At 45.9% G+C, this 115,343-nt stretch carries 91 protein-coding genes and 1 pseudogene (1 of these 92 running past the window's edge); 70 read left to right on the top strand and 22 right to left on the bottom strand.

Annotated features, from left to right (window positions below; all coding sequences use genetic code 11):
* From fliG to AB6E78_RS04415, 35 genes are all read left to right on the top strand, one after another.
* Positions 1-792, top strand: partial view of a flagellar motor switch protein FliG gene (gene fliG / locus AB6E78_RS04585; RefSeq protein ID WP_017060682.1) — the 3' portion only. It extends 270 nt beyond the left edge of the window; the window shows 792 of its 1,062 coding nt (coding positions 271-1,062); its start codon lies off the left edge, out of view; its stop codon occupies positions 790-792.
* A gap of 124 nt (positions 793-916) precedes the next feature.
* Entirely contained in the window at positions 917-1,717 is an 801-nt protein-coding gene (gene fliH / locus AB6E78_RS04580; RefSeq protein ID WP_017060681.1) for a flagellar assembly protein FliH, read from the top strand.
* Positions 1,717-3,036 (top strand): flagellar protein export ATPase FliI, encoded by a 1,320-nt coding sequence (gene fliI, locus AB6E78_RS04575; RefSeq protein ID WP_017060680.1) that lies wholly within the window; start codon positions 1,717-1,719, stop codon positions 3,034-3,036. Before fliH ends, fliI begins: the two co-directional genes overlap by 1 nt.
* A 19-nt stretch (positions 3,037-3,055) precedes the next feature.
* Positions 3,056-3,493: a flagellar export protein FliJ gene (fliJ, locus tag AB6E78_RS04570; RefSeq protein WP_017060679.1), complete on the top strand. Its 438-nt coding sequence runs from the start codon at positions 3,056-3,058 to the stop codon at positions 3,491-3,493.
* Positions 3,494-3,675: 182 nt separating this feature from the next.
* The gene (locus tag AB6E78_RS04565; protein ID WP_372110031.1) at positions 3,676-5,796 is read left to right on the top strand and encodes a flagellar hook-length control protein FliK; all 2,121 of its coding nucleotides are present in this window, start codon (positions 3,676-3,678) and stop codon (positions 5,794-5,796) included.
* 90 nt (positions 5,797-5,886) lie between these two features.
* Positions 5,887-6,375 carry a flagellar basal body-associated protein FliL gene (fliL, locus tag AB6E78_RS04560; RefSeq protein WP_017060677.1) on the top strand — a complete coding sequence of 163 codons (489 nt, stop codon included), beginning with the start codon at positions 5,887-5,889 and terminating at the stop codon, positions 6,373-6,375.
* Positions 6,376-6,382: 7 nt separating this feature from the next.
* On the top strand, positions 6,383-7,426 hold the full coding sequence (gene fliM / locus AB6E78_RS04555) for a flagellar motor switch protein FliM (protein WP_017066374.1): 1,044 nt from the start codon (positions 6,383-6,385) through the stop codon (positions 7,424-7,426).
* Between the two features lie 29 nt (positions 7,427-7,455).
* The gene (fliN, locus tag AB6E78_RS04550) at positions 7,456-7,866 is read left to right on the top strand and encodes a flagellar motor switch protein FliN (protein WP_004736208.1); all 411 of its coding nucleotides are present in this window, start codon (positions 7,456-7,458) and stop codon (positions 7,864-7,866) included.
* On the top strand, positions 7,866-8,306 hold the full coding sequence (gene fliO / locus AB6E78_RS04545; RefSeq protein ID WP_017060675.1) for a flagellar biosynthetic protein FliO: 441 nt from the start codon (positions 7,866-7,868) through the stop codon (positions 8,304-8,306). The genes fliN and fliO overlap by 1 nt, the downstream gene beginning before the upstream one ends.
* Positions 8,293-9,222 (top strand): flagellar type III secretion system pore protein FliP, encoded by a 930-nt coding sequence (gene fliP, locus AB6E78_RS04540; protein ID WP_017064117.1) that lies wholly within the window; start codon positions 8,293-8,295, stop codon positions 9,220-9,222. Before fliO ends, fliP begins: the two co-directional genes overlap by 14 nt.
* Positions 9,223-9,233: 11 nt before the next feature.
* Positions 9,234-9,503, top strand: a complete 270-nt coding sequence (gene fliQ / locus AB6E78_RS04535) for a flagellar biosynthesis protein FliQ (RefSeq protein ID WP_029235191.1) — start codon at positions 9,234-9,236, stop codon at positions 9,501-9,503.
* Positions 9,504-9,509: 6 nt separating this feature from the next.
* The gene (gene fliR, locus AB6E78_RS04530; RefSeq protein WP_017060672.1) at positions 9,510-10,292 is read left to right on the top strand and encodes a flagellar biosynthetic protein FliR; all 783 of its coding nucleotides are present in this window, start codon (positions 9,510-9,512) and stop codon (positions 10,290-10,292) included.
* A 9-nt stretch (positions 10,293-10,301) separates the two neighbouring features.
* The gene (gene flhB / locus AB6E78_RS04525; RefSeq protein ID WP_017060671.1) at positions 10,302-11,432 is read left to right on the top strand and encodes a flagellar biosynthesis protein FlhB; all 1,131 of its coding nucleotides are present in this window, start codon (positions 10,302-10,304) and stop codon (positions 11,430-11,432) included.
* A 211-nt stretch (positions 11,433-11,643) separates the two neighbouring features.
* On the top strand, positions 11,644-13,743 hold the full coding sequence (gene flhA / locus AB6E78_RS04520; protein WP_017064115.1) for a flagellar biosynthesis protein FlhA: 2,100 nt from the start codon (positions 11,644-11,646) through the stop codon (positions 13,741-13,743).
* Between the two features lie 27 nt (positions 13,744-13,770).
* Positions 13,771-15,333: a flagellar biosynthesis protein FlhF gene (flhF, locus tag AB6E78_RS04515; RefSeq protein ID WP_029235190.1), complete on the top strand. Its 1,563-nt coding sequence runs from the start codon at positions 13,771-13,773 to the stop codon at positions 15,331-15,333.
* Between the two features lie 13 nt (positions 15,334-15,346).
* Positions 15,347-16,234 (top strand): MinD/ParA family protein, encoded by an 888-nt coding sequence (locus AB6E78_RS04510; RefSeq protein ID WP_017060668.1) that lies wholly within the window; start codon positions 15,347-15,349, stop codon positions 16,232-16,234.
* Positions 16,227-16,961 (top strand): RNA polymerase sigma factor FliA, encoded by a 735-nt coding sequence (locus AB6E78_RS04505; RefSeq protein WP_017060667.1) that lies wholly within the window; start codon positions 16,227-16,229, stop codon positions 16,959-16,961. Before AB6E78_RS04510 ends, AB6E78_RS04505 begins: the two co-directional genes overlap by 8 nt.
* Positions 16,962-17,003: 42 nt before the next feature.
* Positions 17,004-17,372, top strand: a complete 369-nt coding sequence (gene cheY / locus AB6E78_RS04500) for a chemotaxis response regulator CheY (protein ID WP_016767062.1) — start codon at positions 17,004-17,006, stop codon at positions 17,370-17,372.
* Positions 17,373-17,477: 105 nt separating this feature from the next.
* Complete coding sequence (locus tag AB6E78_RS04495; RefSeq protein WP_017064113.1) at positions 17,478-18,209, top strand: protein phosphatase CheZ; 732 nt, start codon at positions 17,478-17,480, stop codon at positions 18,207-18,209.
* 9 nt (positions 18,210-18,218) lie between these two features.
* Positions 18,219-20,411, top strand: a complete 2,193-nt coding sequence (locus AB6E78_RS04490) for a chemotaxis protein CheA (RefSeq protein WP_372134027.1) — start codon at positions 18,219-18,221, stop codon at positions 20,409-20,411.
* A gap of 13 nt (positions 20,412-20,424) precedes the next feature.
* Positions 20,425-21,549, top strand: coding sequence for a chemotaxis response regulator protein-glutamate methylesterase (locus AB6E78_RS04485; RefSeq protein WP_372134026.1), 1,125 nt, complete (start codon positions 20,425-20,427; stop codon positions 21,547-21,549).
* A 10-nt stretch (positions 21,550-21,559) separates the two neighbouring features.
* A complete protein-coding gene (locus AB6E78_RS04480; protein WP_017064111.1) occupies positions 21,560-22,342 on the top strand; it encodes a ParA family protein in 783 nt (260 codons plus the stop codon).
* Positions 22,329-23,441: a chemotaxis protein CheW gene (locus tag AB6E78_RS04475; RefSeq protein ID WP_372153737.1), complete on the top strand. Its 1,113-nt coding sequence runs from the start codon at positions 22,329-22,331 to the stop codon at positions 23,439-23,441. Before AB6E78_RS04480 ends, AB6E78_RS04475 begins: the two co-directional genes overlap by 14 nt.
* A 72-nt stretch (positions 23,442-23,513) precedes the next feature.
* On the top strand, positions 23,514-24,008 hold the full coding sequence (locus tag AB6E78_RS04470; protein ID WP_017064109.1) for a chemotaxis protein CheW: 495 nt from the start codon (positions 23,514-23,516) through the stop codon (positions 24,006-24,008).
* A complete protein-coding gene (locus tag AB6E78_RS04465; protein WP_017066369.1) occupies positions 24,008-24,520 on the top strand; it encodes a DUF2802 domain-containing protein in 513 nt (170 codons plus the stop codon). Before AB6E78_RS04470 ends, AB6E78_RS04465 begins: the two co-directional genes overlap by 1 nt.
* Before the next feature lie 278 nt (positions 24,521-24,798).
* Positions 24,799-25,416: a cytochrome c biogenesis heme-transporting ATPase CcmA gene (gene ccmA / locus AB6E78_RS04460; RefSeq protein ID WP_017060659.1), complete on the top strand. Its 618-nt coding sequence runs from the start codon at positions 24,799-24,801 to the stop codon at positions 25,414-25,416.
* A 1-nt stretch (position 25,417) separates the two neighbouring features.
* Positions 25,418-26,086 carry a heme exporter protein CcmB gene (ccmB, locus tag AB6E78_RS04455; RefSeq protein WP_017060658.1) on the top strand — a complete coding sequence of 223 codons (669 nt, stop codon included), beginning with the start codon at positions 25,418-25,420 and terminating at the stop codon, positions 26,084-26,086.
* Positions 26,087-26,234: 148 nt separating this feature from the next.
* Positions 26,235-26,975 (top strand): heme ABC transporter permease, encoded by a 741-nt coding sequence (locus AB6E78_RS04450; protein WP_102332830.1) that lies wholly within the window; start codon positions 26,235-26,237, stop codon positions 26,973-26,975.
* A gap of 14 nt (positions 26,976-26,989) precedes the next feature.
* Positions 26,990-27,196: a heme exporter protein CcmD gene (ccmD, locus tag AB6E78_RS04445; protein WP_009848525.1), complete on the top strand. Its 207-nt coding sequence runs from the start codon at positions 26,990-26,992 to the stop codon at positions 27,194-27,196.
* Positions 27,193-27,675 (top strand): cytochrome c maturation protein CcmE, encoded by a 483-nt coding sequence (ccmE, locus tag AB6E78_RS04440; protein WP_017064106.1) that lies wholly within the window; start codon positions 27,193-27,195, stop codon positions 27,673-27,675. The genes ccmD and ccmE overlap by 4 nt, the downstream gene beginning before the upstream one ends.
* Complete coding sequence (locus AB6E78_RS04435; protein ID WP_372132834.1) at positions 27,672-29,642, top strand: heme lyase CcmF/NrfE family subunit; 1,971 nt, start codon at positions 27,672-27,674, stop codon at positions 29,640-29,642. The genes ccmE and AB6E78_RS04435 overlap by 4 nt, the downstream gene beginning before the upstream one ends.
* Positions 29,643-29,647: 5 nt before the next feature.
* Positions 29,648-30,199, top strand: a complete 552-nt coding sequence (locus tag AB6E78_RS04430; protein ID WP_017060653.1) for a DsbE family thiol:disulfide interchange protein — start codon at positions 29,648-29,650, stop codon at positions 30,197-30,199.
* The gene (locus AB6E78_RS04425; protein WP_065583667.1) at positions 30,196-30,687 is read left to right on the top strand and encodes a cytochrome c-type biogenesis protein; all 492 of its coding nucleotides are present in this window, start codon (positions 30,196-30,198) and stop codon (positions 30,685-30,687) included. The genes AB6E78_RS04430 and AB6E78_RS04425 overlap by 4 nt, the downstream gene beginning before the upstream one ends.
* Positions 30,687-31,907: a c-type cytochrome biogenesis protein CcmI gene (gene ccmI, locus AB6E78_RS04420; RefSeq protein ID WP_050621064.1), complete on the top strand. Its 1,221-nt coding sequence runs from the start codon at positions 30,687-30,689 to the stop codon at positions 31,905-31,907. The genes AB6E78_RS04425 and ccmI overlap by 1 nt, the downstream gene beginning before the upstream one ends.
* A 124-nt stretch (positions 31,908-32,031) precedes the next feature.
* Positions 32,032-32,817, top strand: coding sequence for a VacJ family lipoprotein (locus tag AB6E78_RS04415; protein ID WP_372051039.1), 786 nt, complete (start codon positions 32,032-32,034; stop codon positions 32,815-32,817).
* A 96-nt stretch (positions 32,818-32,913) separates the two neighbouring features.
* Here AB6E78_RS04415 and AB6E78_RS04410 read toward each other — a convergent pair whose 3' ends face one another.
* The 4 genes from AB6E78_RS04410 to AB6E78_RS04395 all read right to left on the bottom strand — a co-directional run bounded on the left by AB6E78_RS04410 (position 32,914) and on the right by AB6E78_RS04395 (position 37,378).
* Positions 32,914-34,218 (bottom strand): outer membrane protein transport protein, encoded by a 1,305-nt coding sequence (locus tag AB6E78_RS04410; protein ID WP_372132838.1) that lies wholly within the window; start codon positions 34,216-34,218, stop codon positions 32,914-32,916.
* A gap of 297 nt (positions 34,219-34,515) precedes the next feature.
* On the bottom strand, positions 34,516-35,784 hold the full coding sequence (locus AB6E78_RS04405; RefSeq protein ID WP_069597167.1) for an outer membrane protein transport protein: 1,269 nt from the start codon (positions 35,782-35,784) through the stop codon (positions 34,516-34,518).
* A gap of 297 nt (positions 35,785-36,081) precedes the next feature.
* Positions 36,082-36,810 (bottom strand): DUF3379 domain-containing protein, encoded by a 729-nt coding sequence (locus AB6E78_RS04400; protein ID WP_372129886.1) that lies wholly within the window; start codon positions 36,808-36,810, stop codon positions 36,082-36,084.
* Entirely contained in the window at positions 36,803-37,378 is a 576-nt protein-coding gene (locus AB6E78_RS04395; RefSeq protein WP_372129885.1) for a sigma-70 family RNA polymerase sigma factor, read from the bottom strand. Before AB6E78_RS04395 ends, AB6E78_RS04400 begins: the two co-directional genes overlap by 8 nt.
* A 526-nt stretch (positions 37,379-37,904) precedes the next feature.
* Between AB6E78_RS04395 and fadI the strand changes: the two genes are divergently transcribed.
* Both fadI and fadJ read left to right on the top strand, forming a co-directional pair.
* Positions 37,905-39,212, top strand: coding sequence for an acetyl-CoA C-acyltransferase FadI (gene fadI, locus AB6E78_RS04390; RefSeq protein ID WP_048607862.1), 1,308 nt, complete (start codon positions 37,905-37,907; stop codon positions 39,210-39,212).
* The gene (fadJ, locus tag AB6E78_RS04385; protein WP_372132842.1) at positions 39,212-41,425 is read left to right on the top strand and encodes a fatty acid oxidation complex subunit alpha FadJ; all 2,214 of its coding nucleotides are present in this window, start codon (positions 39,212-39,214) and stop codon (positions 41,423-41,425) included. The genes fadI and fadJ overlap by 1 nt, the downstream gene beginning before the upstream one ends.
* A 303-nt stretch (positions 41,426-41,728) precedes the next feature.
* On the opposite strand, the gene AB6E78_RS04380 is transcribed toward fadJ, so the two are convergent.
* Positions 41,729-44,506: an insulinase family protein gene (locus AB6E78_RS04380; protein WP_372132844.1), complete on the bottom strand. Its 2,778-nt coding sequence runs from the start codon at positions 44,504-44,506 to the stop codon at positions 41,729-41,731.
* A 305-nt stretch (positions 44,507-44,811) separates the two neighbouring features.
* On the opposite strand from AB6E78_RS04380, the gene sixA reads away from it, so the two are divergent.
* The gene (gene sixA / locus AB6E78_RS04375; RefSeq protein ID WP_017064097.1) at positions 44,812-45,276 is read left to right on the top strand and encodes a phosphohistidine phosphatase SixA; all 465 of its coding nucleotides are present in this window, start codon (positions 44,812-44,814) and stop codon (positions 45,274-45,276) included.
* A gap of 111 nt (positions 45,277-45,387) precedes the next feature.
* On the opposite strand, the gene smrB is transcribed toward sixA, so the two are convergent.
* Positions 45,388-45,918: an endonuclease SmrB gene (gene smrB / locus AB6E78_RS04370; RefSeq protein WP_017064096.1), complete on the bottom strand. Its 531-nt coding sequence runs from the start codon at positions 45,916-45,918 to the stop codon at positions 45,388-45,390.
* A 62-nt stretch (positions 45,919-45,980) separates the two neighbouring features.
* On the opposite strand from smrB, the gene prmB reads away from it, so the two are divergent.
* From prmB to hflX, 10 genes are all read left to right on the top strand, one after another.
* Positions 45,981-46,913 carry a 50S ribosomal protein L3 N(5)-glutamine methyltransferase gene (prmB, locus tag AB6E78_RS04365; RefSeq protein WP_017060640.1) on the top strand — a complete coding sequence of 311 codons (933 nt, stop codon included), beginning with the start codon at positions 45,981-45,983 and terminating at the stop codon, positions 46,911-46,913.
* 253 nt (positions 46,914-47,166) lie between these two features.
* Positions 47,167-47,808 carry a LysE family translocator gene (locus tag AB6E78_RS04360; RefSeq protein ID WP_017060639.1) on the top strand — a complete coding sequence of 214 codons (642 nt, stop codon included), beginning with the start codon at positions 47,167-47,169 and terminating at the stop codon, positions 47,806-47,808.
* 535 nt (positions 47,809-48,343) lie between these two features.
* Positions 48,344-49,801 (top strand): protein adenylyltransferase SelO, encoded by a 1,458-nt coding sequence (locus tag AB6E78_RS04355; protein WP_065583674.1) that lies wholly within the window; start codon positions 48,344-48,346, stop codon positions 49,799-49,801.
* Between the two features lie 159 nt (positions 49,802-49,960).
* Positions 49,961-50,689 (top strand): response regulator, encoded by a 729-nt coding sequence (locus AB6E78_RS04350; protein WP_372132847.1) that lies wholly within the window; start codon positions 49,961-49,963, stop codon positions 50,687-50,689.
* Positions 50,690-50,734: 45 nt separating this feature from the next.
* Positions 50,735-52,180 (top strand): ATP-binding protein, encoded by a 1,446-nt coding sequence (locus tag AB6E78_RS04345; protein ID WP_372132849.1) that lies wholly within the window; start codon positions 50,735-50,737, stop codon positions 52,178-52,180.
* 111 nt (positions 52,181-52,291) lie between these two features.
* Positions 52,292-53,539: an ABC transporter substrate-binding protein gene (locus tag AB6E78_RS04340; RefSeq protein WP_372132852.1), complete on the top strand. Its 1,248-nt coding sequence runs from the start codon at positions 52,292-52,294 to the stop codon at positions 53,537-53,539.
* A 181-nt stretch (positions 53,540-53,720) separates the two neighbouring features.
* Positions 53,721-54,659: a carbohydrate ABC transporter permease gene (locus AB6E78_RS04335; RefSeq protein ID WP_017060634.1), complete on the top strand. Its 939-nt coding sequence runs from the start codon at positions 53,721-53,723 to the stop codon at positions 54,657-54,659.
* Positions 54,656-55,513 (top strand): carbohydrate ABC transporter permease, encoded by an 858-nt coding sequence (locus tag AB6E78_RS04330; RefSeq protein ID WP_009848502.1) that lies wholly within the window; start codon positions 54,656-54,658, stop codon positions 55,511-55,513. Before AB6E78_RS04335 ends, AB6E78_RS04330 begins: the two co-directional genes overlap by 4 nt.
* A gap of 6 nt (positions 55,514-55,519) precedes the next feature.
* Positions 55,520-56,632, top strand: a complete 1,113-nt coding sequence (locus tag AB6E78_RS04325; protein WP_017068959.1) for an ABC transporter ATP-binding protein — start codon at positions 55,520-55,522, stop codon at positions 56,630-56,632.
* 270 nt (positions 56,633-56,902) lie between these two features.
* Entirely contained in the window at positions 56,903-58,270 is a 1,368-nt protein-coding gene (gene hflX, locus AB6E78_RS04320) for a GTPase HflX (protein ID WP_136974229.1), read from the top strand.
* 113 nt (positions 58,271-58,383) lie between these two features.
* Here the strand turns inward: hflX and pfaD are convergent, their stop codons facing one another.
* From pfaD to AB6E78_RS04300, 4 genes are read right to left on the bottom strand one after another with little or no spacing between them, the layout of a single operon-like run.
* On the bottom strand, positions 58,384-60,021 hold the full coding sequence (pfaD, locus tag AB6E78_RS04315) for an eicosapentaenoate synthase subunit PfaD (protein WP_372132855.1): 1,638 nt from the start codon (positions 60,019-60,021) through the stop codon (positions 58,384-58,386).
* 30 nt (positions 60,022-60,051) lie between these two features.
* Complete coding sequence (locus tag AB6E78_RS04310; protein WP_372132858.1) at positions 60,052-66,018, bottom strand: beta-ketoacyl synthase N-terminal-like domain-containing protein; 5,967 nt, start codon at positions 66,016-66,018, stop codon at positions 60,052-60,054.
* The gene (locus AB6E78_RS04305; protein WP_372132862.1) at positions 66,015-68,048 is read right to left on the bottom strand and encodes a PfaB family protein; all 2,034 of its coding nucleotides are present in this window, start codon (positions 68,046-68,048) and stop codon (positions 66,015-66,017) included. The genes AB6E78_RS04310 and AB6E78_RS04305 overlap by 4 nt, the downstream gene beginning before the upstream one ends.
* Positions 68,048-75,886: a phosphopantetheine-binding protein gene (locus tag AB6E78_RS04300; protein WP_372132865.1), complete on the bottom strand. Its 7,839-nt coding sequence runs from the start codon at positions 75,884-75,886 to the stop codon at positions 68,048-68,050. Before AB6E78_RS04300 ends, AB6E78_RS04305 begins: the two co-directional genes overlap by 1 nt.
* 721 nt (positions 75,887-76,607) lie before the next feature.
* On the opposite strand from AB6E78_RS04300, the gene AB6E78_RS04295 reads away from it, so the two are divergent.
* Positions 76,608-77,420: a 4'-phosphopantetheinyl transferase superfamily protein gene (locus tag AB6E78_RS04295; protein WP_017060627.1), complete on the top strand. Its 813-nt coding sequence runs from the start codon at positions 76,608-76,610 to the stop codon at positions 77,418-77,420.
* Positions 77,421-77,495: 75 nt separating this feature from the next.
* Here AB6E78_RS04295 and AB6E78_RS04290 read toward each other — a convergent pair whose 3' ends face one another.
* Positions 77,496-77,903 carry a thioesterase family protein gene (locus AB6E78_RS04290; protein WP_004736070.1) on the bottom strand — a complete coding sequence of 136 codons (408 nt, stop codon included), beginning with the start codon at positions 77,901-77,903 and terminating at the stop codon, positions 77,496-77,498.
* Positions 77,904-78,249: 346 nt separating this feature from the next.
* Here AB6E78_RS04290 and AB6E78_RS04285 point away from each other — a divergent pair, with 346 nt between their 5' ends.
* The 3 genes from AB6E78_RS04285 (at position 78,250) to AB6E78_RS04275 (ending at position 81,429) form a co-directional block, all read left to right on the top strand.
* Positions 78,250-79,245: a TRAP transporter substrate-binding protein gene (locus tag AB6E78_RS04285; RefSeq protein ID WP_372132869.1), complete on the top strand. Its 996-nt coding sequence runs from the start codon at positions 78,250-78,252 to the stop codon at positions 79,243-79,245.
* A gap of 64 nt (positions 79,246-79,309) precedes the next feature.
* A complete protein-coding gene (locus AB6E78_RS04280; protein ID WP_048661478.1) occupies positions 79,310-80,065 on the top strand; it encodes a TRAP transporter small permease in 756 nt (251 codons plus the stop codon).
* 2 nt (positions 80,066-80,067) lie between these two features.
* Positions 80,068-81,429: a TRAP transporter large permease gene (locus tag AB6E78_RS04275; RefSeq protein ID WP_017060625.1), complete on the top strand. Its 1,362-nt coding sequence runs from the start codon at positions 80,068-80,070 to the stop codon at positions 81,427-81,429.
* Positions 81,430-81,483: 54 nt separating this feature from the next.
* On the opposite strand, the gene AB6E78_RS04270 is transcribed toward AB6E78_RS04275, so the two are convergent.
* The 3 genes from AB6E78_RS04270 to AB6E78_RS04260 form a co-directional block, all read right to left on the bottom strand.
* Positions 81,484-81,657: a hypothetical protein gene (locus AB6E78_RS04270; protein ID WP_017060624.1), complete on the bottom strand. Its 174-nt coding sequence runs from the start codon at positions 81,655-81,657 to the stop codon at positions 81,484-81,486.
* Positions 81,658-81,735: 78 nt separating this feature from the next.
* Positions 81,736-83,085: a sigma-54 dependent transcriptional regulator gene (locus AB6E78_RS04265; RefSeq protein WP_102393527.1), complete on the bottom strand. Its 1,350-nt coding sequence runs from the start codon at positions 83,083-83,085 to the stop codon at positions 81,736-81,738.
* 29 nt (positions 83,086-83,114) lie between these two features.
* Positions 83,115-84,935 carry an ATP-binding protein gene (locus AB6E78_RS04260; protein WP_017060622.1) on the bottom strand — a complete coding sequence of 607 codons (1,821 nt, stop codon included), beginning with the start codon at positions 84,933-84,935 and terminating at the stop codon, positions 83,115-83,117.
* A gap of 163 nt (positions 84,936-85,098) precedes the next feature.
* Here AB6E78_RS04260 and AB6E78_RS04255 point away from each other — a divergent pair.
* The 8 genes and pseudogenes from AB6E78_RS04255 to AB6E78_RS04220 all read left to right on the top strand — a co-directional run.
* A pseudogene (locus AB6E78_RS04255) lies at positions 85,099-85,281 on the top strand (hypothetical protein); the annotation flags it as partial.
* A 294-nt stretch (positions 85,282-85,575) separates the two neighbouring features.
* Positions 85,576-86,874 carry a trigger factor gene (gene tig, locus AB6E78_RS04250; protein ID WP_017631415.1) on the top strand — a complete coding sequence of 433 codons (1,299 nt, stop codon included), beginning with the start codon at positions 85,576-85,578 and terminating at the stop codon, positions 86,872-86,874.
* 105 nt (positions 86,875-86,979) lie between these two features.
* Positions 86,980-87,606 carry an ATP-dependent Clp endopeptidase proteolytic subunit ClpP gene (gene clpP, locus AB6E78_RS04245; protein WP_004736080.1) on the top strand — a complete coding sequence of 209 codons (627 nt, stop codon included), beginning with the start codon at positions 86,980-86,982 and terminating at the stop codon, positions 87,604-87,606.
* Between the two features lie 81 nt (positions 87,607-87,687).
* Positions 87,688-88,968 carry an ATP-dependent protease ATP-binding subunit ClpX gene (gene clpX, locus AB6E78_RS04240; RefSeq protein WP_009847283.1) on the top strand — a complete coding sequence of 427 codons (1,281 nt, stop codon included), beginning with the start codon at positions 87,688-87,690 and terminating at the stop codon, positions 88,966-88,968.
* Between the two features lie 132 nt (positions 88,969-89,100).
* Positions 89,101-91,452 carry an endopeptidase La gene (gene lon / locus AB6E78_RS04235; protein WP_017060619.1) on the top strand — a complete coding sequence of 784 codons (2,352 nt, stop codon included), beginning with the start codon at positions 89,101-89,103 and terminating at the stop codon, positions 91,450-91,452.
* Positions 91,453-91,620: 168 nt separating this feature from the next.
* A complete protein-coding gene (locus AB6E78_RS04230) occupies positions 91,621-91,914 on the top strand; it encodes an HU family DNA-binding protein (RefSeq protein ID WP_012604504.1) in 294 nt (97 codons plus the stop codon).
* 218 nt (positions 91,915-92,132) lie between these two features.
* Complete coding sequence (gene ppiD, locus AB6E78_RS04225) at positions 92,133-93,998, top strand: peptidylprolyl isomerase (RefSeq protein ID WP_017060618.1); 1,866 nt, start codon at positions 92,133-92,135, stop codon at positions 93,996-93,998.
* 224 nt (positions 93,999-94,222) lie between these two features.
* Complete coding sequence (locus tag AB6E78_RS04220; RefSeq protein WP_017060617.1) at positions 94,223-94,522, top strand: helix-hairpin-helix domain-containing protein; 300 nt, start codon at positions 94,223-94,225, stop codon at positions 94,520-94,522.
* Here AB6E78_RS04220 and rrtA read toward each other — a convergent pair.
* Positions 94,513-95,061 carry a rhombosortase gene (rrtA, locus tag AB6E78_RS04215; protein ID WP_017060616.1) on the bottom strand — a complete coding sequence of 183 codons (549 nt, stop codon included), beginning with the start codon at positions 95,059-95,061 and terminating at the stop codon, positions 94,513-94,515. The two genes, AB6E78_RS04220 and rrtA, sit on opposite strands and share 10 nt — an antisense overlap.
* 9 nt (positions 95,062-95,070) lie before the next feature.
* On the opposite strand from rrtA, the gene AB6E78_RS04210 reads away from it, so the two are divergent.
* Complete coding sequence (locus tag AB6E78_RS04210; RefSeq protein WP_017060615.1) at positions 95,071-95,670, top strand: tRNA-uridine aminocarboxypropyltransferase; 600 nt, start codon at positions 95,071-95,073, stop codon at positions 95,668-95,670.
* A gap of 26 nt (positions 95,671-95,696) precedes the next feature.
* Here AB6E78_RS04210 and AB6E78_RS04205 read toward each other — a convergent pair whose 3' ends face one another.
* From AB6E78_RS04205 to AB6E78_RS04195, 3 genes are all read right to left on the bottom strand, one after another.
* A complete protein-coding gene (locus AB6E78_RS04205) occupies positions 95,697-97,040 on the bottom strand; it encodes an anti-phage deoxyguanosine triphosphatase (RefSeq protein ID WP_017060614.1) in 1,344 nt (447 codons plus the stop codon).
* Between the two features lie 55 nt (positions 97,041-97,095).
* The gene (gene yfbR, locus AB6E78_RS04200; RefSeq protein ID WP_372132873.1) at positions 97,096-97,680 is read right to left on the bottom strand and encodes a 5'-deoxynucleotidase; all 585 of its coding nucleotides are present in this window, start codon (positions 97,678-97,680) and stop codon (positions 97,096-97,098) included.
* A 344-nt stretch (positions 97,681-98,024) separates the two neighbouring features.
* Positions 98,025-99,257 carry a pyridoxal phosphate-dependent aminotransferase gene (locus tag AB6E78_RS04195; protein WP_017060166.1) on the bottom strand — a complete coding sequence of 411 codons (1,233 nt, stop codon included), beginning with the start codon at positions 99,255-99,257 and terminating at the stop codon, positions 98,025-98,027.
* Between the two features lie 296 nt (positions 99,258-99,553).
* Between AB6E78_RS04195 and AB6E78_RS04190 the strand changes: the two genes are divergently transcribed.
* The 6 genes from AB6E78_RS04190 (at position 99,554) to menE (ending at position 106,945) form a co-directional block, all read left to right on the top strand.
* Positions 99,554-100,861: an isochorismate synthase MenF gene (locus tag AB6E78_RS04190; protein WP_017060167.1), complete on the top strand. Its 1,308-nt coding sequence runs from the start codon at positions 99,554-99,556 to the stop codon at positions 100,859-100,861.
* Positions 100,858-102,582 carry a 2-succinyl-5-enolpyruvyl-6-hydroxy-3-cyclohexene-1-carboxylic-acid synthase gene (gene menD, locus AB6E78_RS04185; RefSeq protein ID WP_017065884.1) on the top strand — a complete coding sequence of 575 codons (1,725 nt, stop codon included), beginning with the start codon at positions 100,858-100,860 and terminating at the stop codon, positions 102,580-102,582. Before AB6E78_RS04190 ends, menD begins: the two co-directional genes overlap by 4 nt.
* Positions 102,583-102,591: 9 nt before the next feature.
* Complete coding sequence (gene menH, locus AB6E78_RS04180; RefSeq protein ID WP_029235188.1) at positions 102,592-103,389, top strand: 2-succinyl-6-hydroxy-2,4-cyclohexadiene-1-carboxylate synthase; 798 nt, start codon at positions 102,592-102,594, stop codon at positions 103,387-103,389.
* A 105-nt stretch (positions 103,390-103,494) separates the two neighbouring features.
* A complete protein-coding gene (gene menB, locus AB6E78_RS04175; RefSeq protein WP_017064079.1) occupies positions 103,495-104,361 on the top strand; it encodes a 1,4-dihydroxy-2-naphthoyl-CoA synthase in 867 nt (288 codons plus the stop codon).
* Positions 104,362-104,436: 75 nt separating this feature from the next.
* On the top strand, positions 104,437-105,444 hold the full coding sequence (menC, locus tag AB6E78_RS04170) for an o-succinylbenzoate synthase (protein ID WP_017060171.1): 1,008 nt from the start codon (positions 104,437-104,439) through the stop codon (positions 105,442-105,444).
* A 64-nt stretch (positions 105,445-105,508) separates the two neighbouring features.
* Positions 105,509-106,945 carry an o-succinylbenzoate--CoA ligase gene (gene menE / locus AB6E78_RS04165; protein WP_017060172.1) on the top strand — a complete coding sequence of 479 codons (1,437 nt, stop codon included), beginning with the start codon at positions 105,509-105,511 and terminating at the stop codon, positions 106,943-106,945.
* 124 nt (positions 106,946-107,069) lie between these two features.
* Here the strand turns inward: menE and nagE are convergent, their stop codons facing one another.
* A complete protein-coding gene (gene nagE, locus AB6E78_RS04160) occupies positions 107,070-108,515 on the bottom strand; it encodes an N-acetylglucosamine-specific PTS transporter subunit IIBC (protein WP_017064077.1) in 1,446 nt (481 codons plus the stop codon).
* 193 nt (positions 108,516-108,708) lie between these two features.
* Here nagE and AB6E78_RS04155 point away from each other — a divergent pair, with 193 nt between their 5' ends.
* A complete protein-coding gene (locus AB6E78_RS04155) occupies positions 108,709-109,587 on the top strand; it encodes a LysR substrate-binding domain-containing protein (RefSeq protein ID WP_017064076.1) in 879 nt (292 codons plus the stop codon).
* A gap of 106 nt (positions 109,588-109,693) precedes the next feature.
* Entirely contained in the window at positions 109,694-109,861 is a 168-nt protein-coding gene (locus AB6E78_RS04150; RefSeq protein ID WP_017060175.1) for a hypothetical protein, read from the top strand.
* Between the two features lie 133 nt (positions 109,862-109,994).
* Here the strand turns inward: AB6E78_RS04150 and AB6E78_RS04145 are convergent, their stop codons facing one another.
* The 3 genes from AB6E78_RS04145 to AB6E78_RS04135 all read right to left on the bottom strand — a co-directional run bounded on the left by AB6E78_RS04145 (position 109,995) and on the right by AB6E78_RS04135 (position 113,544).
* Complete coding sequence (locus AB6E78_RS04145) at positions 109,995-110,915, bottom strand: YeiH family protein (RefSeq protein WP_017060176.1); 921 nt, start codon at positions 110,913-110,915, stop codon at positions 109,995-109,997.
* Between the two features lie 146 nt (positions 110,916-111,061).
* A complete protein-coding gene (locus AB6E78_RS04140; RefSeq protein ID WP_372111860.1) occupies positions 111,062-112,936 on the bottom strand; it encodes an MFS transporter in 1,875 nt (624 codons plus the stop codon).
* 17 nt (positions 112,937-112,953) lie between these two features.
* The gene (locus tag AB6E78_RS04135) at positions 112,954-113,544 is read right to left on the bottom strand and encodes a TetR/AcrR family transcriptional regulator (RefSeq protein WP_004736110.1); all 591 of its coding nucleotides are present in this window, start codon (positions 113,542-113,544) and stop codon (positions 112,954-112,956) included.
* Between the two features lie 196 nt (positions 113,545-113,740).
* On the opposite strand from AB6E78_RS04135, the gene AB6E78_RS04130 reads away from it, so the two are divergent.
* Positions 113,741-114,649 carry a Tim44 domain-containing protein gene (locus tag AB6E78_RS04130; protein WP_017076759.1) on the top strand — a complete coding sequence of 303 codons (909 nt, stop codon included), beginning with the start codon at positions 113,741-113,743 and terminating at the stop codon, positions 114,647-114,649.
* Positions 114,650-115,343 lie beyond the last annotated feature (694 nt).

Raw genomic sequence — 115,343 nt, 5'->3', positions numbered from 1 at the left:
ATTGGTATGGGCAGCGAAGACTTCATGCGTAATGCGTTAGTTGCTGCTCTGGGTGAAGACAAGGCGAATAACCTTGTTGACCAAATCCTTCTCGGCACAGGTTCGAAAGGTTTGGATTCGCTTAAGTGGATGGATCCTCGTCAGGTGGCGAGCATTATCATCAACGAGCACCCTCAAATTCAAACTATTGTGTTGTCGTACCTCGATGCCGATCAATCGGCTGAGATCCTGTCTCAGTTCCCAGAGCGAGTTCGTCTGGATCTGATGATGCGTATTGCCAACCTTGAAGAAGTTCAACCTTCGGCGCTTGCTGAACTGAATGAAATCATGGAGAAACAGTTCGCGGGTCAAGCGGGTGCTCAAGCTGCCAAAATTGGTGGCCTGAAAGCCGCGGCTGAGATCATGAACTACATGGATAACAACGTGGAAGGCGTCTTGATGGATCAAATCCGTGACCAAGACGAAGACATGGCAACACAGATTCAAGATCTGATGTTTGTTTTTGAAAACCTTATTGAAGTTGATGACCAAGGTGTTCAACGACTACTACGTGATGTTCCACAAGATATTCTACAGAAAGCACTTAAAGGTGCAGATGAAGGTCTACGTGAGAAGATCTTCAAGAACATGTCTAAACGTGCTGCCGATATGATGAGAGACGATATTGAGGCGATGCCGCCAGTCAAAGTCTCTGATGTTGAAGCGGCTCAGAAAGAGATTTTGGGTATCGCGAGGAAGATGGCAGACAGTGGCGAAATTATGCTGTCTGGTGGCGCCGACGAGTTCCTTTAATACAGAAATCTCAAAAGCCCCACACTGTTGGGGCTTTTCTTTATCCAATCTCGAACCACAGATTAACTCAGTTTAACTGCTTGAATTCACAATACAGTTAAGCCACTCATAGATAGGTACTGATATGTCAGGTGATAGAAAACGCGGCTTCCTTCGCCCTGAAGAAGATAATACGGTTGCCCAACCTCAGAAATGGGGGCTGCCTGACTACACCTCTGACGTGAGCAAACAAGCCAAAGAAACCGCTTTTAACTACGACCCTAGTTGGATGCCAACGGTTGAAGAAGCCATTGAAGATGAAGAGCTGGTTCTGACTGAAGAGCAAATCGAGCTGATTAAACAAGGCGCTTATCAGGAAGGGCTGCATCAAGGCCAAGAGGCGGGCTTTAAGCAAGGCTATGAAAAAGGCAAAGAAGAAGGTTTTGCTGCCGGTCACGAAGAAGGCAACGAAGCCGGCAAGCTTGAAGGCGTAACCGCGGGTCAAGAGTACATTCAACAGCAGGTGGCCGTCTTCATGGGGCTGGCAAACCAGTTCGCTCAACCATTAGAGTTGATGAACGCTCAGGTGGAGAAGCAATTGGTCGACATGGTGCTTACCATGGTCAAAGAAGTGGTTCATGTTGAAGTGCAAACCAATCCACAAATCATATTAGATACCGTTAAAGAGTCGGTAGAGTCGTTGCCGATCTCTGGTCATGCCATCACATTGAAGCTTAACCCAGAAGATGTCGCGATCATTCGCTCTGCGTATGGCGAAACTGAATTGGACTGTCGTAATTGGACACTGGTAGCAGAGCCAGCACTCAACCGTGGTGACGTGCAAATCGAAGCTGGTGAGTCGAGCGTTAACTACCGTATGGAAGATCGCGTAAAGAACGTCATTCAAAACTTCTGCGGCGCAAACCGTCACCAGGGTCATGAGTAATGCTTGAGTTAGCGAACCGTCTCAGTCAGTACAAAGTCGAAGGGTTAAAATCACGACCGATTGCCTCAGGTAAGTTAGTACGCGTTGTTGGCTTAACGCTTGAAGCGACCGGCTGTAAAGCGCCAATCGGAAGTTTGTGTTTAGTCGAAACTATGTCTGGTCAGATGGAAGCCGAAGTCGTCGGTTTCTCTGGCGATAACCTCTTTTTGATGCCGAGTGAGCAAATCACCGGGATCTTACCTGGCGCTCGCGTCACGCCAATGACTACCGAAAGTGGTATCCCTGTTGGAATGGAACTGCTCGGTCGAGTGATCGACGGCGTAGGTAATCCACTCGACGGTTTAGGTCCAATCTATACAGAGCAACGCGCTTCATTTAATGCGGAGCCAATCAACCCGTTAGCTCGTAAACCGATTTCTGAACCACTCGATGTCGGCTTGAAAGCCATTAATGGTTTGCTAACCGTGGGTAAAGGGCAACGTATCGGTCTGTTTGCTGGCTCTGGTGTAGGTAAATCCGTAACTCTGGGCATGATGACTCGAGGCACAACTGCGCAAGTAGTGGTCGTAGGCCTAATCGGTGAGCGTGGACGAGAAGTTAAAGAATTTATTGAAGAGATTCTTGGTGAAGATGGCCGTAAGCGTTCGGTTGTTGTTGCCGCTCCTGCCGACTCATCACCATTGATGCGCTTAAAAGGCTGTCAAACCGCGTTGGCTGTCGCCGAGTACTTCCGCGACCAAGGCTTAGATGTTCTGCTACTCATGGATTCATTGACCCGTTTTGCTCAAGCTCAGCGTGAAATTGCTCTGTCTGTGGGTGAGCCGCCAGCAACCAAGGGCTATCCGCCATCAGTCTTCGCTAAGCTTCCTGCGCTGGTGGAACGAGCAGGTAACGGCAATGATGAACAAGGTTCTATCACGGCTTTCTTTACCGTGTTAACCGAAGGCGATGACTTACAAGATCCGATTGCGGATGCGTCGCGAGCAATTCTCGATGGTCACGTTGTGTTATCTCGTGAGATGGCCGATGCCGGTCACTACCCAGCGATTGACGTTGAGAAATCCGTCAGTCGTGTTATGCCGCAAATCACCACTGAAGAACATGTCTTGATGTCGAAAGCGGTAAGGCAAGTGCTGTCTATCTGCCGTAAAAACCAAGATTTGGTGTCGATTGGTGCTTACAAGCCAGGAACGGATCCAGCAATCGATAGTGCCTTCACGTTGAAACCAAAACTGGATGAGTACTTGCAGCAGAAGATGAAAGAGACCGTCCCATACGACATGTGCGTCAACATGTTGAAACATGTATTGGGTGGCTAACGGGTGAATAAGGTTAGTCATGGATAACGCATTAGAATTTTTGCTCGATCAAGCCAAAGATCAAGAGAACCAAGCGGTACTTGCGCTCAACAAAGCGAACTCTGAGCTGCAAGGCTACTATGAGCAGGTTGCGCAGATTGAAAAGTATCGACTGGATTACTGTCAGCAGCTCGTTGACCGCGGCAAGGCAGGCTTAACGGCGAGCCAATATGGTCACTTGAACCGCTTCTTAACTCAGTTGGATGAAACATTATCCAAACAGAGAGAAGCCGAGCACCACTTTAAAAATCAAGTCGACAACTGCCAAAGCTACTGGATGGAGTTACGCAAAAAACGTAAATCCTACGAGTGGTTGATGGAGAAAAAGCAGAAAGAGAAAGCAAAGCTGCAAGATCGAAGAGAACAAAAGCAAATGGATGAATTTTCGACTCTGTTATACAGCCGAAAGAAGATGTGATCCTAAGCCACGAATGACGTCAGTGCTGTTCTCTATATTGTGAAAACCGAACTTATAGGCATGTTTCTTGCTCCGTTTTATATAAAATTGCGCGTTATGCCCACCAAAGGCATGAAAAGCATCCGACTTTCTTTTTGTTGCCTGATTCATGGCAGCAAAGCTAGTAGATAGAGCTTGTATATATGAATGTTAGTCTTTCCTCAAATTCAGCGACCAACAAAATGTCATCGTTGTTGGACACCGGTTCTGCCTCTTCCAAGGTAGAAGAAACCGGCGACTCTAAAGGTTTCTTTGAGTCCTTTAAAGAAGCGCTCGGCTTTGAAGAAAGTGACAGTAAAGTCGCAGCAAAAGACACAGAAAGCACTGCGAAACCTGATACTAAACAGACATCTACCGAAGGTGAAGCGTCAGCCGAAGCGAACAAAGGTGATTCCGCTGAATCAAAGGCTACTGACGAAGTGAGCGAAGCGCAAAGCAAGCAAGCAGCTTCAGAAGTAGAAGGCGAGAAAGCTGCTGATAAAACATCAGCAGAGGCTGCGTCTGGATCTGAGGCTCAGCTCAAAGCCAATTCGGGCACTGATAGCACTGTCGCTGATAAGACTGTTGCAGATGGTAAAGATGCGCAGGATACGACTAACGAATCTAAAGAACATATTGCTCAATCCCAAACTCAGGGTCCATCAGCGGTAGATGGTGCTACGCAGGCATCGCAAGCCAATGCAGCGATGAGCGAAGGCAATAAATTGCTTGGTCAATTGGATGAGGCAAACAAAACCCTAAATCAAGCGCCAAACGGCAAAGGCTTGCCTCAGCAAGGTCAGGTAGAACAAGCCCAAGGTAATATCACCGGTGCTTCTGTTGCAGGAGTTTCCGTTACGGATAAGGCGACACAACAAGCTAAGGCTGCAAATCAGGAGAAGAGCCTTGAAGTCGATTCTGAAATCGCTGTACTTACCGGAGGTAAGGGTGTTTCTCAGCTAACTGATACTGAAATTCGACAGTTGATGGATAAAGGCGTCACTCCAGAACAAATTGAAGCCAGTATGAGCCGAGAGCTGAGCCAAAAGAATGCAGCTAGTGCGGTTGCTGCCGAGCAGAGCCAAGCATTGTCAGCCGTGGATATTGAACTGGCAAAGCAAGTAGATGCCCATACCAAAGCGCTAAACCAATTGAATGGACAAATCGAATCAGAGCAGTCTGTTGTCGATAGCTTGCTTGATAAGCAACAAAGTGGCGCTAAGTTGACGGTTGATGAGCAAGCCGCTTTGGCTAAAGCGACCTCTAACCTAGACCTGTTGAATCAACAGCTCGCTAACGTTCAACAACAAGTAACAGCTTTGCTAAGTCAAGCTCCGGCTGCGAACAGTGCGTCTGGTGAACCCACTGCTATCGATTGGGATAATACGGATTCAAGCGAAACTAAAGCCTTAGCTGCGGCAGCATCAACAGCAGCTGTAGCGACGGCTACACAACAAGTGTCAGCGCAGGCCGCTTCTCAATCAGCAAACAATGCTCTTACGGACAAGGCGGCAATGCTGCACGCCAATAATGCACATGCAGCCCAACAGGCCGCAGCTCAACAAGCTAATGTGGCTTCACCTCAGCAGCAAGCAACGTTGGATCCAGCTTTAACCGCGCAAGGAATGGCGATGAATGCAACGCCAGCTGCCACAAAAGCAGGCTCGACTGATACGCTTCTTAAAGCGGGCGCCGGTGCAGCAGCACTGTCTGGTTTGGGTAAAGCGGGTGCTAAAGAAGATTCTAAAGATTCGACCTTTGCTCAGCAGATCGCTTCTGCGGCTGGTGCACAAGGTACGGCAACGGTGGGTTCAGCACCTACGCGAGCTGAAATTCAAGCTGCTCAACAAGCGCCCTTACAGCTCACCAAAGAGCTAGCCAATGAGCAAGTGGCTGAAAAAGTACAAATGATGATGTCTAAGAACCTTAAGAACTTGGACATTCGTCTCGACCCACCAGAATTGGGCCAAATGAAAATCCGCATGACCATGAATAATGACGTGGCAAACGTGCACTTTACGGTGAGTAATCAGCAAGCGAGAGATGTGATTGAACAAACCTTACCTCGCTTGAGAGAGATGCTTGCTCAGCAAGGTCTGCAGCTTGCCGATTCGTCTGTTCAACAACAGAACTCCGGTCAGGGACAAGATAGATACAACAATGGTGAGCAACAATCCGGCGCTAACCGCACAAATGATACGCAAGGTGATGAAAACCTTGATAGTGGCAGCAATCTTGAATTGAATGTCGCATCAAAGCGTGATGGAATTAGTTATTATGCCTAATATCAGGCTAAGAACGCTTGGTTAATAGAAAAAACCAGTTAATAAAAAGAACCATCAGTTAATCGCAAGAACAGGAAGTTAGAGTAAGATATGGCCGAAGAACAAGATGCACCTAAAGGGAAGAGCAAGCTCCTTATAATTATTATTGCCGTAGTTGTGTTACTGCTTGGTATAGGTGGTGCGCTGTACTTTTTCTTAGGTTCTGACGATAGCGCCTCTGAATCTCAGTCTCAGCCAGCAACGGCTGTGGTCGCTGCAGAGCCGGTTATGTATGTTAATATTCCTCAGCCCTTCTTGTTTAATGTGACAGGTGACAAAAAAGATCGCCTAGTTCAGATAAAAGCACAGCTCATGGTACGTGGCAGTAAGAATGAAGACCTGGCTCGTTACCACTCTCCACTTGTAGAAAGTACGCTACTGGCCACGTTCGCTTCGGCAACGGTTGATCAATTGCGCTCACCAACAGGCCGCGTGGAACTGCGTAATAAGGCAACAGAAGATATTAAAGCAAGCCTGGCTCAAGCTGTTGGCCAGCCTGTGATTGAAAAAGTGTTATTCACTGACTTCGTAATTCAATAGGTAATTTGTGACCGATTTATTAAGCCAAGACGAAATTGATGCGCTGTTACATGGCGTTGATGATGTTGAAGAAGTTGAAGATGTCTTAGAAACCGAAAATGACAATGCGGTCAATTTCGACTTCTCATCTCAAGATCGAATCGTCCGTGGTCGAATGCCGACCCTTGAACTTATTAACGAGCGCTTCGCACGTCATATGCGTATCAGCTTGTTTAATATGTTACGTAAAACGGCTGAAGTGTCGATCAACGGCGTACAGATGATGAAGTTTGGTGAGTACCAAAACACATTGTATGTACCCACCAGTTTAAACATGGTTCGTTTCCGTCCATTGAAAGGTACGGCACTCATCACCATGGAAGCTCGTCTGGTTTTCATTCTCGTAGAGAACTTTTTTGGCGGTGATGGTCGTTTCCACGCCAAGATTGAAGGTCGTGAATTCACGCCTACTGAAAGACGAATCATTCAGTTACTGCTGAAAATTGTTTTTGAAGATTACAAAGAAGCTTGGTCGCCAGTGATGGGGGTTGAGTTTGAATACTTGGATTCCGAAGTGAACCCAAGTATGGCGAACATTGTGAGCCCAACCGAAGTGATTGTTGTGAGTTCGTTCCACATTGAAGTGGATGGCGGTGGTGGTGACTTCCACGTTGTCATGCCTTACTCCATGGTTGAGCCGATCCGTGAACTGCTTGATGCGGGTGTTCAATCAGACAAGATGGAAACCGATGTTCGTTGGAGTACCGCACTGCGTGATGAGATCATGGATGTGCCCGTCAATTTCCGCGTGAATTTGCTAGAGCAAGATATTTCCCTTCGTGATCTGATGGAGCTGCGCCCTGGTGATGTTATCCCAATGAACATGCCTGAGCACGCAACCATGTTTGTCGAAGAACTGCCGACTTATCGTGTGAAAATGGGCCGTTCTGGTGAGAAGCTTGCAGTACAGATTTCGGAAAAAATTCAAAGACCACATGTGGTTAAAACTGATCTCGCTTTTCTAGGTAAAGACTTATTGTCTGAGCTCGAAAACAGTGATGATGACGAATAGTAAAATAGATAAAAGTATAGGAATTGGTAATGGAACCTAGTGAAGATCAAAAGCTAGCAGACGAATGGGCTGCAGCACTTGGTGAAGATCCTTTAGCGCCGTCAATTGATGTTGATGATGTGCTTGCGGCACCACTTGATGAGCTAACCGATTCATCATCTCCGATTTCTGAAGATGAGCGTCGTAAGCTGGATACCATTATGGATATTCCAGTGACTATTTCGATGGAAGTTGGTCGCTCTCAGATCAGTATCCGTAATTTACTTCAGTTGAACCAAGGTTCGGTTGTTGAGCTAGATAGAATTGCTGGTGAGTCACTGGATGTGATGGTAAACGGTACCTTGATTGCTCACGGTGAAGTGGTTGTAGTAAACGACAAGTTTGGTATTCGCTTGACTGACGTTATTAGCCAGACAGAACGAATTAAGAAGCTGCGTTAATGAGCTTTTTGTCTCAAAGACTTGCGGGCTCTTTTCTCGGAATGACAGGTTTGTTACGAGGAATCTTGGGAGTAGGGCTATTAACGGCTCCTTCCATTGCCTTTGCAGCAACACCGCCTTCTCTCGATTTAGCGACCACCTTTGGGTCGCTAATTTTCGTTATAGCCTTCATTTTATTTATTGCTTGGCTACTCAAGCGAATGCAAGTACCTGCGATGTCGAATCAACAAGGTTTGGCGATTGTTAGGCAAATCCCTGTTGGTACTAAAGAGCGTATCGCTATTGTGCAAGCGGGTGATGAACAGTTCTTGGTAGGGATTACCACACAATCGATTCAGCTGATCTCTAAGCTCGATAAACCTCTTACTCAGGAGATGCTGGAAAAAAGTACATTTTCAAGTCAGCTTTCCCAGCTAATAAAAAAAGATGCAAACAAGTAACGGACTTTTGAACTCCTCTTACTTTCACCAAGCCGGAGCTTTCCGAGCGGTGAAAGTGTGGTTGGTTCAGCTTATTCTCCTATGCTCAATCGTATTCAGTGTGTCGGTATTTGCACAAGCTGAAGACGGCACCGTCATTCCTGCGAATACCGCTGGCTCGGAATCGGTCACTATCAGCACGATGGAACAAGACCAAGCCAAATCGACAACCATGACCACGGGCAGCTTGACTGGCAATGGTGGCGGCATACCTGCCTTTACCATGACAACCAATGCCAATGGCGGTGAAGACTACTCGATTAACCTGCAAATTCTCGCGTTAATGACCATGCTTGGCTTCTTGCCGGCGATGGTGATTTTGATGACATCGTTCACTCGTATTGTGGTTGTGATGTCTATCTTGCGTCAGGCGATGGGTCTACAACAAACACCGTCTAACCAAGTCATTATTGGTATCGCGATATTCTTGACCTTCTTCATCATGTCGCCAGTGATTAATCAAGTTAACGAACAAGCAGTTCAGCCTTATCTTAATGAACAGATATCGGCACGACAGGCATTTGATGTTGCCCAAAAACCGATTAAATCCTTCATGCTCAAGCAGACTCGAATCAAAGATCTTGAAACCTTTGTTGAGATTTCTGGCGCGGAAGTGACTAACCCTGAAGATGTTTCGATGGCGGTTCTGATTCCAGCATTTATCACATCGGAATTAAAAACGGCTTTCCAAATCGGATTTATGCTGTTCTTGCCTTTCCTAATCATCGACTTGGTGGTGGCATCGGTATTGATGGCTATGGGTATGATGATGTTGTCACCGATGATTGTATCGCTGCCGTTTAAGTTGATGCTGTTTGTTCTTGTTGATGGCTGGAACTTGATACTCTCCACACTCGCCGGCAGTTTTGCCTTGTAGCTGGGGGAATAATGAATCCTGAAATATTCGTAGAGTTGTTCCGAGATGCCCTTTGGATGGTATTAATCATGGTTTGCGCCATCATTATTCCTAGCCTGCTGATCGGTTTGGTTGTGGCTGTTTTCCAAGCTGCGACCTCAATCAACGAACAAACCCTGAGTTTCCTGCCGCGTTTGATCGTAACTTTGTTGGCGCTGATGCTATTCGCACACTGGATGACCCAGATGATGATGGAGTTCTTTTTTGAGCTCATCGAACGCTTGCCGCAAGTTCTGTATTAAACCGATATGGAATACCCAACGAGCCTTGTACTAGAGTGGTTAGCCAATTATTTTTGGCCATACACTCGCATCTCAGCGATGCTGATGGTGATGACGGTAACAGGGGCACGCTTCGTGTCGCCGCGTATTCGTCTGTATTTAGGCTTGGCGATCACTTTTGCGGTGATGCCTGCGATTCCGGCCGTTCCCAAAGAGATTGAACTTCTGTCCTTTCAAGGCTTCCTGACTGTCTTCGAGCAAATTGTGATTGGCGTGGCCATGGGTTTTGTTACCCAGTTCATGATTCAAACCTTTGTTATGCTGGGTCAGATCCTCGGTATGCAATCGAGCTTGGGTTTTGCATCAATGGTCGACCCGGCTAACGGGCAAAATACGCCGGTACTTGGTCAGCTGTTCATGCTGCTAGCGACCATGTTTTTTTTGGCGACCGATGGTCACTTGAAAATGCTGCAGCTGGTGGTGTTTAGTTTTAAGACCTTGCCGATTGGCAGTGGCTCTCTAACCTCTGTGGATTTTCGAGAGCTCGCGTTGTGGCTCGGCATCATGTTCAAAACGGCATTAGCGATGTCATTGTCGGGGATTATTGCGCTGCTAACGATTAACCTTTCTTTTGGTGTAATGACGCGTGCGGCACCTCAATTAAACATCTTTTCTTTGGGTTTTGCATTTGCGCTACTCGTGGGTCTGTTACTTTGTTGGTACATCCTTGGCGGCTTGTATAGTCACTATGAGCTATTCTGGATGCAGGGCGAACAACAGATATGTCGTCTAATCCGGTTAGATTGCTAGGAGACTGAAATGGCAGAGTCAGACGGTCAAGAACGCACAGAAGACGCCACGCCCAAACGCTTGCAACAGGCCAAAGAGAAAGGGCAGGTTGCAAGGTCAAAAGAGCTAGCGTCAGCATCGGTATTAATTGTCGGTGCGATTGCTTTAATGTGGTTTGGCGAATCGATGGCGAAGGCTTTGTTCGAGGCGATGCAACGCCTGTTCTCTTTGAGTCGCGACGAGATCTTTGACACTAACAAACTCCTAGAAATCGCTGGTGGTGCACTGGTGAACCTGCTGTTCCCGCTGTTTTTGATACTGATAACTTTGTTTGTTGCTGCCGTCATCGGCGCTGCGGGTGTCGGTGGGATTAACTTCTCAATGCAAGCGGCGATGCCAAAGGCGTCTAAGCTCAACCCACTCAGTGGTATCAAGCGTATGTTTGGCCTGCAAAGTTGGGTTGAACTGCTCAAGTCTATTCTTAAAGTAGCGCTCGTATCGGGGATGGCGATTTATCTGATTCAAGCCTCTCAGCATGATTTAATGCAGCTGAGCATGGACGTCTATCCACAAAACATCTTCCATGCCTTGGATATCTTGCTCAACTTTATTCTGTTGATCAGTTGTTCTTTGTTGATTGTTGTGGCGATTGATATCCCATTCCAGATTTGGCAACACGCTGATCAGCTGAAGATGACTAAGCAAGAGGTGAAAGACGAATTCAAAGACACCGAGGGTAAGCCTGAGGTGAAAGGTCGAATTCGCATGTTGCAAAGGGAGGCGGCTCAGCGTCGTATGATGGCCGATGTGCCGCAAGCGGACGTGATAGTCACCAACCCAGAGCACTTCTCAGTGGCGCTGCGCTACAAGCAGAATCAAGACAAAGCACCAATTGTGGTTGCTAAAGGTGTCGACCACATGGCGATGAAGATCCGAGAGATTGCGCGTGCAAACGACATCTATATAGTTCCAGCGCCGCCATTGGCGAGGGCGCTTTATCACACCACTGAGCTAGAACAACAAATTCCTGACGGTCTGTTTACGGCAGTTGCGCAAGTGCTTGCATATGTTTTCCAGCTTAAACAGTACCGAAAACGAGGTGGTGAGCGACCAAAACTGCAAGATTCTAATATGCCGATCCCACCTGATTTACGTCATTAGATCAATTGCTTGAGCTCTGCGTGATGAACCCTGATAATAGTGAGCTAGCTAATCTTCCTTTTATAGAGGTGATGGCGATAATTTGACGTGAGATGTTGGTACAGTGTTTGCTGTAGTAGCCTGAACATTATAAGCCCATAGCAAAACAGCCCTGACTAAGATCTAATCCACTTGTTCAGAGAGCTACAACATAGCGAAACTGTCTAGATTTATGAAATTCTCCCTGCCTTTTGTGGACAAGCTACCTAAAATCCCTAACCGTGCCATGCCTGCGATTGGTGCACCTGTTATGGTACTTGCAACGCTTGCTATGGTGGTGTTGCCCATTCCAGCTTTCTTGTTGGATATGTTCTTCACCTTCAATATTGCACTGTCTATGGTTGTGCTATTGGTATCGGTTTATACCCGCAGGCCTTTAGATTTCGCTGCATTCCCGACCGTCCTGCTGATTGCGACTCTACTTCGATTGGCCTTGAACGTTGCTTCGACACGTGTGGTATTGCTCCATGGTCACGAAGGTGGCGACGCGGCAGGTAACGTGATTGAAGCCTTCGGTAACGTGGTTATCGGTGGTAACTACGCGGTTGGTTTAGTGGTGTTCTTGATTCTTATGATCATCAACTTCATGGTTGTAACCAAAGGTGCGGGTCGTATCTCGGAAGTAAGCGCGCGTTTCACGTTAGACGCCTTACCGGGTAAACAGATGGCAATCGATGCCGACTTGAACGCAGGTTTGATCGACCAAGACCAAGCGCGTCTGAGACGTTTTGAAGTCACCAAAGAAGCTGACTTCTACGGTTCGATGGACGGTGCTTCTAAGTTTGTTAAAGGCGATGCGATCGCTGGTATCTTAATCTTATTCATCAACATCATTGGTGGCTTGAGCATTGGTATGGCTCAGTTTGATCTTGGTTTTGGTGAAGCAATCGAAATCTACACGCTACTGACTATCGGTGATGGTCTGGTTGCACAAATTCCATCTCTATTACTGTCTATTGCAGCTGCGATGATGGTAACGCGCCAAAATACTGATGAAGATATGGGTGAGCAACTTGTCTTCCAGATGTTCGACAATCCAAAAGCCTTGATGATCACCGCCGCCATCCTTGGCATCATGGGTATTGTTCCGGGTATGCCACATTTCTCGTTCTTGAGCCTTGCCATCGTTGCAGGCGCGGGGGCGTATTACATCGATAAAAAGAACAAGAAGAAGGCGGAAGAGCCTAACCTTCCGGCGACAGTTGAAGCGAATGGAGAAGTAGGCTCTCAGAAGGAGCTCTCTTGGGATGATGTTCAACCTGTCGATATTATTGGTTTAGAAGTGGGTTACCGTTTAATTCCTTTGGTTGATAGAGACCAAGGTGGTGAATTGCTTGAACGCGTTAAAGGTGTGCGTAAAAAGCTGTCTCAAGACTTTGGTTTCTTGATCCCAGCGGTACACATTCGCGATAACCTAGAACTGACACCAAACAGCTACCGTATTACCCTGATGGGTGTTGCTGTGGGTGAAGCTGAGATTAAGCCAGACATGGAGCTCGCGATTAACCCGGGCCAAGTCTATGGCATGATCGATGGCGAGCCGACGATTGACCCTGCCTTTGGCCTTGAAGCGGTTTGGATTCGTGAAGAGCAGCGTGAACACGCACAAGCTCTAGGTTATACCGTTGTAGATTCTTCTACAGTACTGGCGACACACCTTAGCCAGCTGCTAACCAACAACGCATCGCAGCTCATTGGCCACGAAGAAGTTCAGAACTTACTTGAGATGCTCAGCCGCTCAACACCTAAGCTGGTGGAAGGTTTTGTACCGGATCAATTGCAGTTGGGTGTGGTTGTGAAAGTGCTACAGAACCTGCTGAATGAAGCGATTCCAATTCGTGACATTCGAACCATAGTCCAAACTTTGTCGGAGTATTCAGGTAAGAGTCAAGAACCTGACATACTTACTGCGGCGGTTCGCATCTCATTGAAACGATTAATTGTTCAGGAAATCAATGGTATAGAGCCCGAGTTACCAGTGATAACCTTGATTCCTGAGCTGGAACAAATCTTGCATCAAACCATGCAGGCATCCGGCGGAGAATCTGCTGGTATTGAACCTGGTTTAGCCGAACGTTTACAGACCTCTCTCAGCCACGCTACACAAGAGCAAGAGCTGAAAGGTGAGCCCGCGGTACTATTGACCTCTGGCGTGTTGCGTTCGACTCTGGCTAAGTTCGTGAAGAACACGATCCCAAGCTTGCGAGTCTTGTCTTACCAAGAAATACCGGACGAAAAGCAGATACGTATAGTACAAGCTGTTGGTAATTAAGCCGCCTAATTAGAACGGACAATCGAATTGAAAATTAAACGATTTTTTGCAAAAGATATGCGAACGGCTCTGCTCCAAGTTAAAGAAGAACTTGGTTCAGAAGCGGTGATCATGTCTAACAAAAAGGTCGCAGGTGGCGTGGAAATTGTTGCCGCTATTGATGGCGAATCCAGCCCGTCGACAGCGAGCCAGAGATTAAATAAACCTCAGCAGCCTGCACAAAGCCAATATACGCAAATGGCCGCGCCCGCAGCTCCTGCTGGGCGACGTCAACTAGACGATGACAAGGTTAGCCTACAGTCGAATGTTGAAGGTGGACGCTCAATGACTAAGCGCTTTGCGAATATGCTTAAGCAATACAGTCATGGCGCCGATGATGAGCCACAGCATCGTGCAGAAAATGAAGATTCATTGTCAGCATTGCTCAATCGCCAATCAAGCACGGGCCATAAGCCTCATAGTCATCAGACTCAAAGCAATTTGCAGTCTCATGGCCATCAGCAATCTCACGGTAACCAACAGTCTCACGGAAATCTTGATTCTGCATTTGCTCGTGAAACGGGTTTGTCTAAGTTGATTGCTGAAGACCGCAGAGTAGAGCGCCCGACACCTCGCTTGGATCCTACCCGTTATGATCGTGGTCGAGAGAACACTCAGTCCAAAGGTTCTGATACTGAAATGGAAACGATGCGCGAAGAGATGACCTCAATTCGTCGTCTGTTAGAGCATCAAGTTTCTGGGTTGATGTGGCAAGAAGTTGAGCGCCGTGAACCACTGAGAGCCATGCTTATTAAGCGCCTTGAACGTATGGGTGTATCTGCAGAGCTTGCCGATCAAATGGCTTGCTACATTCCTGAAGATACTAAACCTGCACGTGCATGGAAGGCTCTGTTAGCTCTGGTTGCTGACCAAATCTCCGTTACACAAAAAGATATTTTAAAACGCGGCGGTATTGTGGCTCTACTTGGCCCAACCGGCGTGGGTAAAACAACGACTGTTGCAAAGCTAGCTGCACGTGCTGCCATGGAATATGGCGCTGATAACGTCGCACTAGTGACAACTGACACATATCGTATAGGTGCACATGAGCAGTTATCGATCTACGGCCGAATTATGGGTTGTCCTGTAAGAGTTGCTAAAGATTCTAGCGAACTGGCCGATGTAATATATCAGTTACGTAATCGTCGCCTGATTCTGGTCGATACTGCAGGCATGGGACAACGAGATGTTCGCCTATCTGAGCAGTTAGACACATTGATGCAAGAGAGTGGTTCCGTTATCAATAGCTACCTTGTGTTGCCTGCAACCGCGCAACGCAAAGTGCTGCAAGAAACAATTGAACACTTTAGAAGAATCCCGTTGTCGGGATGCATCATGACTAAGCTGGATGAATCCCTAAGTCTAGGTGAATTCATCAGTGTCGTAATACAAAATGCATTACCAGTTGCTTACATAGCAAATGGTCAACGAGTTCCTGAAGATATCGTTATAGCTCAGCCAAAGTACATGATTGCTAAGGCTAATGAGCTATTAGAAAAATCTACAGAGAATGAACCTCATTACTGGAATAGCGATTCTGAAGGGCTCTAGGCGGCGGATAAATATGAATGAAAATATGATACATGACCAAGCTAGCGGCCTCCGTCGCTTAACCAAGCCTTCACTCACAAAAGTTATCGCTGTAACCGGTGGTAAGGGAGGCGTTGGTAAATCTAATGTGACGTTAGGTATGGCTATTTGCATGGCGCGCCAAGGCAAAAAAGTCATGGTGCTAGATGCCGATTTAGGACTAGCGAACGTCGATATCATGCTAGGTATTCGTTCTAAACGAAACCTTGGGCATGTGTTGGCTGGCGAATGTGAACTTAAGGATGCGATTGTCGAAGGGCCGCACGGAATTAAAATTATTCCAGCGACATCGGGCACTCAAAGCATGACTGAACTTTCACACGCACAGCATGCTGGTTTGATTCGCGCATTCGGTTCGCTTGAAGACGAGATGGATATCTTGTTGGTTGATACCGCAGCCGGTATTTCGGACATGGTGATCAGCTTCTCAAGAGCGGCGCAAGACGTGGTTGTCGTGGTATGTGATGAACCTACCTCGATCACGGATGCATATGCTTTGATTAAGCTTTTAAGCAGAGAACACCAAGTTCAGCGATTCAAAGTTGTTGCAAATATGGTCAGAAGCTACCGCGAAGGCCGAGAATTATTTGCAAAGTTGACTTTGGTCACAGAGCGCTTCTTGAATGTGAGCCTCGAACTCGTAGCATGTATTCCTTTAGATGATAAAGTACGTCAATCAGTCAAGAGACAGAAAATCGTAGTCGATGCGTTTCCTCGCTCTCCAGCTGCATTGGCAATCAGCTCTTTGGCTAACAAAGCCTTGACCTGGCCAATACCAAAAACACCGAGCGGACACTTGGAGTTCTTTGTTGAAAGGCTGCTGAATCGTACTGAATTTATAGAGGAACCATTTGGTGAATAAAGCGCTTACTTACGACCAACACGCTAATCACAATAGCCAACAGGCTTTTTTTGAGAAGTACTCTGTGTTGGTTAAACGTATCGCTCATCACTTGTTGGGGCGATTACCGCCTAATGTATTGGTTGATGACTTAATTCAAGCTGGCATGATCGGCTTGATTGAAGCGCAACAAAACTATGATGGTACCAAAGGCGCAAGCTTTGAGACGTATGCTGGTATTCGGATTCGCGGGGCAATGTTGGATGACATTCGCCGTGGGGACTGGGTGCCGAGATCGGTTCATAAGAACAATCGAGAAATCAGCAGTGCAATTGCGGAATTAGAGGGTATCCTCAACCGCGACCCGAGTGATGCCGAAGTGGCAAAACACATGGGGCTCAGTTTAGAGCAGTATCACAGTGCTTTAACTGACATTAATTGCTCAAGACTGGTTGGAATTGAAGATTTAGGCGTCTCAGATGATGTAATATCTCCGAATGAAGACTCTCAAGATAATACGCCTTTTCAAGGGGTTGCTGATGAGTCATTCCGCCAAGCTTTGATCGATTCGATAAAACAACTTCCGGAAAGGGAAGGCCTCGTGCTTTCGCTTTATTACGACGAAGAACTCAATTTAAAAGAGATTGGGGAAGTGTTAGGTGTCAGCGAATCTCGTGTCAGCCAAATACTGAGCCAATCTATGCAGCGTTTACGCACTAAGTTAAGTGCTTGGACACAGAACGACTAACAACACTGATCCTATTCAGTGGAGGCTAATTTGAACAAAAACATGAAAATTCTCATTGTTGATGATTTTTCAACGATGCGCCGAATTGTTAAAAACCTACTTCGCGATTTAGGTTTCAACAACACTCAAGAAGCAGATGATGGCTTGACCGCGTTACCTATGCTGAAAAAAGGCGAATTTGATTTCGTGGTAACTGACTGGAACATGCCAGGCATGCAAGGGATTGACCTGCTTAAACACATTCGCGCAGACGCAGAACTTAAGCACCTTCCAGTGCTTATGATCACAGCTGAAGCGAAGCGTGAGCAGATCATCGAAGCTGCGCAAGCGGGTGTTAATGGTTACATTGTGAAGCCTTTCACTGCTGCAACGCTGAAAGAGAAACTTGATAAGATTTTTGATCGCTTATAAGCATCAATAAATTTAGGCACTTCTAGGTAAACACTGACTGATAAGTTATCTGTTTATCTCGATAGCCTAAGCGCACAAAGTATGCGGAGTAAGGCCGAATTCAGGATGATTTCATTAGAACAAGCAAAAAAATTAGTAGAGCTGCTTGAGAACGATGAGCAGCAAAATGCTGATTCTCTTGTGAGAAGCATTTATGAAGATAACTTTAGTCTTCAAGACAATCCAATGCTTCAAGAAATAGGAAGTCTGACACGCGACCTCCACGACTCTTTGACTCAATTCAATTTCGATGAACGCATCAGCGTTATCGCAAATGACGAAATCCCTGATGCAAGGGATCGCCTTCAGTATGTCATTGATAAAACGGAAGTTGCGGCAAATAAGACGATGGACGCTGTCGATCGCTGTATGCCAATCGCAGACAACCTACACGAGTGTTTACTTCAAGTAAGGCCTCAATGGAATGAACTGATGCATGGCCGCATTGAGCTGGCACAATTTAAAGCTTTATGTCACCGCATTGATGGATTGCTTGTCCAAGTAGAAGGCGACAGTACTGAACTACGCGGACAATTGACTGAAATCTTGATGGCTCAGGATTTCCAAGATTTAACTGGGCAGATAATCAGCAAAGTTATTACCTTGGTGAATGAGGTGGAAGGACGTTTGGTCGAGATTCTCACGGTATTCGGTGCGAATCAAAAAGAGCCAACTCCAGAGTCAGAGAAGAAAGCATCGATTGCGCCTGAAGGTCCAATTATGAACCCAGAAGAGCGCGAAGACGCTGTCGCATCTCAAGATGAAGTCGACGATTTGTTATCCAGTCTTGGATTTTAAAGGTAACGTATGAGCTACGATTTAGACGAAGATATTCTTCAGGACTTTTTAGTTGAAGCAGGAGAGATCCTTGAACTCCTATCAGAACAACTGGTAGAGCTTGAGAATAACCCTGACGACAAAGACCTATTAAATGCTATTTTCCGTGGTTTCCATACAGTAAAAGGTGGTGCTGGTTTCCTAGCATTAACTGAGCTGGTGGATACTTGTCATGGTGCTGAGAATGTGTTCGACATTCTGCGAAACGGCCAACGCAGCGTAACATCAGGTTTGATGGATACCATGCTGCAGGCGCTAGATACAGTCAATGTACAGTTTCGCGCCGTGCAAGATCAGGAACCTTTAGTGCCAGCCGACCAATCTTTATTGGATGAACTTCACCGTCTCTGTAAACCAGAGTCTGCGGATGAAGTGGCACCAGTAGAAGCGCCTGCACCTATTATCCCTGAACCTGTTGTTGCAGCGCCTGAGCCTGTTATTGCTCCGGAACCTACTGCTGAAAGCTCAAACATCAATGCATCTTCAGTCGATGATATCTCTGAAGATGAGTTTGAACGCTTGCTTGATGAGCTTCACGGTAAAGGTGGTTCACCAACAGCGCCTTCTGCACCAACACCGCCGCCAGCACCCGCTGCACCTCAGTTTGTTGCTGACAGTGGTGATATTACTGATGACGAATTTGAAAAGTTATTAGATGAATTGCACGGTGCGGGTAAGAGCCCGACAGCGGCAAGTTCAACGCCTCCTCCACCGCCAACGCCGCCAGCAGCACCTGTTTCGGCGATGTCTGAAGGCGATGATCTGATGACTGACGAAGAGTTCGAGAAGTTACTTGACCAACTACATGGCTCAGGTAATGGACCTTCGATTGAAGAATTGGATGCCGCGACTAAGCCAGCAGAAGTTAAGGCAGTAGCACCTCAAGCTGCGCCTAAACCTGCTGCGCCAGTTGCCGTTAAAGCTGAGCCAAAACCGAGCGCTCCAGCAAAAGCTGAAGTTAAAGTGCCGGCTAAGAAGCAACAAGCTGAAGCGACAGTTCGTGTTGATACATCAACACTGGACACCATCATGAACATGGTGGGTGAACTGGTCTTGGTGCGTAACCGACTAGTCAGCCTAGGCCTCAACAGCAACGACGAAGAAATGTCGAAAGCTGTCTCTAACTTAGATGTTGTTACTGCAGACCTTCAAGGTGCGGTAATGAAGACTCGTATGCAGCCGATCAAGAAAGTATTTGGTCGCTTCCCACGAGTTGTCCGTGACCTTGCTCGTAGCTTGAAGAAAGACATCGTTCTTGAAATGCGTGGCGAAGAAACGGACCTTGATAAAAACTTAGTAGAAGCACTTGCTGATCCCCTGATTCACTTGGTGAGAAACTCTGTCGATCATGGTATTGAAATGCCAAACGACCGTGTTGCTGCGGGTAAATCACAAACGGGTAAAGTGATTCTGTCTGCCTCTCAAGAAGGTGACCACATTGAACTGGCTATCGTTGATGACGGTGGCGGTATGGACCCTGATAAGCTTCGTGCTATCGCGGTTAAACGTGGCCTGATGGATGAAGATGCAGCGTCTCGCTTATCAAATAAAGAGTGTTTCAACCTGATTTTTGCTCCTGGCTTCTCAAGCAAAGAGCAGATCTCGGATATCTCTGGTCGTGGTGTGGGCATGGACGTTGTGAAAACAGCGATCAACACACTGAACGGCTCTATTGATATTGATTCAGAAATGGGACAGGGCACCAAGATCACCATCAAGGTTCCACTAACCCTAGCGATTCTACCAACCTTGATGGTCGGTGTTGCCGGTCATCCATTTGCATTGCCATTGGCTTCTGTAAACGAGATCTTCCACCTAGATTTAAGCCGCACAAACGTGGTTGATGGCCAGCTGACGATTATCGTTCGCGATAAGTCTATTCCGTTGTTCTACTTGCAAAACTGGCTTGCTCCTAAAGCGGGTATTGTTGAGCTGCGTAAAGGGCACGGCCATGTTGTTATCGTGCAACTTGGTAGCCAACGTGTTGGTTTTGTTGTCGATACGCTGATCGGTCAAGAAGAAGTAGTCATCAAGCCGCTTGATAAGCTTCTGCAAGGCACGCCAGGAATGGCAGGCGCGACAATTACAAGTGACGGACACATTGCATTGATTCTAGATGTGCCGGACTTGTTGAAGCAGTACGCAGCAGCGTCAAGAATTTAATTTAAGGATAAATATGGCGATTAAAGTATTAGTCGTTGATGATTCGAGTTTTTTTCGTCGTCGCGTTAGCGAGATCATCAACTCAGAGGCTCGCCTAGAAGTCATTGATGTTGCAGTAAACGGTAAAGAAGCCGTTGAGAAAGCGAAACAGCTAAGACCTGACGTAATCACTATGGACATTGAAATGCCTGTCATGGACGGTATCACTGCCGTTCGTGAGATCATGGCCGCGTCTCCAACGCCTATTTTGATGTTTTCATCGTTAACGCATGATGGAGCGAGAGCAACGTTAGATGCGTTAGATGCAGGTGCTCTCGACTTCTTACCTAAGAAGTTTGAAGACATCGCACGTAACCGCGACGATGCAGTTGCATTGCTTCAACAGCGAGTGATTCAGATTGCTGCAAAGCGTGCATTTATGCGTCGTGCTCCTATTGTGCCGAGAGCGACAGCAACGACTTCAACATCTACGCCATTACGCCAACCAATTTCAACAACAGCTGCGACTTCCACAGCGAAGCCTGCGGTTGCATCAACGGCGAAATTCAGAGCGTCAGGTAAGAAGTATCAATTAACAGCAATTGGTACGTCGACTGGCGGCCCTGTTGCTCTACAGAAGATTTTGACTCGCATCCCTGCCAACTATCCACATCCCATTGTGTTAGTTCAGCATATGCCTGCAACATTCACCGCTGCTTTTGCAAGTCGATTGAACACCTTGTGTAAGATTGAAGTTCGTGAAGCGCAAGACGGTGATGTGCTAAAGCCTGGCGTGGCGTATCTTGCTCCGGGTGGTAAACAGATGATGGTGGATGGCCGCGCAGGGTCTGCACGTCTAAGAATTATCGATGGCGGCGACCGCATGAACTACAAGCCTTGTGTGGATGTCACATTCGGCTCTGCAGCGAAGATCTACGGCGACAAAGTCTTGTCTATGATACTGACCGGTATGGGAGCAGATGGCCGAGAAGGTTCGCGTATGTTGAAAACTGCGGGCTCGACGATTTGGGCACAAGACGAAGATAGTTGTGTTGTATATGGTATGCCTCAAGCTGTAGCAAAAGCTGGCATTTCTACTGAAGACCTACCTCTAGACCGCATTGCGGAAAGGATCTTGGTTGAAGTTGGGTTAGCTTAGGTAAATCGAAATGATTGTTTGGAGTGTTGCAAACCAAAAAGGTGGTGTTGGTAAAACGACCACGACCGTGACTCTAGCAGGTTTACTTGCGTTGAAGGGGCACCGTGTTCTGTTGGTTGATACTGACCCACATGCATCACTGACCACCTATCTGGGTTACGATTCAGATACGGTGGAATCGAGCCTGTTTGATCTGTTCCAGCTGCGTGAATTTAACGCGCAGACGGTAAGACCTTTGCTTTTACAAACGGAAGTCGAAGGTATCGATATTATCCCTGCGCATATGTCTTTGGCGACATTAGACCGTGTAATGGGAAATCGAAGCGGCATGGGGTTGATCTTGAAGCGTGCTTTGGCCGCTTTAAAAGATGACTACGACTATGTGTTGATCGATTGCCCGCCAATTCTTGGTGTGATGATGGTCAATGCATTGGCTGCAAGCGATCGTATATTGATTCCGGTACAGACGGAATTTTTGGCGATGAAGGGCTTAGAGCGCATGATTCGCACTTTGACCATTATGCAGAAGTCGCGCAAAACACCGTTTAAGGTGACGATTGTCCCGACGATGTACGACAAGCGAACCAAAGCCTCACTGCAAACATTAACGCAGCTCAAAGATGATTACCCAAACCAAGTTTGGACGTCTGCTGTGCCGATTGATACCAAGTTTCGAGACGCGAGCCTAAAACGCTTGCCAGCCTCTCATTTTGCATCGGGTAGCCGTGGTGTATTTGCTTATAAACAGTTGCTTATTTATCTCGAAAGGTTGGCGATAAATGAGCGCGAATAAAGAATCAACAATGGCGCAGCCAAGTCTCTCTAGTGAACAAGCACTGGATGATTACTTTACTGCGTTATTAGGCGATGAAAGCTTTGAATCTGACGATTTTTTTGTTGACGAGTCGAGCGACGAATCACAATCTGAAGAGCCAGAGCCAGAGCCAGAGCCAGAGCCAGAGCCAGAGCCAGAGCCAGAGCCAGAGCGCCAATTTTCGAGTCACCACTCTAGCTACGCAGAAATACGCGCGGCTGAGTTTGAGGTTCCTAACCTTGAAGATGTTCAGAAACTACTGAGTCGTTTAGAGGCGACCAATGTTGTTGATGAACTGAACCTTGATGAGTTGATGGATCAGAACACCCAGAAAATCGCCCAGCAAGCAGACATGCAAATGTTTGATGCCGCGGTTGAGTCTGTTCAAGTGTTCGAAGAGCCAGAGATTCAGGATTGGAATCTTCCAGAACCCGATTTATCAATTGTTGTAGAGCCACCTGTTGAATCGCAGCAAATTGAAGAGTTACAAGCTGAATCGTTGGAGACGGAACAAGTAGAAGTTAAGGCTGTTGAGCCTGAACTTGACGTTCCTGATCCCGAGACAGTTATTGAACCCGAAACTCAAGCAGGAGGTGCTGACCAGTTTACCTCTTGGGAAAGTACGGTTCGCAAAGAAGACTTTCAAGTCTTGTATTTTGATGTAAACGGCGTGACCTTTGCGGTGCCACTTGATGAGCTTGGCGGCATCCATCGCCTTGAAGAGTTAAGTCATATCATTGGTAAGCCAGCTTGGTATTTGGGTTTACAAACCAACCGTGATAGTCAGCTAGATGTGGTCGACACCGCAAAATGGGTGATGTCTGAGAAACTATCAGGTGACGAATACAAAGAAAACTATCAATATATAGTGATGCTTGGAGAGAGCTTGTGGGGCCTGGCGGGCACAGAGCTCAAAGGCACCGAGCTACTTAATACAGACAAAGTACGTTGGCGAGAAATGGCAGGGAAACGCCCATGGCTCGCTGGTATGGTAAAAGAAAAAATGTGTGCTTTGATTCATGTTGAAGCATTAATCGCCATGCTAAACGCAGGGCTAGATGTAAAAGCATTAAGCTAGTAATAAGCATTGGGCTAACAATAAGCATCAAGTTAATAATAGTGGTCGGTAACGACGGCAAGAGGATTATCTATGTCTCATATGAGTGAAGTTGAAGTAAGAAAAGAGCAAACGAATGATGAAGTACTTCAATGGGTGACTTTCCAGCTAGAAGAAGAAACTTACGGCATCAACGTAATGCAAGTACGTGAAGTACTACGTTACAGCGAAATTGCTCCAGTACCGGGTGCTCCAGATTACGTTCTAGGTATTATTAACCTACGTGGTAACGTTGTTACTGTTATCGACACTCGTTCTCGCTTTGGTTTGATGCAAGGTGAAATCACAGACAACACTCGTATCATCGTTATTGAATCTGAGCGTCAAGTAATTGGCATTCTAGTAGATAGCGTTGCTGAAGTGGTTTACCTGCGTTCTTCTGAAATCGACACAACGCCAAGTGTTGGTACTGATGAAAGTGCTAAGTTCATCCAAGGTGTAAGTAACCGAGATGGCAAGCTACTTATCTTAGTAGATCTAAACAAACTACTAAGCGAAGACGAATGGGATGAGATGGCTCACCTGTAATGTTTGAAGCGCTTCCTTTAAGCCCTGTCGCTCTGATATCAGGCGTTGGGGTTTTTACGTTATTTATCCTGATTTTGATTAGCAAAGTAAAACGTGCGATTCAAAAGCAGCTCGATCAGTCACGCCTGCAAGTTCGTAACTTGGACAAAGAGCTTCAAAAATCGAGTAAGCAATTACTTGAGGTTCGCTCTGTTGTGGTTGGCCTTGGCCAGAAAGTGACTGAACAACAAGATCTTATCAAACATTTGAATGAACGTATTGTTGAGCTGGAACATGCGGATACCGATGGACGTTTGTACACACGTGCAACGAAAATGGTTCAGCTTGGCGCTGGGATTAACGAGTTAATTGAAGAATGTGAATTACCCAAAGCAGAAGCTGAGCTGATGATGTCTCTGCAGAACAAGCTTGCTGGTAAAGAGAAAATCCCTTCGTTGAGAAGTAACCCTTCATCGTACGATGATCAACCCGATGCCTCTCGCGATCGCAGAGACCCGCCTCGACGTCGTTAAATTGAGCGCTTAATTCGTATTGAGCAATTGATGTTTATTACGTATTCCTCTTAAAAGAAGCTTCGGCTTCTTTTTTTATGCCTGTCCGATCTATATAGAACGATGTTTATAAGTGCTTGTATCTACGACAATATCTTGTTTGTTGATGAAAATGTGTAAATTGTGATGAGGTGGTAACAGTTTCTTACCGACTTTGTTCTATCGAAAACGCCTAGTCCTGTTTTGTCACCATGTTGGTGTGCTACTATAGCGCTCTCATTACTCGACTAAATTTACCTATGCTAGAAGTCTCAAATTTAACTGCTATTCGTGACGACAGGATTCTGTTTGAATCGTTGTCTTTTCAATTGAAACCAGGTGAGCTGGTTCAAGTTGAAGGTCGTAACGGTACCGGGAAAACGACACTCCTTAGGATTATTACTGGCTTAGGCGATCGCGATGACGGCACTATCTCTTGGGACGGTGAGTCTATTGAATCGAGTCGAGATGTTTATCATCAAAATTTACTTTTTCTTGGTCACCAAACAGGCGTAAAGCGCGAGCTTAGTGCTTATGAGAATCTGAGCTTTTATCAGTCGATTCACAGTGGCGGTACCAGCAAAGAAGAGCTTTATCACGCGCTGGCTCAAGTCGGGCTTGCGGGCAGAGAAGACGTACCTGCGGGGCAACTTTCAGCAGGCCAACAACGCCGAGTTGCGTTGGCTCGCCTTTGGTTGAGCAAGCAAATGTTGTGGATTCTTGATGAGCCGCTGACTGCCATTGATAAGCAGGGCGTGAAAGTTCTCGAATCTCTTTTTTCTCAGCATGCAGACAACGGTGGCATTGTGTTGTTAACCACACACCAAGATATGTTTGCTGATAGCCCGAAACTAAGAAAAATAAAGTTGGGTGAGTAATATGATCTCTTCAATGACCACGATTATCCGACGCGAACTGCTTATCGCGTTTCGACGTCAAGCGGATATCTTTAACCCTTTGTGGTTCTTCATCATTGTTATCACGCTTTTCCCTTTGAGTATTGGCCCAGAGCCAAACCTACTTGCGCGTATTGCTGCGGGTATTGTTTGGGTGGCCGCTTTGCTCTCTGCATTGCTCTCTTTAGAGCGTCTTTTCCGTGATGATTTTCAAGATGGCGCCCTTGAACAGATGATGCTGATGCCAATCCCGTTGCAGTTGGTAGTATTGTCCAAAGTCATAGCACACTGGTTGTTGACCGGGTTACCATTGATTTTAATCAGCCCATTATTGGCTGTTTTGTTGTCTTTAGATTTTGATACATGGCTCTCAGTTGTGTTGACCTTGCTGGTAGGAACACCCGCATTGAGTTTTATTGGTGCGATTGGTGTTGCGTTAACCGTTGGGTTACAGAAGGGCGGAGTCCTGTTAAGCCTGTTAATCTTGCCGCTTTACATCCCCATTTTAATCTTCGCGACGTCAGCAATTGACGCTGCGGCTTTGGGCGTTGCATACAACGGTCAATTGGCGGTGCTTGGGGCAATGTTAATGGGTGCGATGACTATGACGCCTTTTGCGATCAGTGCCGCACTTAGAGTAAGTGTGAACTGATTGGGGTTCCGTTATCGTATAGCCAATGTGAACCAAATGTGTCGATTGGACTCATAGAGTCAATAAAACTGAAAGCAAGACAAATAAAATTATTATAATTATAGCTTTAATAGCTGTAAGCAATATGAAGTAAGAGTGAGATTACAACATGTGGAAATGGCTCCATCCCTATGCCAAAGCAGAAACCTCTTATCAGCTTGCTGGTAAACTTTTGCCATGGTTTTCGATCCTAGCGCTATTGTGTCTATCCGTCGGTACCGTGTGGGGGCTTGCATTTGCGCCTTCTGATTACCAACAAGGCGATAGCTTCCGTATCATCTACATCCATGTTCCGTCTGCAATCTGGTCGATGGGCGTTTACATGTCGATGGCGATTGCTGCCTTTATCGGTTTGGTATGGCAGGTAAGGCTATCAGACATGGCCGCACTGGCGATGGCACCGATTGGCGCTGTGTTTACCTTCATTGCGTTACTAACTGGCGCAGTTTGGGGTAAACCAATGTGGGGTGCTTGGTGGGTTTGGGATGCGCGTTTAACCTCAGAGCTGATTCTTCTATTCCTATACTTGGGTGTGATCGCACTACACCACGCTTTTGACGACCAAAAAACAGCAGCGAAAGCGGCGGGTATCTTGGCTATCGTAGGCGTGATTAACCTCCCTATCATTCACTTCTCTGTAGAGTGGTGGAATACACTTCATCAAGGCGCGACCATTACTAAGTTCGCAAAACCTTCGATCTCAAGTGACATGCTATGGCCGCTTCTTCTTAACATCTTCGGCTTCGCCTTTTTCTTTGGTGCTGTGACTATGGTTCGTTTCCGTAACGAAATCATCAGTAAAGAGAGTCACCGTCCATGGGTTCGCAAGCTTGCGGCCGAAAAAGCGTAGTAGGGTAGGTAATTATGTATTTTGAATCTTTGAGTGATTTCTTTGCCATGGGGGGCTACGCCTCATATGTATGGAGTGCATTTGGAATCACATTTCTCGCGATGATCATTTTACTGGTCGTAAGCGTTCGTCGTGGTAAGCAATTACTAAATGAAGTACAAGCTAAGATTGATCGTCAGGCTCGTATCGATGCAGCAAAAAATATGGAGAACACTCTATGAACCCAAGACGTAAAAAGAGGCTGGGCATTGTCTTAGCGATCTTTTTTGGTATCAGTGCGACTGTTGGATTGATGGTTTACGCACTTAACCAGAACATGGATCTGTTCTACACACCAACTGAGCTGGTCAACGGCAAAGATGGTAAAAAACCTGAAGTTGGTCAACGCCTACGTATTGGTGGCATGGTCGTAGTCGGCTCTGTAAGCCGTGACAATGAATCACTACGTGTAAGCTTTGATTTGCAAGATGTAGGCCCTAAAGTAACGATTCTATACGATGGCATCCTTCCTGATCTTTTCCGTGAAGGCCAAGGTATTGTTGCTCAGGGTGTGCTTAAAAATGCAACGACAATCGAAGCGTTTGAGGTGTTGGCAAAGCACGATGAAGAGTACATGCCTTCTGAAGTTGCGGAAGCAATGAAGAAAACACATGAGCCTTTGCAATACACGACTGAACAAAAAGAAGGAAATGCTCAATGATAGCCGAGATCGGCCATTTTGCGATGATCCTGTCCTTGGGACTTGCATTGCTGCTAAGCGTGCTCCCATTGTATGGAGCCGCTCGAAATAACACATTATTGATGAACAGCGCACGACCGTTGTCGTGGGGTATGTTCGGATTCTTAGCGATTTCGTTCTTTATCTTGTGTTACGCGTTCTACACCAATGATTTTACGATTCAATACGTAGCAAGTAACTCGAATAGCCAACTGCCTTGGTACTACCGAATTACGGCGGTTTGGGGCGCTCACGAAGGTTCATTACTGCTTTGGGTTCTTATCCAAGCGGGTTGGACAGTTGCAGTAGCGACGTTTAGCCGTGGTATGCCTCAAGAGTCTGTGGCTCGCGTACTGGCTATCATGGGTTTGATTACTGTCGGCTTCTTGCTGTTCATTATCGTAACGTCTAACCCGTTCCTACGTACATTGCCTTTCTTCCCTGTAGATGGCCGTGACTTGAACCCACTACTGCAAGACCCGGGTTTGATTATTCACCCGCCAATGCTTTACATGGGTTATGTAGGTTTCTCTGTTGCGTTCTCTTTCGCAATCGCTTCTCTAATGAGTGGTCGTCTTGATACGGCATGGGCTCGTTGGTCGCGTCCTTGGACAATCGCAGCTTGGTTATTCCTAACGGTAGGTATCGCACTAGGTTCATGGTGGGCTTACTACGAACTTGGCTGGGGTGGCTGGTGGTTCTGGGATCCAGTAGAAAACGCTTCATTCATGCCTTGGTTGGCTGGTACTGCTCTAATGCACTCACTAGCGGTAACTGAAAAGCGTGGCACATTTAAAGCTTGGACAGTATTGCTGGCTATCTCTGCATTCTCGCTAAGCTTACTAGGTACATTCTTAGTTCGTTCGGGCATCTTGGTATCTGTTCACGCATTCGCGTCGGATCCTGCTCGTGGTATGTTTATTCTAGGTTTCCTAGTCTTTGTTATTGGTGGTTCACTGCTGTTGTTCGCGGTTAAAGGCGCATCGGTTCGTGTTCGCGGTAACTTCGATTTGGTTTCTCGTGAAAACGCACTGCTCGGCAACAATATCTTGTTGATTGCAGCGTTAGTGGTTGTGTTAGTGGGTACATTGTTACCACTTGTTCATAAGCAGCTAGGTCTGGGCTCGGTTTCAATCGGTGCACCATTCTTTGATATGTTGTTCTTCTGGTTAATGATCCCGTTCTCGTTCCTATTGGGTATCGGTCCACTGATCCGTTGGAAACGTGACAACCTGTCTAAGCTTATTAAGCCAATGTTAGTTTCGGGTATCTTCTCGTTAGGTTTAAGTGCGCTAATGGTGACCATGCTAGCTGATCGCTTTAGTGGTACTGCTTTTGCTGGTTGGGTGATGGCGTTCTGGATCTTCTTCATGCACGGCTTTGAGCTGCATGAGCGTGCAACACACCGTCATACATTCTTGAAAGGTCTAACTAAGCTACCTCGTAGCCACTGGGCAATGATGTGTGGTCACATAGGTTTAGCCGTGACAGTGATTGGTATCGCGATGGTGCAAAACTACAGCATCGAACGTGATGTACGTCTGGCGCCAGGTGAAAGCTACCAGCTTGAAGAATACAGCTTCCTGTTTACAGGGGTTCGTGACAAAGATGGTCCTAACTACGATGGTTACATTGCTGACTTTGAAATTACTAAAGAAGGCAAATACATCAACACGCTTCACGCTGAAAAACGTTTCTACACCACAGCTAAGTCTATGATGACAGAAGCAGCGATTGACCGTGGCGTAACGCGCGACCTTTACATTGCAATGGGTGAACGTTTAGACGACAACAAATCTTGGGCTGTACGTATCTACTACAAACCATTTGTACGTTGGATCTGGGCAGGTTCTTTGATTATGTCGATTGGTGGCGCTATTGCTATCAGTGACCGTCGTTACCGTTTCCGTAAGCCAACCAAAAAGTCGGCTGAAGAGCAGGAGGCTTAATTCGAATGAACAAGAAGATTTTATTCATTCCATTGATTGCGTTCATGGTTCTAGCTGGAATCTTTGCAACGCAATTAATGCGCAACCAGTCGGGCGATGACCCAACTAAGCTAGAATCCGTATTGATTGGTAAGCCTGTTCCTGAGTTTGGTCTAGAAGACTTAGAACAACCAGGTAAGTTTCATGATCAAGCGATCTTTAAAGGCGAGCCACTGCTTCTTAACGTGTGGGCGACTTGGTGTCCTACTTGTTATGCAGAGCACTCTTACCTGAACAAGCTTGCGGATCAAGGCGTTAAGATCATTGGTCTTAACTACAAAGATGATCGCAACAAAGCGGTTGGTTGGCTAAAAGAGTTGGGTAACCCGTACCTAATTAGCCTGTTTGATGGTAATGGCATGTTAGGCCTTGACCTTGGCGTGTATGGCGCGCCTGAAACTTTCCTAATCGATGCTAACGGCGTAGTTCGCTACCGCCATGTTGGTGACGTGAACCCAACCAACTGGGCATCGACGCTTGAGCCGATGTATCAAGAGTTGTTGGAGGAATCGAAATGATTAGAAAGGCACTGATTACTCTATTCGCTACGTTCGCAATTTCAGCGACTGTTTCTGCTGCGCCTATCGAGTTCCATGAATTTGATACCGTAGATCAAGAACAGCAGTTTAAAGAGTTGAGTAATACGCTACGTTGCCCTAAATGTCAGAACAACACGATTGGTGATTCGAATGCTGAGCTAGCGGTCGACTTACGCCAAAAAGTGTACGAGATGACAAAAGACGGCAAGTCTGAGCAAGAAATTATTGATTACATGATTGCTCGTTACGGTAACTTTGTAACGTACAACCCGCCACTGACCTTAGCTACATCGATCCTTTGGATTGGTCCGTTTGCGGTTGTTGTGTTTGGATTTGGTTTGATTATTTTACGAAGCAGAAAGTCAAAATCAAAAGCAGCAGTAGAGTCAGATAAAGACTGGGATGCAGACAAAGAAGCTCGCTTAAAAGCGTTACTCGATGAAGAGAACGACGGAGATAAGAAGTAATGACTCTATTTTGGATTTCTACCATTATCCTTTCGCTAGCGGCAATTTTCTTAATCGTTCTGCCTTTTATTAATAAGAAGGCAAACAATGACGAGATGCTTCGCGACGAGTTGAACAAAGCATTCTATAAAGACCGTCTTGTCGAGTTAGAAGTAGAAGCAGAGGAAGGTCTTGTTGATAACCAACAAGAACTGATCGCTGATTTGAAACAGTCTCTGCTTGATGATGTTCCTGCCCAAGAAGAGATGAAGAAGACTCAAATCTCTACGCTTGGTGTGGTTGTACCGTCGATCATTCTTGTCGTCGTTGTGACTTATGGTATGTACTTTAAGTTCGGTGCATTGGACAAAGTTCAACACTGGCAAGAAGTGAGCTCTAACCTTCCTGAGTTGTCTAAAAAGCTAATGTCATCGGAAGGTGGTGCACTAACGGATGATGAGCTGGAAGATTTGACTCTAGCGCTTCGTACTCGTCTGCATTACCAGCCAAAAGATTCAACAGGTTGGTTGCTACTCGGTCGTATTGCACTGGCTAACCGTGATGCTGAAACAGCAAAAGATTCTATGGAACGAGCTTACAAGCTTGAACCTAAGAATGAAGATGTTCAGTTAGGTTTCGCACAAGCACTGATGCTTTCACCTGATGAAGCGGATCAAAACCAAGCTCGTTTGATTTTGAGCCGTTTGATTCAAAACGATTACGTAGACCTTCGTGTGTTCTCACTGCTAGCGTTCGATGCATTTGAGCGTCAAGACTATCCAGGTGCTGTGAAGTACTGGAGCATCATGCAACAGATGATTGGTCCACAAGACAGTCGCTATGAAATGCTTTCGCGCAGCATTGAAAGTGCTCAGAAGAAAATGGGTGACACTATGGGTGTCGACCAAGGTAAGACTGTTGCTGTAACGCTCGATCTATCTGCAGACGTGAATGCTGACCCTAACTCAGTGTTAATTGTGTCAGTACACAGAGCGGATGGTTCTCCAATGCCTATCGCAGCCGCTCGTTACCCACTAGGGACTTTCCCTCGTACTGTTGTGCTAGATGACGGCAACAGCATGCTGGAAGGACAAGAGCTGTCTAGCCTTGAAACTCTGATGGTTAGAGCTAGGCTTGATACAGACGGCAACGTTTCAACTCGCGAAGGTGATTGGTACGGTGAAAGTGAAGTGGTTGAATTGGGCGCTCCAGTCACCATTGATATCAATAAGCAATATTAATCATCACTTTGCATAGGTGTTAGCTATTCCGATTTGCAGATAAACGGTATAGACTTAGCCAAACAATTGAGGCCAGCGATTGCTGGCCTTTTTTATTATTTGAATTCCTTATGGAAAAGGTGATATGTCTGTCAGTGTTTTAAGACTCTCGAGTTTACTTTTTATCGCAAGCTTAACGGTTGGGTGTTCAAGTGCGCCGGACGAAAGTGTTGACGATGATAACCTCGAAACCTCTGAATACGTCGAAGAGTCCCACCCGAATGATCCTTTTGAAGGCTTCAACCGAGCAATGTGGGATATCAACTACGAATATCTAGATCCTTATTTAGTTCGTCCTGTTTCCCTTGCTTATGTTGACTACACCCCTGTGCCAGTGCGTTCTGGTATCTCCAATTTTCTAGCCAACTTAGACGAACCATCAAGCATGGTTAACAACCTTATTATGGGCAATGGTGAAAAAGCACTCGACCATTTCAATCGTTTTTGGATTAACTCAACGATTGGTTTGTTAGGCTTAATCGATATTGCTAGTGAAGCTGGGATTACAAAGTACGATGATAAGTCGTTCTCTGATGCGATTGGTCATTACGGAGTAGGGAATGGTCCGTACTTCATGGTGCCGGGTTATGGTCCACTAACAACGCGTGAAGTAACTGAAACCGTTGATGGCTTGTATGTCCCTCTGTCGTTCTTGAATTTCTGGGCTAGCTTAGGCAAGTGGGCATTTGAAGGCATGGAAACACGTGCTCAGTTAGTATCACAAGAAGCGCTGTTGGATAACTCTCCTGATCCATATGCATTAACGCGTGATGTTTACATTCAACGTCGTGACTTCAAAGCCGAGATAGAACCTGAAGAGGTCGACCTTGAAGAAGAAGACTTCATCGATGGTTATCTAGAAGATTACTAGAAACATGATTTAGAGAACCGATAAAAGAAAGGCTCGATGTTGATAACAACATCGAGCCTTTTTAATGTTTGTTTACTTTAGATTAAGTCAAACAGATTAGAAACGGTAGTTAGCTTGGATACCCACTAGCCAAATACTACCAGTTACTTCACCTTCGAAGTCACCACCAAATGGCGCAGAACTTGCGTCATCTTCAACCATTTTTGCGTCTTTCGCTAGGATGTAAGTGAAACCAGCGTCTAGTGTTAGTTGCTCAGACCATTGGTAGCCAGCACCAATACTTAACCAAGTGCGGTCTGTTTCCGGAATCGTTGCTGTACGGTGCTCTTCGCTTACCGCTGAAGTATCGTACGCAATACCAGAGCGCAGAGCTAACTTAGGTGTCATTTGGTAAGTTGTACCGATCGCAAAACGGTAGTTGTCTTCCCAGTTCTCTTGCTTGATATCTTGAGTTCGAGCAGGGCCGAATTCAGGGATGTCAGCTATTAGTTCTTCAAAGCTGCTCCAATTAGTCCAGTTAACACTCGCATGTACAGCGACTTTATCTGATAGTTGATGGAAGCTTGCAAGCTCGGCGGTTGCTGGCAATGCAAGTTGCATAGAGCCGTTATATTTTGACTTCACAGGAGTACCTAAAGCGCCTGCAACAGCATCAAAAGCGACACCATTTGCGTGGCCCTCAAGCGTTAGGTCTACTTCTGACTTGTAGGTAAAACCAAGGCGGTTGTTTTCATTGATCTGCCAAGCGGTACCAACTTGCCAGCCCCACGCTGTGTCATCACCTTCCATGTATTTTAAAGCTGTACCTTGAGGCATAGGAACTAGAGAGTTAGCTGTAGATACCGCACCAAAGCTACCTTCAGCCATGATGTAACGAATACCACCACCAATAGATACGCTTTCAAGTACTTGGTAAGCCGCGTTTAGGTTTAGCTCCATTGTCGTAACGCTTGCTTCGTTACCATGGTTAGCGCCACCAAAGTCTTTACCTAGGTCTGTTTCCATACCGTAGTTAGTACCCGCAGCAAAGCCTAATGCGAACTTGTCATTGTACTTATGAGAAACATAAAAGTTTGGGATTACTGCACTGTGCGCAAAATCGCTAGAATTTGACGAAGTAGATTGTCCCATCATGGACGTAGAAGTACCGTCGATATCGATGTTCGGGTCAACATAGATAGCACCAACAGAAACCTGAGTGCCTTCTAGGTAAGTCAGCATTGCAGGGTTACGCCATTGTGCGTCTGCACCGTCAGCCATTGCTGCTTCACCCGCGTATGCGCGGCCTAGGCCTGTTGCTGAGTATTCTGCTAGTTGAAAACCTGCCGCGTGAGTCACGGTAGAAGTCGAAAGTAGTCCAACTGCCACTGCAGCAGATAGAAGAGTCTTATTCATTTTCATTATTATGTTCGCTGAATCATAAGTATTTAGTGGCGTGATTCTACTTTTAGAGTCATTACTTTAAAAATGAAATTCGAATAAAACAGTGTTTTAGGGATTTAATGAGTAAATGTGTTTAATTATTAGAGAAATAATCTAAATGTTTCGGCTGTGTTGCGAAATTTGAGCGTACACTTGTAGTCATATATTGACCTTGCAGGCTACAACTGTAAGCTTAAATTGATGTGAGTCAGTGGTTTAGGCAATGAAAAAGGGTCGCATAATGCGACCCTTTGGGGATAAATATATTAGCTTATATTAGAAGCTACGGCTGTACTGCAGACCCATCAGGATTGCATCAGCATGTGTTGTTGCGTTAACACCGGTTGAAAGCCCAGGAGCGACTGGCGTAGTTTCTGATACATCTACATCATCACCCATTAGGTATGTGAAGCCGAAGTCAACATTAGAAACTGTGTCAATGTGGTATGTGAAACCAGCAGAGAACCATTGACGATCAGAATCTGGAACAGAAATTGAAGTCAGTTCATCCTGTGCACTTGTGTCGTACATGTAACCTGCACGAAGAGTCCAATCAGAGTTTAGGTAGTATGTACCACCAATAGCGTAGTGCCAGCCATCTTGCCATTGGTATTGTTTCGCATACGACGAGCCAAGAGGTGAGCCTTGTAAGTTTTCAAAGTCGATTTGATCGAATGCACCCCAACCAATCCATTGTACAGAGTAGTGAACTGCGAATTTAGTATCTTCGATTTTGTGGTAACCCGAGAATTCAGCGATATCAGGTAAAGGTAAGGTGATTTCTTGGCCTTTATCATCTTTAGCTGTGATCTCTGGACTGTAGCGGTAAGCTAAGCCGAAGCGGTTGTTTTCGTCTAGTTCATATACAGTACCAACATTGAAGCCCACAGCCCAACCATCAGCCTCATCAACATCGACTAATGTTGTTCCGGCAGGAACTAAACCGCCACTAGCTACACCTAGAGCTGCACTAGTTTCTCTTTTCATGGTGCCTTGACCGTAAATAAGGTCTAAACCTGCACCAAAGCTCCATTGTTTATTCAGTCGGTATGAACCAGCAAGGCCAAAGTTAATGCTCTGAACATCTGTTAAGCCGCCGTATTCAGCTGCAGTATAACTATCATCAAACTCTGTCTTAGTACCGAAGTTTGAGTACGCATTAACACCCCAAGCGAATTTATCGTTTACTGGAACGATAAGGTGGATATTTGGCGCGATAGATGTATCACCAACATCATCCGTGTCGGCAACCGGAATTGGACTGCCATTAATATTGTATTCAGCATCGTTTACTTCAATCATTGAAGTAATGCTTTCAAAACCAAGCGAAAGCTCAGTTTTGTCAAATAGTGCCATTGCTGCAGGGTTACGTGCCATTACTGACGCGTTATCTGCGATTACTGCATCACCAGCGAAAGCACGGCCGATGCCGGTTGCTGATTGTGCGTTAAGTTGGAAACCTGCTGCCATCGCTTGCGAAGACGCCAGTGTAATTGTTACTGCTAAAAGAGACTTTTTAAACAGACGCGTGTTGTTGGTAGTCATTCATTTATTCCTTTATATATCCGCCTCTACAGGGCGATTAATTTGAGCAATTGCTCAATGGTGGCTGATCCTATTCGCAAGTATACGATATACAAATCCGACCATTGGGAATTTTGAGTGGAAAATTATGGAAATGACGCCTATCTGGCACGAAAATGGTGCGAAATGCTGATTTTTAGAGTTTTAACTCTAGATGTATTGATGGTGTGAATGGTTTTCTGATTTATTTATAAATAAAGCCCAGCGATATCAGTAATATAATTGCTGGGCCTTTTGTGACGGGGCTTTAAGAGTGAATTAGCTCATTGGTTTGATCATTTTTGTCAGCTTTTCGGCGATTTTGGAAACATCCTCACCATTTTCACCAACCAGGATTAAGCTGCTGCCATCGACGGGTGTTACCGAGCCGGACATGCCTTTTTCATCAAAGTCGATAGACTTGTCAGTCGGAATTCCAGTTAAAAACAGAGTGACCTTGCCTTTTGCGCCTTGGAAGACCATATGTACCGCGTTGGATTTACCAAAGCCACAGTGGTTTAGGTAATAAACGTGGTAAGGGAAAGCGTCATCAAACTGAAAAGCAAATGGATTCATTTTTGCATTGATCTGCTGCGATGTGACCTGTTCATCGATGTTACTAACAAAGCTCTTCTCATCAACAACATGCTTCATCGCCGTATCAACTAAACTCGCTTGCGCAGGTGAAACGAATGCATTTCCCCAATTCACTTGGCCAACTAATAAACCAGCAACAAACGCCACCGAGGCAGCCATTGCCATTGCTCGTCTCGCAAACGTAGGCCTTACTATTTTGCTCTCTTCGCTTGAGGTCTGATTGAACAGAATACGATCAGCAAGATCGTCTGGCACATCCACATTCATTGCAGAGTGGATCTGTTTATCAAGCGCTAGTACATCGTCTAAGAAGTTACTATTGGCTTCGCTATTCGCGGTCGCATCAACAATATCTTGTGTACGTTGTTTAGGTTCCGACAATACACGACGACGAAATTCCAAATCATCCATTATGTTGCCCCCTCTCTGCCTCTTCTGTATCCAACAGCTCTTTCAACTGATTTCGAGCTCTGAATAAACGTGTCATCACCGTGTTTTTGTTGAGATCGAGAATATCGGCAATCTCATCACCACTAAAACCACCAATCACTTGCAAGAAGAGAGGTTCACGGTAATCAATTTCAAGTTTCATGATCTGGGCTTGCAACCACTGATGCTGATGGTGCGGGTCATCACTGACACTAGCATCGTTACCGTGATCGTCGATATCAACCAGATCAAACTGTTTGCGTTCAAAACGTCGAGCGTTCTCGCGTCTCAAGATGGTAATCAGCCAAGATTTAGCGGCTTTTTCATCTTGAAGGCTATCGAGTGACTTCCATGCACGAAGGCAAGTTTCTTGAACTAAGTCTTCGGCAATGCTTTTGTCTTTGCATAACCAATAGGCGTAGCGAAAGAGGTCACGATGATAGGCACGCACGAGTGCTTCGTATTTTCTTTGTTTGTCCATATCAGAGTTGACCGGACGCTTGGCTGTTTTCTTTCCAAATATTTTTATTATTGACACACGAGCCTCCATAATTGCTCTGCGTATAGCTGTCCTCTATACGTTGTGCTTCGTTTTTTATATTTTTAGAGCTAACGATCGGCAGGAAATCGTAAAATCACATTAAAATTGATCTACTTCAAAATTTAAGGCCTCGAACCCGTTATAGTACACCTTGTCGTCTAGTTAGTCATTCGTGGCTAGCATGTTGAGCAAGACGACACTTCCTTTTGAAGGCTGACTTTACTTTCTCCTAATCAGGAAACTGATTATTTCAATTGGCGCTAAGTTAATTGCTTTATATACATTCCGACCACACAGCTTTGTGTGGTTTTTTTTTGCCTCAAGAAAACCATTCTCTACATTGCGATAACAGTCTTGGCTTACAATAGTTTAGTCTCTTACGACAACCTTTCCCCCAAAAAGGTTCGCCTGAATGTGCAGTTATATTTTCAAACAGTGAGATACTCGTATCACGTTTATTTAAACGCTCGTTTGATTTAATTAACAACTTCTTTACAATGCTTCAGGTCAGACCTCTTAACTTTAAGGAGAAACCATGGGCAAACAGGAAGTCAAAACGCGTTCTGGAGAACGTGTTGCCGTTGTCGCTGGATTACGAACCCCATTTGCTCGTCAGAGCACAGAATTTAGCCAAGTGCCTGCGGTTGACCTAGGCAAAATGGTTGTGAGCGAAATGCTTGCAAGAACGGATGTTGATCCTGCGCTTATCGAACAAGTTGTGTTCGGCCAAGTCGTGCAAATGCCAGAAGCGCCGAACATTGCGCGTGAAATCGTGTTGGGCACCGGCATGGACATCAATACCGATGCCTACAGTGTGACACGAGCATGTGCAACCAGCTTCCAAGCGGCAGTTAACGTGACCGAAAGCATTATGGCTGGCACGATTGATGTCGGTATTGCGGGCGGTGCGGACTCTTCTTCTGTATTGCCTATCGGTGTTTCGAAAAAGTTAGCGGCAAATCTATTAGCGCTGAGTAAAACGAAAACTATGGGTCAAAAGCTGAAGATTCTTAAAACGCTTTCCGTAAAAGATTTGATGCCAGTACCACCTGCAGTTGCAGAGTACTCGACTGGTTTATCCATGGGACAAACGGCTGAGCAAATGGCTAAGACGCATGGTATTACTCGCGAAGCTCAAGACGCACTTGCTCACCGTTCTCACTCTTTGGCTTCTCAAGCATGGAAAGAAGGCAAGATTAAAGACGAAGTGATGACGGCATTCCCGGCGCCTTACAAAAAGTATCTAGCGGAAGACAACAACATTCGCCACGACTCAACGGTTGAAGGTTACGCTAAGCTGCGTCCTGCTTTTGATAGAAAGTACGGCAGTGTAACGGCAGCCAATGCTACGCCTCTTACCGATGGCGGTGCAGCAGTGATGTTGATGCGCGAAGGTAAAGCGAAAGAACTAGGGTTAGAAGTGCTTGGTTATATTCGTGGTTATGCGTTCTCAGCGATTGGTGTTGAAACAGATATGCTGATGGGCCCGACTTACGCGACCTCACAAGTATTAAAGAACACCGGTTTAGAGTTGTCAGACCTAACACTGATCGAAATGCACGAAGCATTCGCTGCCCAAGTTTTGGCTAACGTGAAAATGTTCGCAAGCGATGAGTTTGCACAGAAGAATCTTGGCCGCGATAAAGCGATCGGTGAGATTGATATGGAGAAGTTCAACGTGCTGGGTAGCTCGATTGCTTACGGACATCCGTTTGCAGCGACTGGCGCACGCATGATGACTCAAACATTACGTGAACTGAAACGTCGCGGTGGCGGCTTGGCACTAAACACAGCTTGTGCGGCTGGTGGTTTAGGTGCAGCAATGATCTTGGAGGTAGAATAATGTCTACGACTCTTGATGCAACAACGGAAAAAGAAACAGTCGCTCAACCAGATTCAACGTCGGCGACTGAATCAACCACAAAGAAAGCAGCATTTTCTCTTAATATCGACGAGCAAGATATTGCTTGGTTAGCGATTGATGTGCCAAACGAGAAAATGAACACGCTGCAAGCGGCTTTTGCTGAAGAAATGAAAGCCATTTTCGAGCAACTCAAAGAAAAGCAGAGCCGAGTTAAGGGCCTAATCGTTTATTCTCTTAAGCCAGATAACTTTATCGCTGGTGCTGATGTAAGAATGCTTGATGCGTGTAAAACGGCTGACGAAGCACAGTCTCTAGCTCGCCAAGGGCAGGAGATGTTCCAAACTCTGTCTGAACTACCGTATCCAGTAGTCGCAGCGATTCACGGCCCATGTTTAGGCGGTGGTTTAGAGCTCGCACTGGCGTGTGATTACCGCGTATGTACCGATTCAGATAAGACTCGTCTTGGTCTACCAGAAGTACAGTTAGGTCTGTTACCAGGCTCTGGCGGTACACAGCGTCTACCTCGCCTTATTGGTTTGCTGCCATCTCTTGACCTAATCCTTACGGGTAAGCAACTGCGCGCTAAGAAAGCGAAATCGCTCGGTGTTGTCGATGCTTGTGTGCCTGAAACTATCCTGCTTGAAGTCGCTAAAAGCTTTGTTGAAAAGAATACGGGCAGTAAAAAAGGTAAGCGCCTTGCGTCGAAAAGCCAAGCGTCGACCAAAGAAAAGCTGATTTCACGTAACGGCCTTGGTCGCAAAGTGATTTTTGAACAAGCTTCTAAGAAGACCAATCAGAAAACACGCGGCAATTACCCAGCAGCAGATGCGATTCTAGACGTGATTCGTTATGGCCTTGAGAATGGCTTTGACAAAGGCCTTCAGTATGAAGCGAAGCGTTTCTCTGAACTGGTTATGACTTCTGAATCTAAAGCCCTTCGTTCGATTTTCTTTGCAACCACGGAAATGAAAAAAGAACACGGCGCAGACGCAGAACCAAAAGCGGTTAAGCGTGTTGGTGTGCTAGGCGGCGGTCTTATGGGCGCAGGCATCAGCCATGTCAGTGTTGCTAAGGCGAAAGTGCCTGTACGCATTAAAGACGTATCAAATGAAGGTGTACTGAACGCGCTTAACTACAACTTCAAGTTGTTCGATAAGCAGCGTAAGCGTCGCATTCTGAGCCGAGCGGGCCTTGAAAGTAAGATGCTTCAGCTATCTGGTGGTATCGACTTTACGAGTTTCAACCACACTGATGTAGTGATTGAAGCGGTATTTGAAGACCTCGACCTTAAGCAATCAATGGTTGCGGATATCGAAGCCAATGCCAAGCCAGAGACTATCTTTGCGACCAACACGTCTTCGCTGCCAATCCATAAGATTGCGGAGAAGGCGCAGCGACCAGAAAACGTGGTCGGTCTTCACTACTTCAGCCCAGCCGAAAAAATGCCGCTAGTAGAAGTTATCCCTCATGAAACTACGTCAGAAGAGACGATTTCTACGGTTGTTGCATTAGCGAAGAAGCAAGGTAAAACGCCGATTGTTGTGAAAGACACGGCTGGTTTTTATGTGAACCGTATTCTTGCTCCGTACATGAACGAAGCAGCGCATTTACTGCTAGCGAACGAGCCGATTGAAAAGCTCGACAGCACGTTATTGGACTTCGGTTTCCCGGTTGGTCCTATCACTTTATTAGATGAGGTGGGTGTTGATATCGGTGCGAAGATCATTCCGATTTTAGTGAATGAGCTTGGCGATCGTTTCCAAGGTCCTGATGTGTTCGATATTCTTTTGAATGACAATCGTAAAGGCCGCAAGAGTGGTAAAGGTTTCTACACTTACAAAGGCAAGAAGAAGGAAGTGGATAAGTCAGTTTACAAGCTGCTTAAGCTGCAACCAGATCCTAAGTTGAGCGATAACGATATCGCGATGCGCTGTGTGTTACCTATGCTAAACGAAGCGGTTCGTTGTCTAGACGACGGCATTATCCGCAGCCCTCGTGATGGTGATATCGGTGCGATTTTCGGTATCGGTTTCCCGCCATTCCTAGGTGGTCCGTTCCGTTATATGGATCAAATCGGCATTAAGTCACTGGTTGAGATGATGAACGATTTCGCTAAGAAGTACGGTGACCGTTTCGCGCCATGTGATGGCCTACTGACACGTGCTGGATTGGGTGAGTCTTTCTACAAGTAACTCTCTAACTCATTGATTAAGAAGCCCGTATCAAGCAATTGATGCGGGCTTTTCTGTTTTATGAACGAGTGTGAAAGGAATGAGATTCCCGACTCAGTCGTTCCTCCTTCTCGGGAATGATGATTGAGAGATAAAAAGTAAGTTATTGCGTTGATTAGAAAGGTGGTCAAACACACGTCAATCAAAACTACCGTCATCTCCTAAAGCGACGAAGGAGCGTAATAGGAGATCTGCTTTTGGGCTGCATCCAATAAAAAAGGTTGATGCTTTCACATCAACCTTATGATTTTCATTCCAGCTTTATCAGCCTAGCTCAGTATCTTTCGGGCGTAACTGAAACTCATCAATAGAGCCAATTTCAACACCTGCTGACAGCTTCTCTTCCTCATTATGAGCATTACCGTGAGCATGCATAATCAGGCGATTTGCCGTGCGTGGTTTTAGCTGGCTAACCACAAAACGCATCATGTCAGAGCGAGTTAACCCCTTAAGGTCTTCTAATACGCGCTCTCTCTGGTTGAACTCAACATCCTTATTGCCTATCGCAACCCATAAGCGCTGAGCTCGTCCTCGCAAAGTCGTATCTGGTGTCGAAATCTGATTCCAGAGACCGCGTTTACTGCTGTGCCATTGGTAGTCATTAAGCTCAAACAACACCATATAAAAGGCATTGAGGAACTCATCTATTGAGGCTAACAAGTCAGCAGGGGCTGCATTTGGTGATTGCACGTACAACACAATACCTGGGTGTCGGTTTAGTGGCATATTGCCGGTACCGACCATGTAACCTAGCTGCTGCTTGGTTCGTATCTCATGGAAGAAAGTGGCCGACATCAAATGGTTTGCCAGTGAATACAGCGCGATGTTTTTAGGAGAAATATCAGGACATTGGTAATAAACCACGATGGCCGAATCATCTTGGTTACACACCACTTCACGTTGGAAGCTGCCATTTTCACCGAGCATGATGAGCGGACGCAGTGATTCTTCGTAAGCCTGATCTTGAACACGCAGTGCATCTTTTAGCGTTTCAGCCATCTTGTGTGCATCGGCTTTTTTCCAGTCGCCATACACAAACATCTCAACATGAAGTTCCGCCAAGATTGCTTGAACAAAAGAGGAGAGCTCATCGACCTCTATCGTTTCTAAGGCTTCAATTAACACGGAATAGGGCGGGTTATTTGGTTGAAGTATCCCAGTCATTGCATTAAACAACTGCGAAATAGGGCGATCTTGCGACGCGTTGTTCCAGTTTCTGAGCAATTGATGCTTGATGGTTTCGAAGCGTGTTGGACTAAAGTCGCGTGCTTGGAAACGTTCAAGAATCATATTGAGCAGTTGTGGCTGTTTCTCGCTAAACCCGGACAGAGTGAGCGTTACACCGCCCTGATGGGTGTACATGTTGTAGCCCATTCCGGCGATTTCAGCCTGATACGTATCTTTTTCGAGTGAGTCTAAGAACATTTCTACACACAAGCGTGTTTTAACGATATTTCTTGGGCTAGCGACTGAGTGCGGGCTATCGATAGCAACATACACCACACCTTTTGGCACCCGGAATTGATGGTCTTGCAGATGCCATAGCTTAAAGCCATCGAGCTCTTCTAACAGTTGTGGGAACTTAGCGTCACCTTCGAGTTCAGTCGGGTCTAGATCGTAGCAAATAAACGGGTTTTTGCTTGGGAGTTCAAACTGCCAACCGGGGTTAATGCACGTAAAGCATTGAACTTGTTCAGCGCTAAAAGGTGTGACCGAGTAGGGCGTAAAGTACCACTTCGCTTCCCTGTCATACTCGAATCCCTGAGCAACAATGGTTGCCCGCATGTTGTCGACGGTTAAGTAAGGCAGCAAAGCACGCTGTAATTCGTCATCGAAATGCGACATTTTGTAATCGCCATACACCACATCTTGCTCTTGGTAGTGCTGCATGTTGATGACGAGGTGGCTGACGACATCAAGCGGTCTTGCTGGCTCTTGAAAGCGGAAAGCAGACTCTAAAACGGCGCGTTTTTCTAGGTAGCGCCACTCTTCTATGCCTTGTTGTTCGACTAACTTGATGTACTGAAATATCGCTTGGATGATGTTATCGGTTTTGGTTAAACCTTCTATGGTCAATGAGCAACTGACTGTGAAATCACGGTAGTTACTGCCACTCGCGCCACCACCTGCAGAGAGAGATGTTATCCAGCCTTTCTCTTTGAGTTGCATCATCAAACTGCCTTCACCTTCGTAACCTAAAAGGTGGGCAAAGAACGACAAAGGCTTAACGCCGTAGTGTTCGTCCATGCTTGGCATCGGGAAGGTTAAGATCAGTTTGCGCACTTCTTTAATCGGCTCAACGCGGACTTGTACACCCGTACTTAACTCGCCGACAATCGGAACTTCAACCTTTTTGCCTTGTAGGTTGTGATTGGTGATTGAGCTAAAGCGATCCTCAACCCAGCTTTGCATCTCATCTAACGACTGATTGCCAGACAGTGTCAGTGTCATCAAGTCAGCAGAGTATTGTTGCTGGTGGAAAGCCAAGATCTCTTGTCGAATCGTCTCGCCGTTTCTGTCACCCAACGTATCGATATTACCGACAGAAAACTTCGAGAATGGGTGATTGTGATTCACCAGTTCTTTGGTAACTTGGTACAAGCGTCGTGAGTCGTCGTTGAGTTTCATCTTGTATTCGGAGTCAACGGCTTGGCGTTCTTTGTCTAACGCTTCTTCGTTGAAAAGGGGAGCGGTAAAAAATTGGCTGAAGCGATCGAGTGCGGTTTCAAAGGCATTCAATTCAACATCAAAAAAGAAGCAGGTGTGCTCTGTTCCTGTCCAAGCGTTGTTGCTACCGCCATGCTGGCTGATAAAACTTTGGAACTCTCCGACCTTTGGATACTTTTCAGTTCCCAAAAATAGCATATGCTCTAAGTAGTGAGCTAAACCCTCTCGGTCTGTAGGGTCATCAAAATGCCCCACATTGACGGCTAATGCGGCTGCTGCTTTTTGAGCATTTTGATCCTGAACTAACAGTGCACGTAACCCGTTATTTAAGGTTATGTAGCGGTATTGATGTTCATCATTTGGGCTTAAGTGCACAGGAGCATCTCCAGAGAAGGTGGTTTTTAAATTATGTACCCGATGATTCGGCGTGCAAACCTTGTGATCATATTTTGGGATATGAAGTGCTTTTTGGCGATTTCTAAATCACTTTTATCGATTTTTATCAGTAATTTATTTTCTTTTAACAAGATTGTTAAGAAAGTCGAACTCTTTGGCAAGTGACTTGATATAATTATTTATATTGACTGCGGTTTCTCTGGATTGAGAGCCAAACCTAAGTAGCGTTTCGCTGATATATGGGATATATCGACTTTCGACATGTTACGAAGACAGGATTGAACATGAAAATATTCATTATGCGCCACGGTGAAGCAGAACATTTTGCCAACTCGGATGCAGAAAGAGCGTTGACCAAGCGCGGGAAAATGGCTTCTCTTGCCGTGGCACAAGCTGCAAATGAGCAGGGGATTAGTCAATTCGATAAAGTGCTGGTGAGCCCATATTTAAGGGCACAAGAAACGTGGTTAGAGATCTCTCAGGCGTTTTCTGGAAAGAAAGTAGAAACCTGTGATGATATTACGCCTTATGGAATGTCCGACGATGTGTTTGATTTGACCTTAGCAATGGCTGAAGTAGAAAAACTAGAGACCATTTTATTTGTTTCTCATTTACCTCTAGTTGGCTACCTAACTGCAGAGTTTGCAACAGGCATGGCGCCGCCTATGTTTCCCACTTCGGGCCTAGCGTGTATCGACTTCAACCTTGAGACACAAAAAGGTGAGTTGCTTTGGAACATCAATCCATAAGCTCGTTGAGCTCTGTTTGATGACAAAGTTGCAGACAATTAGAAAGGGCATCTCAATATGATTGGGATGCCCTTTGTTGTTTTTTGGTGAGAGAGAGTTTGTTAACCAGAATTACTTCTCAGGAACCGAAAGCAAGACTAACAGCGCGCCATTGCCGCCAAACTCTAACGGTGCTTGGTGGAAAGCCATCACGTCTGGGTGCTGTGCTAACCACAAAGGCACCTTCTGTTTAAGGATGTGTTTACCGATACCGTGTTGAACACAGGCACACGCCACGCTCTCTTTCACGCAGTGCGCAATCATCGCGCCAAGCTCACGTTTGGCTTCTTGTTGAGTCATACCATGCATATCGAGATACACGTCAGGCACGTAGACACCACGACGGAGGCGCTTGACCTCATATTTAGAGACATCATCACGCGCATAACGCGTCGGACCGTCTTCGCTAAGATGCGGAATGAACTCATCCGAGAAATAAAACTCGCTATCACTGGCTTGTCTTGCCGTTCGAGTAATTTCTTTTTGCTTGGCATTTCTTTTTGGCTGCTGGACTATGGTATCCTGTTGCAACTTTTTAACGCCCTTTACTGCATCGTTGAACAGGGCGAAATCGTCATCGAAGTCGGTGTCTTTTTTGCTCATCAGGTTATGAATTCTAATTAGAAACGTAATTAGCAGTATTGTAGCGCTTTTCGGAGACAATTTTGGATAAGATTTTTGTAGAAGAAGCGGTATCAGAACTACACACGCTTCAAGATGTGATTCGTTGGACTGTTAGCCGCTTTAACGCAGCGGGCCTATTTTATGGTCACGGCACTGATAACGCGTGGGATGAGGCAGTACAACTTATCTTACCTACTCTTTATCTGCCGATTGATGTTCCTTCGCATGTGATGAACTCTCGTCTAACGAGCAGCGAACGTCTACGTATTGTTGAGCGCGTAATCAAGCGTATTAATGATCGTACACCAACGGCTTACCTAACCAACAAAGCTTGGTTCTGTGGTCTTGAGTTCTTCGTTGATGAGCGCGTTCTTGTGCCTCGTTCTCCAATTGGTGAGCTGATCGAAGCTCAATTCCAACCTTGGTTAACTGAAGAGCCAACTCGCATCATGGATATGTGTACGGGTAGTGGTTGTATCGCTATTGCTTGTGCTCACGCATTCCCAGACGCTGAAGTAGATGCGATTGATATCTCTACTGACGCATTGCAAGTTGCAGAGCAGAACGTTCAAGATCACGGCATGGAGCAGCAAGTGTTCCCAATCCGTTCAGATCTTTTCCGTGATTTGCCAAAAGAGAAATACAACCTGATCGTATCTAACCCACCTTACGTGGACGAAGAAGATATGAACAGCCTGCCAGATGAGTTTACTCACGAGCCAGAACTTGGCCTAGCAGCGGGTACAGACGGTCTGAAATTGGTTCGTCGCATCTTAGCTAATGCACCAGACTACCTAACTGACGACGGTATTCTTATCTGTGAAGTTGGTAACTCAATGGTTCATATGATGGATCAGTACCCAGAGATTCCATTCACTTGGATTGAATTCTCTAACGGTGGTCATGGCGTATTCATGATCACTCGTGAGCAGCTTGTTGCTTGCGCTGATGAGTTCTCTATCTACAAAGACTAGGTTTCAATTATTAGGTTAGTGCCCCTATCTTAGGGCTGTAAGCTTAGAACCTGACATCTAGTAAGACGTTCGATTTGAAACGTTTTTATTTAAACGCCATGCAGCAATGCATGGCGTTTTTTATTGCCTAGATTAAAGATGTTTGCATTTATATCGAAGACGTTAAGCGCAATATTTAGTTGATTAATATGAGGGCTTATTACATATTGGTGTTTAATATTTAGTCGTTTTAGTGAGTTAAGGAGGATTCACGATGAGCTTTGATACATGGATTTATTATTTATTAGCGGTGCTAATTTTAACGGCATCACCAGGCCCAAGTTCTTTATTGTGCATGACCAAAGGTGTGCAATCTGGCTTTAAATTATCGATATTTACTGCCTTGGGGAGCTTAACTGCGATTACTGGTATTTTAACTTTATCGTTTACCGGGCTAGGGGTAATTATTGCTTCGTCTGAAGTGGTATTTAATGTCATAAAATGGACTGGTGCGGCTTACCTTATCTTCCTCGGTTGGAAGTCTCTGCGCTCTAGCCAACAAGATTATGACAAGTTATCGGATCAACAAGGCGGTGCTCAATCTGTCAAAGAAAGCGCTGCGCAGCATTACTTAAGTGGCTTTATTGTTGGCGCGAGTAACCCCAAAGCTATCTTGTTTTTTACTGCACTTTTCCCACAGTTTATTGATCCCTCAATTGCGCTATTACCACAGTTTACCGTGTTTGCTTTTACCTTCGCAGTGATGGAATTGTCTTGGTTATTGGTGTATGCCTACTTGGGGGCGAAGTCGTCAAATTGGTTGTTTGCGAAAGGTCGAGCCAAGGTCTTTAATCGTGTCACTGGAGGTGTCTTTATTGGGGCTGGCGCACTGCTTTCGACGACCAGTCGAGCATAACTTTCTGTTTTATCAGAGAGGTGAATGGTTACAGAATATTCTTGATGCTGTCATAAAAGGTTAATATTAATGTGCTTGCTGCTTTTGGCGAAAAGCCGATATATTGTAGTTACACCATCACGTTCTCAAGGAGAGGCATATGCAGCATCAAGAAATGATTCAACACAGTAACTTTGGCGTAATCAGTCGTACTTGGATTTTCTCTACCCTTTCTCTAGTGGGTATTCTTGCTCTAATGTAGTCAGCTTCATGGCTCTATAGTTTTAGTTTTTATTATGAAATCACTTGTTAAAAAGTCTTCAAAGTCAGAACTCTTTCTCTTATAAATGTGGCTTTTCTCATCAGGCTAGCCACTTAACTTTTTCTTAGTCATCTTCTTCTAGCAAGCATCCCCCAGTAATTTACTCCTAGTCACCACTTTCTTCTTGTGGAATGGTTTATCACCTTACCTCTATAAACAAGCGCCATCGCACTTCTGAAGTTGTTACGAAACTGTGATAATCTTAAGTTATCTTTTATCTACAGTGTATCTCTCATGTCTGTCTGGGATTCTATTTCATTTAACAATCGATTTACTGCATTACCTCGACTGTTCTATACCCCAATTCAACCTACACCGCTCAGCAATGTCCAATGGCTCGCATGGAATCATAAGCTTGCGGATGAACTCGGTTTTTTGTCATTTGATGATGCTTCCGAGGAATTGCTTGAAACGTTATCTGGCAATGTTGAACCTGAGCAGTTTTCGCCTGTAGCAATGAAATACGCAGGCCACCAGTTTGGTTCTTATAACCCGGATTTAGGTGATGGAAGAGGGCTGTTATTAGCTCAAATTGTCGCGAAAAGTGGCGAAACGTTCGATTTACACCTTAAAGGTGCCGGTAAAACGCCCTATTCACGTATGGGCGATGGACGCGCTGTTATTCGATCAACCGTTCGTGAGTACTTATGTAGCGAAGCGATGGCAGGGCTCAATATCCCAACCACTCGCGCGTTGGCTATGATGACCAGCGACACACCGGTATATCGAGAGAAGCAAGAGTGGGGCGCATTGTTGGTGCGTGCTGCCGAATCACACATCCGTTTCGGTCACTTTGAACATCTGTTTTATACCAATCAGTTGGCTGAGCATAAGTTGCTGGCCGATAAAGTCATTGAATGGCACTTCCCTGAGTGTCTCGATGAAGAGAAACCCTACGCTGCTATGTTTAATCAGATTGTTGACCGTACCGCGGAGATGATTGCGTTGTGGCAAGCGAATGGTTTTGCTCATGGCGTGATGAACACCGATAACATGTCGATCATCGGGCAAACTTTCGATTATGGTCCGTTTGCGTTTCTTGATGAATATGACCCAAGATTGATCTGTAATCACTCGGATTACCAAGGTCGTTATGCTTTTAACCAGCAGCCAAGAATAGGGCTTTGGAACTTGTCGGCACTGGCTCACTCACTTTCTCCGCTGGTGGATAAGGCCGACTTAGAGGCGGCTTTAGAGCAGTACGAACCGCAAATGAACGGTTACTTTAGTCAGATGATGCGTCGTAAGTTGGGGCTACTTTCGAAACAAGAAGGCGACAGTCGTTTGTTTGAATCTATGTTCGAGCTGATGTCGCAAAACAAAGTCGACTACCCAAGGTTCTTTAGAACGCTATCGAACCTAGACACCTTGTCGCCACAAGAAGTGATTGATCTGATAATTGATCGAGAGGCAGCAAAACTGTGGGTAGATAACTACTTACAACGCTGCGAATTGGAAGATAGCTCAGTGGTCGAGCGCTGCGAAAATATGAGACAGGTAAACCCGAAATACATCCTCAGAAACTACCTAGCTCAGCTAGCGATAGACAAAGCAGAGCGCGGTGATAGCAGCGACATTGACGCTTTGATGGTGGTACTGGCAGACCCTTATGCGGAACACCCGGATTATGAATACCTTGCGGCTCTACCTCCTGAGTGGGGTAAAGCCATGGAGATCAGCTGCTCTTCATAACCAACCAATAGCGGATTAAGCCCTAAAGATTCAGATAGAGGTCACTAAGTTGTGATCTTTATCTGTTTGTTCTTCTAACTTTACAAACATGTCAATAATCAAACAATCGGCCAGCCTATACACTATGTGAATAAGTTGTAAATTTAATAGGTTTGGGCGATGCCAACAAATACTCGAATTCTCGTGGTGGATGATGATCAAGAAATCCGCGAGCTGCTGGAAGAGTACCTCACAAAATCTGGTTTCGATGTTTCTTCTGTGGGAGATGGTGTTGAACTAGAAGCTCATCTGCAAAACCAAGGTTATCCAGATCTGATTCTGCTTGATGTGATGCTACCCGGTGACGATGGTTTTACCTTGTGTCAACGCGTCCGTAAGCAATCGAATGTGCCTATCATCATGCTGACTGCCGTATCGGATGAAACCGACCAAATTATCGGCTTAGAAATTGGTGCTGATGATTACATTGCCAAGCCGTTTAGCCCTCGTCAGTTAATGGCGCGTATCAAAGCGTTGTTGCGCCGCGTTCAAGTGGTGGATGACAAGACAAGTGATGCATTGCCAAAACAGATTGTTTTTGGTGATTGGACGCTTGATACGTTAGCGCATCGAATTTCCCACAATGAAAACTCGGAAGAGATGGATTTGTCGGGCAGTGATTTTTCTCTGTTGATGTTGTTCTTAACTCGCCCTAACGAAGTTCTCGACCGTGACACTATCTCATTCGCGACCAGAGGCCGTGAAGCGTTGCCTTTTGAGCGAGGCATTGATGTGCAGCTTAGTCGTCTGAGAAGCCGATTGGGCAACAGTGGCAAGTATCCTCACTACATCAAAACCATGCGCGGTAATGGCTATATCCTCGCTGTGCCTGTTCAGTATCAACACTGATAATCAAGTGATGTTAATGAGCACCTCGGCAATGAAGTATTTCCTATGAACGGGTTGAGTCGGTTAAAGCCAAACTCTTTGGTTGCCAGAACATTGTTACTGACCTTGTTAGCTGTGGTGATAGCTCAAGGTATCGCAACGTCTATTTGGTATAGCGAATCCAAACACAAAGAACTGGAGGGGATTCGTTCTGCCTCTTCAAGCATGGCCAATATGTTTGCCTCGACGGTGACTTTCTTCCAGTCTCTGCCCGTTAAATATCGCCATATCGTGTTGGATCAAATCCGCAATATGGGCGGTACGCGCTTCTTCGTTTCTTTCAATAAAGAGGCGTTGATTGTCGAACCGATCCCTGATACCCGTTTAAAAACCGCCTCGATTGAAGCGATAGAAAGTGTTTTGAGTAGCAAGCTCAATAAAGTCGAATCAGTGCGGGTTGATTTCTCTCGCCCTGAACATCTTCGTTTGCTTAAAAATGACATCTACTTGAGCGATCTCCCACGATCGTGGGCACATCATACTTTAACCTTAGAACCTCTTAACCCTCCTATTCTGGTTGTTCAGATAGAATTAGCCAGTCATGAATGGGTGTATATCGCCGCGTTGTTGCCTGCGCCTTACGTCAAACTCGACGATACGATTCTCGGCAGAGAACAGGTGATCTTCTTAGTTTCCTCGACCCTCATTCTTTTGGTTTTGACTTACTTGATGATTCGTCGGCAAGTACGCCCTCTTAAAAAATTAGCAAGAGCGGCCAATGAGATGAGTATGGATATTCAGCAGCCGCCACTTAACGAAGAGGGGGCTACTGAGCTGGTGACGGCGACCCGAGCGTTTAATCGAATGCAGCAACGGATTCGTCGCTATGTTGCCGACCGTGAGCACCTTTTCTCTGCAATCTCACATGATTTAAAGACACCAATAACACGGCTTAGATTGCGTGCAGAGTTGTTGGAGAGTGAAGCAAAGAAAGACAAATTCAACAAAGATCTCGATGAGCTTGAGATGATGGTTAAAGGTGCTTTGCAAGCGGTAAGAGACACCGATCTACACGAGAATAATGCCATTATTGACCTCAACGAAATGGTACTTGCAGTGATTGAATCTCATAACCAGTATCAGACAAAGGTTGAGTTCGAGCCGGTCGTCATTGAGCCATTGGTCGCTAAACCACTGGCGATAAAGCGTGTACTCACCAACTTAATCGACAACGCGGTTAAGTATGGTTCCTCAGCAGTTGTTGAAATCAGCGGTGATGATCTTTGGGTGGTCGTGACCATTCAAGACCGTGGTCTCGGTATTCCAGAAGACAAGCTAGAGTTAGTTTTTGAACCTTACTTTAGGTTAGCAACGGATGATCAAGGACACGGTCTTGGCCTCGGGATCTGCCGAAATATCCTGCATGGACACGGCGGAGATCTCATTATTCGCAACTCCTCTCAAGGTGGCTTAGAAGCCAAAGTCTATATCCCAACAGGCCTAGAAGTGTAACGTAACAATTATGTTACATAAGGCTTACCTTTTGTTTCAATCCTAAAAATCAAAATAAGTAGACTCTGTATTGAACCGGACGTCGAGTCCGCTAAAACATGGAAGATAATAATGAAAATCAATAAAACCCTACTTACTCTATCTCTTCTTGCTGCCTCAACATTTTCTCAAGCTGGTGAAGTGGAAGTGCTTCACTGGTGGACTGCCGGTGGCGAAGCGAAATCCGCAGCGGTACTGAAAGAGATGATTGAAGAACAAGGCCATACTTGGAAAGATTTCGCTGTTGCTGGTGGCGGCGGTGAAAGTGCGATGACTGTTTTGAAAACTCGAGCAGTGTCGGGCAATCCTCCATCTGCCGCGCAGATCAAAGGTCATGATATTCAAGAGTGGGGTGGTTTAGGTTTTCTAGCGTCTCTCGATGCAACGGCGAAACAAGAACAATGGGATGAGCTACTGCCAGAAGTGGTCACTAAAGTGATGAAGTGGGATGGCGAATATGTGGCGGTTCCTGTCAACGTTCACCGTGTTAACTGGCTTTGGGCTAACCCTGTTGTTTTAGAAAAATCAGGAGTGACGGTTCCAACTACGTTAGATGAGTTCTTTGTTGCCGCAGACAAGATTAAAGCGGCTGGCTTCATTCCACTGGCTCACGGTGGTCAACCTTGGCAAGACGCTACGGTATTCGAAGCTGTAGCACTTGATGTACTAGGCAGTGAAGATTACAACAAAGCGTTCGTTGATCTGGATATGGACGTGTTATCTGGCGACAAAATGGTGGAAGTGTTCACCAAGTTCAAAAAGATGCGTGATTACATCGACAGCAACTCTCCGGGTCGTGATTGGAACGTAGCAACTTCGATGGTTATCAATGGCGAAGCGGCAATGCAGATCATGGGTGACTGGGCGAAAGGTGAATTTACTGCGGCAGGCAAAGTACCGGGTAAAGATTACATCTGTGCACCAGCACCGGGCACTGATGGCCAATTCACTTTCAACATCGATAGCTTTGCGTTCTTTGAGCTGAGTGACAAAGAGAACCAAAAAGCGCAGCAAGACCTAGCGAAAACCATTCTTACCAAAGATTTCCAAGAAGTCTTCAACCTTAACAAGGGTTCTATCCCTGTACGTCTAGATATGGACATGTCTAAGTTCGACCAATGTGCGTTGGATTCAATGGCAACCTTCAAAGCGAGTGCGAAATCTGGCGATCTTGTTCCGAGTATGGCTCACGGCCTAGCGACAACAAGCTACGCTCAAGGCGCGATTTACGACGTGGTAACCAACTTCTTCAACGAAAAAGATGCCGATCCAAAACAAGCGGCGGCTAAGTTAGCGAAAGCTGTGAAAGCGGCTATCTAATATAATTTGATAAGCGACACACAACGCACGTGAGTGACGGGTTGTGTTGCTTTACCAAACCCCCAGGGTGGGTAGGCTCGTAGGGAGCCTATCTACTCTTCACTCCCAATTCTGATATGCGTGATGCTGATGTGGTGCCGAAAGGTAAGCCATTGGCTCGATTGTGCAACAAGGATAAGTTATGGAGCATGTTTTGACTGAGTCGACTCCAAAACCCACAAGGAGCCAGCCTGCGCCCAAGCCTAGCTTTGCTGACAGGTTGCAACATTGGTTACCCAAGATTGTACTGGCGCCGACCGCGTTAGTGACCGTGGTGTGTATCTACGGCTATATATTCTGGACGGCGGCGCTGTCGTTTACGAATTCTCGATTTTTACCGAGCTTCAACTTTGTTGGTTTAGCTCAATATGAAAAGCTGATGGACAACGATCGCTGGATCACCTCAATCACCAACCTCGGTGTGTTTGGTTTTCTGTTCATGGCGATTGCTATCTTGTTGGGTGTGGGTTTGGCGGTATTGCTTGACCAGAACATCCGTCAAGAAGGCGCGATTCGTACCATTTATTTATACCCAATGGCCTTGTCATTCATCGTGACGGGTACCGCTTGGAAATGGATTCTCAATCCGGGTCTTGGCATTGAAAAACTGATGCAAGATTGGGGCTTTACCGACTTCAAATTCGATTGGTTAGTCGACTCTGAAATGTCGGTCTATACCTTGGTTATCGCAGCACTTTGGCAGTCGTCAGGCTTCGTGATGGCGATGTTCTTAGCCGGCCTTCGTGGCATTGATTCTTCAATCATCAAAGCCGCTCAAATTGATGGGGCAAGCTTACCCACTATTTATCTGAAAATCATTCTACCTTGCTTGCGCCCTGTGGTTTTCAGCGCGGTGATCATCACCTCACACATTGCGATTAAGAGTTTCGACCTTGTGACCGCGATGACAGCGGGTGGCCCAGGTTATTCATCGGATCTTCCTGCGCTATTCATGTACGCACACTCATTTACGCGTGGACAAATCGGCCTTGGTGCTGCCAGTGCCATGATGATGCTTGCTGGTATCTTAGCGATTCTCGTGCCTTATCTTTACTCTGAACTTAGGGAGAAAAAGTCATGATGAATAACATCAATTTTGCTCGAATCTTTATTTATTCAGCACTGCTTTTCTTCTGCTTGGTGTATCTAATGCCATTGTTTGTCATGGCGCTGACCTCATTCAAAACTCTGCCAGACATCAAGGCAGGTAACTTGATGAGCTTACCGAAAGAGTGGGTGTTTGATGCTTGGTATAAAGCGTGGGACACCGCCTGTACGGGCGTGAAATGTGAAGGCATCAAAGGCTACTTCTGGAACTCGTTCCAAATGGTGATTCCTGCGGTTGCGATTTCAACATTGCTCGGTGCATTCAATGGTTATGTAGTGACGAAATGGCAATTCCGAGGCTCGAATCTGTTCTTCAGCTTACTGTTGTTTGGTTGCTTCATTCCGTTCCAAGTGGTGCTACTACCAATGGCAACCATGCTCGGCAAGATGGGGCTAGCGAACACAACCATCGGCTTGGTGATTGTGCACGTTATCTACGGCATGGCGTTTACAACTCTGTTTTTCCGTAACTTCTACATCTCGATTCCGGATGAATTGATCAAAGCAGCAAAACTGGATGGTGCAGGCTTCTTTACCATTTTCTTCAAGATCTTATTACCGATCTCTACGCCTATCATCATGGTGACGGTGATCTGGCAGTTCACCGCAATCTGGAACGATTTCTTGTTCGGGGTGGTGTATTCCGGCTCAGAGACTCAGCCAATCACCGTAGCATTAAATAACTTAGTCAACACCAGCACGGGCGTTAAAGAATACAACGTTGATATGGCTGCCGCGATCATCGCCGCGCTGCCAACGCTGTTGGTGTATGTCTTCGCAGGAAAATATTTTGTTCGTGGCCTAACGGCAGGATCAGTAAAAGGATAATTACCCATGGCAACATTAGATTTAAAACAGATCCGTAAAACCTATCGCAACGCGGACAACGAAACGTTAAAGGGCATCGACATCAGTATCGATTCGGGGGAGTTCTTGATACTTGTCGGCCCTTCGGGGTGTGGAAAATCCACCCTAATGAACACCATTGCTGGGCTAGAAAATATTAGCTCGGGTGAAATCGTGATTGATGGTGTTGACGTGGCCCAGGTTGAACCTAAAGACCGCGACATCGCGATGGTATTCCAGTCGTACGCACTTTACCCAAACATGACGGTACGCGGCAATATCGCCTTCGGCTTGAAGATCCGCAAGATGCCACAAGACGAAATCGACGCAGAAGTGAATCGCGTCGCTGAAATGCTACAAATCGAACAACTGCTTGATCGTAAACCATCGCAGCTATCTGGTGGTCAGCGTCAACGTGTCGCTATGGGGCGCGCTTTGGCGCGTCGTCCTAAGTTGTACCTGTTCGATGAACCGCTTTCTAACTTGGATGCCAAGCTGCGTGTTGAAATGCGTCATCAGATTAAACGCCTTCACCAAAAGCTTAACACCACCATTGTTTACGTCACCCATGACCAAATAGAGGCGATGACCTTGGCGGATCGTATTGCGGTGATGAAAGATGGTGAACTGCAGCAACTCGGTACGCCGCAAGAGATCTACACCAAGCCAAACAATATGTTTGTCGCGGGCTTTATGGGTTCACCATCAATGAACTTCATTAAGACCATGGTGGATTTGGATGATGATCAGAATCCGATCATCAAAGTAACGGGTACGTCTGAGCAAGAGCACCACATTCGATTACCACAAAGCATGCGTGAACAAGATGGCAAAGAAGTGGTGATTGGCCTGCGCCCTGAACATATTACCGAGCAGGAAAGTGAAGATGTGTCGGCAACGACCAAGCTAGACTTGCAGTTAGAAGTGCTAGAACCAACAGGGCCAGATACGATTGCGATGGTGAAAGTGAACGACCAAGAAGTGGCATGTCGCTTGTCGCCAGAATTTGAAGTGTCAGTTGGGCAAATGGCGCCGCTGCATTTTGACTTATCAAAGGCGGTATTCTTTGATGCTCAGACTGAAGCGAGAATTGATTTTTAGTTTTTGAGACAGTAGCTCAATGAGAGTCTAAGCTTAAGCAAAGGCAGTATCACTAATTACTAATAAGTAACGTGATGCTGTCTTTTTTGTTGTTTTAGCCTGTTTTATTTCCTCACGAAAACAGAGGGATAAACGAGATAAATGGATTAACTGCAATAATATCGCTAATTAGCCTCCGTTAGCTCTATAAAGCTGACCGAGAACAGCGTAGGATCGCGCTACTTTAGACCAAATACTAGGTTGCACATTAGTGCATAAACAGAAGAATACATGAAACTAACAGCAAAACCCTCAGCTAGTAACGCTTTACTTATTTCTATTACGACACCGGACTTCAAAGGTGACGAAGCAAAAGAGTCTCTTGCCGAACTTGCTCGCTTAGTAACAACCCTAGGGTTTAAAGTGGTCGGTACACAATCACAGCACCACAGTTCAACACAACGACAAAACGTGTTGGGCGCAGGTAAGCTTGCAGAAATTGCACACCTCACCGGTTACCAAGGTTCGATTGAAGAAGCAGAAGATGAAGATTTTATCGATGAATCTTTTGATTTTCGCGCTAGTATCGATGAATTAGATTTTGATGATCTTCCATCTGAAGATGTGGAGTTTGGTACTGCTGACGTAGTGGTATTCGACTGTGATTTGAGCCCATCTCAACTGCGTAATGTAGAAGCGCACTTGGGTGTCGAGGTATTTGACCGTACTGGTATCATCATCGAGATCTTTAGCCGCCATGCTCGTACTCGTACCGCACGTCTGCAAGTTGAAATCGCTCGCCTAAACTACTTAGTGCCTCGACTGCGTGAAACAGCCGACGGTGATAAAGAGCGTCAAATGGGTCAGGGTGCTGGTGAAACTTCATTAGAGCTAGACCGCCGTAAAGTACGTGACCAAATTGCTGCGCTTAAACGTGAGCTGGTTAGCGTACAGGACGAAATGAAGAACCGACGCACTCAGCGTTCGGAGCTTTTCACTGTTGCTCTGGTTGGCTACACCAACGCGGGTAAATCTTCGATGATGCGCGCTATGACCGCAACCGAAGTGAGCGGTGAAGATAAGCTATTCGCGACCTTAGATACCACGGTTCGTGCACTTCAGCCGATCACTCAGCCGCGTATCTTAGTGTCAGATACGGTGGGTTTCATCAAGAAACTGCCACACGATCTGGTTGCTTCATTCCACTCAACACTAGCAGAAGCGCATGATGCTTCATTACTGCTTTATGTGGTTGATGCTTCTGATGTTTCATTCCGCGCACAGCTTGATGTGGTACACGAAGTATTAGCGCAAGTGGGCGTTGAAGGCAGCGAAAAACTATTGGTACTGAACAAGTGCGATAGATTGAGCGAAGAAGAACAGTTAGAGCTGATTGAAGAATTCCCAGATGCAATGCTGACCTCGACTCGTGACCCGCTCGATATCACCAAACTACACAAGTACATTGTGGGTGTGGCTGAACAAGGCATGATCGAAGAAGAGATCACGATTCCTTATTCTGGACAAGGCATTATCGGTGAGATTCGCTCAAACATGAGTGTGGTGAAGGAAGAATACGACTACGAATGCATCAAGCTTACTGTACGCTCAAGTGCAATTGATTTAGCGCGCTTGAAAAAGCGTATGCAGAAGTCTTAATTTTGTAGCGAGCCTGGTAAGAACAACCAAAAGAAAAGCGACCCGATAAGGTCGCTTTTTTGTTTCCTGTCGCTGAGTAATTAGTTACTCGTCAACCAGTCCATTTAGGTCATTTACGCCATTCTTTGAGTTGGCTTCCATCGTGCTAGTTCTGGATCAAGCTTGATGCCTTGCGAAGTCAGCAGGTTAACACGTGCTAAGTAAGCCGCACCGTGCATCAGGTGCTTAGCAAGGTCGACCGCATTACGCTGCTGGTAATCATCTAGGTAGCTGTCTTTTGCCCACGCGTTGAATGCGCCAAGTGCAGGGCCAGCCCATACTTGATAATCCATTTCACGACCTTGTTCGCCCGTGTTTGACCAGCGGCTAGAAAGCCCCAAGTACCAGCGGAAAATCAACGCCATTTTACGCTTCGGGTTGCCTTCAGCGCGTTCGATCTGTTTAGGGTCGCGCTCGTTAAAGTGAGCAACAGTACCTGCCCAGATGTCATCCAATGTTGAACGGAATACCTGCTTCTCTAGCTTTTGACGTTCTTCAACTGGAATCGCTTCAATGGAGTCGTAGCGTGTGTAGATCTCGTAAAGCTTGTTTGCACGCATTGGGAACAAGGTACCGCGCTTAACCACTTGCAGCTTCACGCCCATTTCGAACATGTCTGCTGCCGGAGCCATAGTCACGTCAGCCATTTCAGTTGTCGAAAGCAGCTTACGTGTGTGTTCGCTCGCGCCAGCTTCAACACAGGCTTGGTTAATAGAACCAGTAACAATGTATGCCGCGCCCATGTTAAACGTTGCTAGAGCTGCGTCAGGCGTGCCGACGCCACCACCACAACCAACACGTAATGGTGTTTTGAATTGGTATTGTGCTTGGATTTGCTCTTTCAGCGCAAGAATCGTTGGCAGTAGGGTAACCAGTGGGCGGTTATCGGTGTGACCACCAGAATCGGCTTCTGCGGTAATGTCATCGGCCATAGGAACCAGCTGTGCCAGTTCCATCTGTTCTGCTGTGATTCGGCCTTCATCAACCAAAGCTTGCAGCATTTTCACAGGAGCAGGTTGCATGAATTTACTCGCGACTTCAGTACGGCTTACCTTGGCAATAACTTTGTTGCCTATCTGAACCTCACCTTGTGCATCGCGGCTAAGGCCCGCGGCACGGTAGTGAACGATTTGCGGTGTTAAACCTAAGAATGCTGAAGCCTCAACGGTTTTCACTTTGTGCTTCAAAAATAGTTCAACACTGCCGCGCTCTAGAGCGGGTTCGCTTGGGCTGTGAATCAGGTTAAACGCATAAGGACCGTTTGGCAGTGCTGCTTGAATACGGTTGATCGCTTGCTCAACGCGAGACGGGATTAAGCCCGCCGCGCCAAATGAACAAAGAATGCCAGCTTGGCCAAGGGCAATTACTAACTCTTCAGATGAAATGCCGTTTGCCATTGCGCCTGCATAGTAAGCGTATTTCACGCCATGACAGCGACGAAAATCTTCGTCGCCTAGGCTTTGTGTACCAAGAGCGGGAGCAAATGCGCTAACAGGTTGGTTGTTCGCTGAGCTTGCTGAATCGCCTGATGCAATCTCTGCTTGTTGGCTTACGCCTAAGCCTTTTTCTGGGTGGTTCACGACGTAACAAGCCAGGCTTAAATCTTTCAAGATTGTCGACATTGCTGCGTTATCGAAACGCGTTGTGTTCTCTTCGACCTGCCAAGGCCACGGAGATAGCTTTTCGTTATTGATAGTAGTTTGAGTTGTCATAATTATTTCTTTCCTAGTCCCGTGTCAGGATTATGCTTCTTCGATACAAATCGCGATGTCTTTCACTTCGTAAATACGCAGACCATCTTTGCTTAGGTTTGCGTCACCAACGATGATGCGTTTACCGTCTTCATCTTTAATCGCAGTGATGTGTACATCCAGAGACATCTGTTTGTTCAGAGGGTTAATCTGACCACGATATTTCCATTTTACTTCCGATTGGATTTGACCAAATTTCGGATTGCGGAAACCAGCGCCAAGATCTTTGTTTAGCGCATAGGTTTGCATTAACTCGATGATCGCTTCGACACCTAGAGAGCCTGGCATTACCGGATCTTGATGGAAGTGGAACTGGAAGAACCAATCGCTTGGGTCAATCGTACGCTCAGCGTATAGGTAACCAAGGCCATCTTTACCACCATCGCTGGTGATCTGCACAGTATCGATAAAGTTCAAACGACCGCCAGCCAGCTGGTAGTGCTCTTGCACTTCACCAGTAGCAGAAATAGGTGCATTGAAGTAACGCGTCGTTTTGTCTAGCAGGTTGATGTTTACATCCGGCGTGCGATTGTTATCAACGTGCCAAGGGTGAGTTACTTTACCGTTGTCCAAACCCAGCTGATCTTTCAGGGCTGCGCCTTTGAAGTAACCAAATACCGCTGTACCTTGGTAGAAAGGTACGCCGTCAGTGCTCAGTTCGAAGCTGAAGCTCTGTACGATGTTAGTGCCCATCATTACCGTTGAAAGCAGACGAGAATCGTTGGTAATCGTTTTGCCACGCAAGTCGACGTTACGCAGCATTTTACCGCTGCCATCTAGGTTACGGAAAAACAGTTCTTCACCTGGGAAGCCAAGCGTGGTGCCCATGTAGCCAGAGATAAAGCCGTTTGGCTGCAGTGAAATCTCCATCAATACCGAGTAAGGCATTAGGGTCTGGTGGCTGTTTTCATCAAAGTACCATGCGTTTTCTGGCACTTCGTATTCTGCAATACACGATGAAGGCTTCTTGAAGTCGCCACGCTTACCGTCAATCTCAACGACACGGGTGGTTAGCTGCAAGTCGCCACACGGAGTACGTGGTGGGATCATTCCACGGTAGATTGAGAAGTCAGGGCCGAAACATTTCTCGATATCGCCGGTTGCGAATTCGAACATATGGTATGGCGTGAATGGAACCGTATCGGGTGTGCGGTTCGGGTAATCTGGAGTTACCGGAGCTTCAACGTGTTGAAGAGGAACCACACCTTTGTTAGGTGCAGTTTCTAGGTCTTCAATTTGTGCCATCAATGGCGCATTCGCTGAAGCTTGTTGGTTCACTGCTGGTGTATGGCCCAAGCTTTTATGGTCCAAGCTTTCGATAACAGGGGTCGCGACAGCTGTTTCTAAAGAAGGCAGATAACGAGTACATTCGTCGTCTTCTTTGATCATCACACCTAAGTTTTGGAAATCAACAATCACTTTGCCGTTCAGCAAAATATCGATGTTAGCTTTCGCGTATGGGCGAGGGCTTAGACCAATCTCAGTCACTTCCATGCGGTACGTCAGTTCTGCCGATTGTGGTAGAACTTGACCACGACAGCGTACTTGTTGAGGGGCATTTTCAAGTGGTTGGAAACGACCATTTTGGACAAGCGTGTGCATGCCAAGGTGCATCATGAAGAACTGAAGCAGTTGACCACAACCTTCTGCCATCAAAGAACCAGCCATTACTGAATCATCTTTGAAGTGACAAGGGAAGTACCAGTGCTCAGGCTCTAGCTGCTTGTGACCTTCAATCAGACCAAGTCCCCATGTGCCGCCTTGCGGTTCAACACGGCTAACCTTTTCGATCATCATGAACTTCTCTGAGCTGAAGCACAAAGAAGGCTGGTGGCGATCAGATTGGTGAGTTGGGCCAAAACACTCTGCAATGTTTGCAGTCAGTAGGTGGCGCAGTTCTTGGTGGTTAAACTGGGTTTTAGGGCAGTGCAACATAGGGTCGAAGCGTTGCTTAGTCGCAAGTTTACGAGCCTTGATTTCATCTTCAGTGTGAATCACACCTTTGCCGTCTGCTAGCTCTTCATCAGTGAAGAAGCCCGCACAGCCGTTATCCATTTTCAGGATCATCTTGTCGCCAACGAAACATTCGTACGAGAAGAAGAACAGCAACGTGTCGCCATTGCGAGCAAAGTTGTTGATTGAGATATCGTAACGCAGCGTATCGCCACCACGAGGCAAGTCGCCAAGGAAAGTCAACGTACAATCAAGTAAGCGATAAACACGCTCGCCTTTGTTTTCGAAGTCAATACCTAGGTAGCTGATCAGCATTAGATCGCACTGACCAGATTCTACCGCGACAGCCCAAGGGATCTGACCATCGACAAGATACGGAGCATCAACTGGGATGTCGTATTCGGTGGTCATGGTGCTTGGCTTGTACTCGTTAACGGTCGCGTTCAGCTTAGTCACACGAGAAACCAATAGGTAATCGGTAGTTGGCAAACGAACGCGGCGCGAGTAGCTATCGATGATCGCGTAGTCAGGGCCAAATACATTCGCAATATCGCCTTCAGCGTATTCAACCAGATCATCGTAATCCCAGATACATGGTTTACGGATAGGTTTTACTGGTACTGGCGTTGCAAGTACGTTGACTGGCACTGACTGAACCGGAGCCGGTTGAGCTTGAACAGGCTGAGCTGGCGTTTGTTGGCCATTCGTTTGTTGACCATTCGTTTGTTGAGAAAGGGCATTGCTATCTAAACCAGACGTCACTGCGTTTAGCTGTGCTTTTAATAACGCATCAGCCATCTGCATGCCTTGGGCACGAGTGTGCAAGAATGCTTTGTGTACTTGCTGCGCTGCTTGCTGGTTCTGAGCAAAAGCTTGGTTGTGTGGTGTTACAGACGGCTGTGATGCTGCATCCGTATTAGCGTCGATATTCGATACGCCATTTTTAGCGGATAGGACATGAGTCATATTGCTGTGGTTACCTGTTAGCTGACTGTGGCGAGTTGGCGCCAGAGTAGGGGAGACTGATGTAGGAGTTTCGATTACTGGCTCTATCGCGTTCTGCGTTAATGCTTTCTTCTCTAACTCTTTTTGCACAAGAGCTGCTTGAATGCTTGCTGTCGTTGGAACCGACGCCACTCTTGCTGCTTGTTTACCAGAAGCTTTCTGTTGAATCGTTGCCAAATTGGTCACTGGGGTTTGGGCAATATGTTGATAAATATCGCGACCACCTAGAGTCACTTGTTTAACCAATTGACGCTTAACATCACTTGCCAGTTCACTGCTTAAACGAACCGAAAGAGCTTGAGATTCAACATTCGATTGGCTTAGTAGTAGCTGTGAGCATTGTCCTTCGCTGATGTTGGCAACAATCGCGCTCTTAGAGCTGACATTTGGATTCAGAGACTCAAGGTTCAGGTTGAGCAGACCGTGTAGCAGGCTTGCCATGCCAGAAGCAGCAGAGCAATGACCAACACGTTGACTCGCTTGAATTGTCTTAGTGCTGCTTCCTAGATTGATAGGTGTTTGCTCTTGTGACAAAGACTCTGATGCATGGTTAAGCTCAAGCAGAGAAACATCGTTCGAACTCATACCGACTTGAGTCAGTAACTCGTCAGCAACGGCGTTGTTACGCTCGCTTGAGCCAAAGGCTAATGCGTTGATGCTGCCGTAAGCCGTATCTTGGTCGCTAGCTACTCGGTTTTCTTCAACAAGAACAATGGCACCTGCGCCTTCGCCTACATTCCAACTGCCGTCTTGCGGTTGTCCGAATTTTGGAGAAAGTGACACTGGGCTCACGCTGTTCTTGATAATCACATGTTCTGCACTGCCACTAAGGTCAACGGCTGCAATAACAACTGCGTCCATCGATTCTTGCGACATCAGGTTTTGTGCGACATCGATACAACGCGCAACTGACTGTTCAGCAGCTGAAATCGTAAAGGCAGGGCCATTAAAGTCCCACAATGACGAGATACGCGAAGCCATGATATTGCCGATGAAACTGGTGTATTGGTTCAGCTTGGCTGCGTCCATCACACTGTCCATCGCGATGGTTTCTAGCGATTGGTATTCGTCTTGTGTTAGCTCAATACCCATGTTGGCAAAGCTGTCAGCCAATTGGCTATGCAGGTTTACGCGTCCACGGAATTGGTGCATCTCAAGCTCTGTTTCCATCGCAACGAGTACTGCAACCTTTTGGCCTGCTACAAGCTTGGCATCTTTGATCGCTTCGTCTGCAACTTTCATCAGTAGCAACTGCTGAGAGATCAAACGGTCATCTTCGTTTGGCGGCACTTTAAAACGTAGGAAATCGAGATCGAATTGGTCGATGTACGCGCCGTTTGGAATGCCACGTAAACCAAACTGATTCAGTAATTCTGGATGTTGGTCTAAGCCTTTCCAGCGCTTCTTAGGCAAGGCAATGAAAGCATCGTTGTTGGTTTCAATCGCAGTGCTCAGCGCGTTGATACTTTGCAGAGAACCGAAGTGAGACGCTAGGCCAGTAATGCTTAAATTAGACGGTTGTAGGCTTGGAGATGCCGACTCTAAAGTCTGGTTTACATGACTCGTGTCTGAATACGCTTCAAGCAGTAAGTGAGCGTTACAACCACCGAAACCAAATACAGAAACACCCGCGCAGCGCTCTGAGTTACCCGCTTTACTTGGCCAAGGTTGAACCTGCGTTGGCAGAGTCTGTGGGCCAAATAAACCTTCGGGCGACGATAGTGGCTTGTCCAAATTAATACTTGGAGGAAGCACGCCTTCTTTCATCGCAAAGATCATTTTCATAATCCCCGGCATACCCGCAGCAGTCAGTAAGTGGCCGAGGTTTGACTTCGCAGAGCCAATCAATGGCGGGTTAGAACCATTCAATTTGTCAGCAAAGAAACGCTCCATTGAGGTTAACTCAACCTTGTCACCTAATGGTGTGCCGGTTGCGTGACACTCAATCACTTCAATGCTGTCTGGTGATAGGTTTGAAGCCTCGTAAGCGCGTTCAAAGGCTTGTACTTGTCCTTTGCTGTTTGGGCTTAATACGAACTGGCCACGGCCGTCGTTCGACAAGCCAATACCGCTGACAACTGCATAGATATTGTCGCCATCACGTTCTGCATCAGCTAAGCGTTTTAGGACTAAAACACCGGCACCTTCGCCAGCAAACAGACCTTTACTGTTGCTATCAAACGGAACCGAAACACCGTGGTCAGGGTAAGCGTGGAAGATGGAAAAACCCATGTTGATAAAGAATGGGTCAGCACCTGATACCGCGCCTGCCAACATCATGTCGGCTTTGCCTGTGTTCAAGTAATCACAAGCTAACTTCAATGAATACACTGAGCTTGCGCATGCCGCATCTAGGCTAAGTTGCACGTTGCCAAGACCCAATGCATCAGCCACTAATTTAGAGGCGTTATGTGCCGCAGCACCATTGATCGGGTTGAGGTCTTGAGCCGTTTCATTGGTTGGTAGCAGTGAAAACTGATCATTAGCCAATTTATCTTTAAGTGCTTTCTCGACCACTGAGTGATACATCGGCAGAAATAGGTCGTTTGAGCGTGTGGTTGGGAACGAAAGGGCACCCATGATCACGCCTGTGCGCTCTAAAACATCGGCATTTAAATCAATGCCTGCGTCGACTAACGCCTTGCGACTGGTATCCAAAGCCCATAGGAAACTCTGGTCAACACCGTTGAACGATTCTGCTGTTAAGCGGTAGCCATTGCTATCGAAATTGAAGTTTTCGATGTAGCCGCCTTTGTCACAGTAAAAGCGGTCTGATTCACCTTGAACGCCTTGATAGCTTTCAGGTTTAGCACCTAACTTTTCAGCGCTTAATGTGGTTCGAGAATCTTTTTTATCCAGCAAGTTTTGCCAAAAGTCTTTTGGCGTATCGGCTTCTGGGTATTGGTTAGCAATACCGACAATCGCGATCTTATTGCACTTCACTTGCTGTTTGTTTTGAGCCTGATATTTATATTGAGATGGTTTCGATTGAGAACTCATACTAGCTCTCCTTGATGATTCACTGCGCTGCCTTGAGACAAACCGCTTAATTGCTTAGCTGCGGTGATCTGTTGTTCTAGTCCTTGGATAAGAGGCTCGACAGACAATGGGATTTGATGAGTAATGAGCTGACCAATGCATTTTATGAGCGTGACAACATCGTCACCGCCTTTGGCATTGGAAGCGATTGTGCAGTATTGGTCTGCTACGTTGTCGCTACGATTGATCTTGTCGATCAATGTGCTGGTTTGACGATCGGCACCTACTTCGACAAACAGACGCGCACCTTGTTGACGTGCACTTTGGATCAACGCGGTGAAATCCAGCGTCGAACAGAAAGTGTCGGCAATCGAAAGGGCGATGCTGTCGCTGTCTATATTGATTGGTGCGCCCGTCGGTAGACCTGCTGCGCTGATAAAGCGGATATGCTTTGGCAATTCGTCGAACAGTGGTTGCGTGTAAAACTCACGCACTTGGCTATGTTGGCTCAATGCTGGTGTGGTGTGCATCGCAGTAACACGGTTAGCGGCAATACCACGTTTACCCAGTTTCTTGAGTAGTGCACGACATGTGCTTTCACAACCTGCTAGCACGCAAGTATCACCTTGGATGATAGCGAGATAAGCGCGTGGGAATTCTGGTAACAGAGCCTCAATCGCTTGTGCATCACTGCGAACCACAAAGCTATTCCATTGGATGCTTTCGTTGCCGTTCAGCTGCCAATCTTGACGCACAGCTGTGAGTTCGCCAGAAATAGCCGTCGTGAAAATAGGACTGGTTTGAGTCATCTCAATCAGCGCATGTGGGTTTTTCCAAACATTTAAGCTGGCCCACATGGAAGCTTCACCCTTGGAGTAACCCAAAGCGAAATCTGGCTGCACTTTGAATTCATCACATAGCAGTTGTGTTAACAGATAACTACTGCCTACACCTGCAATTGCCAATTCACTAAGCGACATTTCTTGCGAGTCTTTAGCGTAGGTTTTTTCAGCCTGCAGCATCTCTTTCAAGTTACCTTCGCGTTCTAAGCGAGCAAATAACTGTGGGAAATGGTGGTGAAATTCGCGCAACATGCCGGGATAAACCGTGCCAACACCAGGGTAAACAAATGCAACGCCACCTTTGCTTTGAGACATCGGTGAGAAACAACTGCCTGCTGGCGTTTTGTAGTGGCTATTGTCACCCACTACTTTTGGCAACGCATTTTCTATCGCGGTGATCTCTTGTAGTGCAGCCTCAATTGAAGCGGCTTGAATCACGATGTTCGCACCACGGCCAGCATGGTGTTGAGCGCTTTGGAAATGACTTAGGTTTGAATACATCAAGCTGGCGATAGCAAGTTCATGGTCTGCCGATTCGTTAACGCATTTAAGCTCTTCTCTTAACGAGGTTAACTGAGAAACCAGTTCGGCTTGGTCATTGCCAGAAACTACAAACATCAAACGCTCGCTGGATAGCAAGGGCTTTGGCTCGTGCAAACCGGTCGCTTGAGTCAATATCAGGCTGGTGGCTTTTGGGCTATCGTCACTGAAAGTTAACGCAGCAACACGTGCTTTGTTTGGCTCAGTGAACCAGTAATGGTTAGGTAATGAACGGCTCGATATCGCATTAACTATATTCAACAATTCATCAAACTGCTGCGAAGCCGATAAGTCAGAGTGTTGCTGTTGATGACTTAAATCTGTAGCGGGGCGGCGCGCAATATCCAGAGCAAGCTGAACGCTATCTCCAGTAGCTGTATCTACAAAACCCGCTAGATAAGCGTGTGGATGAATCTTGTTTTGAGCAGCATTCAGCGCACTCAACATCAACAATGATGGTGAGTGAGAATCCAAACAGAGCTTAACCACGCCACCTTGATTGACTGCCTCGATGGCGTGAGTAAGTGCTTGATTAAAATTGCCATCAACCACAACAGTAACAATCTCTGGAAGCGAAGGTGATAAGTCGGCAGAAAGCTCAGCCGCGTTTGCTGGCTGAGCTAAAAGAGCGATGCGCAATGGCATCGCTTTATTAGTAGGAACAGTCACTATGACAATTGCTCCTTTTCTGGGTTCTTAGTCGCTTCTTTCTTCGGCACTGCTGAGCTAGATTTTGGCAAAAATGCGTCATTTAAGCTCTTGCTGATGGTGACTTTGGCACCTTTCATTACCGCACTTAAACGACCATCTTGGTGGTAAAGCGAGATATCAGCCTGCAGTGAACGAGCCGTGCTTTTTATCACGCTCAGTTCTAGCCAACCTTGGTCACCATTGTGCATCGGTGCGTAACAAACAAACTCACCAATTGCAGACGGTAGACTTGCCGCGCCGTACTTCAATCGAGCCCATACCAGCATTGCTTGCAACAGATAATCTTCAGCAAATGGTTGGCTATCGCCAAAGCCTTGCTTCGGAATAAATGATCCGCAGTCGCTGTTTTCAATCTGAGGCAACTGGCATTGAGCCAATAAGCCTAAGTCGTCAAAGCGTTCAACTGAGGTAATACCTTGCAGTCTTGGTCCGTGAAACAGAGTGCCGTCACTGTATAGAGCTTGTGCCGTTGTTACTGGTGTTGAAGAGTTAGCTTCAAAGCGTTTTGTCGACGCTTGTTGAACATCTTCAGACACTTGCACAGAGGCAACTTGCAACTGAGCTTGATACTGTGGTCGCCCTTGGCAGCTGATTACTGCTTTTAGCTGATCTTTTGATTTATCGTCTGAAGACAAGACAAGCGTTAGCTCTTGCACTTCATCAGTATCAAAAATCACACCCTTAAGCAGTTTATAGTTGTGAACGCTAACGTTCACCCCTAACAGTTGCTCTGCTATTTCACGCATCCATTGGATAGCACACACTGTCGGTAACACTGGGTTACCGGCAATGCAGTGATCTTGAATGAAAGGCAATGCCTTCGGATCAAGATGACGTGTCACAGTGATGCTTGTATTCAGCGGACTCTTTGCAAGATGCACAGACTCCGCATTAAGCTTTTTTACAGCAGCTTCCTTGTTGTCAGAACCTTGCATGCTCGTGCCAACCAGCAGTTGAATGCCAGTTTCGTTCAGTAGTTGAGAACTAAACAGCTCTGCACCTGCCTGAAGAGGAATTACGTACACGCCGCGCTCTGTGAACATACGTTTCAATGCTGCGTTGACCATGCCACCGTCCCACGGTCCCCAGTTGAAGCTCATCACTTTTGCTTGAGGGTTACGCGCAGACAACTGCAGAGCCGCTTTGTTTAGGATTTCGTTAGACATCGAGTAGTCACTTTGGCCTGTGTTTCCGTAGAAACCCGCCGCCGAAGAGAACATCGCAATCAGTTTTAGCTTACTGCTATCAAGACCACTAAGAACTGCTTCTAGTCCGCCCACTTTCGTACCGTAAACCATGTTCAGTTCATCAAGCGTTTTATCTTGAATGTGCTTGTCAGCCAGTACGCCTGCACCGTGGATGAGACCCGTGATGCCTTCGAAATTCGCCAGTGTTTTCGCTACTGACTCATGGTTCGACACATCTAAGCTTAGGTATTCAGCGCTCGCGCCAATCTCGTTGAAAGCGGCAAGTGCTGCGTTGATTTCAAGGCTGCTCAATACCGGTTTTAGCAAGGTATCAACTTTCTTCGGCGTTGGTTTGTCACCTGTTGCTTGTAGGTGAGCGATAGCCGCTGGTTTTAGTTCTTTCTCTTGCTTGCCTTGTGCCCACTGAGGTAGCTCAGCTGAAGTAATATGCTTACTACGACCTGCAAGAATGAAGTGAGACTTACATTGCTTAGCAAGTGTCAGTGCACATTCAAACGTCACGCCTTTAGCGCCACCCGTCACCAGAACTTTGTCGCTCTTGGTGAGCTGAGCACCTGCGTTTTTGGTTTGCGCATCACCTGGTGTTGTCGCAATCAATGTTGCACGACCAGATTCCCCGTTTTCCGCATGGCTAAGGCCGATTTCAACCGTGTTGGTATCGATATCGAACAGTTCGCCTGTGATAGCTTCAGCTAGGTGACGAGCATCAATCGAAGCGTCAGCATCTAATGCACGGCAGAATACGTTTGACCATTCATGGCTCAGTGTCTTAGTTAGACCAGACAACGCGGCTTGGTTAAGTTCTGCATTTGCTAGTTGCTTAGTATCTAGGTAACCAAAGCCACCATCGATACGGCTTAGCGTGAAGAACACGCTGCGACCAGAAACAGCATTCAGTTGGCCATTTAGGTGCTTCGCGAACAAGAACGCTGTGGTTAGCGAAGCTCTTGAGTCTGCATTCAAGTTAACCGCTTGCTCGTTGCTTTGTTTTGCATCAACGATAGCTTGTAGATGAATGAAGCCAGCAATCATTTTGTTCGACGTTTTAAGGTCTGCTTCGATGTCGTTAATAACCGCAGTTACACCAGCATCATCGATACTGTTAAGTGTGTAGCTTGCGATTTCACTGTTTAAAGGTGACGCGGCAGAAAGAGCACTACGCACTACAGCAACTTGAATGCCGTTAGCGGTCAACTTTTCTGCAAGAACACCGGCGTTGTGACCATCATCTGTGATCACGACACAAGCGTCTTTTGAGAAACAATCGACGAGTTTATCTGCCGCTGGTAGCTTTTTTAGCGCTACCTCATTGTGTGGAGGAAGTTCCGCTGTCGCTGTTTCTGCGATAGGCGTTACTGATTCAGCTTTAGCAGTCGCTACAGGTGCAGCAACGGATAGCTTGCTTTGCATGTAGGTAACGATTTCACCAAGAGTACGACACTCAGCTAAGTCTTCAGGGTTTAGCTCTGGCAGCGTTGGTAGCTGGTCTTGAACCGTACCCAAGATCTCAACGCGTTTAATCGAATCGATACCAAGGTCAGCTTCCATGTCCATCGCTAGGTCGAGCATTTCTGCTGGGTAGCCTGTTTTGTCGGCAACCACTTCCATCATAGTTGATTGAACGTGAGCAGGGTTTAGGTCGTTGCTCGTGCTTTCTACAGCGGCTTCTGGAGCAGGAGCTACTGTCGCTGCTTCCGAATTCGGAGCTAGCTTGCTGTTCATGTAGTCTACAATTTCACCCAGAGTACGACACTCAGCTAGGTCTTCAGGGTTTAGCTCTGGCAAGGTTGGTAGTTGGTCTTGAACCGTACCAAGGATCTCAACACGTTTGATTGAGTCGATGCCAAGGTCAGCTTCCATGTCCATTGCTAGGTCGAGCATTTCTGTTGGGTAGCCCGTTTTATCCGCTACTACGCTCAACATTGTGCTTTGAACTTGCTCGGCGTTTAAACCGTTTGATACTGCTGGCGCAGATGCTTGAGCTGCTACTGGAGCAGAAGCTGGAAGCTTGCTGTTCATGTAGGCTACGATTTCGCCTAGAGTGCGACATTCAGCTAAGTCTTCAGGGTTTAGTTCTGGAAGAGTCGGTAGTTCATCTTGAACCGTACCAAGAATCTCAACACGCTTGATTGAATCGATACCAAGGTCGGCTTCCATATCCATTGCTAGATCTAGCATTTCAGTCGGGTAGCCCGTCTTCTCTGCTACCACTTCTAACATCGTCTTCTGAACAACAGCTGCATCTAGTCCGCTAGTTGCTTGCACTGAAGTTGTTGCAGTTTGAGCGACTACAGGAGCCGAAGCTGGAAGCTTGCTGTTCATGTAGTTAACGATTTCGCCAAGAGTGCGACACTCAGCTAAGTCTTCAGGGTTTAGCTCTGGAAGAGTAGGCAGTTCATCTTGAACCGTACCAAGAATCTCAACACGCTTGATTGAATCGATACCAAGGTCAGCTTCCATATCCATTTCTAGATCAAGCATTTCCGTTGGGTAACCTGTCTTCTCAGCAACCACTTCTAGCATGGTTTGTTGAACGACTTTCGCATCAAGGCCATTTGCTGCTTGAACAGGAGCGGCTGCGCTTGGCTGTGCTGCAACAGGCGCTGATGCTGGCATCTTGCTGTTCATGCTTTTACTGTTCATGTAGCCGACGATTTCGCCAAGAGTACGACACTCAGCTAAATCTTCAGGGTTCAGCTCAGGTAGGTTTGGCATTTCGTCTTGAACGGTACCAAGGATTTCTACGCGCTTGATTGAGTCGATACCAAGGTCTGCTTCCATGTCCATTTCTAGATCAAGCATTTCCGTTGGGTAACCCGTTTTCTCAGCGACCACTTCTAGCATCACTTTTTCAGCATCGGCTGATTGTACTGCTACTGGTGCAGCCACAGGAGCCGGTTGTGCTTTAACTGGCACAGGCTGAGCTGCAACCTGTGCTGCCGCTTGAGCCGCTACTTGTGGTGCAGGAGCTGCTTTCTGTACTGGAGCTTTCTGAACTGTTGTATTTTGAACCGGCGCAGCTTGTACAGGAGCTGTTTGCACTTGAGCTACAGGCTGTTGAACGATAGCTGCTGGAGTAGTTTGAGTAGCTGGAGCTTGAATCACTGGCTGAGCATTTACTGGCGCAACGAAGGTTGGTTGTACCGTTTGTACTGAACCTTGTGTCAGCATATTAAGTGCTGAGTTGTTGCTGTGCGCTTGCATTTCTAGGTAATGAGCGTGAGCTTTTAGCGTTTCAGCTTGGTGCTGGTGGAACATCTCCATAGAACGCTGTAGGTTCTCAGGAATTGCTACGCCTGCTGTTGCCATTTTCGCTTGCTCAGACATTAGGGTGTTGAACGTGTCACCGTATTGCTGAGGAATTGCAAGGAACTGCTGATGTACTTCTGCTGCTTGTTGTTGAGCATTGAAGAATGATTGCAGTGAAGACTCATCAACCGTTACTGAAGCTGTTGGTTGAATAGTCGCCGATGCAGGTTGTGCCACTTGAGGTTGCTGAGCTGCTTGTGCACTTGGCGCTGTTGCAACTGACTGTTGTACATTTGAAGCTTGAGGAGCAGCCACAGGTACTTCAACGATTTCTGTTTTAATCACTTCTTTTTCCACGATTTTCTCGACTTCAACTTTTACTTCAACAATCTCAGTCTTTTCGGTGACGTTGCCCGAAGCCAATGATTGATCCATTTTCTTACGAGTAGCAGGGCTGATGTAGTTGGTTGCATTCAGCTTGATGTTCATTGGTGATGCCTTTGCAGGTTCAGCAATGTCAGCTTGGTAAGGGTCAATGTTGTCTAATGAAACACCCGCCACGCACAGTTGAACCGCCGCTAGACGAAGCTGTTGGTCACTGTCGCCTTTAGGGCTTGGGTTGATGCTGATTGCGTAAAGCTCTTCGTTCTTATCAGCCAATGTTTTTTCAACCAGCTTTTGAAGAATGTTCTTCGGACCGAACTCAACGAATACACGCGCACCTGCTTCATACATCGCTTCAATTTGCTCGCTGAAACGAACCGATTGCAGCATGTGTTGCTTGAATGCTTTCTTAATCGCTTTAGCGTCTTTGCTGTGTAGTTTGCCTGTTGCGTTTGAGTAAAGCGGCAGCGTTGGAGCACTGAACGAAGCTTTATCAATTGCAGAAGCAAATGGTTTTTGAGCGTGAGCAACAAGTGGTGTGTGGAAAGCGCCAGATACTGGCAGAGCAATCGCTTTGAAGCCTTGTTCTGTTAGCGCTTGTGCTGCTTGTTGAACCGTCGCAGTTGGACCTGCAATAACTAGTTGAGTCGGAGCGTTGTAGTTGGCAATGCTCACGCCTTCGAATTGGCTGATGCAGCTTTCGACGGCTGGAAGTTTGTCTGCGTCTAGGATGACCGCAAACATCGTACCGCTGTCGCCTTGTTTTGGTGTCGCCGCCATCGCATCGCCACGAGCGAAAGCTAGCTGGTAGTAATCGTCTTGCGAGATAACACCCGATGCACATAGTGCGCTTAGCTCACCAAAGCTGTGTCCTGCGACCATGTCAGCTTTGAAGCCCGCTTGAGTCATGATGTCGAACTGACCCATAGACACAGTACCAATCGCACTTTGAGCATTGGCTGTGTTGGTTAACACCGCTTCTTGAGCTTTGGTTGCTTCTGGTGTGAAGGTTGGAATTGGGAACAGAATTTGCGACAGAGCCGTTTTCTTGTGCTGACCAAATACTTGATCCGCTTGAGCAAGCTGTTGACGCATCTCAGGGTAATGACAAGCAAGCTCGCGACCCATGTTTAGGTATTGCGAACCTTGACCAGCAAATAATGCAGCCACTTTACCAGCACCGTTTTCAGCAATCAGTGCCGACTCACGGTAGCTAGTACCGTTTGGCATCTGCCAATGTGCTTTGGTTTGGCTCTCAAGCATAGAAACTGCTTGAGTCAGTTGCGCTTGAAGGTCTGCTTGGTCAGTCACGACTAAACCAATACGAGCATGCTTAGCGTCAACTTCACGCAAATTATGTTGTTCAGCAAGCGCTTCCAGTTTGAACGCAGCGTCTGCAGCTTGAGTTGAAACCTGCTTGAGCTCATTGGTCAGTGCTTGACGAGATTCCGCGCTGAATAATAGAGTTTGCGGTACTTGGCGCTGACGGTATTTGTCACCGCGAGCGTGTTCTGGCGTGTACTCTTCCAATACAACGTGGAAGTTAGTGCCACCAAAACCGAATGAGCTGATACCTGCACGGCGCGGTGTGCCGTCGACACGTTTCATCCAAGGACGCGTTTGTGTGTTTAGGTAGAACGGTGAGTTCTCGATATCCAGCTTAGGATTCGGAGCCGATACGTTGATCGTTGGCGGCAGTACTTTGTGGTGCAGTGCTAATGCAGCTTTGATTAAACCTGCAGTACCCGCAGTTGATTTGGTGTGACCAATTTGAGATTTCACAGAGCCTAACGCAATGTGTTGCTTCTCTTCATTGTTCTCACTGAATACCGAGTTTAAGCCACCAAATTCAGCTACATCACCCGCTGCAGTACCTGTACCGTGCGCTTCTAAAAGACCAAGCGTGTGCGGTGCGAAACCAGCATCATCGTACGCACGTTTCAGTGCTTTCGCTTGTCCTTCAGGACGAGGCGCGTAAATACTCTTGAACTTACCGTCCGAAGAAGAACCGACACCTTTAATCACTGAGTAGATTCTGTCGCCATCGCGCTCTGCATCTTCAAGACGCTTAAGAGCAACCATACCGATGCCTTCACCAATCATCATGCCTTTTGAGTCGATATCGAAAGGTTGAATGGTTTCATTGGTGGTAAATGCAGGTGTTTTAGAGAAGCTCATGTACATGGTTGGCGAGTTATCAGTACACACACCACCTGTGATCATCATTTCACTGCGACCTTCAACCAACTCACTAAGAGCCATACGCATTGCGGCTAGAGATCCTGCACACGCTGCATCTACTACACAGTTGATGCCACCAAGGTCAAAGCGGTTAGCAATACGACCTGAAATTACGTTACCCAATGAACCAGGGAATGAGTTCTCTTCCCAGTGGATGTATTGGTCTTGGAATTTTTTGATCAGCATTTCGCTGTCTTCGTCGTTAATGCCACTGCTCTTGAAGACTTTTTTCAATACAGGGTATTGGAGACGAGCATTCAGGCTTTGAGCGATCTTCTGACCACCACCAACACCAAGCGTAATACCGATCTTATCGCGATCGTAACCTTCAGGAAGTTTCGCATCTTCAAGTACTTCTTTTGCCACGATCAGAGATAGCAGCTGTGACGTATCAGTCAGTTCTAGGATATTTGGCGGAAGGCCGAATTCCATAGGGTTGAAGTCAACTTCTGGGATGAAGCCACCGCGCTTACAGTAAGACTTGTCTGGCGTAGTACGATCTGAGTCGTAGTAATCTTCTGGGCGCCAGTGTGTATCAGGCACTTCGGTAATTGCATCGATCTTTTCGCTGATCAAATCCCAGAATTTGTTTAGGTAGCGAGAGTTCGCAAACATGCTTGCCATACCAACGATAGCAATAGGCATGTCTTTAAGACGTTTATTAAGTCGAGTGTCGTCGACTGATTCCGGTGTATTTTTTTCGGGTTGGCTCATTATGAGTCTCCACTTGAAATCACTGAGGGCGATGTCGTGTTTTGAGGCTGCGCTTTTAATTGAATCGAAAATAAATCTGAAACAGATTTGGGCAAACGCAGCTGAAGAGTAAGGCTGCCGAAAGTTGGCCACCTGACTGAAATAGGGGGTGCGAAGTTCATTGACTTGCAGACGTTGAGAACGTGTTTCATGCGTGAAGGGGGTATTCGAATGTGAGGTTAATGTCCATTTAAATCCTGTCCAAAGTACTGCTTTATGCAAAGCAGGTATCCGCAATAAAAACGTGTGAATTTGTTTAATGGTTGAGCAGGCTACCCGAGGTGAGTGGCCGATACAATGCTCCCAGAGGCCACTATGATCTGTTCAGACCAGATGATTTTACTGAACTTTTGTTTTTTGTATTTTTAATGCAATTAACTTATTGATAATTAATGGATATGAGAAGTTTTTTAGTGTTTATGCTCTATTTTTTGACTTGGTGAGATCTATGTCAGATTTTTGTAATTAACATTTAATAGATGCCTGTTCCGTAAGGCTAAGTGTGATCTGTGTTTTAATTTGTTATTATTTGAAAAATTAGTTTTAAGTCCGCATATGAAGGGTGTTTCCTGCCCAAATTCTCTATGTTTCTCTCAAAATATAGGTGAGTTAAATTTGTTCGTTTTGATGTTTTATTGATGGCTTTATGAATAGTGATTTTTAAGAAGTGAGTGCTCAAAAGATGGAAACACCAGTCGTTGATTTGTGGCTTTGTTCTCTAAGCAATTTGGATGAAGGTACTGATCATGTGTCGTGCCTTAAACAGAAACTGACCGACGATGAAGTCGCTAAGGTTGAGCGTTATCGAATGCCTTCATCTCAGATCCAAGCGCTCTATGTTCGTAACTACTTACGAGAGGTTCTGTCGATCTACTCTGATTTGACGGCTGAAGAGTGGCGATTTGAGTATGGTGAAAAAGGCAAACCAAGCTTGATTGCAGAGCAGCAACACAAAACCGGACTGAATTTCAATATTAGCCACAGTCAAGATCATTTACTGATTGCTGTCTGCCGAACGAAAGGGCAACCACTACAGCTTGGGGTGGATATAGAACATGCAAGAAGCTCGACCAACATCGCGGCGATCATGAAGCATTACTTTTCGGAATTTGAGATTAACGATTTACTCGAGCTGGATGAGGTATCTCAAAGAGAACGTTTTTTTGATTTGTGGGCACTGAAAGAGTCGTACATCAAAGCGACAGGTAAGGGGTTGGCCACATCATTGAAAAGTTTTTCGTTCGATTTTTCCAATCTAACTCAACAAACGCTGCCAGTTCATTCGTCGGGTTTACGACCAGAGTTACATGGAGGAATCATTGTCCATAACGGTGTAGGGTTGGATGCTGCTGAAAATGACAATACTTCAACAGATTGGCAATGCAGTTTAGGAAGGCTGGATAACCAGTTTCGATTTGCCGTGACGCTTGGTGGTGCAACGCTTCCTATGCAATTAGAGATTAAGTGCTTCCCCAAATCGAAGCTACTTGGCTGAGTTTACGTTCGTTACACTAGAACCTTTAGCTTCTAATCTTGAACACGGCTCGCTCTCAGCCATTCGTAATATTGGCTAACTCGTTTCGCCAAGCATCGCTTTTAATACTTCTGCGGGTACAGGCTGAAGTTGTTTGTCTTTATCTAGGCAAACCATCTCGATATCACCAATCACGGCAGGTTTGGTTGCATCTTTACGCCATACCTCTTGTCGCCATAAGGTTTTGTATTTGCCATCGAGCTCAAAAGAGGTTCGGATATCGCAGATCTCTGCGAACTCAACGCCGTCTTGAAAGGTCATATTGGCTTTATAGACTGCAAAACCTAGTCCGTGCTCATTCCACAACTCCGCCAGTTTATCGCTGCCCAACACATGCTCGCGCGCACGCTCAAAGTATTTAAGAAAGTTAGGGTGATAAACCACACCTGAGTGATCGGTATCTTCGTAGTAAATCTGTACTGGGTGATGGTAGATCTGACTCATTGGTAGCAACTCTTGGTAAGTAGTGGATCAGTAAATCTGACTAAGTTGTGCAGCACTCTACAGGATAGGTTGAAATTACTTCAAGGCATCATCGTGAAAGGGGCTTTTGGTCAGACCTCATTTATCACTGATGCTTTGGTCAACTCCCACCCATTTACAAATATTCTATGTGTCATTTTCCACCCATTAATTTTTGTAGCGAGTTAGCGACAACTGCAGGCAGATCTGATGAAGCCTTGCGGTTAAAGGCTTGTTAATGAATTGTGTCAATATGGCGCGCTAATTGCCTTAGTGAAAGCACGCAGTTCCCATTGAAGGGCTGCTTTGTTTACTAAGGAGAATAATAATGTTTAAGCCTCTTACCCTGCTGTCTGTATCTGCTCTGGCGCTCGCAAGTTTTAATGCTGCTGCAAACTGTGACCCTGGTGAAATCGTGATTAAATTCAGTCATGTAACCAATACCGATAAGCACCCGAAAGGCATCGCCGCTTCTTTACTGGAAGAGCGAGTAAACACAGAAATGAATGGAAAAGCTTGTATGCAAGTTTTCCCTAACTCAACACTTTACGATGATAATAAGGTACTGGAAGCCCTGTTAAATGGTGATGTTCAAATGGCGGCGCCATCGCTGTCAAAATTTGAGAAGTTCACTAAGAAATACCGCATTTTTGACCTTCCTTTCCTATTTGAAGACGTAGAAGCCGTTGACCGTTTCCAAAACTCAGAATCTGGTGAAAAGCTGAAGAACGCGATGAAGCGTCGTGGCCTGCAAGGTCTTGCGTTTTGGCACAATGGCATGAAACAGATGTCGGCGAACAAACCTCTTATCAGCCCTGAAGATGCAAAAGGTTTGAAATTCCGTGTTCAAGCATCGGATGTATTGGTGGCTCAGTTTGAACAACTAGGCGCTAACCCACAGAAGATGTCTTTCAAAGAAGTGTACGGTGGCTTGCAAACTAAAGTTATCGATGGTCAAGAGAACACATGGTCAAACATCTACGGTAAGAAGTTCTTTGAAGTACAAGACGGCGTGACCGAAACTAATCACGGTATCTTGGATTACCTAGTTGTAACGTCAAACGACTTCTGGAAAGACCTACCTGAAGATGTACGCACACAGCTTGGCACTATCGTTCAAGAAGTGTCTGAGACGCGTAACGCAGAATCTTCAAAAGTTAACCTAGCGAACAAAAACAACATCATCGAAGCGGGTGGTGAGGTTCGTACACTTACGCCTGAACAGCGTGAAGCATGGGTAGCTGCACTTCAACCAGTATGGAAGAAGTTTGAAAAAGACATCGGTTCAGACCTTATCGATGCAGCGTTAGCTTCAAACCAATAACACCGCTAAGGGAGTGGCGAGTATTCGTCACTCCTTATTAAAACAATTATAAGCGGAGTCAATTATGGAAAAGCCTCAAATGGAACAACCAAATTCTAGCGAATCAGCACTGGAAACCTCTCTTTTTTCCAAAGTCGGAAGAGTTACGGATGTGATTGAAGAGTCACTAATCGCATTTTTCCTTGGCGCAATGACGCTACTTACTTTTGCCAACGTGGTATTTCGATACGCATTCAATGACAACATCTTATGGGCACTGGAACTGACCGTGTTCATGTTTGCTTGGATGGTGTTAGTGGGCGCATCTTATGGCGTTAAAAAACACTTCCACATTGGTGTTGATGTGATCATCAACCTTGCCCCAGAAAAGCTACGCAAAGTGTATGCGCTCATCGCCGTGACAAGCTGCCTAGCATTTTCAATCTTACTGCTTATCGGTTCTTGGAATTATTGGTACCCATTCGCGACCGATCGCGCATGGTACGAGACCGACGATATTCCAATGCCAGAGATGCTTCAGTTTCTTGCTGACTGGCTGAATGAAGGCGAGCGATACGAGAAACTGCCACGTTTTATTCCTTATATGGCGCTGCCGATTGGTATGGCAATGCTAACGTTCCGTTTTGCTCAAGTTGCTTATCAAGTCGTCACAGGCAAGCTTGACCGCATGATTGCAGGACACGAAGCCGAAGAAGAGCTGGATGCATTGAAAGCTGATGTGTTAGCGGGTTCTGATGAAGACGCGACAGCGGTATTGGATTCGACTAAGCAAAACAAGGCGAACGAGTCGGGTACAAAATCTAACGGTAAGGAAGACTAATCATGGCAATGTTATTTCTATTTTTAATGGTAATTGCTTTCATGTTGGTCGGTGTACCAATTGCGATTTCCCTTGGTTTATCAAGCGTCATATTCTTATTAATGCATTCAGATGCTTCTTTGGCATCCGTTGCACAAACGCTGTTTAATGCATTTGCAGGCCACTACACACTCTTAGCGATTCCTTTCTTTATCTTGGCCTCTAGCTTTATGTCTACTGGTGGCGTGGCGAAACGTATTATCCGTTTTGCTATCGCGATGGTGGGTTGGTTCCGCGGCGGCTTGGCGATGGCGTCGGTTGTGGCATGTATGATGTTCGCAGCCCTTTCTGGTTCATCTCCTGCAACGGTAGTGGCGATCGGTAGTATCGTTATCGCAGGTATGATCAAAAACGGCTACTCAAAAGAGTTCGCGGCAGGGGTTATCTGTAACGCAGGTACGTTGGGGATCTTGATTCCACCGTCCATCGTGATGGTGGTATACGCGGCGGCGACCGATGTATCGGTAGGTCGTATGTTCTTAGGTGGCGTTATTCCTGGTTTGCTGGCGGGTGTGATGTTGATGATTGCTATCTACATCGCAGCACGTATTAAGAAGATTCCGGCACAGCCATTTGTGGGCTGGGGCGAGATGTTCGCAGCTGCGAAAGATGCGAGCTGGGGCTTGCTGCTGATTGTCATCATTCTAGGTGGTATCTACGGCGGCATCTTTACTCCGACAGAAGCGGCGGCAGTGGCTGCGGTGTATGCCTTCTTCATTGCCAACTTTATCTATAAAGATATGGGGCCTTTCGCTGACAAGAACAATACAAAGCCTGCTTTGGTTAAGGTGTTCCAAACGTTTTTCCATAAAGACACCAAAGACACACTTTACGATGCAGGCAAGCTGACGATCATGCTGCTGTTTATCATTGCCAATGCTCTGATTCTTAAGCATGTACTGACCGAAGAACGCATTCCTCAAATGATCACTGAGTCTATGCTATCTGCGGGCTTGGGTCCGATCACCTTTTTGATTGTAGTAAACGTTTTACTCTTGATTGGTGGGCAGTTCATGGAGCCATCAGGCTTGCTGATCATCGTTGCTCCTTTGGTATTCCCAATTGCAATTGCGCTCGGTATCGACCCAATTCACCTAGGTATCATGATGGTGGTGAACATGGAGATAGGGATGATAACGCCGCCTGTCGGGCTCAATTTGTTTGTGACCGCAGGTGTCGCGAAGATGTCGATGATGAACGTGGTAAAAGCCGCATTGCCGTGGGTTGGGGTGATGTTCTTATTCCTGATTATCGTCACTTACGTACCTTGGGTATCAACATGGTTACCAACCACCTTGATGGGACCAGAGATCATAACCAAGTAGCTATTTGAGTCATTCACTGACATGGAATTTAATCCATAAAAAATGAGGAGGTCGCTAGACCTCCTCATCTATATTTCTGCCACGATTTGAATGAGGCTTTATCTGCTCATACAAAGCGCGTTTTGCCTCTAATTCTGGCGTGTGTAGATCGACATGATTGTCAGCATAAAAAATACCATCTATCTCGAAAGTATCGGTAATCGATGGCACTTTTGTTTTCTCACCCATAACCACTTCCTTATTATATTTATTGCATAACATCCTGTTGTCGAAATAAGTATAGGTGATCTTGCTCCCAAATCTAATTTAGTTTGGTTCTACCTTATAAGATTCTTTCGTTAGCTGGTGCTTTTGCATCTTATCGTAGAGGGTTTTCCTCGGTAATTGCAGCCTCTCCATGGTCTCTTTTATACTGCCATTGCATTCAATAAGTGCCTGCTTCAACGTGTTTTTTTCAAAGTCAGATACCAATTCTGCCAAAGACAGTTCTTGAGTAGTTTCAGTGGCGCTGTCTGATAAGTGAGAAAGCTTACCTAAAAGTACAAAACGCTCTGCAGTATTACGTAATTCTCGAACATTTCCCGGCCAATCATGAGCCAAAAGTGCGTGCAGCTCCTTTTGTGGAAGGGCAGGGGCAGTCTTGCCATAACGCGCCGCAGCGACCAGTAAGAAGTGGTGGAAGAGTGCTGGGATATCTTCTTGTCGGCTTCTTAACGGCGGTAAATCTAAGGTCACAACATTGAGTCGATAATAGAGATCTTGGCGGAAAGAGCCTTCTTCAGCGGCTTTCTTTAGGTCGACTTTGGTTGCTGCTATCACTCGAATATCTAGTGGCACTAAACCGTTTGAACCAACTCGCTCAATAACGCGTTCTTGTAAGACGCGTAATAGGCGAATTTGTGCCTGCATCGGCATGGATTCAACTTCATCTAAGAATAGAGTTCCGCCTTGAGCAAACTCGAATTTACCCACTCGCTTGCTTTCTGCGCCCGTGAATGCCCCTTTTTCATGGCCATACAGTTCACTCTCAATCAGGTTTTCAGGAACAGCACCACAGTTGACCGCGACAAAGTTTTGCTCTCGACGGCTGCTTTGTTCATGCAGAGAACGTGCTACTAACTCTTTACCTGTACCTGTCTCGCCAAACAATAATATATCGGCATTGGTGTCGGCAATATGGGTGATGATGGAGCGCAGCTCAGTCATGGATTGCGTATCACCAATGATTCTAGGGCCGAGCGCTTGGCTGGCTTTGAGTGAACGTTTTAACTCAAGGTTCTCTAGTGTGAGCTGACGTTTTTCTATCGCTCGCTTAGTGGTTTCGATTAGGCGTTCATTAGCGAAAGGTTTTTCAATGAAGTCATAGGCGCCGTATTGGATGGCTTGAACGGCCATTGAAATATCGCCGTGACCAGTAATCATGATCACGGGGATCTCTTTGTCTTTGTGCATCACGGTGTTGAGCAGATCATGCCCGGATAGACCTGGTAGACAGATATCAGTGATGATCACGTGAGGTAAGCCGTTTTCTTGAATTGCGAGCAGAGCAGACTCCGCATCGGGAAAGAATTCGGCATCAATGTCGGCGAGCTCGAAGCTCTGTTCAATCGCCATTCTTAGATCGGATTCATCATCAATGAAATAGACGTGACACATAGTGATTCCTTTACTTCTTTGTATTCTGGTTATTGCTGAGTTTTTGTTTGCTGTTCATGTCCAACAAGGGGCAACTCTATGCTGATTCGAGCACCGCCTTGAGGGCTACTACCGGTAACGAGCTTGCCATTTATTCCGTTGATTATTTGTTGAGAAATCGATAGCCCAAGTCCAAGTCCGTTTTTCTTGGTGGTATGGAAGGGTTCAAAAAAGTTTCCGCTAGAAGGGGAGGTGAAGCCGGGGCCGTTATCATCGACATGAATTAGCAAGGTATTGGCTTGTTGATGGTCGGACTCTCTAATCTCTAACAGAATAGCTAATTGTTTGTCATCTTGTTGTTCCACCGCCTGAATCGCGTTGGTCAGCAGGTTAATGATCACCTGTTCCAGTTGAATGGCGTTGGCGAGCACGCAAGCATCAAAGGTCTCAGGGAGTTCGTTGACCTTAACTCGCTCGCTCTTGAGTTGTGGCTTCATCAGCTCTTTCGATGAATGTAAAACTGGGAGTATTTGTAAGGTGTGTAGCTCTTCCGCAGTAGATTTTTTGGCGAACGAGCGAAGCTGGTGGCTGATTTTCGCCATACGATCAGTGAGTGCCGAGATTCGCGATAGATTGTCATCGACACGATCGGTTTTTTCTTTGGCAAGAAACAATCGGCCGTTGTCGGCATAACTGCGAATCGCGGCAAGCGGGTTATTCAGTTCGTGACTGATGCTCGCTGACATCTGCCCTAGCACTGCTAGTTTGGCGGCTTGGATGAGCTCGTCTTGGGTTTGCCTCAGAACATGCTCGGTTTCGATACGGTGTTTGATCTCAACATGTAACTCCGATGTACGTTCAAGCACTTGAAATTCGAGTTTTTGCTTGGCTTCGGATTGCAGCCTGTCTATCTGTGCTCGTCTTTGTTGTCTATGGTGGTTGAGCTGCATTGTTAGATAAATAATCGCAAAGATTAGGCTCAAAACCACAAGGTAAGCAACCAAGTCCCACCAAACTAAGTGGGTTGGAGAAAATACCCGTATGGTGAGTCTTGGTTCGGCTAGGAAACGCGAAGAACTAAAGAACTGCTCTTGGACGAGTTTGTGTGGCGACTCAATACGACTGGTGGCACTGTCTAAATCGCCGGAGAAGTGCAGGCTTTCTATTTTTGTATCGAGATACTGCCTGCTTTCTTGAATTCGAGTGTGTTGTACTTCGCTTAGCGGCTGAAGGCTTTTGAACAGCCACTCAGGGTTACTCGACATAAATACAATTTGATCTTTATCGTCAGCAACAAAAAAACTCTGTTTGCCTTTCCAACTTGCTTCAATCAGCGATAAATCCATCTTTACGACAATGACGCCAATAATCTCGGCGGCATAGGAGACGGGGTAAGAATAATAATAGCCTCGCTTTCCAGAGGTTGAACCTAGCGCAAAATATTGATTTTCATTGCCAATAATCGCTTCTTGAAAGTAGGGGCGGAAAGCAAAGTTACGACGAATAAAAGAACGCGGTTGATTCCAGTTACTGGCTGCAATGGTGGTGCCGATACTGTCTAGTAGGTAGGTGTCGGATGCTTGAATCACCGAGTTTACGTGCTCTAGATAACGATTAGTGAGTTCGATTTGCGCAGAGTTACTTGGAGAGTGCAGGGCATCGACCAGCTCTTTGTCTTTTGAAAGCAGCTCGGGAATGTGCGCGAACTTATCCAATTGGCTTGAAATATGAACAGAAAAGCGGTCCAGCTTAGATTGATGATCATTTAACAAACTTTCATGGCTCGTGCTCCACACCCAATGACCGCCAAACACCATCAGTAAACTGTATGTGACCATTAACAGTATTGGGATTTTAAAAGCTTGAAACATGAAGGCTCTCCGCTGATTTCTTTGGTAAACAATCAAGCCTGTCTTCTCTCGTTTATGGTAGCAAATAGCGGTAGTTTTTGCTGAAAGCAGAGAGTGAACAGATGGATGTAGGTTAAGGGTTTGTAACGGGGATTGTTGAAAAAGTTATCGACTCTGAGGGGTAAAACAAGAGCAAGATCTCTTTTTAAGGTTTTTAGCAAAAAAAGCCCTCGATTCCCTTGAAAAAGTCGCTATTGTCCCCATTTCTGTTGTGCTAAGTGATGATTTGATCGTTTTTGTATCACTTAGTTGGACGAATTTAGAGCATTCATCATCATGCAGAGGTGAACGGCTCGACAGAGATTAAACAGATCGCTAGAATGTCGCGTCTAAAATTTCTGTCCTGAGGCTAATCGGAGATACCTTTCTTGTTTCTGAAAACAAGCTTTATTGCGTTTTAATCGACGTGTGAAGAACGAAGATATCGCTGATTAGTCTGGTGTTTGGTTGAATAATCAATTCAGACATCAATGCTCGATTTTAAATTAGGTGTTCGGATAGAGCACTACACAAGGATGCAGCCAACAACGTCTGCTTTTGAATTAAAGCTAAGTTACGGCTCATATGCTCAGATTACTGAGCCAGTTTTGAGGTTTATATAATGCAAGTTACTGTTGAAACGCTAGAAGGCCTAGAGCGCCGTCTTAATATTACTGTTCCTGCTGCTAACATCGAAGATGCAGTTACAGCTGAACTACGCAACATCGCGAAAAACCGTCGTTTCGATGGTTTCCGTAAAGGCAAAGTGCCAATGAAGATGGTTGCTAAAATGTACGGCAAAGCAGTACGTCAAGACGTGATGGGCGAAGTAATGCAACGTCACTTCATCGAAGCGATCGTTAAAGAGAAAATCAACCCAGCTGGCGCACCAACTTTCGCACCAGTTGAAAACAACGAAGGCGCTGACCTAGTATTCAACGCAACTTTTGAAGTTTACCCAGAAGTTGAGCTGAAAGGTCTAGAAAACATCACTGTTGAGAAACCAGCAGTAGAAGTTAAAGACGCAGACGTTGAAGAGATGATCGAAACTCTACGTAAGCAACAAGCAACTTGGACTGAAGTTGAAGCTGCAGCTGACGCTGGTTCTCGTGCAACTATCGACTTCGTTGGTTCTATCGACGGTGAAGAGTTCGAAGGCGGTAAAGCTGAGAACTTCCCACTAGAGATGGGCGCTGGTCGCATGATCCCTGGCTTCGAAGACGGTATCGTTGGTAAAACAGCAGGTATGGAATTCGAAATCGACGTAAACTTCCCAGAAGATTACCACGCTGAAAACCTAAAAGGTAAAGCAGCTAAGTTCTCTATCAAGCTGAACAAAGTTGAAGCTCGTGAACTTCCAGAACTAAACGAAGAATTCGTTTCTAAGTTCGGTGCTGCTGACGGCGTTGAAGGTCTTAAAGCTGAAGTTCGTAAGAACATGGAGCGTGAGCTTAAGCAAGCTGTTAAGAACCGCATCAAAGAGCAAGCTATCGACGGTCTAGTTAACGAAAACAACATCGACGTACCTTCTGCTCTTATCGATCAAGAAATCGGTGTTCTACGTCAACAAGCTGCTCAACGTTTCGGTGGCAACACTGAAGCTGCTGACCAACTTCCACGTGAGCTGTTCGAAGAGCAAGCTAAACGTCGCGTAGTTGTAGGTCTTCTACTTGGTGAAGTAATCAAGACTGAAGAGCTAAAAGCTGACGACGAGAAAGTTAAAGCTATCATCGAAGAGATGGCTACAGCATACGAAGATCCAACAGAAGTTATTGCTTACTACGAGCAAAACGAGCAAATGATGAACAACATGCGCAACGTTGCTCTAGAAGAGCAAGCTATTGATGCAATCATCGCTAAAGCTCAAGTTTCTGATAAAGAAGTTAGCTTCAACGAGCTAATGAATCAGCAACCTGCTTAATATAGTAATATCTGACGTAGAAGGTTGACGTACGGTCAACAATTCTGCTAACAATGGTCCGTATGATTTAATCATTCGGGCCATTTATTTTAGGGACATAAGAATATGAGCTACCAAGAAAAAAATACAATGCCATCGATTATGGACGCACTAGTTCCTATGGTGGTTGAACAGACTTCCCGTGGTGAACGTTCTTACGATATTTATTCTCGTCTATTAAAAGAACGTATCATTTTCTTAACAGGTCAAGTGGAAGACCACATGGCAAATCTTGTCGTGGCTCAACTGCTTTTCTTGGAATCAGAAAACCCAGACAAAGATATCTATCTTTACATCAACTCACCTGGCGGTAGCGTAACAGCAGGCATGTCTATCTACGACACAATGCAGTTCATCAAGCCAAACGTGAGCACAGTATGTATGGGTCAAGCTTGCTCTATGGGTGCATTCTTACTAGCGGGTGGTACTCCTGGTAAGCGTCACGTGCTTCCAAACTCACGTGTAATGATTCACCAGCCACTTGGCGGTTTTCAAGGCCAAGCGTCTGATATTCAAATTCACGCGCAAGAGATCCTAACGATCAAACAAAAGCTAAACAAACTATTGGCAGAGCACACAGGTCAGCCTCTAGAAGTTGTTGAGCGCGATACAGATCGTGATAACTTCATGTCTGCTGATCAAGCAGTAGAATACGGCTTGGTGGATTCAGTTCTTAATCACCGCGGTCAATAATTGCAGGGCAATTGTTTAACGCAAAGTGATTCAAATTGATATACACTCAAGCATAGAGAGTTAAGGCTAAGAGGTTAGCGAATGACAGATAAAAGCAAAGAGGGTGGTAGCGGTAAACTGCTTTACTGCTCTTTCTGTGGCAAAAGCCAACACGAAGTTCGCAAGTTAATCGCAGGTCCTTCTGTTTACATTTGTGATGAATGTGTCGATCTTTGTAACGACATTATTCGTGAAGAAATTAAAGATGTTCTTCCTAAGAAAGAATCGGAATCGCTGCCAACGCCGCGTGAGATTCGTGAGCATCTTGACGACTATGTAATCGGTCAAGAATACGCGAAGAAAGTGCTAGCAGTTGCAGTTTATAACCACTACAAGCGTTTACGTAATGGTGATACGACAGCTGAAGGCGTAGAGCTAGGTAAGAGTAACATTCTTCTTATCGGTCCTACTGGTAGTGGTAAAACACTACTGGCTGAAACATTGGCTCGTTTCCTAGACGTTCCTTTCACAATGGCAGACGCAACAACACTAACCGAAGCGGGTTACGTGGGCGAAGATGTTGAAAACATCATCCAGAAGTTGCTTCAGAAATGTGATTACGACGTAGCGAAAGCGGAACGCGGCATTGTTTACATCGATGAAATCGACAAGATTTCTCGTAAAGCTGAAAACCCATCAATCACGCGTGACGTGTCTGGTGAAGGTGTACAGCAAGCTCTACTAAAACTTGTTGAAGGTACAGTAGCTTCAGTTCCACCTCAAGGTGGTCGTAAGCATCCACAGCAAGAGTTCTTGCAAGTGGACACGTCTAAGATCTTATTTATCTGTGGTGGTGCGTTTGCAGGCCTAGATAAAGTGATTGAACAGCGTGTAGAAACAGGTTCAGGTATCGGCTTTGGCGCAGAAGTGCGTTCAAAAGATGAAACCAAAACTATCGGTGAATTGTTCACTCAAGTAGAACCTGAAGATCTAGTGAAATATGGTCTGATTCCAGAATTCATTGGTCGTCTACCTGTGACAACAACACTGACAGAGCTTGATGAAGAAGCGCTAATCCAAATCCTATGTGAGCCAAAGAATGCACTTACAAAACAGTACGCAGCATTATTTGAGCTTGAGGATACAGAGTTAGAATTCCGTGAAGATGCTTTACGTGCCATTGCTAAGAAAGCAATGAACCGTAAAACAGGTGCTCGTGGTCTACGTTCTATCTTGGAGGGTGTTCTACTAGAAACTATGTACGAACTGCCATCTTCAACTGATGTAAGCAAGGTTGTGATTGATGAGTCGGTAATTAATGGTGAGTCAGAACCACTATTAATTTACAGCAACTCAGATAACCAAGCAGCTGTTGCAGAGTAGGTCTTTTTTAGACAAGTCACTCAAATTGAAAAAGGAGGTAAGCAATTACCTCCTTTTTTTTATTCTTCCATTGAATCCAGTCGTTTAAGCCCCATATACTGCTTTATAAGTTAAAGCGGAAGAGAGAAATATATGAACTTGGAACGTTCCGAGCGTATCGAAATCCCCGTGCTACCTCTACGTGATGTAGTGGTTTACCCACACATGGTTATTCCATTGTTTGTTGGTCGTGAAAAATCGATTACTTGCCTTGAATCGGCAATGGAAGCTAACAAACAAGTACTACTTGTAGCGCAGAAAGAAGCGGACACTGATGAGCCTTCAATTGACGACCTATTTAAAGTAGGAACTGTCGCTACCATTCTTCAGTTACTAAAGCTCCCTGATGGTACTGTTAAAGTGCTTGTCGAAGGTCAGCAGCGTGCAAAAATTCACCAATTCAAAGAAAGTGAGTTTTTCTTAGCGGACGCAGAATACGTTGTAACCTCAGAACTTGACGAAAAAGAACAAGAAGTGGTTGTTCGCAGCGCGATCAATCAATTCGAAGGCTTTATTAAGCTGAACAAAAAGATTCCACCAGAAGTTCTAACATCTCTGAACGGTATTGATGAGGCAGCTCGCCTTGCTGATACGATTGCTGCACACATGCCACTTAAACTGGTAGACAAGCAGCACGTTCTAGAAATCTTAGATGTGACTGAACGTCTGGAATTCTTGATGGGCCAAATGGAGTCAGAAATTGACATCTTGCAAGTTGAAAAACGCATTCGTGGCCGCGTTAAGAAGCAAATGGAAAAATCTCAGCGTGAGTACTACCTGAATGAGCAAATGAAAGCGATTCAGAAAGAACTTGGCGAGATGGACGACGCTCCTGATGAATTCGAGACTCTGAAGAAGAAGATCGAAGACTCTAAGATGCCTCAAGAAGCTCGTGAAAAAACCGAGCAAGAACTGCAAAAACTGAAAATGATGTCGCCAATGTCTGCTGAAGCAACAGTAGTACGTAGCTACATTGATTGGATGGTGGGCGTTCCTTGGGCTAAGCGTTCAAAAGTGAAAAAGAATCTAGCGAAAGCGGAAGAGATCTTAAACGAAGACCACTACGGCTTAGAGCGTGTTAAAGAACGTATTCTTGAATACTTGGCAGTACAAAACCGTATCAACAAGCTAAAAGGCCCAATCCTTTGTCTTGTTGGTCCTCCTGGTGTAGGTAAAACCTCGCTAGGTCGTTCGATTGCTGCGGCAACGGGTCGTAAGTACACGCGTATGGCACTTGGTGGCGTTCGTGATGAAGCTGAGATTCGTGGTCACCGTCGTACGTACATCGGTTCACTTCCGGGTAAACTGATCCAGAAGATGTCTAAAGTTGGTGTTAAGAACCCACTGTTCCTATTAGATGAGATCGATAAGATGTCTTCTGATATGCGTGGCGACCCATCTTCAGCACTTCTAGAAGTTCTAGATCCAGAACAAAACAACGCATTTAACGATCACTACCTAGAAGTAGATTACGATCTGTCAGATGTTATGTTCGTGGCAACATCGAACTCGATGGACATTCCTGGGCCTCTACTGGACCGTATGGAAGTGATTCGTCTATCTGGTTACACAGAAGATGAGAAGCTGAACATTGCTAAGAGCCATTTACTGGACAAGCAAGTTCAACGCAACGGTCTTAAGCCTCATGAAATTGAGATTGAAGACTCTGCAATCATCGGCATCATTCGTTACTACACGCGTGAAGCGGGTGTACGTAGCCTAGAGCGTGAAATCTCAAAGATCTGTCGTAAAGCAGTGAAGAACATCTTGCTAGACAGCGATCTTAAGTCTGTAACGGTTAACATTGATAACCTGAAAGAGTACTTAGGTGTTCAACGCCACGACTTCGGTAAAGCGGATGAAAGCAACCGTATCGGTCAAGTAACAGGCCTAGCGTGGACTCAAGTGGGTGGTGATCTACTGACTATCGAGACCGAAGCAATGCCGGGCAAAGGTAAGCTAACGCAAACTGGCTCACTTGGCGACGTGATGAAAGAGTCGATTCAAGCGGCAATGACAGTGGTTCGTTCTCGTGCTGAAAAACTGGGTATCAACTCAGATTTCTACGAAAAACGTGACATTCACGTTCACGTACCAGAAGGTGCTACACCGAAAGATGGCCCGAGTGCGGGTATCGCAATGTGTACTGCACTTGTCTCTAGCTTGACGGGTAACCCGGTTAAAGCAGAGGTCGGTATGACAGGTGAAATTACCCTTCGTGGTGAAGTTTTACCTATCGGTGGCTTGAAAGAAAAACTGCTTGCTGCACACCGTGGCGGCATCAAAACTGTACTGATCCCTAAAGACAATGAGCGTGATTTGGAAGAGATTCCAGACAACGTAATCGCTGACTTGAAGGTGATCCCGGTTCAGTGGATTGATGAAGTACTCAAAGTCGCGCTAGAACGAGATCCGTCAGGGGTCGAGTTTGACGTGAAAAAATAGTGATGCATAGCAAAAATAAGTAAAGAATTACGCTGATAGGCCCGAAAAGGCTTGTCAGCGTTTTTTTTGGACGCTAAGTTATTGATCAAAGCGGCAGCCCTTTTGCAATAAGGCTTGCGGCTAAATTAAAACCAAAATGGAACGTACAGTCATCAGAAGTAGTCACAGATGACACATAGGGGAAAAACAGTGAATAAAACACAACTAGTAGAATCAATCGCAGAAAACGCAGACATCTCTAAAGCTTCAGCTGGCCGCGCTCTAGACGCATTCATCGAAGCAGTTGGCACAACGCTACAATCTGGTGACCAAGTTGCACTTGTTGGCTTTGGTACTTTCAGTGTTCGTACTCGTGCTGCTCGTACAGGTCGTAACCCAAAAACTGGTGAAGAGATCCAAATCGCAGAAGCTAAAGTACCTGGCTTCAAAGCGGGTAAAGCACTTAAAGACGCATGTAACTAATTTTCACTGCTGAAACCTCCATTTAAGAGGGGAAGGCAGTAAAATGCGTTTACTGTTTGAAAAATGATGTTTCATTCTTAAACAGTATGTGTACAAAGCACATTGAACTTATTTAAATTATGCGCATCCTACTGATGCGCATTTCTTTTTCTGATAATATCGCGTGAATAGATTTTTATTTTGAAGCCAATGCTTCATATCCGGAGAGCACTTAAATTATGATGGATCGATTACGCGAAGGCGTGAATAGCATCGCGGTAAAAATTATCCTTGGGTTGATTATCCTGTCATTCGTATTCGCAGGTGTAGGCAGCTACATCACCGGTGGCGGTAACAACGCAGCAGCTAAAGTTGGCAACACAGAAATTGCTCGTGGTGAGTTCGAACAGGCTTACCAAAACGAACGTAATCGTATGCAGTCTCAACTTGGCGATTACTTCGCGCAAATGCTTGCAGACCCTGCTTACGTAGAGTCTTTCCGTAAATCAGTACTTGATCGCATGATCAATGACGTACTGCTTGAGCAGCAAGCTGAGTCTCTAGGCCTACGAATCAGTGATTCTCAAATCCGCACCATGATTCTAGAAATGCCTCAGTTCCAAACGGCGGGTCAATTCGACCAAGAAGTTTACCAATCGGCACTACGTCGTGCAGGTTTCAGCGCAGAGAGCTTCGCTGAATACATGCGTCGTGACCTTATGCGCAACCAGCTTGTGACTGCACTTCAAGGCAGTGAATTCGTTCTTCAGGGCGAAATCGATACTCAGAGCAAGCTTATCGCACAAACTCGTGACATTCGCACAGTGACACTGTCTGTTGCTGACCTTGCAAAAGACATCGAGTTAACTGACGAGCAAATCGAACAGTACTACCAAGAGAACCCAGCAGCTTACACTCGTCCAGAGCAAGCTAAGGTATCTTACATTGAGCTTTCTGCTGAAGCGCTTAAGTCTCAGCTTGAAGTAAGCGATGAAGAAGCACAGAAATACTACCAAGAGCACCTAGACAAGTACTCAACGGAAGAGCAACGTAAAGTTAGCCACATCCTAGTTCAAGGCGATGACGAAGCGAAAGCTCAGGCAATCCTAGACGAGCTAAATGCAGGCGCTGATTTTGCTACGCTAGCGGAAGAGAAATCTGACGACTTCGGTAGTGCAGACGTTGGCGGTGACCTAGGTTGGATTGAGCGCGATGTTATGGACCCTGCATTCGAAGACGCGGCTTTCGCTCTTGAGAATATTGGCGATACTACTGGCCTAGTTAAATCTGATTTCGGCTACCACATCATCAAGCTAGACGAACTAAAAGCGTCTCAAGCTCAGCCTTACACTGAAGTAGCGGCAGAGATTAAGACAGAGCTTCTAGACCAACACGCAGTTGATCAGTTCTACGAGCAACAAACTGAGCTAGAAAAAGTAGCGTTTGAATTCCCAGATTCTCTAGATGATTCTGCAGAAGCTATCAACGCGAAGATCACAACGACAGATTTCATCTCTCAAGTTGACGCTCCAGAAGTTCTGATGACGCCTGCAGTTATGCAAGCTATCTTGAGCCCTGAAGTGAAAGAAGACGGTCTAAACTCGGAAGTTATCGAAGTTGCACCTGAGCACGTAATTGTTGTTCGTGTAGAAGAGACTCGTGATGAGACAGTTCTTCCTCTAGCTGAAGTGAAAGATCAAGTTGTCGCTGCACTGTCTGCTGTACAAGCAGAGCAGCAAGCGGTTGAGCTAGGTGTTTCTCTAGTGAACGAACTTGAGCAAGGCAATGAAGCAGTACTAGCGGACAACAACCTTGAGTTCACTGAACTTGAAACGATTGACCGTAACTCGCCATTAGCGGCATCTGTATTCGCTCTAGCGAAACCAGAAGCAGGTCAAGCTGTGTTCGGTCAATCTAAAGACCAAGACGGTAATATCGTTGTTGTTGAGCTTTCTAAAGTAACGGCTGAGATCAACCCAGCCTACAGCACTCAAATTGGTGCACAGTTGGAGCGAGTTGGTAACCAGCAAGACCTGACTAACGTATTAAACGTACTTCGTAAAAACGCAGACGTTGAATACTACGTAGTGGGTCAAGGTCAGTAAGCGTTTGATTACCTCAGTAGCAAGCTCAAGTTAGAGCTTACTACTGAAATCAACACGTGATTGTTAGGCTTTAATTCAGATTTGTGAGCCAACAAACAAGCTGATGAAAATAAGATGTATAACGAAGCGGGTCACTTAGGTGATCCGCTTTATTTTTATCTGGTGATTGTGTTATCTAGCGCGGCAAATGCATAAGTTACGTTTTTTGAACAAAGGAACTATTTATGCGCACGATATATTCAACACTAATTCTTTCATTTCTGATGCTCTTAAGCCCTGCCGTGTTTGCAGACAGCCCAACCAAGGCTGAGCTTTACGAAGGCATTGAGATTACGGTCAACATCAATACCGCGACGGCAGAAGAACTTTCAGCACTATTGGTTGGCGTGGGTGACAAGAAAGCCAAAGAAATCGTCGATTACAGAGATCAGAACGGGGCATTTACTACTGCTGATGATTTGGTGAGTGTCAAAGGGATAGGTGAAGCGACGGTTGAAAAGAACCGCGAAAGAATTCAACTTTGACCCGTTTTTCTACTTGTTAGAAATGAAGCGATAGATATGAAGCCTCCGGCCAATGCACCCGCTAGGTGGGCTTCAATCGCGATACGAGCATTAATCAGTTCACCAGTCGTGCTAGAAGGGCCAATAAGCTGCTCCCAAGCGATTTTAGCGACTAATCCGAATACTAACAGCCAACTAGACTTCCTGCCGTTTAAAGCCTCTCTGAGCGCGAATAAGCCAAACAACCCATGCAAAGTGCCCGATAGGCCAACGTAGATCTGAATACTTGAAAACAACAGAGCGACGCCAGTCACTAAACTGATCACAAGCAAAGCAACAACAAGCTGTTTTTTACTCGGTTGAAACAGGTAGCTGATGATCCACAAGCCTGCTAGATTCATCAGAAGATGCGAGTAGTTGGTATGTGAAAAGTTTCCTGTTAGGATTCGCCACCATTGCCCATCGGCAATCGCATTGCTATCCCAAACGACCCAAGCTTGTATTGGCTCAAATTGGAATAAGACGCATAAAAGTGAAATGAAAATTAAAACAGGGTACACATTAAATCCATGTCTCGTTATTGCCCCCAATGCAGCAAGGCTTTGAAAGCTTGTATTTGTCAGTGGGTTACACCACTCGAATCGAATGTTGAGCTTATCATTCTTCAGCACCCATCAGAAGAGCATCGTCCGATGGGAACAGCGCGTATTCTCTCGTTATCTCTTAATAACAGCGTGACGTTTGTTGGCGAAGACTTTTCAGACAACGAACAACTCAACGCATTGTTGTGCGATGAACAGTATCAACATGTGATTTTATACCCAAGCGAAAACTCTGTTTCAGTTGAGTCGGCGACATCTCCCAATAAGAAGCTGCGTGTGATTTTATTGGATGGCACGTGGAAGAAAGCATTCAAGATGTGGCAAGTATCGAGTAATTTGCATGCGTTGAACACGGTTCATTTACCGAAAGATCTCAAGGGTAATTACCGAATTCGCAAAGCACCCAGTGAAAATAGCCTTTCAACCGTTGAAGCTGGCTATCATTTACTTAGCTTGTTAGAGCGTGATGGCGACTTTAGCCCTTTGCTAACGGCATTTGACCAAATGATTCAGTTTCAAATCAATCAAATGCCGCCGGGCGTGTTTGAGAAAAACTACTTAGATTAAGCCGTTTTAGTAAAGTGAGTCAGGAATTAAAACTCGGTATGAGCTGAGAACAGTTGCTGATGCATTTTCTGCGCAAGATCATCAGTCATCGATGAAATGTAATCGGCTATCACGCGCATTTTTCGAGACTCATCTTGATGTTGTAGCCATTGCTTCTTGATGGGCAGTGGCAGCAAGCGTTCAGGATCTGCGCTGAATGCTTCAAACATATCCATGATGATCTGTTGACCTTTGTATTCGATGACCTGAACCTGTGGCACTTGAATAACGAACTCGCTGACAAAGTGTTTCAGCTTATCGAGTGTGCCGTCCATGCTCGGCTCGAGCACCGCATTGTAAGCCAACAGTACATTCTCAAAGTTAGCCTCCACTCGCTTAATCGAGATACTGGTCAACAGTGCGTTGACTATCCCACCAATCGCATCCTTTCGACGATACTGTTCACCAGAGAAAAGCATCTCTGTAATTGAATCTAGGTGTTCACAAATCCATGGGTCGGCCATCTCTTTCAGTTGAGGGTAAGCCGATTCGACCCACTGAGCTTTGGTCACAGAGCCAAGCACAATCGCATCTTCTAAATCGTGCACGCCATACGCGATGTCGTCAGCAAGTTCCATGATCGAACAATCCAGTGACTTATATTTGGTCTTGTTGTGCTCAAGTGGCTCGGTATGCGTTTTTCTTTTCTGTTTTAGGAGCTGTTGGTCGCTGCTTGAAAGCGGTTCAAGCACCCAGTTAAACAACTCTTCATCATGATCGTAGATGCCTTTTGCTGGCATCCAATCTTTAGCTCGGAGTTGTCGTTGATGCTTAACGGGTTCAGACTGCAATTTAGCTTGAACCTCACTCAGCAGAGAAGGGTACTTAATTAGACCTAACAAAGTGCGTCGAGATAGGTTCATCCCGTGATGTTCAGTGTAAGGTTCTAGCTGTGTGACTATGCGAAACGTTTGAGCGTTGCCCTCAAAGCCGCCGTGGTCGCGCATCATGTAGTTGAGTGCGACTTCGCCGCCATGTCCATAGGGTGGATGACCGATGTCGTGAGCCAAACACAGTGAATCAATCAAACTGTCTGAGGGTAATAGGTCTCGAAATTCGGGCTGCTTTTTCTTCAGTTGAGCGACGATACCGGTGCCAAGCTGAGCGGCCTCAAGAGAGTGGGTAAGGCGCGTTCGGTGAAAGTCGTTGACCGTGGTGCCATGGATCTGGGTTTTCGCTTGTAAGCGACGGAAAGCAGCAGAGTGAAGCACGCGCGCACGGTCACGCTGATACGGGCTGCGGTGGTCATCCCGTCTTATTTTATGTTCATCGTCATTTCGATGCTGCCATTCTTGTTCGAGTACAAAGGGTGGTTCGAGTTGAGAATTCAAAATAGCACCTATCAAATTGATTTTATTTAGCTAATTAAAAACAACTTATACCCAGCTAGCTTATCTCGTCTAGTGATAATTCAAAGCTCGGTGCGAATGTGGTGAGAAAGTAGTCCATTTCTGGGCTTTTGCGTTGTTCGAGTGTCTCTTCCAATCGGCGCTTGGCTTGCTCGTATTCATGATTGCCCGCACTGAGCTCTTCCAAGCATTTCAGGTACGCACAGATAGTATCTGCCTGCTTGACGATGCTTTGCTCTTCTTTACTCGCAGTACCAGATATTAAGAAGGGGGCGAAGTCGTCTCTGAACTCTTCTGGCAACATCGAAAGCAGTATTTGTTCTGCCGCGGCTTCTATCTTCTTATACTCTTGTGCAATATCCGGGTTGTAGTATTTAACTGGCGTTGGCAAATCACCCGTCAGTACCTCACTGGTGTCGTGGTACATGCCAAGCAGAGCAATGTGCTCGGGGTTAAGCTGACCATCAAACTTCTTGTTTTTGATCAGTGCCAAGGCGTGTGCCACGAAAGCAACCTGTAGGCTATGTTCTGAAATGTTCTCGCTTGATACCGAACGCATCAGGGGCCAGCGTTGAATTAGCTTCATGCGTGCGAGATGGGCAAAGAAATGGCTCTGTTTCATAAATGTCCTTATAGTACCAATCGTAGTAAATAACTGGTCATCCTAGCTTGTTAAAAAACTCGATAACTATGTTAGAATTTTTGATTGTAGAATAACTACTTATCGAAGCTGCTTGTCGAAAATAGCTGCCTTGTTCTCAAGCTTTTTCCCTACGCTATTTCTGAACACTTACTTACTGTGATTGGTATAAACAATACTCCACTCGTATCTTGTGTTTGCACAGGGATACGAGACAGCGGATACAAAAAAGGCTCCTAAACAGGAGCCTTTTAAGCATAGAAGTGAATGAATACAAGTTAAAGTCTTTTAAAACAGCAAATTGTAGCCATCTTTCTTTGTGCTCATTAACCTTCGATGAGGTCGTCTTGGCTGTAAGTCTGTAAGAAGCGCTCTAAACGACCAATTGCGATTTCTAGATCTTCGATGTGCGGCAGAGTCACGATACGGAAGTGATCCGGTTTCGGCCAATTGAAGCCCGTACCTTGAACCAATAGCACCTTCTCTTGCTTAAGGAAGTCGAGTACAAACTTCTGATCGTCTTTGATGTTGTACATGTTGGTGTCGATTTTAGGGAACAGGTACATTGCACCTTTCGGTTTCACACAAGAAACGCCAGGGATCTTGTTGATCAGTTCCCATGCACGGTCACGCTGTTCAAGCAGTCGACCGCCTGGAAGAATCAGCTCATTGATACTCTGATAGCCACCGAGTGCGGTTTGGATAGCGTGTTGCATTGGAACGTTGGCACACAAACGCATTGAGGCCAGCATTTCTAGCCCTTCTACATAGCCTTTCGCTAGGTGTTTAGGGCCTGTTAAGAACATCCAACCACCACGGAAACCACATACACGGTAAGCTTTAGATAGGCCGTTGAACGTGACCATTAATACGTCTTCAGCAAGCGTTGCCACTGAAGTGTGTACCGCACCGTCGTAAAGTACTTTGTCGTAGATTTCATCGGCGAAGATGATCAAACCGTGCTCACGAGCAATCTCAACCACTTGTAATAGGAAATCACGGCTGTATACCGCGCCTGTTGGGTTGTTCGGGTTGATAAGAACGATGCCGCGCGTCTTTGGTGAGATCTTCGCGCGCATGTCGTCTAAATCTGGATACCAATCAGCATCTTCATCACACATGTAGTGAACCGGTGTACCACCAGAAAGCGCAACAGACGCTGTCCATAGTGGGTAATCCGGAGCGGGAACTAAGATTTCATCACCGTTATCCAGTAGCGCTTGCATAGACATAACGATAAGCTCTGATGCGCCGTTACCAATGTAAACGTCTTCTACATCAAGGTTACGTAGGCCTTTTTTCTGGTAGTGCTGAACAACCGCTTTGCGGGCTGAATAGATGCCTTTTGAGTCGCAGTAACCTTGAGATGTCGGTAGGTTACGGATTACGTCAACAAGGATTTCATCAGGGGCGTCAAAACCAAATGGGGCGGGGTTACCAATATTAAGCTTCAGTATTTTATGCCCTTCTTCTTCCATGCGCTTAGCATGTTTGAGTACAGGCCCCCTGATTTCGTAGCATACGCTGTTGAGTTTTGACGACATCCCGATATTTTGCATTGCCGATTTCCTGAAATTAATTTAAATACTTTATTAAAGTACCGCAAAATGGCGTTTGATAGAATAAAAATCTGATGAATGTCGCATTTCAGTGTCACGTTTAGCCTTTTTGTTGTCACTCTTTTCTAAATTTTAATTAATCGCTTTCTTGGTTATTGGCTAAGATGAATAAAGGGGCGGGATCGCTTAAAATCACAGGAATGTTGAAAAGATATAGTACATTCTTGATCTAAGTGGGTACTGCCCATAAAGTATCAAACTAATATAATAATAATTTAGATGTGAACGAGGTCGATTTGTCACATTTCCAGCAAACTATCTCCGCTTTGATTGAGCGAGTACAAAATGCCCAAGCAAGCGAAGTTCGTTGTGTTGAAGTTCTAACGCAAAAACCATCGTTTGCATTTATAGAATGGCTTCATGCTCAACCGCTCTTTCCTAAGTTCTACTGGCAGTCACGCGACACTCGTGAAGAGGTTGTTGCGCTCGGACAGTTACATACGTTTTCAGATCCTGCACCCGCGTACGCTATTCTTGGTGAAGACCAACGAATCTGGGGTGGACGCTCGTTTGATGGGCACACCGCAAAGAACCGTCGCTGCATGGAGTCGTTTTTCTTCCTTCCTCAGGTTGAATTGATCCGCTTTGACAATACTTGGTCGCTGGCGGTTAATTTGTCCCCTGATCGCGTTTCTTCTATTAATGCTTTGAATAAGCTTTCTGTAGAAGCCGCGATATTGGCGCCTTTGTCTGCCCATATTGAACAGATCAATCACGTTCCAGAAAGAGAGCAGTGGGGCAACCTTGTCGATAAAGTGCTGCAAGGCATTAGCGATGAAGAGTACAAAAAAGTCGTTTTAGCACGTAAAACCACACTGCAACTCGATGCGCCTATCTGCGCAGCTCAATTACTTAAAGCCAGCTATCTGCAAAATCACCACAGTTTCCACTTTATGTTGGTGCTGGATTCTAAACACAGTTTCATTGGCTCGACACCAGAGCGCTTATATAGCCGACATGGTATGGAGCTTGATACCGAGGCGCTTGCTGGAACCATTGGTCGCGGAGAGAACGCTACTGAGGATATGGAACTGGCCAACTGGCTTTCTCAAGACAGCAAAAACCTCAATGAGAACCAGTATGTGGTCGACGACATCATTGAGCGTCTCACTCCTCATTCTCAAACGGTCCATGTTGAAAAGGATGCGCGTCTAGTGCGCTTGCGTAAGGTGCAGCATTTGAAGCGCAATATCCATGCTCAGCTCAACAATGGCGTTAATGGTGTGCAGTTGCTTGCTGCCTTACAGCCAACTGCTGCGGTGGCGGGTTTACCTCGTAAAGAGGCGATGGATTTCATTCTTGAACACGAACCGTTTGCACGAGGTTGGTATGCAGGCTCTGTAGGCTATATCAGTCATCAGCGAGCGGAATTCTGCGTGGCGATTCGAAGCGCCTTGATTGTAAACGATCAAGTACAACTGTTTGCTGGCGCGGGGATCGTGCCGGGATCGGTTGCCGAACATGAATGGCAAGAGCTGAACAAGAAGATGTCTACTCTGCTTAGCTTAATTTCAGATCACCCTCCATTGGGTGTCGCGTCATGAATCACGACCAAGCCGTATTAAATAGAGTTTGGTGTCACACGTTACTTGAAGAGCTTGCACGCAATGGCGTTGAACATGTTTGTGTTGCTCCGGGCTCTCGCTCAACGCCGCTAACTCTCGAAGCTGAAGCCAACTCCAAGTTAACCTTACACACGCACTTTGATGAGCGTGGTCTTGGGTTTTTAGCTTTAGGCTTAGCAAAGGCTAGCAACAAACCGGTTGCGGTGATTGTGACATCAGGAACCGCTGTGGCGAATTTGCTTCCTGCGACGGCTGAATCTGGGCTGACCCGAGAGAAGCTGATCTTGCTAACCTCTGATAGGCCCATCGACTTGGTCGACTGTGGTGCCAATCAAGCGATTCAGCAGCATGGTATCTTTTCTTCCCATGTAGAAAGTGCTTTAAACCTGCCAAGCCCAACCACACAGATTTCATTGAATTGGCTTCTAACATCGGTTGATAGCGCGCTTGCGAAACAACGCAATGTTGGCGGTGCGATTCATATCAATTGTCCGTTCCCAGAGCCGCTCTATTCTAAGAGTAGTGCTGAGATGTATGCGGATTATACAAAGAGCGTGGCAGCTTGGAGAGCTTCAACCTGCCTTTACTCGAACACTTATTTGCCCAGTCATTTAATCGCTCAGCCTGTCTCAGCAAGTGATTATGTCGCTCGTAAAGGCGCAGTGATTATTGGTTCTATCGAGAATGAAGCCGCAATTAAAGCCAAGCAGTTTGCGACAGCTTTGGGCTGGCCAGTATTCTGTGACCCTCAATCGGGTGTCAGTAGTGACTGGAAACACTATGATTTATGGATGCAAAGTGACGCAGCCAAAGCACAGCTTAGTCAGTGTGATTTTATTATCCAGTTTGGTGAGCGCATCGTATCTAAGCGTCTTAACCAATGGGTAAAAGAACAAGCTGCCACATTTTGTTCATCGCAGTACATCGTTGTTTCACCAGATGCACATCGTATTAATCAAGATCATCTGCCTCAAACTCATATTGTCGCTGATATCGAACATTGGTTATCAGAGCAACATCTACCAACGCTGTTGGGAGAACATGCTGGCTGGGCGGCATCTTTGGCGGAAGTCGCGAATACGGTTCAGCAGTTAGCGTTGGCGCAAATCTCTAATAACGACCAACTGACAGAGTTGAGCGTTGCCGTTGACTTGTCGTCTAGACTTAAGGGCAGAGAGCTTTTTGTGGGAAATAGCTTGATGGTAAGGCTGGTGGATATGCTGTCATCAATCTCTGCGACTCAAGTCTACAGCAACCGCGGTGCATCGGGCATTGATGGCTTGGTGGCGACGGCTGCGGGAGTGATAAAAGCCAACCAGAATCCTTTGATGATGCTGATTGGTGACACCTCTTTGTTGTACGACCTAAATTCGCTGGCGCTACTTACTCACAGCACAACACCAATGGTTATTGTGGTTACCAATAACGATGGTGGGGCAATCTTTGATTTTTTGCCGGTTCCTGAGCAACAAAAACAGTCTCTATATCAAATGCCTCATGGTTTCAATTTTGAACATGCTGCTGCGCAATTCCATCTTGGTTATGCGGCGCCAGAAACCTTGAATTGCTATCAAACGCTCATCGAACAACATTTTGAACAAGGTCAGGGTACCTTGCTCGTAGAAGTTAAGACGCCTCCCGAACAAGCGTCTACTTTGCTGAAACAATTCAGTTCAATGCTCACCGAGGCATTAGCCTAAGGACTTTACATGCTTTACTCCGATTATTACCCAGCTGTACAAGATTCTTCTGACAAACCTTTGCTTGTTTTTTTACATGGTTTACTCGGAAGCGGGGATGATTGGAGTGCATGCCACCCCTTCCTCGAAGACTTTCCTCGTCTTTGCATAGATTTGCCCGGACACGGACAAAGCCGGTTTATCGACCCTGTAGGCTTTGATCATTGCTGTACCAAGATAGTTCAGTGCATCACATCTCAGCTGGCTCTCAACGATCTTCCTGTCGATTATCCTATCGTGGTGATTGGGTATTCTATGGGGGGAAGGCTTGCCATGTATGGGGTAACAAGCCCTTGCTTCGAAACTCTTAACTTAGAGAAAGTCATCATTGAAGGTGGCAACTTTGGCTTGGAATGTGATGAAGAAAGAGCACAAAGGTTAGTACACGATACGCAATGGGCTGTTCGCTTTGCACAGCAGTCGATTGAAGATGTTTTAGACGATTGGTATCAACAAAGCGTCTTTTCTTCACTAAATCATGAGCAAAGACAAACTTTGGTCATAAAGCGTAGTGGTAACCTTGGAGTATCCGTAGCAAATATGTTGTTATCTACTTCGTTAGCTAAGCAACCGGATTTACGTGCCACATTGAAATCTCATGAGCATTTATTGCATTATGTATGTGGAGAAAAAGATCGTAAATTCATGGAGCTAGCTGAGAATAGTGGCTTTGAATATAGTCAGGTGGATTACGCGGGTCATAATGTTCATTTTGAGCAACCAGAGATGTTTTCAAATCTGATCATCCAATGTATCGCCAGTCGTTGATGAACTGACTGAGCGAACCTCTCGTATCAAGCGCTATAGAAAGCAGAGCAACACCGTCGCGACTCTACGCTAGTCGCGCTCTCTAATAGAACAATGGGAATCATCATGGCTAAAACAGTAGGCATCACAGAAGAAGAACTTTACGCAGCCGTTAACTGGCGCGATGAAAGCAGTCAATATGAAGATATTCAATACCACAAGTCTGATGACGGTATTGCGAAAATCACGATTGCTCGCCCTCAAGTGCACAATGCGTTCCGTCCACAAACCGTAAAAGAGATGATCAATGCACTGGCTGATGCTCGTTATGACGAGAAAGTTGGCGTAATCATTTTGACTGGTCTTGGTGAGAAGGCGTTCTGTTCTGGTGGTGACCAAAGTATCCGTGGTGACTACGGCGGTTACCAAGATGACTCAGGTACGCACCACTTGAATGTACTTGATTTCCAACGTCAAATTCGTACTTGTCCAAAACCAGTTATCGCAGCGGTATCGGGTTGGGCAGTCGGTGGCGGTCATGTACTTCACATGATGGCAGACCTTACTATTGCAGCTGAAAACGCGCAGTTCGGTCAGACGGGTCCTAAAGTGGGTTCTTTCGATGGCGGTTGGGGTGCTTCTTACATGGCTCGTATCGTTGGTCAAAAGAAAGCACGTGAAATCTGGTTCTTGTGCCGCTTCTACGATGCACAAGAAGCACTGGACATGGGCCTTGTAAACACCGTTGTTCCTGTTGCTGACCTAGAAAAAGAGACAGTTCGTTGGTGTCGTGAAGTGCTTCAACACAGCCCAATGGCACTGCGTTGCTTGAAAGCGGCACTGAACGCTGACTGTGATGGTCAAGCAGGCTTACAAGAGTTGGCTGGTAACGCAACCATGATGTTCTACATGACAGAGGAAGGCCAAGAAGGCCGCAACGCATTCAACGAGAAACGTCGACCGGACTTCGACAAGTTCCCGCGTAATCCATAGTCTTTCTCCTCTTCAAAATGAGTCGCTAATAGCGGCTCGTTTTGTTTTGATGTTCCCCGTTTTTTAGGAAACTTTATGAACTCAGTGAATTCTCAGCGTCACGCTAAACTTTACCGTTATCAATTACCTATGGATAGTGGTGTGGTTCTTCGTGACAATAAGTTGAACGAACGTGTTGGCTATATCATCCAACTTGAGTGTGATGGTAAAACTGGTTTTGGCGAAGTTGCGCCTTTGCCCGGTTTTAGCCAAGAAGATGCCGAACAAGCTGGCATTCAGCTTCAACACGAATTAGAGCTTTGGAGCCACAATAAGCCTCAAACGCCTTTCGACGAGCTGTATCCTTCTGTCGCGTTTGGCTTTTCAATGGCGATGATGGAATTGCGAGGCGATCTTAACGCTCAAGGTAACTACCAAGCGGCGCCTTTGTGTACAGGCGATCCAGATGAACTGATTCCTGTATTGAATGAGATGGTAGGCGAGAAGGTCGCGAAAGTGAAAGTCGGCCTCTACGAAGCGATTCGCGATGGCATGTTGGTTAGCTTATTCCTTGAGTCGATCCCTGATTTGACTCTAAGACTTGATGCCAACCGTGCGTGGAAGCCAGAGAAAGCGAAGCAATTCATTAAATACATTTCGCCGTCAATGCGCCAGCGTATAAGCTTTATCGAAGAGCCTTGCCAAAAGCCAGAAGACAGTTTGGCCTTTGCCATTGACCATGGTGTGGCGATTGCGTGGGACGAGACACTGCAAGAAGCGGTGCGCAGCCCGGAATTTGATCTTAGCGACCTTACTGGTGTTAAAGCAGTCGTGATCAAGCCAACTCTTATTGGTTCTGTCGAGCGTTGCGTGGCAATCATTGAGCGAGCACAGAAGCTTGGAATGAAACCTGTATTGAGCTCAAGCATTGAGTCGAGCCTAGGTCTGACTCAGATTGCTCGTCTGGCGCAGCAATATTTGCCAAATGAAGTGCCGGGGTTGGATACGATTGGCTTGTTCAAGCAGCAGCTAGAGGTTTCTTGGCCGGGCTGTCAGTTGCCTGTCTCTACGCTTGAAAAGCAACAATTGATTTGGTCTTCTTAGACCGAGCTATTTGAATGGCTATTTAGTTAGCTTAACAAGTTCTTAATCTATTTTTGGTTATCATATGATGCGCCCACAATCTAATCATCCCCCGCTCTGGGTAAAGTGGGCGCAGCAAAACCCACTTCAACCAGCGTTAGTGACCACTCACCGCACTTATACTTGGCAGCAAGTGTTTGTGTTGGTTAGTGAGTACCAACAACAGCTATCTCATCAAGGCCTATCTGAAGGTGATGTACTGACGATTGTTGGTAAGAATCAAGCTGAAGTGATCCCTGTTTATCTTGCCGCACTCAATTTGGGTGTGGTTTGTGCGTTTACGATGCCTCAGCCTAGTTTACGCCTGAAGCAAAAGCTCGATTCCTTATATCAAGCAGATCAACAGAGCTACCTTTGGCTCTTGGGCAATAGCGGAATAGAGCAATCAGAGACTGCCGATTTGAATACTCAGTTGGTGACCTTGCCTTGCCTAAGTGAACTGAAGTTTGATGGTGATGATGAGCAGATAACGACACCTCAAGAATCCAATTTCAATCCGCAAAATCTAGCGAGCATCGTATTCACTTCAGGTTCTACCGGAAACCCAAAAGCGGTCGCTCATACACTTGAGCAGCACCTATGCTCTGCGTCAGGGCTGCTTGAGGTGTTTCGTTATCAACAAGGTGACACGTGGTTACTGAGTTTACCTATGTACCATGTGTCGGGGCTGGCGATAGTTCATCGTTGGTTGGCGGCTGGTGGTTGCATCAAAATAGGCACAGGTCAGCTTGAAACCGATATAGAAGAATGCAGTCATGCTTCATTGGTCGCTACTCAACTACATCGATTGTTAAAGAGTAAGCAAGCACTTACTTTAACGCATGTACTTTTGGGTGGTAGTCATATACCAGAAGCACTTGGGCTCGAAGCTCAACAAATGGGCATCGAAACATGGCTTGGATACGGCATGACTGAAGCGGCTTCAACCGTGACCGCGAAGCCCGTTGATGCCGGCAGCACCGCCGGTTTTGTCCTTAACCATCGCCAGCTAAAAATTGAAGAACAACGTATCTTTATTGGTGGCGAGACGCTCGCGTCCGGGTATTACTATCAAGGTAACTTAACGCCATTAGTTGATAAGAGCGGTTGGTTTGATAGCAAAGATCTTGGTGAGTGGCTTGGCGAACAAGTGTCGATTATTGGCCGTGCCGACAACCAGTTTATTTCTGGTGGTGAGAACATTCATTGCGAAGAAATTGAGCGAGTACTCAATCAATTGTCTGAGGTTAATCAGGCTTTTATTGTTCCCATTGAAGATGATGAGTTCGGATTTCGACCTGCAGCGATTGTCGATTGTGCTGAGTTGCCAACCAAAGAGTGGTTTATCGAGCAGTTAACTGGTCGTCTTGAACGGTTCAAATTTCCTATTGAGTATTATCGAATGCCTCAGCAGGAACAACATGGTATTAAGGTTTCGCGCGCTGGATTGGCGCAGTGGTTACAGCAGACCCGTTCTAAATAGAGCGAAGAGCAATAAAATGAAGCGCAATACACGGTGACTAGTCGTAATTGCGCTTCAGGGGGTTGTGACGGTGGTGAAGCCGTCACAAATTCTAATTATTTATCGTGTCATTCAAGATTTGGCGTTAAGCGAGTGCCTTCTTCATTTGTTCAGCGACTTTATCTACCTTACCTAGACCAATGATAACTTGTAGACCACCTTTCCCAACCGGTACCACACCTGCCGCACCGAGTTTCTTCAGTTTCTCGCTGTCTGCTGCACCTGAGTCTTTCACAGTTAAGCGTAGACGAGTAATACAGTTATCGACTTCTAGAATGTTGTCTGCACCGCCAACCGCTTCAATGTAGCTGTTGGTTAGGTTAGCCAATGCTTCTGGCGTTTCAGTTTCTTTTTCTGCTTCCATCTCTTCACCACGACCTGGAGTACGTAGGTTGAACTTGATGATAGCGAAGCGGAAAATACCGTAGTAAAGCGCGAAGAACACCACACCTTGAACCAGTAGCATGTACCAGTTAACCGCGAGTGGGTTTTGGCTTGATAGTACTAGGTCAACGAAACCAGCAGAGAAGCCGAAGCCTGCCATCCATTCCATGCTTGCTGCAATGTAAAGCGATAGGCCTGTTAATACTGCGTGCAGTAGGAACAACACGGGTGCTAGGAACATGAAGCTGAATTCTAGTGGCTCTGTGATACCCGTGAAGAATGAAGCCATAGCTGCCGCAAGCATGATTGCGAATACTTGGTTTTTGTTTTTCGCATCAGAACAGTGATACATCGCCAATGCTGCTGCTGGTAGGCCAAACATCATGATAGGGAAGAAGCCCGCTTGGTACATGCCAGTTTTACCTGGAATACCCGTACCGTTAGCGATAGATTGCGCGCCGCCTAAGAAGTTTGGAATGTCGTTAATACCAACAACGTCGAACCAGAACACAGGGTAAAGAGCATGGTGCATACCTACTGATAGGAACAAACGGTTGAAGAAACCAAACAGACCAGCACCCACCGCACCCATGCTTTCTAGTTTAATACCCAGAACGATCAGAGCGTCGTAAACAGCTGGCCAGATGTAAAGTAGAGCAAAAGAGAGAGCCATACCTGCGATTGAGGTCAGGATAGGAACCAAACGCTTACCGCTGAAGAACGCTAGAGCTTGAGGAAGTTCAACCGTTGAGTAGCGGTTGTAGATCTCAGCAGAGATGATACCCACAATGATACCTACGAATTGGTTGCTGATTTTGCCAAATGCCGCAGGCACTTCACTGAGTTCAACATCCATTAACTGAGCAACAGAGCCCGGAGCAAGTAGCGTGGTGACGACGAGGAACATCACAAAGCCAGACAGTGCCGCAGAACCATTCTTATCACGGCTCAAACCAAATGCGACACCCACCGCGAATAGAACCGCCATGTTGTCGATGATCGCGCCACCAGATTTGATCAAGAATGCGGCTAAGATACTTTCAGAACCCCAACCAACAGGATCCAACCAATAGCCGATCCCCATAAGGATTGCTGCAGCTGGCAGTGTGGCTACGGGAACCATCAATGCCTTACCTACTTTTTGCATATACCCGAGTATATTCATATGTGCCCCTAAGTTTGTAATTAATTTTTTTAATGTTTCTGCTCGTCAACGTATGGAGTCAAATATTGATCGAGGCAGGATTTTAAGTAACTGCGGTTATTAAAAACTTATTTCTTAATGCAAACAAACGAAACGGGTAGTAGTATGAATTAAAATTTTTAATGCATGAGTTCGTATGGCTAACCATCAATCTTTACTTAGAAATCTTCATACTTTTAATGTTGCTGCAGAGAAAATGAGCTTTACGCTAGCGGCTAGAAAGTTGCATTTGACTCAGGGAGCCGTTAGCCATCGAATCAAAGTGTTAGAAGGTGAACTCGGATTTAACTTGTTTGTGCGAGGGACTCGTAAACTGGAACTAACGGAAGAAGGCCAGCGCTTTCAACGAACGTTATCCAAGTCGTTAAGCTCTATTTTTGGTGAGATCGAAGACATTACCAACACAGACTTGTATGGACAGATCAATATCGGTACCAGTCCTGCATTTGCCAACAGTTGGTTACTGCCGAGGTTGGCTGATTTTAAACAGCGATACCCAAAGTTTAATCTCAATATTTTCTCGCAAGAAGAGCAGGATTTTCATCAAAATCATCTCGATGTCGCTATTTACTATGGTGCTGAAAATCTCAAAGACATGCATCGACAGCGCCTGTTTGGTGAAAAGTATATTCCGGTATGTACACCGAGTTACGCGGCTGAACACGACATCTTTGATGATGGCTTAGAATCGCTGCACCGGATTAATTTCATTCATGCACTAGGGTCAGATGTATGGCAGCGTTGGATTAAACACCACGGCTTAGATGTGAACTTGTTTGAGCAATTTTACTGTGTGAGCCACCGGGATATGGGCGTAAGAAGTGCCCTCAGCAATATCGGTGTCGCGATGGGGCGCTATCATTTTGTTAAGCAGTATGTTCAGACTGGTGAGCTCATAACACCTTATCCGAGCATGGATACAGACCAAGGGTATGACTTAATCTGCCCGCTAGGCACGGAAAAACGCCCTAAGGTAAGAACCTTTATTAAGTGGTTAGAAGGGCAGTTGCGCTAGGTTAGTTAATTTAGCAATTAGATAGTTCAAAACAGAATTTATTATCTTTATAACCATCCATCATAATAAGCCATATAAATAACGGATTATAGAATAAGGTCTTATTATGAAAATTGCCCTCACCATTGCGGTTTTACTGCAGATAGGCCAAGCAATCATCTCGTCAGGGTTGACTCGTTCGTTGGCTGAGCTCACCGCATTTGTGTTGGTTGTGGTACTTGTTTTAATGAAAAGAGAGAGCAAGAAGAGTGATAAGCCCCTGTTTGATTCGTGATTGTTACAACAAAGAATACCCTTACCACAAACGATAAAGGCAAAGCCCATTGGAGCTTTGCCTTTTTGTTTTGTTGCTCGCTAACTTGAGTGTCTAGTTCACCGAACAAACATCTAAAGCGTTTCTATGCGGGCTAAGCGAGAGTTAACCACGCCAATGAACCCGTTGAGATCATGACCCACATTGTAATACCAAACATCAGTGGTTTCGGCCCTGCCGCTTTTAACTTCTCAACTGAAATACCACAGCCAATTAAGAACAAACACACGACCAGTGCTCGCTTAGACACATCAAAGATTCCTTGATAGACCATCTCAAATTGTGGCAGTAAGTCACTCACCGCGATAGCGGCGCAATAGAAGAAAATGAAGTAGGGAACCGTAATCTTCTTTTGATCGTTCTTGAAGATCATCGCACTAATTAAAGCGATTGGGATGATCCAAAGTGCGCGAGCGAGCTTCAATGTTGTCGCTGTCGTCAGTGCTTCTTCGCCATACGCTGAAGCTGCACCTACTACAGAAGACGTATCGTGAATCGCTATCGCTGCCCAAGTACCAAATGTTTGTTGGCTGAGCTCAAGCGCGTGACCAATCATCGGGAATAAGAATAGAGCAACCGAGTTCAACACGAATACGGTGGCTAATGCCAAGCCAATCTGTTCATCGTCTGCTTTGATCGCGGGTGCCACTGCTGCTATCGCGCTACCACCACAAATCGCGGTACCAGAAGATATAAGATAGCCCGTAGTGCGGTCTAGCCCCATTTGTTTCGCCAAGAACCAACCAATGACTAATGTACCGATAATCGTCGTTACAATGAGCCCAATACCATCGCCTGTTACTGCTAATGCTTTTTCAAACTGAATACCAAAACCCAAGCCAACAATAGAGTAGGCCAGTAGCTTTTTGGTAAGTTTGCCGACTTCCAAGTGTTCAGGGACTAATCCTAAACTAGCAAGCAGGAAACCGATAACCAGGGCTGTCGGTGAGCTAACCCAAGGCGTTAAGCAAAACAGTGCAGCAAGATAAAATGGAACGGACTTTTTTAGGTTCATTGTATTTAGAGTCTTGTTTTGTTGTGGCGTTATTGTGATGAGACCACTATACGTTCAATAAAATGATAAGTAAGTCTAAATGAATTGAACAAACGTTAAGGAAAACTTAACGCTTGTTCAACTGATATGAATAAAGGGCTGGTTAACTAGCGTAATGATCCGCGAAGGTCAGAGACTGACTGTCGAAGCGTTTCACAAGAGGCTTGTTTAGGTGAAATCGGCTCGCCAGCTTCTATCTCTAGCTTAGTCCAGAAGCGAGTGGGTAACCCTTTGCAGGCACGGCCTTTGTAACGACTAAAGTAGCTACCCCATAATCCTTTAAGAGCCATAGGAATCACTGGGACAGGGGAACGTTTGATGATCAGCTCCATACCACGCATGAACTCAGCCATTTCGCCATCAGAGGTGAGCTTTCCTTCTGGGAAAATACACACGATGTGACCTTCATGCAGGGCACGCTCTACTTCTTTGAAAGCGTTTCGAATCGAGTTGCGGTTGGTCGCGGAGATTGGAATCACCCCAGCTCTTTTCAAGAAGCGTCGAATTGGCGGCAACTTGGTGTAATCCTCTTCCATCACAAAACGGATCAAGCGAGGGCAAACCGCACTCAGCAGCAGTGCATCCATATAACTCACATGGTTGCAGACAATCAACGCACCGCCCTTTTCTGGCAGGTGATGTAAGTTCTTATGTTTAACTCTGTACATGGTGTGAGTGACCACCCACGTAAAGAAGCGGAAAGCGTAGATAGGCACCTGATAAAACAGGTACAGCATCACCAAAGTGTTGCCCACTGCGAGCAAGATAAACAGCTGCGGAATTGAAAGATCTAGAACACTAAGGCAAACAATACCTAATACCGCACTTCCCACCATGAACAGTGAGTTGTAGATATTGAGCCCGGCAATCACTTGGGCACGCTCGTCGGGCTTGGCACGTAACTGCATCAGTGAATACAGAGGAACAATAAAGACACCGCCAGAGATACCCAGAAGCAGAAGGTAAGCAAACAGTGGCCACAGCTCTGAGTAGGTTACGAATTGATGGAAAGAACTAAAGTCAGGCAAAGACTCCGGGATAGATATCGCCATCAACAGGCCGAAGATCGAAATACCCAGGCTGCCCATTGGCACGATGCCGATTTCAATACGGTGATTAGATAACTTATCGCAAGCCAACGAGCCAATCGCAATGCCTACCGAGAACAGTGCCAACAAAAACGCGACAGCGCTTTCAGTACCGTTTAGGTAAACCTTGGTGAAGTTGGGAAACTGAGTGAGGTAAGCTGCACCGAGGAACCAGAACCAGCTGATTGACATCAGTGCTTGAAAGGTTGGGCGGTCTTTTTTGGCAATAGCGAGTGTTGCGCGGGTTAGCTTTACTGGCTGCCACCTTACTTTCAGATCTGGTGCGGTACTTGGCGCTTCTGGGATAAAGCAACTTGATACATAGCCAAGCACGGCGAAAGAAACAATACATATCGCAGCAATGAGCTTCGCGCTTTCTTCAGATGCAATAATACCAGCACCTAGAGTACCGATTAGTATGGCTAAGAATGTGCCTGTTTCAACCAAAGCATTTCCGGACACAAGCTCTTTGGTTTCTAACTGTTGCGGAAGTAGGGCGTACTTAACTGGGCCAAAGAAGGCACTTTGTGTCCCCATCAAAAACAAAAGCAGTAGTAATATTTCGTAGCTTTCGTAGATAAATCCGACCGCACCCAGTGACATTATCACCACTTCAAGAAGCTTAACTTTACGGATAAACCACGATTTTTCATATTTGTCAGCCAGCACACCAGCCAAAGCAGAAAACAGGAAGAAGGGCAGAATAAAAAGGCCAGCGGCCAAATTAATAAATAAATTGCTGGAAATAGGTAGCGTGTCTACGCTTGCGAAAGCAACAAACAGTAACAGAACATTTTTGAATATGTTGTCATTAAAGGCTCCCAGAAATTGGGTAATAAAGTAGGGTAGGAACCTTTTTTGCGTTAACAGCGAAGATTGGCTGCTGTTGTTCATTGTCTTTCCTTGGATGATTACCAGTTGGTTAAGTAGTTTGAGACTAGGTTATTGATCAACTCTTTACCATCGATAGGCTCAGAGGCGAAAAATTTATCATCAACGCTAAGTAGAGTAATTCCATGTACTCCAGACCATAATACACGGCTGGCTTTAACGACTTCGCTTTCAGTATGTTCAGGAGCAATCGCGATTAATAGTTGCTCTAGCATACCTGTCATTCTATCGATACGGTTCGATTGCCATTCAGGAAGGTTTTCACCGTTCATGTTGTGCTCAAAGATAAGCTGCCAACGGTGAGGGTGTTTTTGTGCAAAATCGTGGTAGCAGTAGGCAAGGTTGAATAGAGCTTGCTGAGGATTGCTCGATTGTTCAACTGCTACAGCAGATTCTGACGCCAGTTCATCTAATGTTTGAGCAACAACATGCAGTAGCAATAGGTTGTAGTTGCCGAATACATTCACCAAGGTACTTGGAACATAACCAATCATATTGGCGATTTTACGCAGACTTAGCTCGTGATAAGAGTGCTCTTCTAAGAAGTCGGTCACCGTTTTTAAGGTTAATTGCACTAATTGTTCGCGAGTATGATCGTTTCGTCTTGCCATGGGTACTTTCTATTAAATGAACATCGTTCAATATTTTAATGCTGCCCCAGAGTGCCGTCAATCCCTTCGCTAGTTTAGTAATCAATTAATAGCCGCAATATTATGATACATGTGTAAACGCCGTGAATATTTCATTGTTCTTTGTTAACGAGTATGATTAAGGTGTCGAAAGATAAAAAACCTATAAAGGATAATAATGAAACGATTTTTCTCACTAGTCGCGATCCTGTTGGTAACAGTCGCGGTGACGCCAATCGCGGAAGCGAAAAAGTTTGGTGGTGGTAAGTCATTTGGCAAAAGCTTTAAAACGGCTCCAGCACCAAAACAACAAAACACGAATTCGATCCGTCAAGATCAAACGGGTAAGAACACAGCAGCTAACTCTAGCAAGAAAGGCCTTATGGGCGGTCTGCTAGGTGGTTTACTTGCTGGTGGTCTTTTAGCTGCATTCTTTGGTGGCGCATTTGAAGGTATCCAGTTCATGGATATTCTGATTATGGGTCTGATTGCTTTCCTAGCGTTTAAATTTCTACGCGGAATGTTGGGTGCGAAGCAGGGCTCAATGAATCAGCAGAATGCACGTGGTCAACAGCCAGCATTCGGCGGCATGGGTCAGAACAAGTTTGAACAACCTAAGCAACAGCCCAATGTTCATAACTTCGAGCAAGCACAACCTCAATCACAAGGCGCTGCTGGTGGTTTCGGTTTTGGTGCACAAAGCGATGTTCCACATAACTACCCACCGGGCTTTGATCAAGCGGCATTCATCAACGGTTCTCGTGAGCACTACCGTACACTGCAAGGTGCATGGAATCACAACGAGCTAAACACGATTGAAGAATACGTATCTCCAAGCCTATTTGAAGACCTAAAAGCTGAGCGTAATAAGCTAGACGGTGATCAGCACACAGACGTAATGTACGTTGATGCTGAAATCGTTCGTGCAGACCACGATGGTAGCAAAGCACAGCTAAGCCTTCAGTTCAGCGGTCGTTATCGTGACACTGCGGATGGCGTTGAAGAAGATATCACAGATATCTGGCACCTAGAGCGTGACCTAACAACTGACAATGCACCTTGGTTAATTGTTGGTATTCAAGGCTAATTCCAGGATTTAACTCAACATCAATATGATGTAGTTATTCGGAATGACACCAAATAATTGAAAGCCCCTGCTGAGAAATCAGCAGGGGCTTTTTTGTGTCTAATGATATGCATCTGTAAGTTGCTGCTGGGAAATTGGCTTTGAGCTTTTTTTGGGGAGGAGGGGGAGCTTTAGATTCACGGAGCAATACCAATATGACGAAACATGCGGAACAGACAAGTAACATGAGTAGAGGAAGAGTGTCATCACGACAAATATTAGGAGATATATCTTATTCAAAGATTGGATTAGCCTAACTAACTAACTAACTAACTGATTTTATTTGGATTTAATGAGTAATGACAAAGTTTTTTGAACCCGTATTGGAGCCTGAGATTAGTTTTCAGCAGAAACAGATAATTGCGAATGAATGCGAAGAATATGTATCGACCAATTGTTTAGGCTGCGCTGCTTATCTGGTTTGTGATCGTCATGCTGAAGTATGGGATCACTGATGTTTGAATGGGCTAGTTCGCTTAGTCTTTTTTGCTGTAGTGTGGGTTGGTGTTTAGTTAGTTAGGGCCGTGTTTAGAAAGATATAAAGCTCGGAAACGAAAAAAGCCAACTCAATGAGTTGGCTTTTCGATTTTCCAATTAAGGAGAATATGGTGGAGGGAGACGGATTCGAACCATCGAAGGCAGTGCCGGCAGATTT

Source organism: Vibrio sp. 10N.247.310.98, assembly GCF_041467395.1.
Classification (GTDB): Bacteria; Pseudomonadota; Gammaproteobacteria; order Enterobacterales; family Vibrionaceae; genus Vibrio; species Vibrio crassostreae_C.
Note: the sequence above shows the minus strand (reverse complement) of the source record. Positions and strands in the feature narration are given on the sequence as shown.

Coding starts and splice junctions, on each gene's coding strand:
- AB6E78_RS04485 (WP_372134026.1), top strand. CDS start 20,425: ATGGCGATTAAAGTATTAGTCGTTGATGATTCGAGTTTTTTTCGTCGT.
- AB6E78_RS04295 (WP_017060627.1), top strand. CDS start 76,608: ATGGAAACACCAGTCGTTGATTTGTGGCTTTGTTCTCTAAGCAATTTG.
- sixA (WP_017064097.1), top strand. CDS start 44,812: ATGAAAATATTCATTATGCGCCACGGTGAAGCAGAACATTTTGCCAAC.
- yfbR (WP_372132873.1), bottom strand. CDS start 97,680: ATGAAACAGAGCCATTTCTTTGCCCATCTCGCACGCATGAAGCTAATT.
- fliP (WP_017064117.1), top strand. CDS start 8,293: ATGCAAACAAGTAACGGACTTTTGAACTCCTCTTACTTTCACCAAGCC.
- fliL (WP_017060677.1), top strand. CDS start 5,887: ATGGCCGAAGAACAAGATGCACCTAAAGGGAAGAGCAAGCTCCTTATA.
- fliJ (WP_017060679.1), top strand. CDS start 3,056: ATGGATAACGCATTAGAATTTTTGCTCGATCAAGCCAAAGATCAAGAG.
- menB (WP_017064079.1), top strand. CDS start 103,495: ATGGCTAAAACAGTAGGCATCACAGAAGAAGAACTTTACGCAGCCGTT.
- AB6E78_RS04395 (WP_372129885.1), bottom strand. CDS start 37,378: ATGGAGGCTCGTGTGTCAATAATAAAAATATTTGGAAAGAAAACAGCC.
- hflX (WP_136974229.1), top strand. CDS start 56,903: ATGAAACTAACAGCAAAACCCTCAGCTAGTAACGCTTTACTTATTTCT.
- fliO (WP_017060675.1), top strand. CDS start 7,866: ATGAGCTTTTTGTCTCAAAGACTTGCGGGCTCTTTTCTCGGAATGACA.
- AB6E78_RS04400 (WP_372129886.1), bottom strand. CDS start 36,810: ATGGATGATTTGGAATTTCGTCGTCGTGTATTGTCGGAACCTAAACAA.
- AB6E78_RS04565 (WP_372110031.1), top strand. CDS start 3,676: ATGAATGTTAGTCTTTCCTCAAATTCAGCGACCAACAAAATGTCATCG.
- AB6E78_RS04415 (WP_372051039.1), top strand. CDS start 32,032: ATGTCTGTCAGTGTTTTAAGACTCTCGAGTTTACTTTTTATCGCAAGC.
- AB6E78_RS04210 (WP_017060615.1), top strand. CDS start 95,071: ATGTCTCGTTATTGCCCCCAATGCAGCAAGGCTTTGAAAGCTTGTATT.
- menH (WP_029235188.1), top strand. CDS start 102,592: ATGCTTTACTCCGATTATTACCCAGCTGTACAAGATTCTTCTGACAAA.
- AB6E78_RS04430 (WP_017060653.1), top strand. CDS start 29,648: ATGAACAAGAAGATTTTATTCATTCCATTGATTGCGTTCATGGTTCTA.
- AB6E78_RS04470 (WP_017064109.1), top strand. CDS start 23,514: ATGTCTCATATGAGTGAAGTTGAAGTAAGAAAAGAGCAAACGAATGAT.
- ccmA (WP_017060659.1), top strand. CDS start 24,799: ATGCTAGAAGTCTCAAATTTAACTGCTATTCGTGACGACAGGATTCTG.
- fliR (WP_017060672.1), top strand. CDS start 9,510: ATGGAATACCCAACGAGCCTTGTACTAGAGTGGTTAGCCAATTATTTT.
- clpP (WP_004736080.1), top strand. CDS start 86,980: ATGAGCTACCAAGAAAAAAATACAATGCCATCGATTATGGACGCACTA.
- AB6E78_RS04155 (WP_017064076.1), top strand. CDS start 108,709: ATGGCTAACCATCAATCTTTACTTAGAAATCTTCATACTTTTAATGTT.
- tig (WP_017631415.1), top strand. CDS start 85,576: ATGCAAGTTACTGTTGAAACGCTAGAAGGCCTAGAGCGCCGTCTTAAT.
- AB6E78_RS04140 (WP_372111860.1), bottom strand. CDS start 112,936: ATGAACAACAGCAGCCAATCTTCGCTGTTAACGCAAAAAAGGTTCCTA.
- fliN (WP_004736208.1), top strand. CDS start 7,456: ATGGAACCTAGTGAAGATCAAAAGCTAGCAGACGAATGGGCTGCAGCA.
- fliH (WP_017060681.1), top strand. CDS start 917: ATGTCAGGTGATAGAAAACGCGGCTTCCTTCGCCCTGAAGAAGATAAT.
- AB6E78_RS04330 (WP_009848502.1), top strand. CDS start 54,656: ATGATGAATAACATCAATTTTGCTCGAATCTTTATTTATTCAGCACTG.
- pfaD (WP_372132855.1), bottom strand. CDS start 60,021: ATGACAACTCAAACTACTATCAATAACGAAAAGCTATCTCCGTGGCCT.
- lon (WP_017060619.1), top strand. CDS start 89,101: ATGAACTTGGAACGTTCCGAGCGTATCGAAATCCCCGTGCTACCTCTA.
- AB6E78_RS04260 (WP_017060622.1), bottom strand. CDS start 84,935: ATGTTTCAAGCTTTTAAAATCCCAATACTGTTAATGGTCACATACAGT.
- menE (WP_017060172.1), top strand. CDS start 105,509: ATGATGCGCCCACAATCTAATCATCCCCCGCTCTGGGTAAAGTGGGCG.
- AB6E78_RS04285 (WP_372132869.1), top strand. CDS start 78,250: ATGTTTAAGCCTCTTACCCTGCTGTCTGTATCTGCTCTGGCGCTCGCA.
- menC (WP_017060171.1), top strand. CDS start 104,437: ATGAACTCAGTGAATTCTCAGCGTCACGCTAAACTTTACCGTTATCAA.
- AB6E78_RS04355 (WP_065583674.1), top strand. CDS start 48,344: ATGTCTGTCTGGGATTCTATTTCATTTAACAATCGATTTACTGCATTA.
- AB6E78_RS04145 (WP_017060176.1), bottom strand. CDS start 110,915: ATGAACCTAAAAAAGTCCGTTCCATTTTATCTTGCTGCACTGTTTTGC.
- ppiD (WP_017060618.1), top strand. CDS start 92,133: ATGATGGATCGATTACGCGAAGGCGTGAATAGCATCGCGGTAAAAATT.
- AB6E78_RS04195 (WP_017060166.1), bottom strand. CDS start 99,257: ATGCAAAATATCGGGATGTCGTCAAAACTCAACAGCGTATGCTACGAA.
- AB6E78_RS04345 (WP_372132849.1), top strand. CDS start 50,735: ATGAACGGGTTGAGTCGGTTAAAGCCAAACTCTTTGGTTGCCAGAACA.
- ccmI (WP_050621064.1), top strand. CDS start 30,687: ATGACTCTATTTTGGATTTCTACCATTATCCTTTCGCTAGCGGCAATT.
- AB6E78_RS04310 (WP_372132858.1), bottom strand. CDS start 66,018: ATGAGTTCTCAATCGAAACCATCTCAATATAAATATCAGGCTCAAAAC.
- fadI (WP_048607862.1), top strand. CDS start 37,905: ATGGGCAAACAGGAAGTCAAAACGCGTTCTGGAGAACGTGTTGCCGTT.
- cheY (WP_016767062.1), top strand. CDS start 17,004: ATGAAAATTCTCATTGTTGATGATTTTTCAACGATGCGCCGAATTGTT.
- AB6E78_RS04435 (WP_372132834.1), top strand. CDS start 27,672: ATGATAGCCGAGATCGGCCATTTTGCGATGATCCTGTCCTTGGGACTT.
- clpX (WP_009847283.1), top strand. CDS start 87,688: ATGACAGATAAAAGCAAAGAGGGTGGTAGCGGTAAACTGCTTTACTGC.
- AB6E78_RS04280 (WP_048661478.1), top strand. CDS start 79,310: ATGGAAAAGCCTCAAATGGAACAACCAAATTCTAGCGAATCAGCACTG.
- AB6E78_RS04410 (WP_372132838.1), bottom strand. CDS start 34,218: ATGAAAATGAATAAGACTCTTCTATCTGCTGCAGTGGCAGTTGGACTA.
- AB6E78_RS04450 (WP_102332830.1), top strand. CDS start 26,235: ATGTGGAAATGGCTCCATCCCTATGCCAAAGCAGAAACCTCTTATCAG.
- smrB (WP_017064096.1), bottom strand. CDS start 45,918: ATGAGCAAAAAAGACACCGACTTCGATGACGATTTCGCCCTGTTCAAC.
- AB6E78_RS04150 (WP_017060175.1), top strand. CDS start 109,694: ATGAAAATTGCCCTCACCATTGCGGTTTTACTGCAGATAGGCCAAGCA.
- AB6E78_RS04340 (WP_372132852.1), top strand. CDS start 52,292: ATGAAAATCAATAAAACCCTACTTACTCTATCTCTTCTTGCTGCCTCA.
- AB6E78_RS04495 (WP_017064113.1), top strand. CDS start 17,478: ATGATTTCATTAGAACAAGCAAAAAAATTAGTAGAGCTGCTTGAGAAC.
- AB6E78_RS04230 (WP_012604504.1), top strand. CDS start 91,621: ATGACACATAGGGGAAAAACAGTGAATAAAACACAACTAGTAGAATCA.
- AB6E78_RS04475 (WP_372153737.1), top strand. CDS start 22,329: ATGAGCGCGAATAAAGAATCAACAATGGCGCAGCCAAGTCTCTCTAGT.
- AB6E78_RS04425 (WP_065583667.1), top strand. CDS start 30,196: ATGATTAGAAAGGCACTGATTACTCTATTCGCTACGTTCGCAATTTCA.
- AB6E78_RS04360 (WP_017060639.1), top strand. CDS start 47,167: ATGAGCTTTGATACATGGATTTATTATTTATTAGCGGTGCTAATTTTA.
- AB6E78_RS04510 (WP_017060668.1), top strand. CDS start 15,347: ATGAATGAAAATATGATACATGACCAAGCTAGCGGCCTCCGTCGCTTA.
- AB6E78_RS04290 (WP_004736070.1), bottom strand. CDS start 77,903: ATGAGTCAGATCTACCATCACCCAGTACAGATTTACTACGAAGATACC.
- fadJ (WP_372132842.1), top strand. CDS start 39,212: ATGTCTACGACTCTTGATGCAACAACGGAAAAAGAAACAGTCGCTCAA.
- AB6E78_RS04405 (WP_069597167.1), bottom strand. CDS start 35,784: ATGACTACCAACAACACGCGTCTGTTTAAAAAGTCTCTTTTAGCAGTA.
- AB6E78_RS04325 (WP_017068959.1), top strand. CDS start 55,520: ATGGCAACATTAGATTTAAAACAGATCCGTAAAACCTATCGCAACGCG.
- nagE (WP_017064077.1), bottom strand. CDS start 108,515: ATGCAAAAAGTAGGTAAGGCATTGATGGTTCCCGTAGCCACACTGCCA.
- AB6E78_RS04275 (WP_017060625.1), top strand. CDS start 80,068: ATGGCAATGTTATTTCTATTTTTAATGGTAATTGCTTTCATGTTGGTC.
- AB6E78_RS04335 (WP_017060634.1), top strand. CDS start 53,721: ATGGAGCATGTTTTGACTGAGTCGACTCCAAAACCCACAAGGAGCCAG.
- ccmB (WP_017060658.1), top strand. CDS start 25,418: ATGATCTCTTCAATGACCACGATTATCCGACGCGAACTGCTTATCGCG.
- menD (WP_017065884.1), top strand. CDS start 100,858: ATGAATCACGACCAAGCCGTATTAAATAGAGTTTGGTGTCACACGTTA.
- AB6E78_RS04265 (WP_102393527.1), bottom strand. CDS start 83,085: ATGTGTCACGTCTATTTCATTGATGATGAATCCGATCTAAGAATGGCG.
- ccmE (WP_017064106.1), top strand. CDS start 27,193: ATGAACCCAAGACGTAAAAAGAGGCTGGGCATTGTCTTAGCGATCTTT.
- fliQ (WP_029235191.1), top strand. CDS start 9,234: ATGAATCCTGAAATATTCGTAGAGTTGTTCCGAGATGCCCTTTGGATG.
- AB6E78_RS04480 (WP_017064111.1), top strand. CDS start 21,560: ATGATTGTTTGGAGTGTTGCAAACCAAAAAGGTGGTGTTGGTAAAACG.
- flhA (WP_017064115.1), top strand. CDS start 11,644: ATGAAATTCTCCCTGCCTTTTGTGGACAAGCTACCTAAAATCCCTAAC.
- AB6E78_RS04135 (WP_004736110.1), bottom strand. CDS start 113,544: ATGGCAAGACGAAACGATCATACTCGCGAACAATTAGTGCAATTAACC.
- AB6E78_RS04490 (WP_372134027.1), top strand. CDS start 18,219: ATGAGCTACGATTTAGACGAAGATATTCTTCAGGACTTTTTAGTTGAA.
- AB6E78_RS04130 (WP_017076759.1), top strand. CDS start 113,741: ATGAAACGATTTTTCTCACTAGTCGCGATCCTGTTGGTAACAGTCGCG.
- AB6E78_RS04350 (WP_372132847.1), top strand. CDS start 49,961: ATGCCAACAAATACTCGAATTCTCGTGGTGGATGATGATCAAGAAATC.
- AB6E78_RS04465 (WP_017066369.1), top strand. CDS start 24,008: ATGTTTGAAGCGCTTCCTTTAAGCCCTGTCGCTCTGATATCAGGCGTT.
- AB6E78_RS04270 (WP_017060624.1), bottom strand. CDS start 81,657: ATGGGTGAGAAAACAAAAGTGCCATCGATTACCGATACTTTCGAGATA.
- AB6E78_RS04220 (WP_017060617.1), top strand. CDS start 94,223: ATGCGCACGATATATTCAACACTAATTCTTTCATTTCTGATGCTCTTA.
- fliI (WP_017060680.1), top strand. CDS start 1,717: ATGCTTGAGTTAGCGAACCGTCTCAGTCAGTACAAAGTCGAAGGGTTA.
- ccmD (WP_009848525.1), top strand. CDS start 26,990: ATGTATTTTGAATCTTTGAGTGATTTCTTTGCCATGGGGGGCTACGCC.
- AB6E78_RS04300 (WP_372132865.1), bottom strand. CDS start 75,886: ATGAGCCAACCCGAAAAAAATACACCGGAATCAGTCGACGACACTCGA.
- flhB (WP_017060671.1), top strand. CDS start 10,302: ATGGCAGAGTCAGACGGTCAAGAACGCACAGAAGACGCCACGCCCAAA.